The 112,849-nt window shown below is 71.9% G+C and carries 106 protein-coding genes (2 of these 106 running past the window's edge); 52 read left to right on the top strand and 54 right to left on the bottom strand.

The annotated features are described in order from the left end of the window. From sdhA to IO33_RS0113330, 4 genes are all read right to left on the bottom strand, one after another. Positions 1 to 999 carry the 5' portion of a succinate dehydrogenase flavoprotein subunit gene (gene sdhA / locus IO33_RS0113345; protein ID WP_031164115.1) on the bottom strand. The gene continues 756 nt to the left of window position 1, outside the view, so only the first 999 of its 1,755 coding nucleotides appear in the window; the start codon lies at positions 997 to 999; its stop codon lies off the left edge, out of view. 19 nt (positions 1,000 to 1,018) lie between these two features. Next, complete coding sequence (locus IO33_RS0113340; protein WP_031164113.1) at positions 1,019 to 1,498, bottom strand: succinate dehydrogenase hydrophobic membrane anchor subunit; 480 nt, start codon at positions 1,496 to 1,498, stop codon at positions 1,019 to 1,021. Between the two features lie 5 nt (positions 1,499 to 1,503). Further along, on the bottom strand, positions 1,504 to 1,884 hold the full coding sequence (sdhC, locus tag IO33_RS0113335; protein WP_037685290.1) for a succinate dehydrogenase, cytochrome b556 subunit: 381 nt from the start codon (positions 1,882 to 1,884) through the stop codon (positions 1,504 to 1,506). A gap of 192 nt (positions 1,885 to 2,076) precedes the next feature. Next, complete coding sequence (locus tag IO33_RS0113330) at positions 2,077 to 2,613, bottom strand: 2-oxo-4-hydroxy-4-carboxy-5-ureidoimidazoline decarboxylase (RefSeq protein ID WP_037685288.1); 537 nt, start codon at positions 2,611 to 2,613, stop codon at positions 2,077 to 2,079. A gap of 154 nt (positions 2,614 to 2,767) precedes the next feature. Between IO33_RS0113330 and IO33_RS0113325 the strand changes: the two genes are divergently transcribed. The 7 genes from IO33_RS0113325 to IO33_RS0113295 all read left to right on the top strand — a co-directional run bounded on the left by IO33_RS0113325 (position 2,768) and on the right by IO33_RS0113295 (position 9,480). Then, positions 2,768 to 4,429: a beta-N-acetylhexosaminidase gene (locus IO33_RS0113325; RefSeq protein ID WP_245235774.1), complete on the top strand. Its 1,662-nt coding sequence runs from the start codon at positions 2,768 to 2,770 to the stop codon at positions 4,427 to 4,429. Between the two features lie 91 nt (positions 4,430 to 4,520). After that, a complete protein-coding gene (locus IO33_RS0113320; RefSeq protein WP_031164104.1) occupies positions 4,521 to 5,075 on the top strand; it encodes a hypothetical protein in 555 nt (184 codons plus the stop codon). 228 nt (positions 5,076 to 5,303) lie between these two features. Next, positions 5,304 to 5,690 carry a hypothetical protein gene (locus IO33_RS0113315; RefSeq protein WP_031164102.1) on the top strand — a complete coding sequence of 129 codons (387 nt, stop codon included), beginning with the start codon at positions 5,304 to 5,306 and terminating at the stop codon, positions 5,688 to 5,690. A gap of 197 nt (positions 5,691 to 5,887) precedes the next feature. Continuing rightward, positions 5,888 to 6,550, top strand: coding sequence for an RNA polymerase sigma factor (locus IO33_RS0113310; RefSeq protein ID WP_031164100.1), 663 nt, complete (start codon positions 5,888 to 5,890; stop codon positions 6,548 to 6,550). Between the two features lie 83 nt (positions 6,551 to 6,633). Further along, a complete protein-coding gene (locus tag IO33_RS0113305; protein WP_051926649.1) occupies positions 6,634 to 7,431 on the top strand; it encodes a hypothetical protein in 798 nt (265 codons plus the stop codon). Between the two features lie 286 nt (positions 7,432 to 7,717). Then, the gene (locus tag IO33_RS0113300) at positions 7,718 to 8,380 is read left to right on the top strand and encodes an RNA polymerase sigma factor (RefSeq protein WP_031164096.1); all 663 of its coding nucleotides are present in this window, start codon (positions 7,718 to 7,720) and stop codon (positions 8,378 to 8,380) included. After that, positions 8,380 to 9,480 carry a hypothetical protein gene (locus IO33_RS0113295; protein WP_051926648.1) on the top strand — a complete coding sequence of 367 codons (1,101 nt, stop codon included), beginning with the start codon at positions 8,380 to 8,382 and terminating at the stop codon, positions 9,478 to 9,480. The genes IO33_RS0113300 and IO33_RS0113295 overlap by 1 nt, the downstream gene beginning before the upstream one ends. Before the next feature lie 207 nt (positions 9,481 to 9,687). On the opposite strand, the gene IO33_RS0113290 is transcribed toward IO33_RS0113295, so the two are convergent. After that, complete coding sequence (locus IO33_RS0113290; RefSeq protein ID WP_031164090.1) at positions 9,688 to 10,575, bottom strand: L,D-transpeptidase family protein; 888 nt, start codon at positions 10,573 to 10,575, stop codon at positions 9,688 to 9,690. Positions 10,576 to 10,655: 80 nt separating this feature from the next. Here IO33_RS0113290 and IO33_RS0113285 point away from each other — a divergent pair, with 80 nt between their 5' ends. Continuing rightward, positions 10,656 to 12,236 (top strand): acyl-CoA mutase large subunit family protein, encoded by a 1,581-nt coding sequence (locus IO33_RS0113285; RefSeq protein WP_031164088.1) that lies wholly within the window; start codon positions 10,656 to 10,658, stop codon positions 12,234 to 12,236. A gap of 14 nt (positions 12,237 to 12,250) precedes the next feature. Here the strand turns inward: IO33_RS0113285 and IO33_RS0113280 are convergent, their stop codons facing one another. Next, on the bottom strand, positions 12,251 to 15,241 hold the full coding sequence (locus tag IO33_RS0113280) for a COR domain-containing protein (protein ID WP_051926645.1): 2,991 nt from the start codon (positions 15,239 to 15,241) through the stop codon (positions 12,251 to 12,253). Positions 15,242 to 15,378: 137 nt separating this feature from the next. On the opposite strand from IO33_RS0113280, the gene leuE reads away from it, so the two are divergent. After that, positions 15,379 to 16,032: a leucine efflux protein LeuE gene (gene leuE / locus IO33_RS0113275; protein WP_031164083.1), complete on the top strand. Its 654-nt coding sequence runs from the start codon at positions 15,379 to 15,381 to the stop codon at positions 16,030 to 16,032. Positions 16,033 to 16,067: 35 nt separating this feature from the next. Here the strand turns inward: leuE and IO33_RS0113270 are convergent, their stop codons facing one another. Then, positions 16,068 to 17,438, bottom strand: coding sequence for an FAD-dependent monooxygenase (locus tag IO33_RS0113270; RefSeq protein WP_031164081.1), 1,371 nt, complete (start codon positions 17,436 to 17,438; stop codon positions 16,068 to 16,070). A 71-nt stretch (positions 17,439 to 17,509) separates the two neighbouring features. On the opposite strand from IO33_RS0113270, the gene IO33_RS0113265 reads away from it, so the two are divergent. After that, the gene (locus IO33_RS0113265; protein WP_031164079.1) at positions 17,510 to 18,160 is read left to right on the top strand and encodes a TetR/AcrR family transcriptional regulator C-terminal domain-containing protein; all 651 of its coding nucleotides are present in this window, start codon (positions 17,510 to 17,512) and stop codon (positions 18,158 to 18,160) included. Here IO33_RS0113265 and IO33_RS0113260 read toward each other — a convergent pair. From IO33_RS0113260 to IO33_RS0113250, 3 genes are all read right to left on the bottom strand, one after another. After that, positions 18,153 to 19,283 (bottom strand): acyltransferase family protein, encoded by a 1,131-nt coding sequence (locus IO33_RS0113260; protein ID WP_209438848.1) that lies wholly within the window; start codon positions 19,281 to 19,283, stop codon positions 18,153 to 18,155. The two genes, IO33_RS0113265 and IO33_RS0113260, sit on opposite strands and share 8 nt — an antisense overlap. A 146-nt stretch (positions 19,284 to 19,429) precedes the next feature. Beyond that, positions 19,430 to 20,764 (bottom strand): alpha-2,8-polysialyltransferase family protein, encoded by a 1,335-nt coding sequence (locus IO33_RS0113255; protein ID WP_031164074.1) that lies wholly within the window; start codon positions 20,762 to 20,764, stop codon positions 19,430 to 19,432. Further along, positions 20,761 to 21,738 (bottom strand): glycosyltransferase family 2 protein, encoded by a 978-nt coding sequence (locus tag IO33_RS0113250; protein WP_031164072.1) that lies wholly within the window; start codon positions 21,736 to 21,738, stop codon positions 20,761 to 20,763. The genes IO33_RS0113255 and IO33_RS0113250 overlap by 4 nt, the downstream gene beginning before the upstream one ends. 198 nt (positions 21,739 to 21,936) lie before the next feature. Here IO33_RS0113250 and IO33_RS0113245 point away from each other — a divergent pair, with 198 nt between their 5' ends. Genes IO33_RS0113245 through IO33_RS0113230 form a run of 4 tightly spaced genes read left to right on the top strand, consistent with a single transcriptional unit; the run spans position 21,937 to position 26,693 of the window. Next, complete coding sequence (locus tag IO33_RS0113245) at positions 21,937 to 23,274, top strand: DUF6716 putative glycosyltransferase (RefSeq protein ID WP_031164070.1); 1,338 nt, start codon at positions 21,937 to 21,939, stop codon at positions 23,272 to 23,274. A 29-nt stretch (positions 23,275 to 23,303) separates the two neighbouring features. Next, a complete protein-coding gene (locus IO33_RS0113240) occupies positions 23,304 to 24,533 on the top strand; it encodes an N-acylneuraminate cytidylyltransferase (RefSeq protein WP_031164068.1) in 1,230 nt (409 codons plus the stop codon). Positions 24,534 to 24,546: 13 nt separating this feature from the next. Further along, positions 24,547 to 25,485 carry an N-acetylneuraminate synthase family protein gene (locus tag IO33_RS0113235; protein ID WP_031164066.1) on the top strand — a complete coding sequence of 313 codons (939 nt, stop codon included), beginning with the start codon at positions 24,547 to 24,549 and terminating at the stop codon, positions 25,483 to 25,485. A 35-nt stretch (positions 25,486 to 25,520) separates the two neighbouring features. Next, positions 25,521 to 26,693: a hypothetical protein gene (locus IO33_RS0113230; protein ID WP_031164064.1), complete on the top strand. Its 1,173-nt coding sequence runs from the start codon at positions 25,521 to 25,523 to the stop codon at positions 26,691 to 26,693. Between the two features lie 255 nt (positions 26,694 to 26,948). Here IO33_RS0113230 and IO33_RS0113220 read toward each other — a convergent pair whose 3' ends face one another. Together IO33_RS0113220 and IO33_RS0113215 are read right to left on the bottom strand one after the other, a co-directional pair. Further along, complete coding sequence (locus IO33_RS0113220; RefSeq protein WP_031164061.1) at positions 26,949 to 27,401, bottom strand: iron chaperone; 453 nt, start codon at positions 27,399 to 27,401, stop codon at positions 26,949 to 26,951. A gap of 138 nt (positions 27,402 to 27,539) precedes the next feature. After that, positions 27,540 to 28,193, bottom strand: a complete 654-nt coding sequence (locus IO33_RS0113215; RefSeq protein ID WP_031164059.1) for a class I SAM-dependent DNA methyltransferase — start codon at positions 28,191 to 28,193, stop codon at positions 27,540 to 27,542. Between the two features lie 234 nt (positions 28,194 to 28,427). On the opposite strand from IO33_RS0113215, the gene IO33_RS0113210 reads away from it, so the two are divergent. The 7 genes from IO33_RS0113210 to IO33_RS0113180 all read left to right on the top strand — a co-directional run bounded on the left by IO33_RS0113210 (position 28,428) and on the right by IO33_RS0113180 (position 36,988). After that, a complete protein-coding gene (locus IO33_RS0113210; protein ID WP_031164057.1) occupies positions 28,428 to 29,663 on the top strand; it encodes a M20 family metallopeptidase in 1,236 nt (411 codons plus the stop codon). 289 nt (positions 29,664 to 29,952) lie between these two features. Next, entirely contained in the window at positions 29,953 to 31,011 is a 1,059-nt protein-coding gene (locus IO33_RS0113205; RefSeq protein WP_031164054.1) for a BMP family lipoprotein, read from the top strand. A gap of 280 nt (positions 31,012 to 31,291) precedes the next feature. Continuing rightward, a complete protein-coding gene (locus IO33_RS0113200; RefSeq protein WP_245235780.1) occupies positions 31,292 to 32,818 on the top strand; it encodes an ABC transporter ATP-binding protein in 1,527 nt (508 codons plus the stop codon). Beyond that, positions 32,815 to 33,942, top strand: coding sequence for an ABC transporter permease (locus IO33_RS0113195; RefSeq protein WP_031164051.1), 1,128 nt, complete (start codon positions 32,815 to 32,817; stop codon positions 33,940 to 33,942). Before IO33_RS0113200 ends, IO33_RS0113195 begins: the two co-directional genes overlap by 4 nt. Beyond that, the gene (locus IO33_RS0113190) at positions 33,942 to 35,228 is read left to right on the top strand and encodes an ABC transporter permease (RefSeq protein ID WP_031164050.1); all 1,287 of its coding nucleotides are present in this window, start codon (positions 33,942 to 33,944) and stop codon (positions 35,226 to 35,228) included. Before IO33_RS0113195 ends, IO33_RS0113190 begins: the two co-directional genes overlap by 1 nt. Further along, entirely contained in the window at positions 35,225 to 35,626 is a 402-nt protein-coding gene (locus IO33_RS0113185) for a cytidine deaminase (RefSeq protein ID WP_031164048.1), read from the top strand. The genes IO33_RS0113190 and IO33_RS0113185 overlap by 4 nt, the downstream gene beginning before the upstream one ends. A gap of 84 nt (positions 35,627 to 35,710) precedes the next feature. Further along, entirely contained in the window at positions 35,711 to 36,988 is a 1,278-nt protein-coding gene (locus IO33_RS0113180; RefSeq protein ID WP_031164045.1) for a thymidine phosphorylase, read from the top strand. Between the two features lie 132 nt (positions 36,989 to 37,120). Here IO33_RS0113180 and IO33_RS0113175 read toward each other — a convergent pair whose 3' ends face one another. Beyond that, positions 37,121 to 38,041 carry an AEC family transporter gene (locus tag IO33_RS0113175; protein WP_031164043.1) on the bottom strand — a complete coding sequence of 307 codons (921 nt, stop codon included), beginning with the start codon at positions 38,039 to 38,041 and terminating at the stop codon, positions 37,121 to 37,123. Between the two features lie 62 nt (positions 38,042 to 38,103). On the opposite strand from IO33_RS0113175, the gene IO33_RS47225 reads away from it, so the two are divergent. After that, complete coding sequence (locus IO33_RS47225) at positions 38,104 to 38,490, top strand: STAS domain-containing protein (RefSeq protein ID WP_157857847.1); 387 nt, start codon at positions 38,104 to 38,106, stop codon at positions 38,488 to 38,490. Here the strand turns inward: IO33_RS47225 and IO33_RS0113170 are convergent. Both IO33_RS0113170 and IO33_RS0113165 read right to left on the bottom strand, forming a co-directional pair. Next, positions 38,374 to 39,387 (bottom strand): sigma-70 family RNA polymerase sigma factor, encoded by a 1,014-nt coding sequence (locus IO33_RS0113170; RefSeq protein ID WP_031164040.1) that lies wholly within the window; start codon positions 39,385 to 39,387, stop codon positions 38,374 to 38,376. The two genes, IO33_RS47225 and IO33_RS0113170, sit on opposite strands and share 117 nt — an antisense overlap. Before the next feature lie 200 nt (positions 39,388 to 39,587). Continuing rightward, a complete protein-coding gene (locus IO33_RS0113165; RefSeq protein ID WP_031164038.1) occupies positions 39,588 to 40,883 on the bottom strand; it encodes an MFS transporter in 1,296 nt (431 codons plus the stop codon). 62 nt (positions 40,884 to 40,945) lie between these two features. Here IO33_RS0113165 and IO33_RS0113160 point away from each other — a divergent pair, with 62 nt between their 5' ends. Further along, on the top strand, positions 40,946 to 41,908 hold the full coding sequence (locus IO33_RS0113160) for a LysR family transcriptional regulator (RefSeq protein ID WP_037685283.1): 963 nt from the start codon (positions 40,946 to 40,948) through the stop codon (positions 41,906 to 41,908). A gap of 20 nt (positions 41,909 to 41,928) precedes the next feature. Here the strand turns inward: IO33_RS0113160 and IO33_RS0113155 are convergent, their stop codons facing one another. Beyond that, the gene (locus tag IO33_RS0113155; RefSeq protein WP_031164034.1) at positions 41,929 to 42,690 is read right to left on the bottom strand and encodes an alpha/beta hydrolase family protein; all 762 of its coding nucleotides are present in this window, start codon (positions 42,688 to 42,690) and stop codon (positions 41,929 to 41,931) included. Between the two features lie 145 nt (positions 42,691 to 42,835). On the opposite strand from IO33_RS0113155, the gene IO33_RS0113150 reads away from it, so the two are divergent. Beyond that, entirely contained in the window at positions 42,836 to 43,984 is a 1,149-nt protein-coding gene (locus IO33_RS0113150; RefSeq protein ID WP_031164032.1) for an adenosine deaminase, read from the top strand. Between the two features lie 185 nt (positions 43,985 to 44,169). Then, a complete protein-coding gene (locus IO33_RS0113145) occupies positions 44,170 to 44,523 on the top strand; it encodes a hypothetical protein (protein ID WP_031164030.1) in 354 nt (117 codons plus the stop codon). Between the two features lie 106 nt (positions 44,524 to 44,629). Here IO33_RS0113145 and IO33_RS0113140 read toward each other — a convergent pair whose 3' ends face one another. From IO33_RS0113140 to afsQ1, 5 genes are all read right to left on the bottom strand, one after another. Continuing rightward, complete coding sequence (locus IO33_RS0113140) at positions 44,630 to 44,830, bottom strand: PspC domain-containing protein (RefSeq protein ID WP_031164028.1); 201 nt, start codon at positions 44,828 to 44,830, stop codon at positions 44,630 to 44,632. Positions 44,831 to 44,919: 89 nt separating this feature from the next. Next, complete coding sequence (locus tag IO33_RS0113135) at positions 44,920 to 45,480, bottom strand: VanZ family protein (protein WP_031164026.1); 561 nt, start codon at positions 45,478 to 45,480, stop codon at positions 44,920 to 44,922. Positions 45,481 to 45,582: 102 nt separating this feature from the next. Beyond that, complete coding sequence (locus IO33_RS0113130) at positions 45,583 to 46,197, bottom strand: hypothetical protein (RefSeq protein WP_031164024.1); 615 nt, start codon at positions 46,195 to 46,197, stop codon at positions 45,583 to 45,585. Then, complete coding sequence (locus IO33_RS0113125; RefSeq protein ID WP_031164022.1) at positions 46,194 to 47,786, bottom strand: sensor histidine kinase; 1,593 nt, start codon at positions 47,784 to 47,786, stop codon at positions 46,194 to 46,196. The genes IO33_RS0113130 and IO33_RS0113125 overlap by 4 nt, the downstream gene beginning before the upstream one ends. Beyond that, the gene (gene afsQ1, locus IO33_RS0113120; RefSeq protein ID WP_107069296.1) at positions 47,783 to 48,460 is read right to left on the bottom strand and encodes a two-component system response regulator AfsQ1; all 678 of its coding nucleotides are present in this window, start codon (positions 48,458 to 48,460) and stop codon (positions 47,783 to 47,785) included. Before afsQ1 ends, IO33_RS0113125 begins: the two co-directional genes overlap by 4 nt. A gap of 240 nt (positions 48,461 to 48,700) precedes the next feature. Here afsQ1 and IO33_RS0113115 point away from each other — a divergent pair, with 240 nt between their 5' ends. Further along, positions 48,701 to 49,465: a SigE family RNA polymerase sigma factor gene (locus IO33_RS0113115; RefSeq protein WP_031164017.1), complete on the top strand. Its 765-nt coding sequence runs from the start codon at positions 48,701 to 48,703 to the stop codon at positions 49,463 to 49,465. 163 nt (positions 49,466 to 49,628) lie between these two features. Here the strand turns inward: IO33_RS0113115 and IO33_RS0113110 are convergent, their stop codons facing one another. Continuing rightward, a complete protein-coding gene (locus IO33_RS0113110; RefSeq protein ID WP_031164015.1) occupies positions 49,629 to 50,228 on the bottom strand; it encodes a uridine kinase family protein in 600 nt (199 codons plus the stop codon). A gap of 159 nt (positions 50,229 to 50,387) precedes the next feature. Between IO33_RS0113110 and IO33_RS0113105 the strand changes: the two genes are divergently transcribed. Next, positions 50,388 to 50,768, top strand: coding sequence for a hypothetical protein (locus IO33_RS0113105; RefSeq protein ID WP_031164012.1), 381 nt, complete (start codon positions 50,388 to 50,390; stop codon positions 50,766 to 50,768). 116 nt (positions 50,769 to 50,884) lie between these two features. On the opposite strand, the gene IO33_RS0113100 is transcribed toward IO33_RS0113105, so the two are convergent. Genes IO33_RS0113100 through deoC form a run of 3 tightly spaced genes read right to left on the bottom strand, consistent with a single transcriptional unit; the run spans position 50,885 to position 54,163 of the window. Then, on the bottom strand, positions 50,885 to 51,769 hold the full coding sequence (locus IO33_RS0113100; RefSeq protein WP_031164010.1) for an aldehyde dehydrogenase family protein: 885 nt from the start codon (positions 51,767 to 51,769) through the stop codon (positions 50,885 to 50,887). Beyond that, positions 51,762 to 53,198, bottom strand: coding sequence for an aldehyde dehydrogenase family protein (locus IO33_RS0113095; RefSeq protein ID WP_031164009.1), 1,437 nt, complete (start codon positions 53,196 to 53,198; stop codon positions 51,762 to 51,764). Before IO33_RS0113095 ends, IO33_RS0113100 begins: the two co-directional genes overlap by 8 nt. A gap of 5 nt (positions 53,199 to 53,203) precedes the next feature. After that, positions 53,204 to 54,163, bottom strand: a complete 960-nt coding sequence (gene deoC, locus IO33_RS0113090; RefSeq protein WP_031164008.1) for a deoxyribose-phosphate aldolase — start codon at positions 54,161 to 54,163, stop codon at positions 53,204 to 53,206. Positions 54,164 to 54,310: 147 nt separating this feature from the next. Between deoC and IO33_RS0113085 the strand changes: the two genes are divergently transcribed. Beyond that, entirely contained in the window at positions 54,311 to 55,003 is a 693-nt protein-coding gene (locus IO33_RS0113085; RefSeq protein WP_031164007.1) for a PH domain-containing protein, read from the top strand. A 147-nt stretch (positions 55,004 to 55,150) separates the two neighbouring features. Here IO33_RS0113085 and IO33_RS0113080 read toward each other — a convergent pair whose 3' ends face one another. The 4 genes from IO33_RS0113080 to IO33_RS0113065 form a co-directional block, all read right to left on the bottom strand. Further along, entirely contained in the window at positions 55,151 to 56,782 is a 1,632-nt protein-coding gene (locus IO33_RS0113080; protein ID WP_031164006.1) for a phospho-sugar mutase, read from the bottom strand. Between the two features lie 119 nt (positions 56,783 to 56,901). Then, positions 56,902 to 57,726 (bottom strand): purine-nucleoside phosphorylase, encoded by an 825-nt coding sequence (locus IO33_RS0113075; protein ID WP_031164004.1) that lies wholly within the window; start codon positions 57,724 to 57,726, stop codon positions 56,902 to 56,904. 109 nt (positions 57,727 to 57,835) lie between these two features. Next, positions 57,836 to 58,114 carry a type II toxin-antitoxin system RelE family toxin gene (locus tag IO33_RS0113070; RefSeq protein ID WP_031164001.1) on the bottom strand — a complete coding sequence of 93 codons (279 nt, stop codon included), beginning with the start codon at positions 58,112 to 58,114 and terminating at the stop codon, positions 57,836 to 57,838. 50 nt (positions 58,115 to 58,164) lie between these two features. Beyond that, positions 58,165 to 58,602, bottom strand: coding sequence for a gamma-glutamylcyclotransferase (locus tag IO33_RS0113065; RefSeq protein ID WP_031163999.1), 438 nt, complete (start codon positions 58,600 to 58,602; stop codon positions 58,165 to 58,167). 96 nt (positions 58,603 to 58,698) lie between these two features. Here IO33_RS0113065 and IO33_RS0113060 point away from each other — a divergent pair, with 96 nt between their 5' ends. Next, complete coding sequence (locus IO33_RS0113060) at positions 58,699 to 60,147, top strand: NAD(P)H-quinone dehydrogenase (protein WP_031163997.1); 1,449 nt, start codon at positions 58,699 to 58,701, stop codon at positions 60,145 to 60,147. Between the two features lie 166 nt (positions 60,148 to 60,313). Then, positions 60,314 to 61,243: a DeoR/GlpR family DNA-binding transcription regulator gene (locus tag IO33_RS0113055; RefSeq protein ID WP_078963558.1), complete on the top strand. Its 930-nt coding sequence runs from the start codon at positions 60,314 to 60,316 to the stop codon at positions 61,241 to 61,243. 123 nt (positions 61,244 to 61,366) lie between these two features. Here the strand turns inward: IO33_RS0113055 and IO33_RS0113050 are convergent, their stop codons facing one another. Continuing rightward, a complete protein-coding gene (locus tag IO33_RS0113050; protein WP_031163992.1) occupies positions 61,367 to 63,139 on the bottom strand; it encodes an acetyl/propionyl/methylcrotonyl-CoA carboxylase subunit alpha in 1,773 nt (590 codons plus the stop codon). Between the two features lie 378 nt (positions 63,140 to 63,517). Between IO33_RS0113050 and IO33_RS0113045 the strand changes: the two genes are divergently transcribed. Further along, positions 63,518 to 64,096, top strand: a complete 579-nt coding sequence (locus tag IO33_RS0113045; RefSeq protein WP_390985084.1) for a hypothetical protein — start codon at positions 63,518 to 63,520, stop codon at positions 64,094 to 64,096. On the opposite strand, the gene IO33_RS0113040 is transcribed toward IO33_RS0113045, so the two are convergent. The 4 genes from IO33_RS0113040 to IO33_RS0113025 form a co-directional block, all read right to left on the bottom strand. Continuing rightward, positions 64,068 to 64,685 carry a Maf family protein gene (locus IO33_RS0113040; RefSeq protein ID WP_031163987.1) on the bottom strand — a complete coding sequence of 206 codons (618 nt, stop codon included), beginning with the start codon at positions 64,683 to 64,685 and terminating at the stop codon, positions 64,068 to 64,070. The genes IO33_RS0113045 and IO33_RS0113040 overlap by 29 nt on opposite strands. 26 nt (positions 64,686 to 64,711) lie before the next feature. Then, the gene (gene mmpB, locus IO33_RS53525) at positions 64,712 to 64,840 is read right to left on the bottom strand and encodes a morphogenic membrane protein MmpB (RefSeq protein WP_280921788.1); all 129 of its coding nucleotides are present in this window, start codon (positions 64,838 to 64,840) and stop codon (positions 64,712 to 64,714) included. 109 nt (positions 64,841 to 64,949) lie between these two features. Beyond that, entirely contained in the window at positions 64,950 to 65,159 is a 210-nt protein-coding gene (locus IO33_RS0113030) for an acyl-CoA carboxylase epsilon subunit (protein ID WP_031163985.1), read from the bottom strand. A 9-nt stretch (positions 65,160 to 65,168) separates the two neighbouring features. After that, positions 65,169 to 66,770 (bottom strand): acyl-CoA carboxylase subunit beta, encoded by a 1,602-nt coding sequence (locus IO33_RS0113025; RefSeq protein ID WP_031163982.1) that lies wholly within the window; start codon positions 66,768 to 66,770, stop codon positions 65,169 to 65,171. Positions 66,771 to 66,880: 110 nt separating this feature from the next. On the opposite strand from IO33_RS0113025, the gene IO33_RS0113020 reads away from it, so the two are divergent. Further along, the gene (locus tag IO33_RS0113020; RefSeq protein ID WP_031163980.1) at positions 66,881 to 67,741 is read left to right on the top strand and encodes a biotin--[acetyl-CoA-carboxylase] ligase; all 861 of its coding nucleotides are present in this window, start codon (positions 66,881 to 66,883) and stop codon (positions 67,739 to 67,741) included. Positions 67,742 to 68,045: 304 nt separating this feature from the next. After that, complete coding sequence (locus tag IO33_RS0113015) at positions 68,046 to 69,158, top strand: adenylate/guanylate cyclase domain-containing protein (RefSeq protein ID WP_031163977.1); 1,113 nt, start codon at positions 68,046 to 68,048, stop codon at positions 69,156 to 69,158. Positions 69,159 to 69,210: 52 nt separating this feature from the next. Here the strand turns inward: IO33_RS0113015 and IO33_RS0113010 are convergent, their stop codons facing one another. After that, entirely contained in the window at positions 69,211 to 69,813 is a 603-nt protein-coding gene (locus IO33_RS0113010; RefSeq protein ID WP_245235772.1) for a hypothetical protein, read from the bottom strand. Positions 69,814 to 70,009: 196 nt separating this feature from the next. On the opposite strand from IO33_RS0113010, the gene IO33_RS0113005 reads away from it, so the two are divergent. The 3 genes from IO33_RS0113005 to hutH all read left to right on the top strand — a co-directional run bounded on the left by IO33_RS0113005 (position 70,010) and on the right by hutH (position 73,686). Further along, the gene (locus tag IO33_RS0113005) at positions 70,010 to 70,804 is read left to right on the top strand and encodes an enoyl-CoA hydratase/isomerase family protein (RefSeq protein ID WP_031163973.1); all 795 of its coding nucleotides are present in this window, start codon (positions 70,010 to 70,012) and stop codon (positions 70,802 to 70,804) included. Positions 70,805 to 70,916: 112 nt separating this feature from the next. After that, a complete protein-coding gene (locus IO33_RS0113000) occupies positions 70,917 to 72,059 on the top strand; it encodes a GGDEF domain-containing protein (RefSeq protein ID WP_031163972.1) in 1,143 nt (380 codons plus the stop codon). A gap of 88 nt (positions 72,060 to 72,147) precedes the next feature. After that, entirely contained in the window at positions 72,148 to 73,686 is a 1,539-nt protein-coding gene (hutH, locus tag IO33_RS0112995) for a histidine ammonia-lyase (RefSeq protein WP_031163971.1), read from the top strand. A 54-nt stretch (positions 73,687 to 73,740) separates the two neighbouring features. Here the strand turns inward: hutH and IO33_RS0112990 are convergent, their stop codons facing one another. Both IO33_RS0112990 and IO33_RS0112985 read right to left on the bottom strand, forming a co-directional pair. Further along, entirely contained in the window at positions 73,741 to 74,505 is a 765-nt protein-coding gene (locus IO33_RS0112990) for a hypothetical protein (protein WP_031163968.1), read from the bottom strand. 42 nt (positions 74,506 to 74,547) lie between these two features. After that, on the bottom strand, positions 74,548 to 74,868 hold the full coding sequence (locus tag IO33_RS0112985) for a hypothetical protein (RefSeq protein WP_031163966.1): 321 nt from the start codon (positions 74,866 to 74,868) through the stop codon (positions 74,548 to 74,550). Between the two features lie 109 nt (positions 74,869 to 74,977). Between IO33_RS0112985 and IO33_RS0112980 the strand changes: the two genes are divergently transcribed. The 3 genes from IO33_RS0112980 to IO33_RS0112970 all read left to right on the top strand — a co-directional run bounded on the left by IO33_RS0112980 (position 74,978) and on the right by IO33_RS0112970 (position 80,403). Beyond that, complete coding sequence (locus IO33_RS0112980; protein WP_037685281.1) at positions 74,978 to 75,322, top strand: hypothetical protein; 345 nt, start codon at positions 74,978 to 74,980, stop codon at positions 75,320 to 75,322. A gap of 228 nt (positions 75,323 to 75,550) precedes the next feature. Continuing rightward, positions 75,551 to 76,798: a L,D-transpeptidase gene (locus IO33_RS0112975; RefSeq protein ID WP_031163962.1), complete on the top strand. Its 1,248-nt coding sequence runs from the start codon at positions 75,551 to 75,553 to the stop codon at positions 76,796 to 76,798. A gap of 305 nt (positions 76,799 to 77,103) precedes the next feature. Next, positions 77,104 to 80,403, top strand: a complete 3,300-nt coding sequence (locus tag IO33_RS0112970; protein WP_031163960.1) for a S8 family peptidase — start codon at positions 77,104 to 77,106, stop codon at positions 80,401 to 80,403. A 78-nt stretch (positions 80,404 to 80,481) separates the two neighbouring features. Here IO33_RS0112970 and IO33_RS0112965 read toward each other — a convergent pair whose 3' ends face one another. Then, on the bottom strand, positions 80,482 to 81,375 hold the full coding sequence (locus IO33_RS0112965; protein WP_031163957.1) for a helix-turn-helix domain-containing protein: 894 nt from the start codon (positions 81,373 to 81,375) through the stop codon (positions 80,482 to 80,484). Positions 81,376 to 81,544: 169 nt separating this feature from the next. Between IO33_RS0112965 and IO33_RS0112960 the strand changes: the two genes are divergently transcribed. Further along, complete coding sequence (locus IO33_RS0112960) at positions 81,545 to 82,591, top strand: NAD(P)-dependent alcohol dehydrogenase (RefSeq protein ID WP_031163955.1); 1,047 nt, start codon at positions 81,545 to 81,547, stop codon at positions 82,589 to 82,591. 302 nt (positions 82,592 to 82,893) lie between these two features. Here the strand turns inward: IO33_RS0112960 and IO33_RS0112955 are convergent, their stop codons facing one another. From IO33_RS0112955 to IO33_RS0112925, 6 genes are all read right to left on the bottom strand, one after another. Next, the gene (locus tag IO33_RS0112955) at positions 82,894 to 83,622 is read right to left on the bottom strand and encodes a type 1 glutamine amidotransferase family protein (protein ID WP_031163953.1); all 729 of its coding nucleotides are present in this window, start codon (positions 83,620 to 83,622) and stop codon (positions 82,894 to 82,896) included. 374 nt (positions 83,623 to 83,996) lie between these two features. Continuing rightward, entirely contained in the window at positions 83,997 to 84,254 is a 258-nt protein-coding gene (locus tag IO33_RS0112945) for a hypothetical protein (protein WP_037685361.1), read from the bottom strand. After that, entirely contained in the window at positions 84,241 to 84,498 is a 258-nt protein-coding gene (locus IO33_RS0112940; RefSeq protein ID WP_031163948.1) for a DUF6400 family protein, read from the bottom strand. The genes IO33_RS0112945 and IO33_RS0112940 overlap by 14 nt, the downstream gene beginning before the upstream one ends. Before the next feature lie 51 nt (positions 84,499 to 84,549). Beyond that, positions 84,550 to 85,647: a hypothetical protein gene (locus IO33_RS0112935; RefSeq protein ID WP_031163946.1), complete on the bottom strand. Its 1,098-nt coding sequence runs from the start codon at positions 85,645 to 85,647 to the stop codon at positions 84,550 to 84,552. A 159-nt stretch (positions 85,648 to 85,806) separates the two neighbouring features. Then, positions 85,807 to 87,441: a M48 family metallopeptidase gene (locus IO33_RS0112930; RefSeq protein ID WP_031163944.1), complete on the bottom strand. Its 1,635-nt coding sequence runs from the start codon at positions 87,439 to 87,441 to the stop codon at positions 85,807 to 85,809. Between the two features lie 291 nt (positions 87,442 to 87,732). Beyond that, positions 87,733 to 88,851, bottom strand: a complete 1,119-nt coding sequence (locus IO33_RS0112925) for a hypothetical protein (RefSeq protein WP_031163942.1) — start codon at positions 88,849 to 88,851, stop codon at positions 87,733 to 87,735. A 182-nt stretch (positions 88,852 to 89,033) separates the two neighbouring features. On the opposite strand from IO33_RS0112925, the gene IO33_RS0112920 reads away from it, so the two are divergent. Continuing rightward, on the top strand, positions 89,034 to 90,188 hold the full coding sequence (locus IO33_RS0112920; protein WP_031163940.1) for a cystathionine gamma-synthase: 1,155 nt from the start codon (positions 89,034 to 89,036) through the stop codon (positions 90,186 to 90,188). A 16-nt stretch (positions 90,189 to 90,204) separates the two neighbouring features. On the opposite strand, the gene IO33_RS0112915 is transcribed toward IO33_RS0112920, so the two are convergent. The 3 genes from IO33_RS0112915 to IO33_RS0112905 all read right to left on the bottom strand — a co-directional run bounded on the left by IO33_RS0112915 (position 90,205) and on the right by IO33_RS0112905 (position 91,707). Continuing rightward, the gene (locus IO33_RS0112915; RefSeq protein WP_031163937.1) at positions 90,205 to 90,453 is read right to left on the bottom strand and encodes a hypothetical protein; all 249 of its coding nucleotides are present in this window, start codon (positions 90,451 to 90,453) and stop codon (positions 90,205 to 90,207) included. A 79-nt stretch (positions 90,454 to 90,532) separates the two neighbouring features. After that, the gene (locus IO33_RS0112910) at positions 90,533 to 91,036 is read right to left on the bottom strand and encodes a sigma factor-like helix-turn-helix DNA-binding protein (RefSeq protein ID WP_031163934.1); all 504 of its coding nucleotides are present in this window, start codon (positions 91,034 to 91,036) and stop codon (positions 90,533 to 90,535) included. Positions 91,037 to 91,200: 164 nt separating this feature from the next. Further along, positions 91,201 to 91,707, bottom strand: coding sequence for a MarR family winged helix-turn-helix transcriptional regulator (locus IO33_RS0112905; protein WP_031163931.1), 507 nt, complete (start codon positions 91,705 to 91,707; stop codon positions 91,201 to 91,203). 162 nt (positions 91,708 to 91,869) lie between these two features. Here IO33_RS0112905 and ilvA point away from each other — a divergent pair, with 162 nt between their 5' ends. From ilvA to IO33_RS0112890, 3 genes are all read left to right on the top strand, one after another. Further along, positions 91,870 to 93,099, top strand: a complete 1,230-nt coding sequence (ilvA, locus tag IO33_RS0112900; protein WP_031163929.1) for a threonine ammonia-lyase — start codon at positions 91,870 to 91,872, stop codon at positions 93,097 to 93,099. A gap of 207 nt (positions 93,100 to 93,306) precedes the next feature. Then, complete coding sequence (locus IO33_RS0112895) at positions 93,307 to 94,305, top strand: daunorubicin resistance protein DrrA family ABC transporter ATP-binding protein (protein ID WP_031163927.1); 999 nt, start codon at positions 93,307 to 93,309, stop codon at positions 94,303 to 94,305. Further along, positions 94,302 to 95,159 (top strand): ABC transporter permease, encoded by an 858-nt coding sequence (locus tag IO33_RS0112890; protein ID WP_031163924.1) that lies wholly within the window; start codon positions 94,302 to 94,304, stop codon positions 95,157 to 95,159. The genes IO33_RS0112895 and IO33_RS0112890 overlap by 4 nt, the downstream gene beginning before the upstream one ends. An 81-nt stretch (positions 95,160 to 95,240) precedes the next feature. Here IO33_RS0112890 and greA read toward each other — a convergent pair whose 3' ends face one another. Together greA and IO33_RS0112880 are read right to left on the bottom strand one after the other, a co-directional pair. After that, on the bottom strand, positions 95,241 to 95,741 hold the full coding sequence (gene greA / locus IO33_RS0112885) for a transcription elongation factor GreA (RefSeq protein ID WP_031163922.1): 501 nt from the start codon (positions 95,739 to 95,741) through the stop codon (positions 95,241 to 95,243). Positions 95,742 to 95,932: 191 nt separating this feature from the next. Beyond that, entirely contained in the window at positions 95,933 to 96,331 is a 399-nt protein-coding gene (locus tag IO33_RS0112880; RefSeq protein WP_031163920.1) for a DUF4307 domain-containing protein, read from the bottom strand. 134 nt (positions 96,332 to 96,465) lie between these two features. On the opposite strand from IO33_RS0112880, the gene mca reads away from it, so the two are divergent. Then, on the top strand, positions 96,466 to 97,326 hold the full coding sequence (mca, locus tag IO33_RS0112875; RefSeq protein ID WP_031163918.1) for a mycothiol conjugate amidase Mca: 861 nt from the start codon (positions 96,466 to 96,468) through the stop codon (positions 97,324 to 97,326). Continuing rightward, positions 97,319 to 97,564: a hypothetical protein gene (locus tag IO33_RS0112870; RefSeq protein ID WP_031163916.1), complete on the top strand. Its 246-nt coding sequence runs from the start codon at positions 97,319 to 97,321 to the stop codon at positions 97,562 to 97,564. The genes mca and IO33_RS0112870 overlap by 8 nt, the downstream gene beginning before the upstream one ends. A gap of 9 nt (positions 97,565 to 97,573) precedes the next feature. Here IO33_RS0112870 and IO33_RS0112865 read toward each other — a convergent pair whose 3' ends face one another. Together IO33_RS0112865 and IO33_RS0112860 are read right to left on the bottom strand one after the other, a co-directional pair. Further along, a complete protein-coding gene (locus IO33_RS0112865; RefSeq protein ID WP_031163914.1) occupies positions 97,574 to 100,777 on the bottom strand; it encodes a tetratricopeptide repeat protein in 3,204 nt (1,067 codons plus the stop codon). 199 nt (positions 100,778 to 100,976) lie between these two features. Beyond that, positions 100,977 to 101,357: a hypothetical protein gene (locus IO33_RS0112860; protein ID WP_107069294.1), complete on the bottom strand. Its 381-nt coding sequence runs from the start codon at positions 101,355 to 101,357 to the stop codon at positions 100,977 to 100,979. A gap of 132 nt (positions 101,358 to 101,489) precedes the next feature. Between IO33_RS0112860 and IO33_RS0112855 the strand changes: the two genes are divergently transcribed. The 6 genes from IO33_RS0112855 to IO33_RS0112830 all read left to right on the top strand — a co-directional run bounded on the left by IO33_RS0112855 (position 101,490) and on the right by IO33_RS0112830 (position 110,845). Further along, entirely contained in the window at positions 101,490 to 102,080 is a 591-nt protein-coding gene (locus IO33_RS0112855) for an ArsR/SmtB family transcription factor (RefSeq protein WP_051926641.1), read from the top strand. Next, on the top strand, positions 102,061 to 104,094 hold the full coding sequence (locus IO33_RS0112850) for a thioredoxin domain-containing protein (RefSeq protein WP_031163907.1): 2,034 nt from the start codon (positions 102,061 to 102,063) through the stop codon (positions 104,092 to 104,094). The genes IO33_RS0112855 and IO33_RS0112850 overlap by 20 nt, the downstream gene beginning before the upstream one ends. Positions 104,095 to 104,330: 236 nt before the next feature. Continuing rightward, positions 104,331 to 105,599, top strand: coding sequence for a glycosyltransferase (locus tag IO33_RS0112845; protein ID WP_031163905.1), 1,269 nt, complete (start codon positions 104,331 to 104,333; stop codon positions 105,597 to 105,599). Continuing rightward, positions 105,596 to 107,248, top strand: a complete 1,653-nt coding sequence (locus IO33_RS0112840) for an ArnT family glycosyltransferase (RefSeq protein WP_031163902.1) — start codon at positions 105,596 to 105,598, stop codon at positions 107,246 to 107,248. The genes IO33_RS0112845 and IO33_RS0112840 overlap by 4 nt, the downstream gene beginning before the upstream one ends. Continuing rightward, complete coding sequence (locus IO33_RS0112835; protein WP_031163900.1) at positions 107,245 to 108,411, top strand: glycosyltransferase; 1,167 nt, start codon at positions 107,245 to 107,247, stop codon at positions 108,409 to 108,411. Before IO33_RS0112840 ends, IO33_RS0112835 begins: the two co-directional genes overlap by 4 nt. Before the next feature lie 31 nt (positions 108,412 to 108,442). After that, positions 108,443 to 110,845, top strand: a complete 2,403-nt coding sequence (locus IO33_RS0112830) for a galactose oxidase early set domain-containing protein (protein WP_031163897.1) — start codon at positions 108,443 to 108,445, stop codon at positions 110,843 to 110,845. Positions 110,846 to 110,848: 3 nt separating this feature from the next. On the opposite strand, the gene IO33_RS0112825 is transcribed toward IO33_RS0112830, so the two are convergent. The 3 genes in view from IO33_RS0112825 to IO33_RS0112815 are tightly spaced (at most 33 nt apart) and all read right to left on the bottom strand, a layout consistent with a single transcriptional unit that may run on beyond the window. Further along, on the bottom strand, positions 110,849 to 111,571 hold the full coding sequence (locus IO33_RS0112825; protein WP_031163895.1) for a Mut7-C RNAse domain-containing protein: 723 nt from the start codon (positions 111,569 to 111,571) through the stop codon (positions 110,849 to 110,851). Positions 111,572 to 111,604: 33 nt separating this feature from the next. Next, positions 111,605 to 112,240, bottom strand: coding sequence for a TetR/AcrR family transcriptional regulator (locus IO33_RS0112820; RefSeq protein WP_452746328.1), 636 nt, complete (start codon positions 112,238 to 112,240; stop codon positions 111,605 to 111,607). A gap of 5 nt (positions 112,241 to 112,245) precedes the next feature. Next, positions 112,246 to 112,849, bottom strand: the final stretch of a protein-coding gene (locus tag IO33_RS0112815) for an MFS transporter (RefSeq protein WP_031163890.1). 947 nt of this gene lie beyond the right edge of the window; only the last 604 of its 1,551 coding nucleotides appear in the window; the start codon falls outside the window, past its right edge; its stop codon occupies positions 112,246 to 112,248.

Genomic DNA, 112,849 nt, shown 5'->3' with positions numbered 1-112,849 from the left:
CGCGAACTCGGTGATGTCCGGGAGCTTGGCGTCCAGCTGCTCCGGCGGCAGGTGCGTGAGGTCGAGGTAGACGTGGTCGCCCTCGGGACCACAGCCGCGGCCCTCGCGGATCTCCGTGTAGATGGAGCGGGACACGACGTCACGGGACGCCAGGTCCTTCATGACGGGAGCGTACTTCTCCATGAAGCGCTCGCCGTCCTTGTTGCGCAGGATGCCGCCCTCACCGCGGGCACCCTCGGTGAGCAGGATGCCCATGCGCCAGATGCCGGTCGGGTGGAACTGGAAGAACTCCATGTCCTCCAGCGGCAGGCCCCGGCGGTAGACGGCGGCCTGGCCGTCACCGGTGAGGGTGTGCGCGTTGGAGGTCACCTTGAAGAACTTGCCGCAGCCGCCGGAGGCGTAGATGACGGCCTTCGCCTGGAAGACGTGGATCTCGCCGGTCGCCAGCTCGTAGGCGACGACACCGGCCGAGCGCTTGACGCCGTCGACCTCGGTGATCAGCTGGTCCAGGACGTAGAACTCGTTGAAGAACTCCACGCCCTCCTTGACGCAGTTCTGGTACAGCGTCTGGAGGATCATGTGGCCGGTGCGGTCCGCGGCGTAGCAGGACCGGCGCACCGGCGCCTCGCCGTGGTTACGGCTGTGACCGCCGAAGCGGCGCTGGTCGATGGTGCCGTCCTTGGTGCGGTTGAACGGCAGGCCCATCTTCTCCAGGTCGAGGACGGCGTCGATGGCCTCCTTCGCCAGGATCTCGGCGGCGTCCTGGTCGACCAGGTAGTCACCGCCCTTGACCGTGTCGAAGGTGTGCCACTCCCAGTTGTCCTCCTCCACGTTGGCCAGCGCGGCGGCCATGCCGCCCTGCGCGGCGCCCGTGTGGGAGCGGGTGGGGTACAGCTTGGTCAGCACCGCGGTGCGGCTGCGCTTCGTCGCCTCGATGGCGGCGCGCATGCCCGCGCCACCGGCGCCGACGATGACGGTGTCGTACTTGTGGATCTTCATGATTCTCGCAGCCCCGTGCCTAGCGGATGTTCGGGTCGAAGGTGAAGATCACCAGCGTGCCCAGCAGGATGGTCCACACCGTGGCGGTGTACAGCAGGGCCTTCAGCCACATGCGGGAGCTCGCGCGCTCCGCGTAGTCGTTGATGACCGTGCGCAGGCCGTTGGCGCCGTGCAGCATCGCGAGCCACAGCATCAGCAGGTCCCAGACCTGCCACCAGGGAGAGGCCCAGCGGCCGGCCACGAAGGCGAAGCCGATCTTGGAGACACCGCCGTCCAGCACGAGCTGGATCAGCAGGTGGCCGAGGACCAGGACGACCAGCACGATGCCGGACAGGCGCATGAACAGCCAGGCGGCGAGCTCGAAGTTGCCCCGGGTCGACTTCGGGGTCTTCTTGGTGCGCTTGCGCGGGGCCTCGATCAGCGGGGCGGGGTGGTCGACGTCGTAGGCGGCGCCCTCGACGGGGCCGACGCCGGACGGGGTGGTTTCAGTCGTGGACATCGGCGTCAGCTCCCAAAGAGAACGCGGGCGGCGTGGCCGAGGACCGGGTAGACGGCCCCGAGCATCAGCACGATCCAGACACCCATCACGGTCCAGAACATCTGCTTCTGGTAGCGCGGGCCCTTCGACCAGAAGTCGACGGCGATGACGCGCAGGCCGTTGAGCGCGTGGAAGAGGATGGCGGCGACGAGGCCGTACTCCAGCAGCGCGACGATCGGCGTCTTGTACGTGGCTACGACCTTGTCGTAGTCCTCGGGGGAGACACGCACGAGAGCGGTGTCCAGCACGTGAACGAACAGGAAGAAGAAGATGAGGACGCCGGTGACTCGGTGAGCCACCCAGGACCACATTCCTTCCCGGCCGCGGTACAGCGTTCCAGCCGGCACGGAAGAACCCTCCGGGAGCGGGGACTAGGGCCGCGCCGGCTTCACTGTCGGTCGGGCCCGGCCGGGTACGGTCCACCGGCCCCCAGCATCGTAGCCATGCGCTGCGCTGTGCTTTACGGGGGGCCTACCTTGTGTGATCAAATTGGCACCGGATGGGTTAGGGAGCGTACGGATACGGGCCGGTGTGTCCCGTTATTTACCGACTGCGGATGCGTTGTGGCTGGTCGCGCCCCTCAGGCAGGTGCCCAGCCTGCCTCTTGCGAGGCGCCGGAGTTGCTCCGCCGCCACGACCCGTTCGTCCTCCGGGTCGTTCGCCCATCGTGTGCGGATCGCTTCGAGGATGCGGTCGATGGCCTCGTCCGGGTGGGCGTCGCCCAGATAGATGACGAACGCGTGCCCGAATCTCGCCTCGTAGGCGGCGTGGGCCGCGCCCAGGGCCGTGTGGGCCGCCGAGTAGGTGCCCTCGGGCAGGTCGGGGAGCGATTCCCCGGCGAGGGCCTCCGACAGGTCGGCCGGCGACAGGTCGTACGCCGCCTCGTCCGCCGCGGCCAGGAGGGAGTCCAGGTCGGGGTAGGGGCGGTGGTCCGCGATGCGGTGGGCCCAGCGCCGGCTGTTCAGGCAGTGCAGCAGCACGGCGCGGGCCTCGTCGGCGGGGGCGGTGTTGAAGGCGTCGAGAGGCTTGGGGAGATACGGGAGGTGATGGGCGGGCAGCGTGGGTCCTCGCGTCACATGTGGCGTGGCAGGGGATGCTGTGAAAGGTGTGTCGTCAGGTTATCGAGAGTGGTCACTGTGTGTCCGTGCGATGCCTGAAATTCACCCGGACGGGAGAGTTTCGGAACGCCTCGATGACGAAGGAAGCCCGGATCGGTCGTACGTTGGCACGGTGACCCAGCACAGGCGCCGTGCTTCGGCGCAGCAGGTGATACGCAAACGGGCGGTCGTGGCCGCCGCGTTCGTCGGGACCGTGGCGCTCGGCACGGGGGTCGGCGTGTGGGCCTCGTCGGGCGGCGGCGGGAAGCCGGAAGGGGGCGCGCGGCAGCAGCAGTCGTCGTCCGCCCGGGTGGCCGGTACCGACTCCGGCCCGGCGGCCACACCCCCGGCGAGTCCGCCGCCCGGCCGGACCTATCCGCTGTCCCCGGCGCCGCGCACGATACCCGCGGTGCGCTCCCACACCCCGGAGCGGGGACCGGGCTGGCAGCCGCGGAAGGCGGACCGCGTGGTGATCGGTGCCGCGGGTCTGGCCGACGAGGGGCGGCTGATAGCCGGCGAGCTCGGGCTCACCTACGCCGGCCGGAAGGACGACGTGCGGGCGGGGGACGTCCGGCTCACGCTCGGCGGGGGCGGGAACCAGGAGTCGTACACGATGACCGTCCGCGACGGGCGGGTGGACATCAGCGGTCCCGGTGAGGCCGGTGTCTTCTACGGCACCCGCACGCTGAAGCAGGAGGTCCACGGCGGCGGTACGGCGCCCGAGGGGGGCGTACGGGACGCGCCCGCCAAGCCGGTGCGCGGGTTCATGCTGGACATCGCGCGCAAACCGTACTCCGAGTCCTGGATCGAGGACCGAATACGGGAGCTCGGCGACCTGAAGTTCAACGAACTGGGGCTGCACTTCTCCGACGACCAGGCCTTCCGCATCGAGTCCGGCACCCACCCCGAGATCGTCTCGCCGGACCATCTGACCAAGGCACAGGTGGAGCGGATCGTCGCCCTGGCGCACAGCCGGCACATCACCGTCGTCCCCGAGATCGACTCGCCCGGGCACCTGGGCGCCGTCCTCGCCGCCCATCCCGGCCTTCAGCTGCGCAACGCGAGCGGAACCCCCACCAAGGGCGCGATCGACATCTCCAAGCCCGCCTCCGCCAAGCTCGTCGACGATCTGCTGAACGAGTACGCGGGGCTGTTCACCGGCGACCGGTGGCACCTCGGCGGCGACGAGTACCAGGCGCTGACCGTGAAGGACCCGCAGGCCTCGTATCCGCAGCTGGCCGCCGCAGCCCGGCAGAAGTACGGCTCCGGCGGCACCGTCGCCGACCTCGCCACCGGCTGGCTGAACGACCGCGCCGCCACCGTCCGCGCCCACGGCAGGACCATGCGGGCCTGGAACGACGGCTTCTACCGCGGGGCCTCCGTGCAAGCCGCCAAGGACCTCCAGGCCGCCTACTGGACCGGCAAGGAGATCGGCGCCCGGCCGCCCGTGGAGTACCTGGGCGCGGGACGCAGGGTGCTCAACCACAACGACGAGTTCCTCTACTACGTCCTCGGCCAGCCGCAGACCTTCGTGTATCCCACCGGGCAGCGGATCTACGAGCGGTGGAACCCGCGCGTGCTGCGCGGCACGGCCGCCGTACCGGCGCGCTACGACGGGCAGATCCTGGGCGGCTCGTTCGCGGTGTGGTCCGACTTCCCGAACGCGCAGACGGAGGCGCAGGTCGCGGCCGGGATCCGGATGCCGCTGCGGGCCACCGTGCAGAAGCTGTGGGACCCGGGCACGCCGGCACTGTCCTGGGCGGACTTCCGGAGCCTGGCGGACCGGCTTGGCTGAAAACGCCCGCTGTGACACTCCCGCGCCGTAGCACGCAGTAAGGGGAAGTGCGGGCTCCGTACCGGTCGGTGCCCTGGCGAGGGAGACATTCATGAGCCTGGTGGAACGCATCGCGCAGGCCGACGAACGCGGACTGGCCGCCAGCGGGCTGGCTTGTTTGGACCGGTGCCTGCCTCTGCTCGGCGCCGACGACGAACTGCTCCGGCCGCTGTGGGCGAGCCTCGCCGACGGCTCCGACTGGAGCGCGAGCCTGGACAGGGCCCGGGCCGCCCTCGGTGCCGGGCAGCCGGACGACGAGGTCGCGCTGCTCGCCCGGCGCATGCTGGAGGCGGCCCCGGCCGAGCGCACCGCCGACGCGGTACGGCCCTGGGCCGACGCCTGCTCGGTCGCCTCGCTGCGGATCCACCGGCTGCTCGATCCCGCCGCGGACGACACGGCGGCGGCGGACGGTCTGGCCGCCGGGCGCGCGGGTGACACGGCGGATCTGCCTCCGCTGGTCGCGGCCGAGCTGCGCCGCCAGACGGCGGTGCTGGAGCTGGTCGCCGAGCACGGTCCGCACGGCCTGCGCCGCGCGCTGGACCTGTCGATCGAGGGCCGGCGGGTGCTGCGGGCGGTGGTCTCGCGCCGGGCACGCACCGGGGCCTGAGGCGGCACCGGACGCCGACGCCGACCGCGAGCGCCCCGACGGGACACGGACGAGGGCGCCGGCAGGCACCGGAGACCCGCGCCCCGGCCGTTTCAAACCCCCTGCGTGGGCGAGTCCTGTGACCGTCGTGCGGTCGGCGTGGGGCGGTTCTGCGGGAGTCGGCACAGCGGCCCGGAAAGGCGTGACGGCCCGGCCGCGCCGCTCGCTCTTCCCTATGTGACAGCCCACGTGACAGCACAGCAGGAGACCAGGCCGCACGCCGCGGCGAAGCCCGTACGGTGGGCCGCGGACACCGTGGCGACCATGCGCGAGGGCGCCCGGGTGCGGCTCGACTACTCGGCACAGAGCCTGTGGCGGGTCGACCGGATGATCGAGGAGATCCGGCGCGAGGCGCCGCCGCCCGCCGCCGTGGAGAGCGTGCTGCGCGGCTTCGGCGCCTACGCCGGTGAGGTCATCGTCCGCCAGACCGGTGCCGAGTGGTGGGCGGCCGGCGGCGACCACTGGGTGCGCACCCCCGACGGCCGGCTCTGGGACCCCGTCGAGGAGGCCCGGCGCTGCTTCGCCGGTCAGGGCTCGCTGCGCCTGCTGTGCCGGGATGCGACGGGCTCCCGCTGACCGGGCGCGGCGACCTGTACGCCGAGGGGCGGGGCGCGACCGCCGACCGGGTGTCCGTGCCGCGCCCCACGGACCCTGTGACACTTCTGTGCGGCCCGGCGCTGATCACCGTGGAGGGCGGAGACACGGCCGCAGCGTGTCGGACCGTGAGGGACGAGCCACGCCGTGGCCATGAGCTCGGCACGAACGAGGACGTCTTGGGCCAGGGAGGGGTACCCCGGCGCCCGCAGCCGCGGGACGGGGAACTGGGCGCGGCCGTCGCGCGCGCCCAGGAGGGCGACGAGACCGCCTTCGCGGTGGCCTACCGGATCGTGCAGCCCGGCCTGCTCGGCTATCTGCGCGGCCTCGTCGGCGAGGACGCGGAGGACGTGGCCGCCGACGCCTGGCTGGAGATCGCCCGCGACCTCGGCCGGTTCAAGGGCGACGGCGCCGGCTTCCGCGGCTGGACCGCGACCATCGCCCGGCACCGCGCCCTGGACCAGCTGCGCCGCCGCCGGGTACGGCCCCGGGCCGCGCCGCTGGAGCAGGACGCCCTGGAACTGCCCGGCCGGCACAGCACCGACGACGAGGCCCTGGAGTCGCTGTCCACGCACCGGGCGCTGGAACTGGTGCGCAGCCTGCCGCGCGACCAGGCCGAGGCGGTGCTGCTGCGGGTGGTCGTCGGCCTGGACGGCCCGTCCGCCGCGCGCGTCCTCGACAAGCGCCCCGGCGCCGTCCGTACGGCCGCGCACCGGGGGCTGAAACGCCTCGCCCGGCACCTGGGCGCCCAGGACGCGGCGGACGAGGGCGGGGCGGACGGAGGCGCGGCGGACGAGGGTGTGACGGATGACGGCCCCCGGACGCTGGGTGAGTCGACATGAACGGCGCCGATCGCGAGCCGTACGGATAGTGGGAGAGGAATCGGCGCGGGACTCCGGCGCGCCGGACGAGGACGGGAACGGGCATGGGTGAACGGCACAGCGGCGACGCTCCCCCGGGGCGCCGGCGCGCGCACCCCGGCGGCATCCTCTCCGCACCCCGGCGCGACGAGGCGGACCTCGGCGGCTCCGGGTTCGAGGCGCGGCTCGCCGCCGCCCTGCGCGCCGACGACACGGACGCCGAGGGCGAGCGCCGGGCCGTGGCCGCCTTCCGTGCCGCCCGCGCGACGGAAGCGCCCCTGCCGCGCACCCGGCGCCGGGACGACTGGCGGCCCGCGGCACCGCGCCGCGGCCGGCTCTCGCTGAGGGCCACGCTCTCGGTGGCGCTCGCGAGCCTCGCGCTGGGCGGCGTCGCCGTCGCGGCGATCGGCTCCGCCCGGTCAGGCCCGTCCGCCCGCCCGCACACCCCGCGGCCGGCGCACTCGTCGACGAACACCTCGCACGGGCCGGCCGTACCCGGCCCGTCCGCCGGGCCGGCCGGTTCCCGGTCCCCGGGCCCGTCCGCCCGCCCGGACCACCCCGCCACCGCCCGGGACACCCTGGCCCACTGCCGTACCTACGAGCGGGCCGGAGAGCGGGGCGGTGCCCTGGACTCGACGGCCTGGCAGCGGCTCGTCACGGCGGCGGGCGGCGAGGACGGGGTCGCGGCCTACTGCGCCCGGGTGGAGCACTCCCAGGGGCCGAAGGGCGGCCACGGGGGCAAGCCGGGCAAGGACGCGGGGCGGCCGGCGGCGAGTCCGAAGCCGGCCGACGCGAAGCCGGCCGGCGTCGGTCCGACCGGCGTGAAGAAGAAGCCCGCGGGGGCCGGGAGCAAGAAGAAGTAGCGGCCCCTCCGGCCCCGCGCGAGCGAACGGCCGGGGCCGCCACCCCCCACAGGAGAGGCCCCGGCCGTCGCGCGGACGGGCCGCGCGCGACCCGTACTCCCTACAGCGCCGGGAGTGCGTTTTGTGTCACACCCCGACCCGGTCGGCCCTCACCCTGCGCACATCCGCACCCGGTCACGAGTTAGTTGCATCTTCTACGGACCCCCTGCGGACATGGACGGGCAACGGTTTCACGCCGTAACGTGCCTTTCGCGCCGACCGGGCAACAGGGCGTAAAGGGAGTGCGGTGCTGGGGGACGACGCGGAGCTGACCGCCGCGGTGCGCGCGGCACAGGACGGAGACGAGACCGCCTTCCGTACGGTGTACCGCTCCGTGCATCCACGGCTGCTCGGATACGTGCGGACACTGGTCGGCGATCCGGACGCCGAGGACGTCGCGTCCGAGGCCTGGCTGCAGATCGCCCGCGACCTGGACCGGTTCAGCGGAGACGCCGACCGCTTCCGCGGCTGGGCCGCCCGGATCGCCCGCAACCGCGCCCTGGACCACATACGCATGCGCGGCCGCCGTCCCGCCATAGGCGGCGACGAGACGGAGCTGACCGGCCGGGCCGCCGAGTCCGACACGGCCGGCGAGGCCATCGAGGCCCTGGCCACCGACAGCACCCTCTCCCTCATCGCGCGGCTCCCGCAGGACCAGGCCGAGGCGGTCGTCCTGCGAGTCGTCGTCGGCCTCGACGCCAAGAGCGCCGCCGAGACCCTCGGCAAACGCGCCGGCGCCGTACGCACCGCCGCGCACCGCGGTCTGAAGCGGCTCGCGGAGCTGCTCGGCGACGATCCGGAATCGGCGGACGCGCTCGACGCGCTCCCACCCCAGCGAGAACCGCGCCGTCGCGCGGTGTCGTCCGCAACTGTGACGGATACGCGTGCGCGGACGCAGAAGGACATGTGATGGCCGACGAGCAGGACAAGTGGCTGAACCGGGAGACGGCGGAACGCCTGCTGCGCGGTGAGTCACTGGAAGCCGTCGACGCCTCTGCCCGTGACCAGGCCGAACGCCTCTCCCGAGCACTCGGCGCGCTCTCCTCGGAGGCGGCCCCCGCCACCGGTGAGCTCCCCGGCGAACAGGCCGCCCTGGCCGCGTTCCGCAAGGCCCGCGAGGCCGCCGAAACCGAACGGACCGCCGCTGCCCCCTTCGCCGGCGGCACCGGCCGGTCCGTGCCCGGCGCCGACGCGGGCCTGGTCCGCATCGGCGCCCCGGGCCGTACCGGAACCCCGGCCCGCCGCCCCCGCTGGGGCCGCCCGGTGCGCCTGGCACTCGCCGCCGCGATGGCCGTGGGCACGGTCGGCGGCGTCGCCATGGCCGCCGGGAGCGGAATGCTGCACACGCCGTTCGCACCCGAGAAGCCCGGCCCCTCCGCCTCCGCCTCCGTCTCCCCCGACGAGACGTCCGCGGTCCCCTTCGCCCCGGTCCCGCCCGAGGGCACCTCGGGCACGACCGTGGATCCGGGCGCGCCGAGCGGCGGCCCGCGCGGGCGGAGCGGCGACGCCCCCGGCGAGGCCGCCGGACCGGATGACCGCGCGGGCGGCAGCGACGCCCCGGGCACCGGTGAGCCCTCCGGCAGCCCCCGCGGCCGCTGGAAGGACGCCGCCGCGGCCTGCCGGGACATCCGCGACGGCCGGGAACTGGAGGCCGGTCGCCGGCGCGCGCTGGAGAACCTGGCGGGCGGCAGCGCACGCGTGAGCCGGTACTGCAAGGTCGTGCTGTCCGCCGCCGACCTGGCCGGCGGGGCGACGAGCGGCGGCAGGAGCGGCGGCAGCGGAACGGCCAAGGGCACGGGCGGCGGCGGAAAGAGCCAGGGCAAGGACGAGGACAACGGCAAGGACAAGGGCAAGGGGGACGACGACGGCCCCGGGCGGGGGCGCCACGGTCGCCCCGGCAAGGGCGGCGGTCACCACGGCCAGAGCCGTGGACACGGCCGTGGCCCCGTCCGGCACGGCGCCGCCGCCGCGCCCATCCCCTCCGCCCTCACCCCGACGCACCCCATCTGACCTGCGCTTTCATGGTCCGCGAAAATTTCTCCCCGCGAGGTGTGACGTTTTCGGAGCCCGGCACGCAGTACTGAGTGAGCCGACTGGTCATCGGCCGTCGCACTGAGCCGGGGGTTCCCCCCGTACCCACGGCTCGTGCACCTGGCGCGGGCGGGACACGTTCCCCCGGTCCCGCCCGCGCCCCGCAGTCCCGCACCACCACCGTCGTCACCAGTAGATGACGACCTTGTCGCCCATCCGCACCTGCGCGAACAACTGGGCGATCGCGATCTCGTCCCGGACGTTCACGCACCCGTGCGAGCCCCCCGCGTATCCGCGCGCCGCGAAGTCGTACGAGTAGTGCACGGCCTGGCCGCCGCTGAAGAACATCGCGTACGGCATCGGCGAGTGGTAGAGCGTGGACACCCAGTGCCGCGCCTTCCAGTAGACGTGGAAGACACCCTCCCGGGTCGGCGTGTACTGCGCCCCGAACCGCACCGCGATCGTGGACAGCGTCCGCCCGTCGACCATCCAGCGCAGCGTCCGCGTCGTCTTGTCGATGCACAGGACACGTCCGGTCAGGCAGCGCGGGTCGGGCGCCCCGGCCGGCTGGCCGCCCATCAGATACAGCTCCCAGGTACCAGGCGGGTGCGTCATCGACACCAGCCGCTGCCAGGTGACGGAGTCCGTCCGCCCGGTCCGCGGCAGCCCCCGCTTGCCCTGGAAGCCCCTGACGGCCTGCTCGGTCAGATCGTCGTACGACCCCGTCGGCCCGTCGAACAGCCACTGGAGCTGGCGCAGCCGCGCCTGCAGCTCCCGCACGCCCGGCCCGCTGTCGCCGCGCGACCACAGCACCCGGGGAGGGGGCGCGGCCGGCACGAGCGACGGCCGCTGGGCCGTTGGGCTGGGAACCTCGGGGCGGCTCACCGGCGGGACGCCGGACACCTGCCCGGACACCTGCCCGGGTGTCTGTTCCGGAAGTTGGACGTGCACCGGTGCCCGGGCTTTGCCGTCCGCGCCAGTGGGGGGCTGCACGGTGCAGCCGCACAGCGCGGCGAGCGCGGTGAGGGAGGCGGCCGAGGCGATTACGGCGGCGGGTCTTCGCGAGATCCTCATGCCGGGGATGCTTCCCCGCGTGACCGCCGTCCAACGACGGGGCATGGTGAGGGGTGACAGGACGTACTGCGGAGGCATCCATGGCGCGTGAGTCGGAGTCGGGCCTGCCCATCGAGCCGGTCTACGGGCCGGGGGCCCTCAAGGGCTGGGACCCGGCCGGAAAACTGGGCGAACCGGGCGCGTACCCGTTCACCCGCGGGGTCTACCCGACCATGTACACCGGCCGCCCCTGGACCATGCGCCAGTACGCCGGTTTCGGCACGGCCGCCGAGTCCAACGCCCGCTACCGTCAGCTGATCGCCCACGGCACCACGGGACTCTCGGTCGCCTTCGACCTGCCCACCCAGATGGGCCACGACTCCGACGCACCCCTCGCGCACGGCGAGGTCGGCAAGGTGGGCGTCGCCATCGACTCGATCGAGGACATGCGGGCGCTCTTCGACGGCATCCCGCTCGACCAGGTCTCGACGTCGATGACGATCAACGCCCCGGCGGCCCTGCTGCTGCTCCTGTACCAGCTGGTGGCCGAGGAGCAGGGCGTACGGCCCGATCAGCTGACGGGCACGATCCAGAACGACGTGCTGAAGGAGTACATCGCGCGCGGGACGTACATCTTCCCGCCGAAGCCCTCCCTGCGCCTGACCGCCGACATCTTCAAGTACTGCACCGCCGAGATCCCGAGGTGGAACACGATCTCGATCTCCGGCTACCACATGGCCGAGGCGGGGGCGTCGCCCGTACAGGAGATCGCGTTCACCCTGGCGGACGGCATCGAGTACGTCCGTACGGCGGTGGCGGCGGGCATGGACGTCGACGGCTTCGCCCCGCGCCTGTCCTTCTTCTTCGTGGCCCGTACGACGCTGCTGGAGGAGGTCGCCAAGTTCCGTGCGGCGCGCAGGATCTGGGCGCGGGTGATGCGGGACGAGTTCGGCGCCCGGGATCCGAAGTCCCTGATGCTCCGCTTCCACACCCAGACGGCCGGCGTGCAGCTGACGGCCCAGCAGCCGGAGGTGAACCTGGTCCGGGTCGCCGTCCAGGCCCTGGCGGCGGTGCTCGGCGGTACGCAGTCCCTGCACACCAACTCCTTCGACGAGGCGATCGCGCTGCCGACGGACAAGAGCGCGCGGCTGGCGCTGCGGACCCAGCAGGTGCTGGCGCACGAGAGTGACGTGACGGCGACCGTCGACCCCTTCGCCGGCTCCTACGCGGTGGAGCGGATGACGGACGACGTGGAGGAGGCGGCCGTCGGCCTGATGCGCAGGGTCGAGGACCTGGGCGGGGCGGTGGCGGCGATCGAGCGGGGCTTCCAGAAGGCCGAGATCGAGCAGAACGCGTACCGGATCGCCCAGGAGACCGACTCCGGGGAGCGGGTGGTCGTGGGCGTGAACCGCTTCCGGCTGGACGAGGAGGAGCCGTACGCGCCGCTCCGCGTCGACCCGGCCATCGAGGCCCGGCAGGCGGAACGCCTGGAGAAACTGCGGGCGGAACGGGACCCGCGGGCGGTGGACTCGGCCCTCGCCGCACTGGCGAAGGCGGCGGAGGGCGAGAACAACGTGCTGTACCCGATGAAGGAGGCGCTGCGCGCCCGGGCGACGGTGGGGGAGGTGTGCAACGCGCTGCGCGAGGTGTGGGGCAGCCATGTGCCCTCGGACGCGTTCTGAGCCTCCCCCCGGCCTCAGGTCTGCCGCCGGGACAGGGCGCCGGGGCCGCCCGGCTGGGACGGCAGCGTGACGGCTTCGTGCCCGGTGCCCGCGCCCAGTACGCCCTGCTGGTAGAAGCGCGCGTGTTCCCGGCACAGCCAGTACGTCGGGCCCTCGGGGGTGACGACCTTGTTCAGGCCGGCCCAGCGCTCCTCCGGATCGAGCTGCTTGAGCAGGGCGTACATCTGCCGGAACTCGGCATGGTCCGTCGCCAGCACGGTGGAGCGTGACTCCCGGTCGCTCAGCTGCCGGCGGGTCTCCTCGGGAAGAGCGTCGAGCAGCGCCTTCATCAGCTCCAGGTCGTCCTTCATCACCTTGCTCAGATCCTCGGACACCGCTCCGACGGCCGCGCCGAAGACGGGGACGACGTACTTGAGCACCTTGAGCGACTGGTGCACGTACGGCAGCACGACCTTGGTGAACTTCGAGTTCGCGGGCAGCTCGTACGGATCGGCTCCCTCCAGCAGGTGCCACTCGCCGGGCGCCTCGCAGCACAGGTGCAGCTGGAAGACGTCCCCGGGGCGCAACCGGTGTCCCGCCGCACGGCGCGACACCCGGCGTACCCAGATCACGCTGGGGCAGATCGCCTCCTGCTGGCTCTGTTCGCGGCGCAGCAGCGCGAGGAAGCCCCGCTGCTGTTCGGCCACCATCGCCGACACCTCGGCCCGGGCCTGCTCGATCCCGTCCCGTACCTCGGCGTGCCGGCGCTGCCCGATGATCTCCATCCGGTCGAGCCGCTCCAGGACCTGGCGCGTCATCTGTTCGGACCGGTCGGCGGCCGGCCGCTCGATGCCCTGCAGCAGGAAGGCGACCTCGACGTTCTCCAGGTGCTCCGGACACTCGATCGTCTCCAGCGGAGGACGGCGGTCGAGCCGGGCCCGCAGCTGCTCGTGCCGGAACTCGTGCGCGCACGCGCGGCCGTCCGGGTACCGGTACGGACAGGGCACGAGACGGGTGATGTCCAGGCCGGGGTAGCGCTGGAGGGTCTGCTCGAACCCGTCCTTGAGCACGGCGAAGAAGTCGTGCGGATACGAGCCCCGCACCCGCAACTCCGCCGTCTTCGCATGGCGGTCCACCGTCACCAGCGCGGCGTGCACCCCGTCCGGATGCTTGAGCAGCGCCCCGGAACGCCAGCGCACGGGGGTGGAGAACCGGTGCTCGCGGGCGATGAACCAGGTGGGGATGCCCGGGGGCACCGTGTGCAGCCGGTACCGGAGCCGCAGCTCCCGCTGGCCGAGGCGCTCCGGGGAGTTCCACTCGTCCTGGTACGGAGGCGGGTTCCAGGGCAGCAGTTCCACCACGAGGCTCGCGGTCTGGTCCTCGGTCCGGTACGAGAGGTCGAAGTTCTCCATCATGCGGATGAGGTGGCGCCGCATGGACCGCTCGACGTCCTGCCAGAGCGTGGCCCCGAAGGAGTGGTGGAACAGGCCTCCCTCGTTGAGGACGTCCTCGGAGTCGAGCACCCGGCTGATGTACGCCGTCAGCCACTGGGGGCGCAGGACGACGAGGTCGCACAGTTCCTCGTCGTCCGGGTAGTAGAGGAGATCGCCGAGGCTGTGCAGCGCGGCGGTGAGCGAGGCCTGGTGCGAGGGCTCGCGCACCCCGGCCGTCGCGAGCAGCTCGTTCAGGCCTTCCGGCGTGATGTGCTTGTTCACGGCCGCCCGTACGGCGTCCGCCGCCCGCAGCCAGGTGCGCGGCCAGGTCACGCCCATCAGGGGGAGCCTGGCGACCTGCTGGCGGATCACCTCACGCACCTGCTCGACACCGACACCGCTCGCGCTGTCCGCGCTGAGGCTCTCCACGATCAGCCCCGGATACGTCTCCTGCAGCTCGTCCAGGGGCAGGTCCGGGGGCCGGGGGCCGAGATGCGTGGCGACCAGCACCACGGGGGCCTGCGGCGCCCTGGCCTTGATCATGTCCAGCCAGTAGTGCAGCTTGCTGCCCTCCCAGCCGATCTGCGCGTCCCACAGCAGCAGGAAGAGCGAGCGGTCGGTGAGGAAGAACTGGTGGGTGGCGTGGTAGATCTCCTGGCCGCCGAAGTCCCAGGTGCTCAGCCGCATGGTCACGTCCTCCCCGGCGGGGGGATGCGGATGCGGCATGTCCAGGGTGCCGACGGTGAGCCCGTGGGTACTGTCCTCGTTCGGGTTGTGGGCCTCATTGCGCAGGGCGCGCAGGAGCGAGGTCTTGCCCACGCGGCCCTCGCCGACGACGACGACCTTGGACGACCACTGACGGACGGGGTCGGCCTGGGTCTCGGCGAGGAAGGTGACGACTGCCTGAGTACCGGCGGCGACCACCTCGGGGGGTGGGCTCGTCAGGGGGTTGTCATGGAGTCCCAGAACGGTCAGTTCCCGGAGGGCGCCCAGGCTCCTGGGAAGTTCGCTGAGGCTGTTCGCGCTCAGTTCCAGGCGCCGGAGCCTGACAAGGCGGCCGATGTCGTCGGGGAGGGCGGTCAGATAGTTGACGCTCAGCCAGACCGTCTCGAGGCTGGTGAGGTCCGTGAACCAGGCGGGCAGGGATTCGAGCTGGTTCTCGCCGAGCGCGAGGACGGTGAGCTCGGTGAGGTTGCGGAGCGTCTCGGGCAGGTGGGAGAGGCGGTTGCCGTAGAGCCGCAAGTCCCTCAGCCGGGTCAGGTTGCCGAGGCTGTCCGGTATCGCGACCAGCTTGTTGAAGTCCAGGCCCAGCGCACGGAGCTCGGTGAGTCTGCCGATCGACTCGGGCACGGCGACGAGCGCGTTTTGGTCCGCCGAGAGGAACTCGAGCCGGGTGAGGTCACCGATCCACTCGGGCAGCGCGTGGAGCCTGTTCGACTGCACTTCGAGCTGGATCAGGCGGGTCAGCTCGCGCACCTCCTCGGGCACCGCTGTCAGTCCGAGCCCGGAGAGGTCGAGTGTCGTGCTCCCCTTCCTCCGGCACTCCGCGATCCGTGTGCGCGCCTCGTCGATGCCGTTGTCCGCAGACGTCAATTCCCGTGCCCCGCCCTGTACTTGACCTGGAGAACTCCGTCGGCCCCCTGGGGTCCAGCGTAGGGATCGCGTCACCCGGCGGTCAGGACATTCCGGGAATCCGTGCCCACTCGCCCGTCCGTGCGACACTCCTGTGCATGTTCGGTGTCATCGACCTCCCCACCTACCTCGCGGGCCTGATCCTGATCGTGCTGCTGCCCGGTCCCAATTCGCTGTACGTGCTCTCCGTCGCCGCCCGGCGCGGTGTGCGGGCCGGGTACACCGCCGCCGCCGGGGTGTGGTGCGGTGACACCGTGCTGATGACGCTGTCCGCCGCGGGGGTCGCCTCGCTGCTGAAGGCCGACGCCGTGCTGTTCGGGATCGTGAAGTACGCCGGTGCCGGATATCTGACCTGGCTCGCCGTCGGCATGCTGCGGGCCGCCTGGCAGATGTGGCGGACGCGGCGGGACAGGGTCGTGGAGGACTCCGCCGGGGCCGCCGCGGTCAGCGATGAGCGGCCCTTGCGGCGCGCGCTCGTCGTGAGCCTCTTCAACCCGAAGGCGATCCTGTTCTTCGTCGCCTTCTTCGTCCAGTTCGTCGACCCCCACTACGCCTGGCCGGCCCTGTCCTTCGTCGTCCTCGGCGCGTTCGCCCAGCTGGCCAGCTTCCTGTACCTGAGCGCCCTGATATTCGGCGGGACGCGGCTCGCCGCCGCTTTCCGGCGGCGCAGGAGGCTGGCGGCCACGGCGACCTCGGCGGCCGGTGCGCTGTTCCTGGGGTTCGCCGTGAAGCTGACGCTGGCCAGTGCGTAGCGCCCGCCGCACCGTGCCCGGTGCGTAGGCCGGGGTCAGCCGCCGACCCCGGCCAGGTAGGCCTCGACCCCGTCGGACGAGGTGCCCGCCCAGCCCACGTACCCGTCCGGGCGGATCAGGAAGACGCCCGGTCCGTATGACCGCGGGGCCGCCGGCAGCGCGCGCACGCCGGGGGCAGGGGCCTGTGCGCCCAGCAGGGTCCAGTGCGGGCCCCGGAACGCGTCGAAGAGGCGGACGCCGGACACCGTGCCGTCGGGGGCGCGGTCGCCCGCCCGGATGCCGGCCGGGTTCTCACGCGTCTCCACGCTGAGGGACGACTCCCGGTAGCCCAGCCCCAGCTGCACCGTCGACCTCCCGCGCCGGACCTCGCCGCGGTGCACGCCCGTCGACAGGTCCAGCATGGCCGCCGCGTTCGCCCGGCGCTCCTCCTCGTAGGTGTCCAGCAACGCCTCCGGCGCCCCGCCGCGCAGTACCGCGCCCAGCTTCCAGCCCAGGTTGTAGGCGTCCTGGACGCTGGTGTTCAGGCCCTGCCCGCCGGCCGGGGAGTGCACGTGCGCCGCGTCGCCCGCCAGGAAGACCCGGCCCGCCCGGAACCGGTCCGCGAGGCCGGTGCGCGGCCGGAAGTCGGAGGCCCAGCGCAGCTCCGTGACGTCCCCCGCGTCCAGGTGCGTGAACGCGGCCACCAGCGCCCGGATGCCGTCCAGGGACAGGTCGGGCGTGGTGCCCTCCGCGAGGCGCGCCTGCACCTGGAAGTCGTCCGTGCCGGCGAGCGGGCACAGCCCCACGCCGGTGCCGTCGGCGCCCGGGAAGGTGTGCCAGTGGTCGCGGTCCAGGCCCCTCAGCCGTACGTCCGCCACCAGGAACGGCGCGGGGTCGACCGCCTCCCCGGCCATGCCGACGCCCAGCGCGCGCCGTACGGCCGACCGGCCGCCGTCGGCCGCGACGACGTACCGGGCGCGGGTGGCCGTACCGTCGGCGCACCGCACGGTCACGCCGTCCGCGTCCTGTTCGAGGCCGGTCACCTCGTGGCCGAAGGCCACCTTCCCGCCGAGCTCGGTGAGCCGCGCGTACAGCACCTCCTGGGTGCGCCACTGCGCGACCATCAGCGGGTCGGTGTACGGGGTGCCCTCGTCCGCCTCGATCGCGTCGAACATCGGCTGTTCGCCGATCCGCTCGCCGTCCTTCCAGATCATCCGCGCCGGGTACGGGCCGCCTGCCGCCCGGATGGCCTCCCGCACGCCCAGGTCGTCGAAGACCTCCTGGGTGCGCGGCTGGATCCCCTTGCCGCGCGAGCCGGGGAACAGGCCCTCGGCCCGCTCCACCACCAGCGCGTCCACCCCGCGCCGGGCGAGGTCGATGCCGAGGGTCAGACCGGTCGGACCTGCGCCCACGATCAGGACATCCATCACGATTCCCCTTAACGTCGTTAAGTGCTGACAGCCCTGAGCGTGCCCTTAACGCTGTTAAGCTGTCAAGTGTGAGCCCCGAGAAACGCGCGCCCCTGGACCGCCGGCGCGTCGCCGACACCGCGTTGCGCCTGCTGAACGAGGTCGGCCTGGACGGCCTGACCCTGCGTGCCATCGCCAGGGAGCTGGACGTCAAGGCGCCCGCGCTGTACTGGCACTTCAAGGACAAGCAGGCGCTGCTGGACGAGATGGCGACCGAGATGTACCGGCGGATGGCCGCCGGTGCCGCGCTCGATCCCGCCGACACCTGGCAGCAGCGGCTGCTGAAGACGAACCGCGCACTGCGGGCCGCGCTGCTCGGCTACCGGGACGGGGCGAAGGTGTTCAGCGGCTCGCGCTTCACGGGCACGGACCACGCCGGGGCGCTGGAGGCGAACCTGCGCCTGCTCACGGACGCCGGCTTCACCCTCGCCCAGGCGGTCCACGCCGGCCGTACAGCGAGCGCGTACACGATCGGCTTCGTCACCGAGGAGCAGGGCGTCGAGCCCCTCCCGGGCGAGCGGCGGGAGGGGTACGACGTCGGGGAACGCGCCCGGCGGATGGCCGGGTACCCGCTCGCCGCGCAGGCCGGACCGCTGCTCTTCGACGGCTACGACGAGCAGTTCGAGGAGGGGCTGGCGCTGGTGGTAGCGGGCGTCGGGGCGCGGTACGGGATCAGCTGACGGCGGGGAGCCCGCGGGTCTTCTTCAGGGCCCGCTTCAGCCGCGGCCCGAGCGGCCTCTCCACGAACCGGTGGATCAGCCAGGCCAGTACGAGCATGCCGAGCACGGTGGTCACGAGCGTCGCCCAGGCAGGCAGGCCGAGCCCCCGGTGCAGCACCCGGATGACGAACCAGCCCAGGTGCTCGTGGACCAGGTAGAACGGGTACGTCAGCGCGCCGGCCGTGACCAGCCAGGGCCAGGACGCCCACCGGGTCCAGCCCAGGGCCACGGCGGCGACGGCCCCGTAGGCGGCGGTGACGATCAGGATGACGACGTAGGGGTCCCGGTGCGGGTGCGGGCCCCACAGCCCTCGGGTGGCCTCGCTCTGGGCCAGCAGCCAGGACATCGCGACGATGCCCCACGCGAGCAGGTCGCTGCCGAAGCGGTGGATCAGGTACAGCGCCAGACCGCCGACGAAGAAGGGCGCGTACTCGGGCATGACCACCTGGTTCAGCAGGTCGTTGCGCGACGAGGCGCACAGCACGGCCGCCGTCGTCCACACGCAGGCGAACAGCATCACCCGGCGGTAGGTCACCCCGCGCAGGACGACCAGCAGCGCGAACAGCACGTAGAAGCGGACCTCGACCCAGAGTGTCCAGCACACGCCCAGGACCCGGGTCGCGCCCATCGGCTGCTGCAGCATCGTCAGGTTGACGAGGAACTCGTCCAGCCGGACCGCGTGGACGACCACCGGCAGCGCCAGCGACGCCCCGGTGACGAGGACGAGCGCGACCCAGTACGCGGGGTACAGGCGGGCGACCCGGGAGCGGAAGAAGTCACCGAGGGTGCGGCCCCAGCTGCTCATGCAGATCACGAAACCGCTGATGACGAAGAAGAACTGCACACCGAAGTTGCCGTAGACGGCCGCCCGGGACAGCGTCGGGAAGAGGTGGTCCGGGCTGCCGTGCCAGGACGCGGAGACCGGGCCACCGCGACCGGTGTAGTGGTACAGACAGACCATCAGGGCGGCGACGAGCCGCAGGCCGTCCAGGGCGAGCAGACGGCTTCGGGGTCTGGAGGCGGGGGCCGTTCCGGCGGCGGACGGTGCGGGAACGGAGGCGAGGGCGGGGGAGGAAGCGGCCATGGTGTTCAGCGCCTACCCGAACGAAAATAGATCACCTCATCATTTTGTGTGAAAGTAGCCGTCATAAGCGGGTAGTTGAGCTGACATCCGGGTGAACGGGAGGGGGTGGGCCCGTGCCGGGCCCACCCCGCCTCACCGCCGTGTCCTCACCGGCGTACGGAGTTGCGCAGGCTGCGCGCCTTGCGGGCCACCCGGCGGACCGTCGCGTTGCGCGGGATGAACGCCAGCTGGGCGGGCACCCCGCCGGGCAGGGCCAGCGAGGACAGCCGCCGGCGCTTGAAGTAGCGCATGGTGTGCGGGTTCAGGTGCCGTGCGAGCCAGCTCTCGGCCTGCGGGCGCAGTCGCGGGTAGATCTTCGGCTGCATCGCGAAGCCCACCGCGCCGATCAGCGCGCCCAGTGCCTCGACGTCCATGCCGGAGCGCTGCGCGGTGACCGCGGCACGGTCGCCGAGGTCGGGCAGCAGCGCGTCCGCGATGGTCACCGGGACCCGGTTGCTGTTCTCGTACGGCGTCAGCCGCTCCAGCAGCGCCTCGGTGCCGATCCGGGCGACCGGCAGGCCGTACAGCGCCCGCGCCGTGAGCAGGGCGGTGGAGAAGCAGCCGACGACCAGCGCGGGACGCATCCGCTGGTACAGCACCTCGGCGAGGACCGGCGTGTCGAGCACCGTCAGCTCGACCTCCAGCCGGTCCGCCTCCCGCTCCAGCAGGCGGGTGAAGCGGGCCGGCGCGGACGGGTGCGGCTTGAACACCACCTGGGTGTGGCCGAGCGCCGCCGCGCCCTTCAGCATCCGCACATGCAGGTTCTCCTCCTGCTCGGCGGTGAGGATGTCCAGTGCCGACAGGTACTGGCCGAGCAGCAGCGCGGGCTCCTCGATCCGAGGCAACCCGTCTCCGCTGGGGGCGAGTTCGGCGAGCACCTTGGTGAAGGCGGCCGTCGGCACGGTCTCGCCGGGCACGCCGAACTCGGTGAGCAGCAGCGGCTTCAGGCCCGGCACCAGGTCCAGGTGCAGCACCCGGTCCACGCGGGTGCCGACCAGCGGGTCGATCTTGTTGCGGGTGGGGCCGTAGCTCATCAGGCCGTCGGCGTAGACCGTCACCGGGGCGCCGGTGAAGATCTGCGCGAGCGCCAGGGACGGGTTGACCTGGATCGACTCGACCGCCAACGCCACGTCGTCGTCGCCCAGCCGCCACTCGTGGCGCAGGAAACGCTCCCAGAGCGGCAGATCGTCCCCGCGGGGCGTCCAGCCGCCCGGATGGAACGGGAAGATCGTCTCGTTGTACGAGATCACGTCGTCGAAGCGGTCGCGCAGCTTCTCGAAGCCGGGCGCCTCGTCCAGCGGGGCCGTGGTCTCGGGCGTGGCCGCGTTGTTGCAGACCAGCAGGATCCGCCGGTCGGCCGGGCGGAAGCAGCCGGAGTCCAGGGCGGCGGCAAGCGTGGCCGTGCCGTACAGCGTCGACGCCTGGAAGATCTGGGTGGTCACGCGGCGGCCCCCGCGGGAGCGGGACGGCGGCGCAGCCGGCGCAGCTTGGTGGCGCGCTGGAGGTCCATGGAGTCCAGCGCCTCGTCCAGCACGTCCTGCGGCATGCGCCGCAGGGCCGCGGCACTCATGGATTTCAGTTTCTTCGCCACCGCGGGCTCGAACCTTTCGATGGATCCCAGATGATGGGAAATGATGGCGCAATAGGTACGGACGGCCTTCGGCAACAGCTGGTCGGCGTCCCGGTCCTGCGCGGTTTCCGCGACCACCTGATCGAACGCGCGGATGAAATCGAGCTGCCGGACATCACCGATCTGGGTGAGCGAGGAGGCGACCCCGCGCCGGTAGAACACGCCGAGCAGACTCACCGCGGCGAAGGAGTCCGCCTCCCGGTGCAGCTTCCAGATCCACGGCCGGTCCTCGGCGGTGCGCAGCCCGTCGGTGAAGTGCAGAAGCCCCTTGTCCACCAGCCGGCGGTGGTAGAGGCCCGCCCACGCGTACGCGTAGTCCACGGACGTCGACCGGTCGGCGGGCAGGATCGCCTCCCGCGGGTCCATCACCACGTCGCGCCGGCCGACCGGCACCCGGTTCACCGAGCGCGACCGCGCGGTGCACTGCACATGGTCGGTGCGGATGAAGTCGCAACCCAGCTCCTCCATGGCCGCGACCGCTTGCGCGAAGTAGCCGGGGGCGAGCCAGTCGTCGCCGTCCAGGAAGGTCAGGTACGTGCCGCGCGCCCGGTCGATACCGGTGTTGCGGGCGGTCGCCAGCCCTCCGTTCTGCTCGTGCCGGACGTAGACGGCCCCGGGCAGCTCGCGCTCCGCGCGCGCGAGAATCTCTGGTGTCTCGTCGCGGGAACAGTCGTCGACGAGAATGAATTCGAAGTCCTCACGCGCGTTCGCCTTCAGGCTCCTGAGCGTGTCGGGCGCGTATTGCTGCACGTTGTAGAACGGCACGATGACGGAGAGCTTGACCACGTCAGGGACGTTAGGGCGAAGCCCGTCATTCGTCTTGACCGTCTGCTTGATGCTGGGTGAACGGCACGTGGCGAAGCTGTGAACCAGGCTTTTTCCGCGCGCCTTCGCGCCCTGATTCGCCATTCGGCGATGTGCTGTTAACCGTTTGTTGCATTCCGGTTGGGCGGAACCTCGGAATGGCTTCCTAGCGTCTTCGGCGTGCCAGCAAGTGCTACGAAGTCCCTGCGGGTCGCCGTCCTCGCCGATTCCGACACCCGGTGGAAGTGGGGCGCGCTCACCGCGCAGCGCCTCGCCCCCGCCGACGCCGAGATCCGGCTCGACGGCTACCTCCTGCGGGGACGCGCCACCCCCACCGCCCGCCAGCTCACGGAGGTCGGCGTCCGGGCGGACTCCCTGCGTGAGGTCACCGGCGTCGAGTTCCTGCGCGCCATGGACGAGGCGTCGTACGACGTCCTCGTCCTGGCGCTGGTCGGCGGCGGGGTCCAGGCGATGCTGCACGGGCTGCGCGCCGTCTGGGCGGGCGCCGGCAAGCGTCCCGTCGTCGTCACCGGCTACGTCGGGGTCGTCTACGAGAAGCTCGCCGACGGGCTGCTGCTGCGGCACGGCGCGGACCTCGTACTCGCCAACTCCCGCCATGACGCGGACCGTTTCCGCGCCGTGTACGAGGGCGTGGGCGCCGACGCCTCCTCGGTCACCGAGGTCGCGCTGCCCTTCCTCGGCGGGGCGCCGTACGCCGGTGAACACGAGCCGTCTGCGAAGCAAGGGCGCAGGCCCTACACCGTGGTGTTCGCCGCCCAGCCGTCCGTCCCGGACAGCCGCAAGGACCGTACGTACCTGCTCAACCGGCTCATCGAGCACGCCCGCAGGCACCCCGAGCGCGAGGTGCTGCTGAAGCTGCGCTCCAAGCCGGGCGAGCACACCACCCACATCGAGGAGCTGCCGTACCAGAAGCTGGCGCAGGGCAGGCACCTGCCCGCCAACTTCCGCCTGGTCTACGGCCACATGGGTGAGGTCCTGGACCGTACCGACCTGCTCGTCACCGTCAGCTCCACGGCCGCCTTGGAGGCCCTGCACCGTCGTATCCCCACGGTGGTCCTGACCGACCTGGGCGTACGCGAGGTGCTCGGCAACCACCACTTCACCGGCTCCGGCTGCCTCGCCTCCTGGGACCAGCTGGATGCCGGGCACCGGCCGGTGGCCGACGAGGAGTGGGTGGCCCGGCAGGGCGTGGCCGCCGACGGCACCTACGAGACCGCGTTCGACACCGCCCGCGAGCGCATCGCCAAGCTGCTGGACCGCCCCGGCGGCCTGCCGCCCCTGAACCCCTACTACACCCCCGAGACCGCGCCCGGCTATCTGCCCGGCATCCTCGCCCGGCACCACCTCGGCCCCGACGGCGTGCCGCTGCCCGGCGCGCCCGCCGCCGACAAGGAGCCCGGACCGGTCCGCCAGATCGTGCGCCGCGCGGCGCGTGGCGCCTACCGCCACGGCGTGCAGCGGGTCGCCCCGGTGATCCGGCGGATGGGCGAGCTGTGACCTTCCAAGGGACCATCCAAGGAGACCCCATGTCCAACCCGGAAGCGGGCCCAGGCGCTGCGGTGCGCCGGGTGCTCGCGGTGATCCCCGCCCGCGGCGGCTCCAAGGGCGTGCCCGCGAAGAACCTCGCGCCCGTCGGCGGTGTCCCGCTGGTGGCGCGCGCGGTGCGCGAGTGCCGGGCGACCCGGCTGGTGACCGACGTCGTCGTCTCCACCGACGACCAGGCCATCGCCGCCGCCGCCCGGGAGGCCGGCGCCGAGGTCGTGCTGCGCCCCGCCGCCATCGCCGGGGACACCGCCACCTCCGAGGCCGCGGTCCTGCACGCCATGGACGCCCACGAGGCGCTGCACGGCGCGGCGGTCGACGCGGTCCTGCTCGTGCAGTGCACCAGCCCCTTCATCGTCCGCGAGGACATCGACGGGGTGGCCGGCGCGGTCGTGGAGAACGGCGCGGACACGGCGGTGACCGTGGCCCCCTTCCACGGCTTCGTCTGGCGCGAGGCCGACGCCGGGGCCGAGGACGGGGTGGGCGTCAACCACGACAAGTCCTTCCGCCCCCGCCGCCAGGACCGCCCCCAGGACTTCCTGGAGACCGGCGCCGCCTACGCGATGGACGCGACGGGCTTCCGCAAGCACCAGCACCGCTTCTTCGGCCGTACGGAACTCGTCCGCACCGACCCCGCCCGGGTCCTGGAGATCGACGACCCGCACGACCTGGCCCGCGCCCGCGCGCTGGCCCCCCTCTTCGACGCGGACCGCCCCGGTTCGCTGCCCACCTACGACGACATCGACGCCGTAGTCCTCGACTTCGACGGCACCCAGACCGACGACCGGGTGCTGATCGACTCCGACGGACGGGAGTTCGTCTCCGTGCACCGAGGCGACGGCCTCGGCATCGCGGCCCTCCGCAGGAGCGGCCTGAAGATGCTGATCCTGTCCACGGAACAGAACCCTGTGGTCGCCGCCCGCGCCCGGAAGCTGAAGCTTCCCGTGCTGCACGGCATCGACCGCAAGGACCTCGCGCTCAAGCAGTGGTGCGAGGAGCAGGGCATCGCGCCGGAGCGCGTGCTCTACGTCGGCAACGACGTCAACGACCTGCCCTGCTTCGCCCTCGTGGGCTGGCCGGTGGCGGTCGCGAGCGCCCACGACGTCGTACGCGGCGCCGCACGCGCGGTCACCACGGTCCCCGGCGGTGACGGCGCGATCCGAGAGATCGCCAGCTGGATCCTCGGCCCCTCTCTCGATTCCCTCCCCAAGTAAGGAAATCTCCCCCATGAGCAGCAACTCCCGCATCCGTACGTTCGGTTCGCGCGAGGTCGGCCCCGGCCGTCCCGTCTACATCTGCGGCGAGATCGGCATCAACCACAACGGTGAGCTGGAGAACGCGTTCAAGCTGATCGACGTGGCCGCCGAGGCCGGCTGCGACGCGGTCAAGTTCCAGAAGCGCACCCCGGAGATCTGCACCCCGCGTGACCAGTGGGACATCGAGCGCGACACCCCCTGGGGCCGGATGACCTACATCGACTACCGCCACCGCGTGGAGTTCGGTGAGGACGAGTACCGCCAGATCGACGAGTACTGCAAGGAGAAGGGGATCGCCTGGTTCGCCTCCCCGTGGGACACCGAGGCCGTCGCCTTCCTGGAGAAGTTCGACGTCCCCGCCCACAAGGTGGCCTCCGCGTCCCTGACCGACGACGAGCTGCTCCGCGCCCTGCGCGCCACGGGCCGCTCGGTCATCCTCTCCACCGGCATGTCCACCCCGAAGCAGATCCGCCACGCGGTCGAGGTCCTGGGCTCGGACAACATCCTCATGTGCCACGCCACCTCCACCTACCCGGCGAAGGCCGACGAGCTGAACCTCCGCGTGATCAACACGCTGGAGAAGGAGTACCCGAACGTCCCGATCGGCTACTCCGGCCACGAGACGGGCCTGCAGACCACCCTCGCCGCGGTCGCGCTCGGGGCGACCTTCGTCGAGCGCCACATCACCCTCGACCGCGCGATGTGGGGCTCCGACCAGGCCGCCTCCGTCGAGCCGCAGGGCCTCACGCGCCTGGTCCGCGACATCCGCACCATCGAGGCCTCCCTCGGTGACGGCGTCAAGAAGGTCTACGACTCCGAGCTCGGCCCGATGAAGAAGCTGCGCCGCGTCGCCGGCGTCGTCGCCGAGGCGGAGATCGCCGCGGCGGCCGGCGAGCCGGTCTCGGTGTGAATCCAGTTCACTTACGACGGGACGGTCGTACGCCGATGAGCCCCCGCGCCGGTCACGCCGGCCACCCTCCTCGCACGCTCGCCTTCGTGGAGAGCCCGGTCCAGCTGCTGAACGTGCTGGAGTGGGCGCATCTGCAGGGGCTGCGGGGCACGGACCCGGACCCGTTGCCCGGCACGGACCCGCTTCCGTCCGTGCCGGCGCAGGTACGGCGGACGGTGGCCGGCGACGACCCGTCGCCGGCCGGCGCGGAACTCACGGTCGTCGTCCTGGCCCCGACCGACCCCATGACCCGGGGCCAGCTGCGCCGCATGGCGGACCTGGCCCGGGACGAGGGGTACCGGGTGCGCTGGCAGGAGGCGCGGGGCGGCCCGGCGGCCCCCTTCCAGACGATCGGCGGCCTCGCCGGCGCCCTGCGGCGTGCGGACCGCATCGTCATGGGAGACCCGTTCTCCCGCTACGTCCAACTGCTGCTGACCATCACCCGGGCCCGTGACCTGGTCGTGGTGGACGACGGCACGGCGACGATGGAGTTCGTCGCCCAACTGGCCCGGGGTGAACGGCTGGTCCGCTGGCACCGCAAGGGCGGCCGTCCCGGGGCGCGCGACCTGCTCTTCGCCCCGGTGTCCTCCTCGGCCCGCCGCCGTCTGACGCCGAACGCCCGCCGCCGGGTCGAGGTCTTCTCCTCCATGCCGGTGACGGAGACACCGGAAGGAGTGCGGGTCACGGCCAACGACTTCTCCTGGACCCGCGCCCGCTTCGGGCCGCCGCGCATCACCAGGGGCGCGGACATGGTCGGCACGTCCCTCGTGGAGACGGGGGTCGTGGACGGTGACCGCTACCTGGACGCCGTCCGCAACCTGGCCAAGGCGCACGGCGCGACCCGCTACTTCGCCCACCGCCGCGAGAGCACGGACAAACTCCACCGCCTGGCCGTCGAGACGGGCCTGGAGATAGTGCGCCCGGACCTCCCCCTGGAGCTGATCGCGCGGCGGGGCCCGATCGGCCGTACGATCCTCAGCTTCCCGTCGACGGTCGTCCACACCCTGCCGCTGGCCCTGACCGGCACCGGCGTCCGCGTCGCCGTCTGCGACATCGACCCCACCTGGCTCACGGAGAAGGCCTCCCCCCGCGCCCAGGGCTTCCTGTCCGGCGTGACGGGCACGGCCCGCGACATCCACCGCCTGACGACCATGACAAGCCTGGCCTAAGAGGCTGTCTCTCAAAGGAGGGCCTGCCGAGGCCCGCTTGTTCATCAAACGTCTCAGCCGTACTGCGGGGCACGGGCGGAGTGCGGTCCTCTCGGCCATGCCACACGGACGTGGACCGAAGGCTCCCGCCGTACTGCACCCGCTGGCGGAACAGGTACGTGAAGAAGGCAGGGGCCCAGCGGGCCGTGCGCGCCGAGGCCGTGACGGAGCTGTTCGACACGGAGTGAGCACGTGGCCGCCGGGCCGGTGCGTGGCTCAGCTCACCGCGCGCTTCACCAGTGCCGCGATCTGCTCCTCCGCCTCGGGCGTCACCTCGGTCAGGGCGAAACCGGCCGCCCACATCGTGCCCTCGTCCAGCTTCGCCTGGTCGCTGAAGCCGAGCGTGGCGTAGCGCGACTTGAACTTCTCCGCGCTCTGGAAGAAGCAGACGACCTTGCCGCCCAGCGCGTACGCGGGCATCCCGTACCAGAGCTTCGGCGCGAGATCCGGGGCCGTCGAGGTGATCACGGCGTGGACGCGCTCGGCCATGATCCGGTCCGAGTCCTGCATCTCGGCGATCTTCGCGAGCACGTCCTGCTCCGCCTGCGCCGCCTTCTCGGCGGGTGAGCTGCGGCGGGCCGCCGTCTTCAGCCCCCGGGCGTGCTCCTTCATCGCGGCCCGCTCCTCGGCCGTGAATCCCTCGTACGCACCGCTGTCGGCACCGGCCATGGCAGATTCCCCCTCGGATCTCGCTCGGATCTCGCTCGATCGTCGCTGCACGGATCTTGGAATCGGACCCTAGCCGGGGTCACCGACCACGGCAGGAGGAATGAAGCAGTCCGCCACCGCCCTCTTCCGGCCCTCCGGCTACGGCTTCCGGACCAGCACGAACGCCCGTGGCCACTTCTCCTCCCCGGACGTCTCCCGGCGTACCGTCGCCACCAGCTCCAGGCCCGCCTCGGTGAGCAGGCCGGTGACCTGGTCCGGCGTGCGCCAGTAGTAGTCGAGGTCGATCGTGTGGCCGAACCGTTCCGGCAGGTGCAGGCGGCCGGGTTCCGGGGTGGTCTGGAAGGCGAGGAGGGCGTGGCCGCCGGGGAGCAGGGTGCGGTGGAATTCCGCGAAGACCGCCGGCAGGTGGTCGTCGGGGACATGGATCGTCGAGTACAGGGCGAGGATGCCGCCCAGGGTGGCGTCCGGCAGGTCCAGGGCCGTCATGGAGCCGATGTGGAAGCGCAGCCGTGGGTAGGTCTCGCGGGCCAGCCTCACCATGGCGGGGGAGAGGTCGACGCCGAAGGCCGGGACCCCCAGCTCGTCCAGGAGCGCGGTGACGTGGCCGGGCCCGCTGCCCAGGTCGGCGACCGGCGCCGTACCGGCTCGCCCGACCAGCTCGGCGAAGGTGCTGATCAGGGTGCGGTCCAGCGGATGCCAGTCACCGGCCGGGAACTGGGCCGCGTAGTCCTTGGCGATCGTGTCGTAGGAGGAGCGGGTCGTCTGGAGGAAGCGCTCGGTCGCGTCGGTCACGTGTGCGGACCCTAGCGGGACGCGGGCCGCGCTGGGGTCCGGTTCGTGGACATGGCGAGCGTGACTGCGCCAAGGCATGGTATCCGTGGAAGGAGGAAACAAAGGTTTTACCCCTCAGAGTCCGCCGCCATGCGTCCGCCGGTCAGATTTTCTTCCCCTAACGGGCTGAACTTTTGTTGATCGAGGGGTAGTTGACCGGTCGGGCGTCCTACCCTTCAGAGGGTGAAGCAATTGATGTCCCTAGAGTCCGAGGCCGGCCTCGCGGGGGATGTGCTCCCCGGCGTGCTGAGCGAAGCCCTGCACGCCGAACTCGTCGCCTTCCGTCGCGACTTGCACATGCACCCTGAGCTGGGCAATCAGGAGTTCCGTACGACCGCCGCGATCAAGGAGCGGCTGGAGCAGGCGGGGCTTCGCCCACGGGTGCTCGCCAAGGGGACCGGACTCGTGTGTGACATCGGGCTTGCGGAGGGTGAGCGGTCGTCCCTCCCGCTGCTCGCGTTGCGCGCGGACATCGACGCCCTGCCCATCCCGGACACCAAGGCCGACTGCCCGTACCGGTCGACCGTGCCCGACCGGGCGCACGCCTGTGGCCATGACGTCCATACGACCGTCGTACTCGGCACGGGCCTGGTCCTCGCCGACCTGCACGCCAAGGGGCTGCTGCCCCGGCCGGTGCGGCTGGTCTTCCAGCCCGCCGAGGAGGTGCTGCCCGGAGGAGCCCTGGACGCCATCGAGGAGGGGGTGCTGAAAGGGGTCGGGCGGATCCTCGCCGTGCACTGCGACCCCCGGGTGGACGCCGGGAAGATCGGTCTGCGGCACGGCGCGATCACCAGCGCCTGTGACCGGCTGGAGATCGCCCTCGACGGGGCCGGCGGGCACACCGCCCGGCCGCATCTGACCACCGATCTCGTCACGGCCGCCGCCCGCGTCGCCGTCGACGTGCCCGCGCTGATCGCCCGCCGCGTCGACACCCGGGCGGGCCTCGCCCTCACCTGGGGCCGTATCGAGTCCGGCCACGCTCCGAACGTGATCCCGCAGCACGCCGAGCTGTCCGGAACCGTGCGCTGCCTGGACCTGGAGGCCTGGCGGGACGCCCCCGACCTCGTGCACGCGGCCATCGACGAGGTCGCCACCCTGCACCGGGCCAAGTCCGAGATCACCTACGTGCGCGGCGTACCGCCGGTCGTCAACGACCGCGAGTCCACCGAGCTGCTGCGCCGGGCCATGGTCGCGCGGCGCGGCCGGGACGCCGTGGAGAGCACCGAGCAGAGCCTCGGCGGCGAGGACTTCTCCTGGTACCTGGAGCACGTGCCCGGCGCCATGGCCCGCCTCGGGGTGCGCCGGCCCGGCGAGCGCACGGTGCGCGATCTCCACCAGGGCGACTTCGACGCCGACGAGCACGCGATCACGGTCGGCGTGGAGATGTTCACGGCGGCGGCCTTCCTGGAGCCGAACGGGGTACAGGGCTGAGCGGGCGGCCCCCGGAGGCGGACCCCGGGGGCCGTTCCCCTGGGCGGCGCAACACGCTCGCAAGCCATTCGCACACGGTGCGCAACAACGGCATGAGAGGGCTGAGAGCGCGAGTTCAGATGCTGTTTGCCTCGAATCGATAACGGCTTCGAGAGGGGGTTTTTTGCGACATCTACGCGCGTTACGATGCCGCGAAGCCGACGCCGACGGGGCGTTCCGGCCCGAGCACTGGCATGGTGCTCACATCAAGCGCCTATGCGGCGCTCAGGTCAGGTGAAGGAGCCTTCCCGTGCGCCGGGTAGCCAAGCTTTCCGCTGCGTGTATCGCGACCGCAGCTCTCGCCGTGACTGCCACAGCCTGTGGCAGCACCTCCTCCGACAACAACACCGGTTCGTCCTCCTCCTCCGGCGGCGGCAAGGGTGTCAAGATCGGTCTCGCCTACGACGTCGGCGGCCGTGGTGACCGTTCCTTCAACGACTCCGCCGCGCGCGGTGCCGACAAGGCCGTGAAGGACTTCGACGGTTCCGTCAAGGAGCTGACCGCGAAGACCTCGGACACCGAGGCCGACCGCGAGCAGCGTCTGTCGGACCTGGCGGACGCGGGCTACAACCCGATCGTCGCCGTCGGCTTCTCCTACGCCCCCGCCGTGACCAAGATCGCCGCGAAGTACCCGAAGACCAGCTTCGGCATCGTCGACTCGGTCGTGGACGGCAAGAACGTCAACAGCATCACGTTCACCGAGGAGCAGGGCTCCTACCTGGCCGGTGTCGCCGCCGCGCTGAAGACCAAGAAGGACCACGTCGGCTTCATCGGCGGTGTCGACAACCCGCTGATCCAGAAGTTCGAGGCGGGCTACGTCCAGGGCGTGCACGACACCAACCCCAAGGTCAAGGTCGACGTCCAGTACCTGTCCCACGGCCAGGACTTCTCCGGCTTCTCCAGCCCGGACAAGGGCCAGCAGGCCGCGCAGGGCATGCTGGACAAGGGCGCTGACGTGATCTACACGGCGGCCGGCTCCTCCGGCAACGGCGCGATCGAGGCCGTGCACGGCGTCAAGGGCGCCTGGGGCATCGGCGTGGACTCGGACCAGTACAACATCCCGGGTCTGGCCCAGTACAAGAACTCGTTCCTGACCTCCATGGTCAAGAACGTCGACGTCGGTGTGTACGACTTCATCAAGTCCGTCAAGGACGGCAAGCCGCTGACCGGCAACAACGTCTACTCGCTCGCCAAGGGCGGTGTCTCGCTCGCCACGAGCGGCGGCTTCATCAAGGACATCCAGCCCAAGCTGGACGCCGCGAAGAAGAAGATCGTCGACGGCCAGATCAAGGTCAAGACCCACCCGTGACCTGACGGATCCGGTCGCCCCGGCCGGCCGGATCCGATCGGTCCCGGTTGACGGATCCGGTCGGCTCCGGCCAACGGAACCGACCGGCCCGTCGGACCTCGGCTCGGCGAGGGAACGCCGTCCCAACGGCCCTCGCCGAGCCATAACAATGTGTCAACTCTACGCGTGTAGCGCGGAGTTGCCGCGCTAGCGTCGCCGACGCCTGCCACCTCCCCTATGCAGCCCCTTTCCCCGAGGAGAGTGCGCCATCAACGCGTCCAGCCCTCCCGCTGCCGTCGAACTGCGCGGCATCACCAAGCGTTTCCCCGGCGTCGTCGCCAACCGCGACATCGACATCACGGTCCGCACGGGCACCGTCCACGCCCTGTGCGGTGAGAACGGCGCCGGCAAGTCCACCCTGATGAAGATCCTCTACGGCATGCAGCAGCCGGACGAGGGCACGATCACCGTCAACGGCGAGCAGGTCGTCTTCCACAACCCCGGCGACGCCATCGCCCGCGGCATCGGCATGGTGCACCAGCACTTCATGCTCGCCGACAACCTCACCGTGCTGGAGAACGTCGTCCTCGGCGCGGAGAAGCTGTACGGCATCGGCGGCAAGGCGCGCGCGAAGATCAAGGAGATCTCCGACGCGTACCACCTGAACGTCCGCCCCGACGTCCTCGTGGAGGAGCTGGGCGTCGCCGACCGCCAGCGTGTGGAGATCCTCAAGGTCCTCTACCGCGGCGCCAAGACCCTCATCCTGGACGAGCCGACGGCCGTGCTCGTGCCGCAGGAGGTCGACGCCCTCTTCGACAACCTGCGCGAGCTGAAGGCCGAGGGCCTCACCGTCATCTTCATCTCCCACAAGCTGGGCGAGGTGCTCTCCGTCGCCGACGAGATCACCGTCATCCGGCGGGGTACGACGGTCGGCACCGCCGAGCCGTCCCGCACCACCCCCAAGCAGCTCGCCGAGATGATGGTCGGCAGCGAACTGCCCACCCCGGAGACCGCGGAGTCCACCGTCACGGACGTCCCGATGCTCAAGGTCGAGGGCCTGCACCTGGCGCAGACCGACCTGGACGGCGTCGAGCGGATCATCCTGGACGAGATCTCCTTCACCATCCACAAGGGCGAGGTCCTCGGCATCGCCGGCGTGGAGGGCAACGGCCAGTCCGAACTGGTCGAGGCGATCATGGGCATGCGCCACCCCGACGCCGGCGTGATCACCCTCGACGCCGCCGACATCTCCCACGCCGCCACTCGCCGCCGCCGCGAGGCCGGCATCGGCTACATCCCCGAGGACCGCCACCGCCACGGCCTGCTCCTTGAGGCCCCGCTGTGGGAGAACCGCATCCTCGGCCACGTCACCGAGAAGCCCAACTCGCGCGGCGGACTGATCGACATCAAGGCGGCCCGCGCCGACACCGAGCGGATCGTCCAGGAGTACGACGTCCGCACCCCCGGCATCGACGTGACCGCGGCCTCGCTGTCCGGCGGCAACCAGCAGAAGCTGATCGTCGGCCGCGAGATGAGCCACAACCCCAAGCTGCTCATCGCCGCCCACCCCACCCGCGGTGTGGACGTCGGCGCCCAGGCGGCCATCTGGGACTACATCCGCGAGGCCCGCCGCGAGGGCCTGGCCGTGCTGCTGATCTCCGCCGACCTGGACGAGCTGATCGGCCTCTCCGACACCCTGCGGGTGATGTACCGCGGCCGTCTGGTCGCCGACGCCGACCCCGCCACCATCACCCCCGAAGAGCTGGGCTCCGCCATGACGGGTGCGGCCACCGGCCACCTGGAGCACACAGAGGACGACGAGCGATGAACAAGCTGACCTCACGGATCGACAAGGAGCGGCTGTTCCTCGGCATCGCCGCGCCGGTGCTGGCGATCGTCGCCGCGCTCGTCGTCACCGCCCTGGTGATCCTCGCGACCGGCAAGAACCCCGGTCCCGCCTTCAACGACATGCTGACCTACGGCTTCGCCAGCGACAGCCAGGTCTACATCCTGAACAAGGCGACCACGTACTACCTCGCGGGCGTCTCGGTGGCCATCGGCTTCCGGATGAACCTGTTCAACATCGGCGTCGACGGCCAGTACCGGCTCGCCGCGTTCTTCGCCGCCGTCCTCGGCGGTGCGCTGACCCTGCCCGGCTGGCTCTCCGTCCTGCTGATCCTCATCTGCGCGATGGCGACCGGCGCCCTGTGGGCGGCCATCGCCGGTGTGCTCAAGGTGACCCGCGGCGTCAGCGAGGTCATCTCGACGATCATGCTGAACTCGATCGCCACCGCGATCATCGCCTACCTGCTGCAGCCCGGAAAGCTGGCCCAGCTCCAGCAAGGCGGCACGGTCGTCGCCACCAAGCCGCTGCCGTCGGCCGCGCACTTCTTCACGATCAACACCGGCCCGGCCGGTGACCTGTGGGGCTTCATCTTCGTCGCCGTGATCGTCGGCATCGCGTACTGGTTCGTGCTCGGCCGCACGCGGTTCGGCTACGACCTGCGCACCGTCGGCCAGTCCGAGAGCGCGGCCACCGCGAGCGGTGTGTCGGTGAAGAAGATGATCGTCACCAGCATGATCATCTCGGGTGCGGTGGCCGGTCTGATCGGCATGCCGACCCTGCTCAACGACAGCTACCAGTTCAGCAGCGACTTCCCGGCCGGCATCGGCTTCACCGGCATCGCCATCGCGCTGCTCGGCCGCAACAACCCGGTCGGTATCGCGCTCGGCGCCCTGCTCTGGGGCTTCCTGGAGCGCACCACCAACCACCTGGAGTTCCAGGGCTACGACAAGGAGATCCTCGGCGTCATCCAGGGCGTCATCGTGCTCTGCGTCGTCATCGCCTACGAGGTCGTACGCCGCTACGGCCTCAAGCGCCAGCAGCAGAAGGTCGGCGCCGAACTCGCCGCCCAGGCCGCCGCCACGACCAAGAAGCAGGAGGTGGCGTGATGACTGCCACGATGACCGACGCGCCGCCGCCCGCGGCGCCCAAAGCGGCGGGCGCGCCGCAGCGCTCCGGCCGTTCCTGGGGCCAGGTTCTCCTGCTCATCGCGGGTGCGCTGCTGCTCCTGGGCGCGATCCGTATGATCACCGGCTCGCAGGACCTCGACTCCGCCGGACAGGTCAGTGCCGCCGTCGGCCTCGCCGTGCCGATCGGTCTCGCCGGTCTCGCCGGCCTGTGGTCCGAGCGCGCCGGCGTGGTCAACATCGGCCTTGAGGGCATGATGATCCTCGGCACCTTCGGCGCGGGCTGGATCGGCTGGCAGACCAGCCCCTGGCTCGGCCTCCTGGCCGGCATCGGCTTCGGTGTCCTCGGCGGCCTGCTGCACGCCGTCGCCACCGTCACCTTCGGCGTCGACCACATCGTCTCCGGTGTCGCGATCAACCTGCTCGCGCTCGGCGCCACCCAGTACCTCGCCAAGCTGTTCTTCGCCGGTGGCGCCGCGGCCGACGCGGGCGGCAACCCCAAGCAGTCCCCGCCGGTCGCGGCCCTGCCCGACGTCACCGTGCCCGGCCTCTCCGACGGCCTGCACTCGATCGAGAACCACCACTGGTTCCTGGTCTCCGACCTCGCCGGCATCATCGGCGGCCTGGTCACCCACCTGTCCGTGGTGACGGTCCTGGCCGCGGTGCTGTTCGTCGGCAGCTGGTGGATCCTGTGGCGCACCCCGTTCGGCCTGCGGCTGCGCTCCTGCGGTGAGAACCCGACCGCCGCCGAGTCGCTCGGCGTCAACGTCTACTCGTACAAGTACGCGGCCGTCGCCGTCTCCGGCGGCCTCGCCGGCCTCGGCGGTGCCTTCCTGGCCCTGGTCACCTCGCACACCTACCTGGAGGGCCAGACCGGCGGCCGCGGCTACATCGGTCTCGCGGCGATGATCTTCGGCAACTGGCGTCCGGGCGGCCTGGCGATGGGCGCGGGCCTGTTCGGCTACTCCGACGCGCTCCAGCTGCGCAACGGCGGCACCACCGTCCACGCGCTGCTGCTCGTGCTGGTCGTGCTGCTCGTCCTCATGGCAGGCTGGAAGCTGTACCGCACGTCGCTGTGGCAGGGCGGGATCAGCCTCGTCGTGGCCGCGCTGGTGCTGGTCTGGTACCTGTTCACCGACACGGTCCCGAGCGACTTCGTGGGCGCCACCCCGTACGTCGTCACCCTGCTCGTGCTGTCGCTGTCCGCGCAGCGCCTGCGGATGCCGAAGGCGGACGGCATGCGCTACCGGAAGGGCCAGGGCAAGTGACCCGGCACGCCGAGTTCGACTGGGAGGCGCTGCGGGAGGTGGCGCGGGAGGCGATGACCCACGCGTACGCCCCCTATTCCGGCTTCCCGGTCGGCGTGGCGGCCCGGGTCGACGACGGCCGCACGGTCACCGGCTGCAACGTGGAGAACGCCTCCTACGGCCTCGGCCTGTGCGCCGAGTGCGGCCTGGTCTCGGACCTGCAGCGCACCGGCGGCGGCCGTCTGACCCACTTCAGCTGTGTGGACGGCGAGGGCGCCCTGCTGGTCCCGTGCGGCCGCTGCCGCCAGCTGCTGTACGAGTTCGGCGGCCCGGACCTCCTCCTGGACACCCCCGCGGGCGTCCTGACGCTGTCCGAGATGCTGCCCCAGGCCTTCGGCCCGGAGAACCTCACCAAGTAACGCCGTACGGCCCCCCTGACCCGCATCCGCGCAGGGGGGCCGTACACCTTCGCACCTCCCGGAAGGAAGCCATCAGCCATGGCCATGGACGCCATCTCCGTCATCCGCGCCAAGCGGGACCGCGGCGAGCTGACCGACGCGCAGATCGACTGGGTCATCGACGCGTACACCCGCGGCGAGGTCGCCGACTACCAGATGGCCGCGCTCAACATGGCCATCCTGCTCAACGGCATGAACCGCCGCGAGATCGCCCGCTGGACGGCCGCCATGATCGCCTCCGGCGAGCGCATGGACTTCTCGGCGCTGTCCCGCCCGACGGCCGACAAGCACTCCACCGGCGGCGTCGGCGACAAGATCACCCTGCCTCTGGCCCCCCTCGTGGCGGCCTGCGGCGCCGCCGTCCCCCAGCTCTCCGGCCGGGGCCTCGGTCACACCGGCGGCACCCTGGACAAGCTGGAGTCGATCCCCGGCTGGCGCGCCCTGCTCTCCAACGAGGAGATGCTGCACGTCCTGGACACGACGGGCGCGGTGATCTGCGCGGCGGGCGACGGCCTGGCCCCGGCGGACAAGAAGCTGTACGCGCTGCGTGACGTCACCGGCACCGTCGAGGCCATTCCTCTGATCGCCTCCTCGATCATGTCGAAGAAGATCGCGGAGGGCACGGGTTCGCTCGTCCTGGACGTGAAGGTGGGCACGGGCGCCTTCATGAAGACGATCGAGGACGCCCGTGAGCTCGCTTCGACGATGGTCGGCCTGGGTACCGACCACGGCGTGAAGACGGTCGCGCTCCTGACGGACATGTCCACGCCGCTCGGTCTGACGGCGGGCAACGCGCTGGAGGTCCGCGAGTCGGTCGAGGTCCTGGCGGGCGGCGGCCCGGCGGACGTCGTGGAGCTGACCGTCGCGCTGGCCCGCGAGATGCTCGACGCGGCGGGCGTCAAGGACGCCGACCCGGCGAAGGCCCTGGCCGACGGCTCGGCGATGGACGTGTGGCGCCGGATGATCGCGGCGCAGGGCGGCGACCCGGACGCGCAGCTGCCCACGTCCAGGGAGCAGCACGTGATCAAGGCCCCGTCCTCCGGAGTCCTGACCCGCCTGGACGCCTACGACATCGGTGTCGCCGCCTGGCGCCTGGGCGCCGGCCGCGCCCGCAAGGAGGACCCGGTGCAGGCGGGCGCGGGCGTGGAGATGCACGCCAAGCCGGGCGACACGGTGACGGCGGGCCAGCCGCTGCTGACCCTGCACACCGACACCCCGGAGCGCTTCGAGTACGCGCTGCAGGCGGTGGCGGGCTCGTACGACATCGCGGCGGCGGGCACGGACTTCACGGCGACTCCGGTGGTGCTGGAACGCATCGCCTGACCAGGGGATTCGTCGTCCGGCTGAACGGGATCGGTGGACCACCACCGGTCCCGTCCGGCGTTCCCGGAGAGCTCGCGCGGCCGTTCGGCACGGCGATCGGATCCGGCGGGCTTCCCGTCGACGGGCCCGCCGTCAGCCCAGCACCGCCGCCACCCCCGCCAGCACCGGTACCGACACGGCCGTCGACAGCAGGATCGACTCGCGGGCCAGGGCCTCGGCCACCCGGTAGCGGCCGGCGTAGGTGAACAGGTTCTGGGCGGCCGGGAGGGCCGAGGTCACCACCACGTCCAGCAGGGGCGCGCCGTGCAGGCCGAAGACGCACCTCGCCAGGGCCCACGCCACGGCGGGCTGCCCCAGCGACTTCAACGCCACCGACAGCAGGACCGGGCGGCGGTCCCTGCCCCGGCCCGGTACCGAACTGCCGTGCAGGGACATGCCGAAGACCAGCAGCGCCGCCGGGACGGACATGTCGCCGATCAGTATCAGGGGGTTCAGCAGGGGACCGGGGACGTGCCCGCCGGCCGCCGACACCACCACCCCCGACAGCGAGCCCACCGCTATCGGATTCCGCAACGGCGTCAGCACACGACGCCACACCGTGCCCTTCTCACCCGTGCCGGACAGGTCCAGCACGGTCAGTGCGACCGGGGTCACCAGGACCACCTGGAACAGCAGCACCGGCGCCACCAGGGACGCGTCACCCAGGACGTACGCCGCGATCGGGATGCCGAGGTTGCCGGAGTTGACGTAGCCGGAGCACAGGGCACCGATGGTCGTACGGCCCACGCCCCAGCGTCGCAGCACGCCGACCGCCACGAAGACCCCGGACACGGCGGCCGTGCTGAGCGCCGTCACCAGCAGCCGCGCGGAGAAGAGGACCGAGAGGTCGGCCCGGGCGAGGGTCGTGAACAGCAGGGCGGGTCCGGCCACCGTGAAGGCCAGCCGGGTCAGCACCTCGGCGCCCTGAGTGCCGAGCGTCCCGCGCCGCCCGAGCACATAACCCACCCCGATGACGACCGCGATCACCGCGAACCCGCTCAGCACCCCCGTCACGGGGCCAACCCTCCGGCGCCGGGCAGCGGGCGGTCAATGTGATCTCCGTCCGGGCGGCCCCGATGAGTTACACCCGGCCCACCGGTCTACCGCACGTGGAAGCCAAGGAACCCGCCGTGCTCGTGCTGCCCGGCCCCGTCACCCGTGACGAGGTGGCGGGGTTGTGCGCCCAGGTGCGGGAGTTGCTGGCGGGCAGCGGCGCCCGCGTCGTCGTATGCGATCTGGGCGGGCTGGGGCCCCCGGGACTGGCCGTCGTGGACCTGCTGGCCCGGCTGGCCCTGGCCGCCCGCCGGGCCGGCGGGCGGATCCGGCTGCGGGACCCCGATCCCGCGCTACCCGCCCTGCTCGACCTCGCCGGCCTCCGCTTCCAGGTGGAGGGGCAGGCCGAAGAGCGGGAACCAGCGCTTGGTGTCGAGGAAGCAGTGGAAACCGGTGATCCGGCCGTCTGACAGCTCCAGCGCCTGCACCGCCCAGGGCACGAACCCGCCGTTCTCCGGGTCCGGCTTGTAGTGCGCGAAGCCCGGCAGGCCGTTGACCTGCACCGGCAGCAGACGGGAGCCGGCGCAGGAGGCGCCGAGGGTGGCCATGAAACCCGTGATGTCGGCCTGGCCGCGCAGCCACAGGTCGAACGGCGGCATCGTCATGACGGCGTCCTCGTGGAGCAGCGCCGTCAGCGCCGTCATGTCGTAGCCCTCGAAGGCCTTCACATAGCGCTCCAGGAGCTTTCGCTGCTCCTCGTCGAGCGGGTCCGAGACCGCGCCCTCGGGGCTCGCGTCCGCGCGCTCGGCGAGCGTGGCCCGCGCCCGCTGCAGCGCGCTGTTGACCGAGGCGACGGTGGTGTCCAGCAGCTCGGCGACCTCGCTCGCCTTCCAGGCCAGCACCTCGCGCAGGATCAGCACCGCCCGCTGCTTGGCCGGCAGTTGCTGCAGGGCCGCCATGAAGGCCAGCCGGATCGACTCCTTCGCGACGGCGGCCTCCGCCGGGTCGCCGACCGTCGGCAGCACCCGCGCGTCCGGCACCGGCTCCAGCCAGGTGTGGTCCGGGCGGGGGGCCAGCGCCGCCTGGGCGAGCGGCGTCGACTCGGTGAGGTCCATCGGCCGCGCCCGCTTGTTGCCCGCCGTCAGCATGTCCAGGCACACGTTCGTCGCGATCCGGTACAGCCACGAGCGCAGGCTGGAGCGGCCCTCGAACTTGTCGTAGCTCCGCCAGGCCCGCACCAGGGTGTCCTGCACCGCGTCCTCGGCCTCGAAGGAGGAACCGAGCATCCGGTAGCAGTACCCGGTCAGCTCGGTCCGGTGCTTCTCCAGTGCGACGTCGAGGTCCGCCGTCGCTGTACTGTCGCCCATCGTCCACCCACCCCTGCGGCTGTGCCTCAGGCGCTGCTTCGCGCCCATTCGGAAGCTACCGCAGGGGACTGACAACGGCCCCCCGGATGGGAAGACGTGCAGGTCGGACGGGTGGCCAAGAACGCGGGGGTGCGGCCCGACGGCGGGTGCGGCGGCGTCGTGGTGGTTCGCGCGGTCCCGCGCGCCCCTGACGGGGCGCCTCAGTGCGCGTCGGCCACGAGTGAGCGCCGGGCCGCCACCCGGGCCGCACGTGTGCCCAGCACCGTGATGGTGACCACGCCGACCACCGCGAGCAGGCCCACCGCCACCGTGCCGCCCCAGCCGTCCGCGCGGAACGCCGTCGCGCCGACCGTGCTGCCGACGCTGGAGCCGATGTAGTACGCCGACTGGTACAGCGCCGAGGCCTGGGCGCGGCCGTGGGCGGCCGTCCTGCTGACCGCCGAGGAGGCCACCGCGTGGCCCGCGAAGAAACCCGCCGTGATCAGGACCAGGCCCAGCAGGACCAGCGGCAGCGAGGGCGCCACCGAGAGCAGCAGGCCCGCCGCCGTCGTACCGCCCGCCAGGTACAGCGCGCCCCGGCGGCCGAGCCGGCCCACCAGACGGCCGGCCGTGGACGCCGACACCGTACCCACCAGGTAGACCAGGAAGATCGAGCCGATGATGCCCTGCGGCAGCCCGAACGGCGCGCCCGTCAGCCGGTAGCCGATCACCGTGTACACACCGCCGAACACCGTCATGAACAGCGCGCCGATCGCGTACAGGCGCCGCAGCAGCGGGTTGGCCAGGTGGTCACGGACCGTGCCGAGCAGGACGCGGGGCCGCAGCGAGCCCGCCCTGAAGTGCTTCGGGGCCGGCAGCAGCAGCCGGAACGCCACCGCGCACACCACCGCGATCACACCGATCACGCCGACCGAGACCCGCCAGCCCCACTCCTGGGCCACCCAGCCGGTGATCACCCGGCCGCTCATGCCGCCGACGCTGTTGCCCGCGACGAACAGGCCGATCGCCGTGACCAGCGCCTTCGGCCGGACCTCCTCGGCCAGATAGGCCTGCGCCGAGGCCGGCAGACCGGCCAGGGCCGCGCCCTGCAGCGCCCGCAGCGCCACCAGCGCGCCGATCGACGGGGCGAACGGCACCAGCATGCCGACCGTGACCGCGACGGCCAGCGAGGCCGTCATCACCGCACGGCGCCCGAAACGCTCCGACAGGGCGCTCATGGGCAGCACGAACAGCGCCAGTCCGCCGGTCGCGGCCGCCACGGTCCAGCTCGCCTCGCTCGCCTCGACCCCGAACTCGCCGGAGATCAGCGGCAGCAGGGCCTGCGTGGAGTAGAGGAGGGCGAACGTCGCGACTCCGGCGAGGAAGAGGGCGAGGCTCATCCGGCGGTAGCCGGGGCCGCCCGGGCTCATACGGGTGTCGGAACCGGTGGAGTCGACGGAAGGGACGTGCGTGGCGGCGTCCACGGTGGTGGACGCCCCGGTACTGGCGGGAGACATGCCTCGACCGTAGGAGGACCTCTTTCATCCGTCCAATGCATGAACTCGCCATAATCGTTCCCATGGCGCATCAGCAGAGCTCACAGGCCCGCCTGTCACCATCCGGTGACACAGAAGACACGTCCGAGATGTCGCGGGTGCTCGCCCCGCGCCTCGCGTACTTCGCCGGCGTGGCCCGCACCGAACACGTCACCCGGGCCGCCCACGAGATGAACGTCCCCCAGTCCACCCTCTCCCGTGCGATGGTCCGCCTGGAGCAGGACCTCGGCGTCGACCTGTTCGCCCGTCACGGCCGCACGGTCTCCCTGACCCCCGCCGGCCGCACCTTCCTCTCCTCCGTCGAACGCGCCCTCGCCGAGATCGAGCGGGCCGCCGAGGAGGTGCGCGCCGACGCCGACCCGGCCACCGGCAAGGTCGCCTTCGGCTTCCTGCACACCATGGGCGCGGAGACCGTGCCCGGGCTGCTGCACGCCTTCCGCGCCGACCACCCGCGCGTCCGCTTCAGTCTGGTCCAGAACTACGGCGAGGCCATGCTGGAAGGCCTGCGCGCCGGAGAGCTGGACCTCTGCCTCACCTCACCCGTCCCCGACGCCCCGGACCTGGTCGCCCGCCGCCTGGACGAGCAGAAGCTCCGCCTGGTCGTCCCCGCCGACCACCGCCTGGCCACCCGCCGCCGCATCCGCCTCGCCGAGGCGGCCGAGGAAACCTTCGTCACCCTGGAACCCGGCTACGGCCTGCGCCGCATCTTCGACGCGCTGTGCGGGGAGGCCGGCTTCCGGCCGAGGGTCGCCTTCGAGGGCGAGGAGGCGGAGACCCTGCGGGGCCTGGTGGCGGCCGGGCTGGGGGTGGCTCTGCTGCCGCCGCCGACGGTTCCGAGGCCGGGCGTGGCCGAGTTGGCGGTGACGGCCCCGAGGGCGGTCCGCGAGATCGGTGTCGCCTGGCTGGCCGACCGCCCGGACACCCCGCCGGTGGCCGCCTTCAAGAGGTTCCTGCTGTCGCGAAGGGGCAACCTGCTGCCCACGTGAGGGCCGGCTGAGGGAGGGCTCTACCGTCTCAACGACCGGCCGAACCCCGCGGCCAGCGGCATCCGCAGACCGATCGGCGGCGGAGCGGCGAGCGCGTCCTCGACGGGGCGGGACACGGAGTGCCCGAACAGCGCCCCCATCGTGAAGTCGACCGTCAGCGAGGCGACCTCGTCCCGGTGCCCGTGCAACCCGTGGCCGTCGGAGTGCACTTCGAAGCGGCACACCTCCCGGTTCGCCTTCTTCGCCCGCGCCGCGAAACGGAACGACAGCTCGGGGTCGGTGCGTTCGTCGTTCGTGCCGTGCACGATCAGCACTCGCCGGCCCACGAGCTGCTTCACCGGCTCGGCAGGCGCGGCCACGTCCTCCTCCGGTAGCCAAGGGGCCAGCGCGATCACGGAGTTGACGGCCTCATGCCCGCCGGCCCGCAGCGCCGCCCGTCCGCCCATGTCCACCCCGGCCAGGCACACGGGAACGTCCCCGTACCGCCGTACGACCTCGTCGGCGGCCCACTCGGCGTCCATCGCCAGGTGCGCCTCGCTTCCGTTCCAGCCCCGGTAGCGGTACCGCACGGTGTGCACGGCCAGCCCCTCGGCCCGGCCCGCGCGCGCGATGCGCCGGCCCAGCGAGCGCAGCGCGATCGTCGCACGCACGGGGGACGGCCTGCGGGCGGAGACCTCCTCCCCGCCGGGGAGCAGCAGGACCGCTCCGCTCACCGCCGTCGGCACCGGGCCGACCGCCTTTCCCAGCCCGGCCGTTCGGACCGGTGTCGCTTGCTGTCCCATGACAGAACAGTGTCAGAAGGGTCGGTGGACGAAACCCGTACGCGCGGTCACCGTTGCGTATCGACGGGAAAGCGCCGGAAAAGTGCTGTGAAAGAGCCGTCGCGTTCACCGGTCCCTCTACGCGCGTAGGAGTTACAGTGCGGAAATGACGAGCCAGACTGCACCGACCGGAACCGTTCCGGCGAGTGTCCCGGCGCACGTTCCGACGCCGGACCAGATCCGCCGGGCGCCCAAGGTTCTGCTGCACGATCACCTCGACGGCGGGCTCCGCCCGGGCACCGTCGTCGAACTCGCCCATGAGACGGGCTACTCGCACCTTCCCGAGACCGACCCGGACAAGCTGGGCATCTGGTTCCACGAGGCCGCCGACTCCGGCTCGCTGGAACGGTACCTGGAGACCTTCCAGCACACCGTCGGCGTCATGCAGACCCGGGAGGCGCTCGTCCGGGTGGCCCGCGAGTGCGCCGAGGACCTCGCCGAGGACGGGGTCGTCTACGCCGAGGTCCGGTACGCCCCCGAGCAGCACCTGGACGGCGGGCTGGCCCTGGAGGAGGTGGTCGAGGCCGTCAACGAGGGGTTCCGGCAGGGCGAGCGGCTCGCCCGCCAGGACGGCCGGCGCATCCGGGTCGGCGCGCTGCTGACCGCCATGCGGCACGCGGCCCGCTCCCTGGAGATCGCCGAACTCGCCAACCGCTACCGGGACTCGGGCGTGGTCGGCTTCGACATCGCCGGTGCCGAGGCGGGCTATCCGCCCACCCGGCACCTCGACGCGTTCGAGTACCTCAAGCGCGAGAACAACCATTTCACCATCCACGCCGGGGAGGCCTTCGGACTGCCCTCCATCTGGCAGGCGCTGCAGTGGTGCGGGGCCGACCGGCTCGGGCACGGCGTGCGGATCATCGACGACATCGAGGTCCGCGAGGACGGCTCGGTGCGGCTCGGCCGGCTGGCGTCGTACGTCCGCGACAAGCGCATCCCGCTGGAGCTGTGCCCCAGCTCGAATCTGCAGACCGGGGCCGCGCCCTCCTACGCCGAGCATCCGATCGGGCTGCTGCGCCGGCTGCACTTCCGGGCCACCGTGAACACCGACAACCGGCTGATGTCGCACACGAGTATGAGCCAGGAATTCGAGCGGCTCGTCGAGGCGTTCGGTTACACGCTCGACGATCTGCAGTGGTTCTCGGTCAATGCAATGAAATCGGCGTTCATTCCTTTCGATGAACGGCTTGCGATGATCAATGACGTCGTCAAGCCCGGATATGCGGAGCTGAAATCCGAATGGCTGTTTCAGTAAACGGCCTCCACCAGCGGTTCTTCCGGTTCGGCGGGATAAATGCGGCTCGCACGGGGCGCGGCTTGTGAACAGGGGTTCACAAGCCGTCCGCATTTCGGTGTTTGCGGCGGGCGAGCGGGCGTGTTTACGGTCAAGGACCGTTCATCGTTTTTGTTCCGTCCCCTCATGGCAAGGACGCATTTCCCATGAAGCACTCTGCTGCCAGGACTCTCGGTGTCGCCGCTCTCGGTGCCGCCTTCGCCGCCATCGGCGCGGGCGCGGCCAACGCGGCCCCGGCCCTGCCGGACACCGCCCCGGCGCTGGACAACGTCACCAGGACGCTGCCGGCCGAGAACGTCGGCGCGGCCCAGCCGGGTGCCGCCGACGCCCTCACCCGGGGGCAGGACGCCCTCGGCGCCGGCGTGGCCGCCGCGCAGCCGGCCGTCGAGAGCGCGCTGAAGCAGGGAGCGACCGGGCCGGTGCACAGCCGTCTCGGCGGACTGCCGGTGCAGGACCTGCCCACGCGCGGCCTGCCCGTGAACGGGGTGTCGCTCGGCTGACGCCGACCGCCGTACGACGCCGACGGGCGCCCCGGTCAGATCCGGGAGCGCCCCGACGGCGTTCCGGGCACGGCGGTGACCGCCACGGGGTCCACCGCCTCGACGGTCACCAGGCGGTGCGCGTCTTGTCCTCCGCCGGGAGCAGGATCCACAGCGCTATGTAGAGCAGGAACTGCGGGCCGGGCAGCAGGCAGGACAGCAGGAAGATCACCCGCATCGTCGTGGCGGAGGTGCCGAAGCGCCGTGCCAGCGCTGCGCACACTCCGCCGATCACGCGGCCGTGGGTGGGACGGGCAAGGGCGCTCATGTCGACTCCTCCGTGGTCGTCGGTTCGCTGTCGTCAGGTGTCTTCAGCTGTCTTCAACGGTACGGAGACGAAGCGGACGAAGCGTCACTCTACGGAGCTATGCCGACCCTGGGAATCGTCGGGGTACGCCCCTGAGAGAGCTCCTCCTGGACGGTGAGGGTCCCGGCGCCGGCGTGCTCGCGCGTCTCCCGTCGGCGCAGCCGGGCGCGGCCGGCGGGCACGACGAGCAGATGGGCCAGGATCACGCCGGCGGTGTTGAGGAGCATCGAGTCGACGTCCACCACCCGGCCGGGCACGCCGGTCTGCAGCAGGGCGATGCCGAGGGAGAGCAGGGTGGCCGCGGCGGCCGTGCGGAGCAGGGAGGCGAGCGGCGAGACGGCGAGCCTGCCGTGCGCCATCGGCAGCAGCACCCCCAGCGGGGCGAGCAGTGCCAGGCCCTCGCCGATGGGTCTCGCAGCCTGCGGCCAGCCCAGGGCCAGGTCGGCCCGGATGCCGGCGAGCGGGTGCAGGTTGGGGGGTGTCACCCAGGGCACGTCCAGGGGTCGCAGCATCAGCCAGGCCACGAGGGTGAGGTGGGCGACGAGGAGGACACCCCCTGTCACCCGGATACGGATCGCGGCGCTGCCGCCGATGGAGCCTTGACGCTGCACGCCCCCCTAGACGCAGCGCCGGGTACGAACGGTTCCACCCCGCAACTTTCCGCTCACGGAACCGGGGGAGGCGCGACCGCCCGCGGTTGCGCGCGAGATCCCTCAGTGGCCGGCGATGCCACTGGACGGGGGCTGGGTGCTGCCCGGCCGGTCGCGGACGTCGTCCGTGCATTCGTAGCGGCGCAGCGTTCCGGCGCGCGGGCCGCCCAGGACGACCGAGCCGTCGCCCTCCGTCGCCGCCGAGTCGGACAGCGTGCACACCAGCTGGGCCAGGGCGTAGGACGTCAGGCGCGCGGGTGACGTGCTCAGGTGGAGCGTGTCCTCGGGCTCCTTCGGGCCGGGCCCGCGCACGCTGAGGCCGCCCGGCACGTACGTCGCATAGCCCGCGGAGCGCTCCGCGGCCGACGGCGACGCGGCGAGCTGGTCCAGCAGGCCCTGTGCCACGATCACCCGGCGCTGCGCGTCCGGGGTGCCCTCGGGGACGCGTACCGTCCGGTCGACGGCCACCAGGGACGCCCCGCAGAGCAGGAAGACCTGCACGGGCACGCCCTGCGCGGACTGCTTGGACAGGTCCGGTCCGGCCAGCGTGCACGGCACCCGGGAGGGCGCCGCGCCGAAGTCGGTCGGCACCTGGGTGGCCCGGATGCCGCAGCCGGTGAGCAACAGGCCCAGGAGGGGCACCGCCAGCAGGCGGCGTCTGACGGTCCGCGCGGTCATGCCCCCTCCTTTCCTGAACTGTCGTTCGTGTTCTGCTCGTCGTCCGGTGTGCTCTCGCCCGTCTCCTCCGTCAGCCGGGAGGCGTCGCGTGGCAGCGTGAGCGTGAACACCGCGCCACCCTCGGGTGAGTTGGCGGCGGTGATCTCGCCGCCGTGGATGTGGGCGTTCTCCATGGCGATGGAGAGTCCCAGGCCGCTGCCCTCGGAGCGGGGCCGGGAGGCGCTCGCCTTGTAGAAGCGGTCGAAGACGTGCGGCAGGACGTCCTCGGGGATGCCGGGACCGTGGTCGCGGACCTGGATCAGCACCGAGTCGTCCGACTCCCGTACCGACACCCGCACCGGCGATCCGCCGTGTTTGAGCGCGTTGCCGATCAGGTTGGCGAGGATGACGTCCAGCCGGCGCGGATCGAGCCGGGCGTGCAGACCGCGCTCGGCGTCCAGCTCGACCGCGTCCAGCCAGGCCCGGGCGTCGATGCAGGCGGTGATCTGGTCGGCGAGCTCGACGTCGTCCAGGACCAGCCGGGCGGTGCCCGCGTCGAAGCGGGTGACCTCCATCAGGTTCTCGACCAGGTCGTTCAGCCGCCGGGTCTCGCTGACCACCAGCCGGACCGCCGGCTCGATCATCGGGTCGATGCTCCCGGACTCGAACTCCAGCTCCTCCTCCAGCACCTCCGTCACGGCGGTGATGGCGGTCAGCGGCGTCCGCAGCTCGTGCGACATGTCGGCGACGAAGCGCCGGGAGGCCTCGTCCCGCGCGGCCATCTCCGCGACCCGCTGTTCCAGCGCCTCGGCCGCGTTGTTGAACGTCCGGGACAGGTCCGCCAGTTCATCGGTGCCGGACACCCGGAGCCGGGTGTCCAGCCTGCCCTCGCCGAGCCGCCGGGCGGCCACGCCGAGCCGGTGCACCGGCTTCAGCACGGTCGTGGCGGCGGCCTGCGCGAGCAGCGCGGCACCGATCAGCGCGAGCCCGGTGGCGATGCCCAGCGACCAGGCCAGCGAGTTGAGGTCCTTGGCCTCCGGCTCCAGGGTCTTCGCCATGTAGCCGGTGGGACCGCCGCCGATCACCCGGGTGCCGGCCACCAGATACGGCGTGCCGTGGTCCACCACGCGCTGCCAGTACAGGTGGTACGGCTCGTTGTTGGTGTCGGTCACCTTCTGCTGCTTGTTCACGGCCGCGCGCAGCGAGACCGGCACGTCCTCCAGCGAGAAGCCGTTGATGCCGCCGGAGTTGCCGTACACCGTCTTGCCGTCGGCGTCCTGGGCGACCAGGAGCACGCTGAAGTGCTGGCTGCTCGCCGCCATCTGGCCGGCCGCGCGCTGCAGCTGGTCCTGTGTGGGGTGCTCCGGCAGCGCGCCCGCGCGGTTCTGCATCTCCTGCCGGAAGTCGCGCAGCACCGCGTCCTGGGCACGGGTGAGCACCGCTTCCCGGTTCAGCCAGTAGGCGATGCCGGACGCCGACACCGCGGCGGTGAGCGCGACCAGCGCGAAGACCACCACCAGGCGCAGCCTGAGGCTGGTGAACCTGAGCCGCGACAGACTTCCCCCGCGCCCCGCGGCCCAGCCGCGCAGCCCTCCTTGCGTATCGGTCACTGAGGCGCGTCCAGGCGGTAGCCGACACCACGGACGGTACGGATCAGCGTCGGGGACGAGGGCACGTCCTCCACCTTGGCGCGCAGCCGCTGCACACACGCGTCCACCAGGCGGGAGTCGCCCAGATAGTCGTGCTCCCACACCAGCCGCAGCAGCTGCTGCCGGGACAGCGCCTGACCGGGCCGCCGGCTCAGTTCGAGCAGCAGCCGCAGTTCGGTCGGGGTCAGCTGAAGGTCCTCGCCGTTCTTCGTCACGGTCATCGCCGAGCGGTCGATGACGAGGCCGCCGAAGGTCGCCGAATCGCTGGACTCGCGTTCCCCGCGCCGCAGCACGGCCCGGATCCGGGCGTCCAGCACCCGGCCCTGGACCGGCTTGACGACATAGTCGTCGGCGCCGGACTCCAGCCCGACCACGACGTCGATGTCGTCGCTGCGCGCGGTCAGCAGGATGATCGGCAGCTGGTCGGTGCGCCGGATGCGGCGGCACACCTCGAAGCCGTCGATGCCGGGCAGCATCACGTCCAGCACGATCAGGTCGGGCCGCTGCTCGCGCAGCAGCTTCAGTCCGTCCTCACCGCTGGCAGCGGTCGCCACCCGGTGTCCCTGGCGCGTCAGAGAGAGCTCCAGGGCCGTACGGATGGCGTCGTCGTCCTCGATCAGCAACAGGGAAGGCACGGGCTCATTCTGGCCCATGGACGGGGTGTCGTACGACCTGTGCGCACCGGCCTCTCCCTACGGCCATCGGCTGTGCACATGCTGTGACGACCCTGGGCCGAAGCCCTGTGACAGGTCTGTGACAGTCGGCGGACACGTCCATGAAGTGCCCCCGGCAGTCTTTTGGTCACGGGCAGGACGGCAGGCCGCACCGGCCCGGGCACGACCGAACCACCGCAAGTCCACGACGGGGAGCGCGAGATGAACACGCTGCACAGCATCAGCACCAGCGCCGTAGTCACGCGCCTGCACGACGTGCACCGGGGTTCCGAGAAGTCCGGTGCCGTGAGCGGGCGGGGGTGCGCTCGCGGCACCGGGCGTCAGCACACCGCGTATGCGCAGCAGGGGCTTCAGCCCTACATGACGGTGGTTGACGCGCACACGGGGGAAACGCACGGGGGAAGCGCGTACAGGGAGGACTCGGGGGAGCAGCGCCGCTCGCTGAGCGAGGCGGAGTTCACCGCCTACGTCCAGGAGCGCCGCGCCTCCCTGTACGCCACCGCCTACCACCTGACCGGCGACCGCTTCGAGGCCGAGGACCTGCTGCAGAGCGCGCTGTTCTCGACGTACAAGGCGTGGGACCGGATCAGTGACAAGGCGGCGGTCGGCGGCTACCTCCGCCGCACCATGACCAACCTGCACATCAGCGCCTGGCGGCGCCGCAAGCTCAACGAGTACCCGACCGAGGAACTGCCGGAGACGCCCTCCGACACGGACGCGATGCGCGGCACCGAGCTGCGCGCGGTCCTGTGGCAGGCGCTGGCCCGGCTGCCCGAACTCCAGCGCACCATGCTGGTCCTGCGCTACTACGAGGGCCGTACGGACCCGGAGATCGCGGAGATCCTCGACATCAGTGTCGGCACGGTGAAGTCCAGCATCTGGCGGTCGCTCCGCCGGCTGCGCGAGGACGAGGTCCTCAGCTTCGGCCGTGACGAGGAGGACGCCTTCGGCGAGCTCGTCGCCTGAAGGTCAGGGGTCACTGGGGGGTGACCCGAGGGGGGACACGGGGGAATCACGGGGGATCACCGGGGGTGGGTTCGCGGGGGACGCGGAAAAAACGGGGGAGCAAGAGGAACGGGACTGGTGGGCCGGGGGGTCCAACCAGTCCCGTTCTGCTGCCGTACGCCGCTCACGCCACCGTCTGGCGCACCTGCCGGCCCGCGGCCGCCGCGGTGAGCCGGCCGAGGGCCTCGTCCCGGTCGCAGGGGTGCGCGCCCAGGGACACCTGGCGGGCGATGATCGTCCGCTCCGCGCGCATTAGCCGCCAGCCGCGGCGCAGCAGGAACGGCACCGACTTGCGCCCTTCCTGCAGGTCGCGCAGGAAGCGGCGGCGGAAGGTGGTGACGGGACCCCGGGACAGGCACAGCGCGTCCGCCAGCAGACCGCGTTCCCGGCAGCGCTCGACGATCTCCGCGGCGAAGATGCCCTCGGCGATGAACAGCGGGGTGCGGCCGATGTGCAGCGTCTCCTCGCCCGTACGGGCGCTGCGCGCGATGTCGTACACCGGCACCGGCGTGGACCCGGTGGCGCACAGCCGGGCTATGGCCTCGACGGCGACGTCCGCGTCCCATGATCCGGGGTGGTCCCAGTCGATGTCCGAGCTCCCCGCCACCAGCGGCAGAGTCGGATCGTCGCCTTCCTTGTAGAAGTCGTCGAGGCGCAGCACAGGGAGCCCGGAGCGGGCGGCGACGAGGGACTTGCCCGAGCCGGAGGGGCCGCACAGCAGCACGACACGGGCGGGGGACGGGAGATGAAGGCTCACGGAACACCAGTTTGACGCATGGGGAGCCGCCTGCCGACCCCGCGGGTCGGCTTTTGAGCGTGACTCCCACCTCAACTACTCTTCGTGTCGACTCCGCTACTCACCGCAGCAGAAGGCGGCCCCTGGATGGCACGACACGTGTTCCCCCCGAACCACACCGCGAAGCGCGCCCTGATCGTCCTCGCGACCGCCTCGGCCGCACTGGGCGTGGGCGCGGCGACGGCGTCCGCGGACACCGCCCGCCTCGCGGATGTCCCCTGGCGGCCCCCCACCTCCTTCGGGGCGACGGCCCCGCAGGCCGCCCTGCAGGGCGCGACCAGTGGGCTGCAGTACGCCACCGTCCCCGTCCAGGCCCTCCGGTACACCCCGGTGGGTGTCACCAGCCGCAGGGACGACGGCGGCGACGTCTCGGACTTCACCGGCCCGCTCGTCGAGACCGGGACGGTCGGCGCCGTTCCGACGCTGGAGCGGACCGTGGGGGGCCTGCTGGGCGGCGGCGCGGCCTGAACCGGACGGGCGGGCGCGCGAGAGAGCCGCGTCTTCCCCGGACGGGGGGAAGACGCGGCTCTCGGCCGTGGGGGCCCGTCGGCGCGACGGGCGGTCCGCCCGGTACGCGCCCTTGCTCAGTACGACGAGCCGGAGGCGCCCAGCGAACCCGTCGGGTGCCAGACCGTCTTGGTCTCCAGGAACGCCGTCATCCGGTCGGTGCCCGGCGTCTCGAAGTAATCCACAGGCTGTGGACGCAGCACGCGCTTGAGGTTGTCGGCCGCCGCGATCTCCAGCTCCTTCGCCAGCTCCTCGTCGGCGCCCGCCAGGTCGATCGCGTTGACGTCCTGGTGCGCGGCGAGCGGGGCCGCGATCTCCGCCGTACGGCCCGACAGGATGTTCACCACACCGCCCGGCACGTCGGAGGTGGCCAGCACCTCGCCGAGCGAGAGGGCCGGCAGCGGGGACTTCTCGCTCGCGACCACGACCGCCGTGTTGCCGGTGGCGATCACGGGAGCCACGACCGACACCAGGCCGAGGAAGGACGACTGCTGCGGGGCCAGGACGGCGACCACACCGGTCGGCTCCGGAGAGGAGAGGTTGAAGAAGGGGCCGGCGACCGGGTTGGCGCCGCCGATCACCTGGGCGATCTTGTCGGTCCAGCCGGCGTACCAGACCCAGCGGTCGATCGTCGCGTCCACGACCGCGGCGGCCTTCGACTTGGACAGGCCCTCCGCGTCGGCCACCTCGCGCACGAACTGTTCGCGGCGGCCCTCCAGCATCTCCGCGACCCGGTACAGGATCTGACCGCGGTTGTAGGCGGTCGCGCCGGACCAGCCGCCGAACGCCTTGCGCGCGGCCACGACCGCGTCACGGGCGTCCTTGCGGGAGGACTGCGGTGCGTTGGCCAGCCAGTTGCCCTTCGAGTCCGACACCTCGTACACCCGGCCGCTCTCGGAACGCGGGAACTTCCCGCCGACGTACAGCTTGTAGGTCTTGAAGACAGACAGTCGGTCAGACATCGAGGTACGCCTCCAGGCCGTGGCGGCCGCCCTCGCGGCCGAAGCCCGACTCCTTGTAGCCACCGAACGGCGAGGTCGGGTCGAACTTGTTGAACGTGTTGGACCAGATCACGCCCGCGCGGAGCTTGCTCGCCACCGCCAGGATCCGCGAGCCCTTCTCGGTCCAGATGCCCGCCGACAGCCCGTACTGCGTGTTGTTCGCCTTGGCGACCGCCTCGTCCGGCGTACGGAAGGTCAGGACCGACAGCACCGGGCCGAAGATCTCGTCACGGGCGATGGTGTGCGCCTGGGTCACGTTCGTGAAGAGCGTCGGGGCGAACCAGTAGCCCGAGGTCGGCAGTTCGCAGGCCGGGGACCAGCGCTCGGCGCCCTCCGCCTCGCCCCGCTCGGTCAGCGCGGTGATCCGGGCCAGCTGCTCGGCGGAGTTGATCGCGCCGATGTCGGTGTTCTTGTCCAGCGGGTCGCCGAGGCGCAGCGTGGACAGGCGGCGCTTGAGGGAGTCCAGCAGCTCGTCCTGGACCGACTCCTGCACCAGCAGGCGGCTGCCCGCGCAGCAGACCTGGCCCTGGTTGAAGAAGATGCCGGTCACGATGCCCTCGACGGCCTGGTCGATGGGGGCGTCGTCGAAGACGATGTTGGCGCCCTTGCCGCCCAGTTCCAGGGTGAGCTTCTTGCGGGTGCCCGCGACGGTCCGCGCGATCTCCTTGCCGACGGCCGTGGAGCCGGTGAAGGCGACCTTGTTCACGTCGGGGTGCGCGACGAGCGCGGCACCCGCGTCGCCGTAGCCCGGAAGGATGTTGACGACACCCCTGGGCAGGCCGGCCTGGCGGCAGATGTCCGCGAAGAAGAGGGCGGACAGGGGAGTGGTCTCGGCCGGCTTCAGGACGACCGTGTTGCCGGTCGCGAGGGCCGGGGCGATCTTCCACGCCAGCATCAGCAGGGGGAAGTTCCACGGGATGACCTGGCCGGCCACGCCCAGCGGCCTGGGGTTCGCGCCGAAACCGGCGTGGTCGAGCTTGTCGGCCCAGCCCGCGTAGTAGAAGAAGTGCGCGGCCACGAGGGGCAGGTCGGCGTCCCTCGTCTCCTTGATCGGCTTGCCGTTGTCCAGCGTCTCCAGGACGGCCAGCTCACGGCTGCGCTCCTGGATGATCCGGGCGATGCGGAACAGGTACTTCGCGCGCTCGGAGCCCGGCAGCGCGGACCACTTCTCGAACGCCTTGCGGGCGGCCTTCACCGCGCGCTCGACGTCCGCCTCACCGGCCTGGGCGACCTCGGAGAGGACCTCCTCGGTCGACGGGGAGACGGTCTTGAAGACCTTGCCGTCGGCCGCCTCGGCGAACTCGCCGTCGATGAACAGGCCGTAGGAGGGGGCGATGTCGACGACCGAGCGGGACTCGGGCGCCGGTGCGTATTCGAATACGGAAGCCATGGTGATCAGTCCACCGTCACGTAGTCGGGGCCGGAGTAGCGGCCGGTGGCCAGCTTCTGACGCTGCATCAGCAGATCGTTCAGCAGCGAGGAGGCGCCGAAGCGGAACCAGTGGTTGTCCAGCCAGTCCTCGCCCGCGGTCTCGTTGACCAGGACCAGGAACTTGATCGCGTCCTTGGTGGTGCGGATGCCGCCCGCGGGCTTCACGCCGACCTGGATGCCGGTCTGGGCGCGGAAGTCGCGCACCGCCTCCAGCATGAGGAGGGTGTTCGCGGGGGTCGCGTTCACCGCCACCTTGCCGGTCGAGGTCTTGATGAAGTCCGCCCCGGCGAGCATGCCGAGCCAGGACGCGCGGCGGATGTTGTCGTACGTCGACAGCTCACCGGTCTCGAAGATGACCTTCAGACGGGCGCTGTCACCGCAGGCCTCCCGCACGGCGACGATCTCGTCGTACACCTTGAGGTACCTGCCGGCGAGGAACGCGCCCCGGTCGATGACCATGTCGATCTCGTCGGCGCCCGCGGCGACGGCGTCACGGACGTCCGCCAGCTTCACTTCGAGGGCGGCGCGGCCGGCCGGGAAGGCGGTGGCGACCGAGGCGACCTTCACGCCGGAGCCGGCGACGGCCTCCTTGGCGACGGCCACCATGTCGGGGTAGACGCAGACGGCCGCCGTGGTCGGGGTCGTCCGGTCCGTCGGGTCGGGGTGGACCGCCTTGGCGCCGAGCGCCCGGACCTTGCCCGGGGTGTCCGCGCCTTCCAGCGTCGTCAGGTCGACCATCGAGATGGCGAGGTCGATGGCGTACGCCTTCGCGGTGGTCTTGATGGAACGGGTGCCGAGAGAGGCGGCGCGCGCCTCCAGGCCGACCGCGTCGACGCCGGGCAGCCCGTGCAGGAAGCGGCGCAGCGTGCTGTCGGACGCGGTGACATCCGAGAGAGCGTGAGCTGTGGGTGCGGTAGTGGGCATGGTCACCCGACGAGCATATCTACGCGCGTAGCGAATGTATAGCCCCGGGGCCTTTCCGGTGCTCATATCTCACTCCAAGATCACGGATGAGCGCCGGTGCCGGGCCGCGTGGAGGCACCGGCGGCGCCGTCATGCAGAATCGGGACCATGACGACCCCGGACCACCAGTCACCCGCGCCACAGCCTCCGGTGCCCACCGCCCAGGACCGGATCTACCGTTCGCCCATGGCGCTCGGGGGCGGCGTGCTGCTGCTCCTCGTCGTCGGCTGGCTCGGCTTCGACGCGCTGTTCCAGGGCCACGGCCGCGCCCCGTGGCTGGCGCTGGCCGGGATGATCCTGGCGGTGCCGCTGGTGATCGCCTTCACGCTGCGCCCGGCGGTCTTCGCGGGCGAGGACCGGCTGCGGATCCGTAACCCGTTCCGGGTGGTCAGCCTGCCCTGGGGCGAGATCGCCTCGCTCCGCTCCGGCTACTCCAACGAGGTCGTCGCCAAGTCCGGCGCCAAGTACCAGCTGTGGTCCGTTCCCGTCTCGCTGCGGGCCCGCAAGAAGGCGGAGGCGCGCAAGGCGCGGGCGGCCTCGGACGCCGCGCACGGCGGGGGTCCGGCGCGGCGCGGGTTCGGCGGCCTGGGCGCCTTCGGTGTCGGCGCGGGGGCCGGCGACCAGAGCGGACCGACCCGCGCGGAGACCGACCAGGTCATGGACGAACTGCGGGAGCTGCTGGACCGGCGCGGCGAGGAGGAGTCCGCGCAGGGAGAGGTCACCGTGCGGTGGGCGTACGAGGTGATCGCACCGGCGCTCGCGGGCGCGGTCCTGTTCGCGATCCTGCTGGCCACGGGCTGAACGACGTCGCCGCGGCGGGTGGGGATGCCTCGGGGGACGACCCGGGGGACGCCCTGAAGGACGCACCAAGGACGCACCGGGGGGCGCCCCGAAGGACGCCCCGAGGGAGAAGGGGCCCCGGGTGGGGCGCCCCTTCCATGGGCGGGACTAGATGCCGGCCGCGGCCGAGAGGTCCTGCTTGATGGCCGTCAGGAGGTCCGTCGCGCGGGCGTGGGCCGTCGGCAGGGCCGCGTGGTCCGGGACCGGTACGACGACCTCCAGGTAGCACTTCAGCTTCGGCTCGGTGCCGCTCGGGCGGACGATCACGCGGGCGCCCTCCAGGGTGTAGCGCAGGCCGTCCGTGGGCGGCAGGCTCTCCGTGCCCCGGGTGAGGTCCTCGGCCCGCGTGATGGCCAGGCCCGCCAGCTCGGTCGGCGGCTGCTCGCGCAGGCGGCGCATGGCGTCCGCGATGAGGGAGAGGTCCTGGACGCGCACCGAGAGCTGGTCGGTGGCGTGCAGGCCGTGTTCGACCGCGAGGTCGTCGAGCAGGTCGAGCAGCGTACGGCCCTCCTCCTTCAGCTCCGAGGCCAGCTCGGTGATCAGGAGGGCGGCGGTGATGCCGTCCTTGTCGCGCACGCCCTCGGGGTCCACGCAGTAGCCGAGGGCCTCCTCGTAGCCGTAGCGCAGGCCGTCCACGCGGGCGATCCACTTGAAGCCGGTCAGGGTCTCCTCGTACGGCAGCCCCGCCTTCTCGGCGATCCGGCCGAGGAGGGAGGAGGAGACGATCGACTCGGCGAAGGTGCCCCGCGCCCCGCGCCGGACCAGGTGGGCGGCGAGCAGCGCGCCGACCTCGTCACCGCGCAGCATCCGCCAGCCGTCGCCGCCCTTGACGGCCACCGCGCAGCGGTCGGCGTCGGGGTCGTTGGCGATGACCAGGTCGGGGTCCGTGGCACGGGCCTGGGCGAACGCCAGGTCCATCGCGCCCGGCTCCTCCGGGTTGGGGAACGCCACCGTCGGGAAGTCGGGGTCCGGTTCGGCCTGCTCGGCGACCAGCACCGGCTCGGGGAAGCCGGCGCGGGCGAAGGCGGCGAGCAGGACGTCCTTGCCGACGCCGTGCATCGCCGTGTAGACGGTGCGGGCGGTGCGGGGGGAGCCGGCCGCCAGGACCGCGTCCGTACGGGCCAGGTAGGCCTCCAGGACCGACTCGTCCAGGGTCTGCCAGCCGGAGTCCGGGCGGGGTACGTCGTCCAGGGAGACGATCGCGTCGATCTCGGCGGCGATCTCCGCGTCGGCGGGCGGCACGATCTGGGAGCCGTCGCCGAGGTAGACCTTGTACCCGTTGTCGCGGGGCGGGTTGTGGCTGGCGGTGACCTCCACGCCGGCCACCGCGCCGAGGTGCCTTATGGCGAAGGCCAGGACCGGGGTGGGCAGCGGGCGCGGGAGGACGGCCGCGCGCAGGCCGGCGCCGGTCATCACGGCGGCGGTGTCCCGGGCGAAGTCGGCGGACTTGTGGCGGGCGTCGTAGCCGATGACGACGACGCCGTCGGTCTGGCCCTTGTTCTTCAGGTACGCGGCGAGGCCCGCTGCGGCGCGGATGACGACCGAGCGGTTCATGCGCATGGGGCCGGCGCCCAGCTCGCCCCGCAGGCCGGCGGTGCCGAACTGCAGCGTGCCGCTGAAACGGGCGGACAGCTCCGCTGTGTCACCGGCCTCGATCAGCTTGGCCAGTTCGTCGCGAGTCTCCTGGTCGGGATCCTCGGCGAGCCAAGCCTCGGCCCGGGCGATGAGATCGTCGTGCACCTTGGGATCAACCTCTCCGTGTTTGCCTGGTCCACCGGGGGCCGTGCCCCCTGCCCCCGTTTCCCACCCGCCCACCGGAAACGGTCGGCCCAGAGGCGAGCGGATGGGCTCGGCGGCGCTTACAGCTTGCCCAGCACCTGGCCCAGCAGCTCGCCCATCCGCGCGGCCGAGTCGCGGCCCGCCTGGAGGACCTCCTCGTGGTTGAGGGGCTCGCCGGTCATGCCGGCCGCCAGGTTGGTGACCAGGGAGATGCCCAGCACCTCGGCGCCCGCCTCGCGCGCGGCGATGGCCTCCAGGACCGTGGACATGCCGACCAGGTCCGCGCCGATGACACGGGCCATGCGGATCTCAGCCGGGGTCTCGTAGTGCGGGCCGGGGAACTGTGCGTAGACGCCCTCCTCCAGGGAGGGGTCGATCTCCTTGCACAGGGCGCGCAGGCGCGGGGAGTACAGGTCGGTCAGGTCGACGAAGTTGGCGCCGACGATCGGCGAGGTCGCCGTCAGGTTGATGTGGTCGCTGATCAGCACCGGCTGGCCGGGGCGCATGCCCTCGCGCAGACCGCCGCAGCCGTTGGTCAGGACGATCGTCTTGCAGCCGGCGGCCACGGCCGTACGGACGCCGTGGGCGACGGCGGCGACGCCACGGCCCTCGTAGTAGTGCGTGCGGCCCAGGAAGACCAGAGCGCGCTTGTCACCGAAGGAGTACGAGCGGATCTTGCCGCCGTGCCCCTCGACGGCCGGCGGCGGGAAGCCGGGCAGCTCGGTGACCTGGAACTCGGCGTCGGGTGCGCCCAGGGCGTCGACGGCCGGAGCCCAGCCGGAGCCCATCACGAGGGCGACGTCGTGGGTCTCGGCGCCGGTCAGTTCGCGCAGGCGGGCGGCGGCGGCGTCGGCGGCGGCGTACGGGTCGCCCTGGATGTCGTCCGGAAGGAGAGATGCGTTCACGTGGACGAGGGTAGCCGCTCTTCGCCTACGCGCGTAGATGACAGACGTCACGGGATCGGGATCGTTGTCTTGTCGTTTTCCACAAGGGATGCCGCGAGCGGTCCGGCCGTCACTCGTCGGTGATGAGGACGTCCTTGTCGTTGAAGACCTCGACGATGAAGATCAGCAGCCGGCCCCGGCTGACCGTGTACTCCACCAGGATGTTCTGGGTGAGACGGATGGTGCGGTCGTCGCCCGTGGAGCCTATGGGCCGCGACACCGGCAGGAAGGGGTCGCGGGCCAGCAGGGCGATGCCCTTGTCGAAGGCGCTGCGCTGCCGGTCGTCGAGCCGGTCGCGGGCCTCTGCGGCCTGCACCGTGTAGTAGACGTCGTACGTGGTGGGGCCCATGCGATCTCCCGTGGGTGCGCCGGTGTTCCGAGTCTAGGATCCGCTGCCCGTCAGCACGGCCTCTTCCGCAGCTCCATCACGTAATCGTGGGGCGCCCCCGCCGACTCCGCCGCGTCCGCGATCTCGCCCAGGTAGCGCGCCGAGGGCAGGCCGCCCTCGTAGCCGTTCAGGACGTACGTCCAGGCCGCCTCCTCGCCGTCCAGCGTGTGCACCCGCACCCGTACCCGGCGGTAGACGTCGAGGCCCACGCCCTCCCACCGGTCGAGGGACTCCTCGTCCATCGGTGCGATGTCGTACAGGCCGACGAAGACCTGCGCCAGCGGGTCCTCGACGATCGTCGCCAGCGCGCCCTCCCAGCCCAGCTGCTCGCCGCCGAACGTCAGCCGCCAGCCGTTCAGCCAGCCCGTGGCGCGCAGCGGGGAGTGCGGGGCACGGAAGGACATCAGGCCCGCGTCGAGGTTGCCGGCGTAGGCGGCATAGAGCGACATGGGGAGAGGGTACGGCAGGGGAAACGCGGGTCACTCCTGTCCCAGCCGAAGCTTCCGCGTGCCCCGGGGCAGTAGCACCTTGAAGGGTGCGGGACAATGGAGTACGTGACTCGGATCGTGATCATCGGTGGCGGACCCGGCGGATACGAGGCGGCCCTGGTGGCCGCCCAGCTCGGTGCGGAGGTGACCGTCGTGGACTGCGACGGTCTGGGCGGAGCGTCGGTGCTGACCGACTGCGTGCCGTCGAAGACGCTCATCGCCACGGCCGAGGTGATGACCACCTTCGACTCGTCGTACGAAGAGCTGGGCATCATCGTCGCCGACGACACGCCGCCGCTGGAGCAGGCCGCCCGGGTGGTCGGGGTGGACCTGGGGAAGGTCAACCGCCGTGTGAAGCGGCTGGCCCTCGCCCAGTCCCACGACATCACCGCCTCCGTCACCCGGGCCGGCGCCCGGGTCATGCGCGGCCGGGGCCGGCTGGAGGGCATGCAGGCCCTCGACGGGTCCCGCAAGGTCGTCGTCACCGCCGCCGACGGCACCGAGGAGACGCTCACCGCCGACGCCGTCCTCGTCGCCACCGGCGGTCACCCCCGCGAGCTGCCCGACGCCCAGCCCGACGGCGAGCGCATCCTGAACTGGACCCAGGTCTACGACCTCACCGAGCTCCCGGACGAGCTGATCGTGGTCGGGTCGGGTGTCACCGGTGCCGAGTTCGCCGGTGCCTACCAGGCTCTCGGTTCCAAGGTCACCCTCGTGTCGTCCCGGGACCGCGTGCTGCCCGGCGAGGACCCGGACGCCGCCGCCGTCCTGGAGGACGTCTTCCGCCGCCGTGGCATGAACGTCATGGCCCGCTCCCGCGCCCAGTCCGCCAAGCGCGTCGGCGACCGGGTCGAGGTGACGCTGGCCGACGGCCGGGTCATCAGCGGCTCGCACTGCCTCATGGCCGTCGGCGCCATCCCGAACAGCGCGGGGCTCGGCCTGGAGGAGGCCGGCGTCAAGCTGCGCGACTCGGGGCACATCTGGACCGACAAGGTGTCGCGTACGACCGCTCCGGGCGTCTACGCGGCCGGTGACGTGACCGGGATCTTCGCCCTCGCGTCCGTCGCCGCCATGCAGGGACGTATCGCCATGTACCACTTCCTCGGCGACGCGGTGACCCCGCTCAACCTGAAGACCGTCTCCTCCAACGTCTTCACCGACCCCGAGATCGCGACGGTCGGCTACACGCAGGCGGACGTGGACGCGGGCAAGATCGACGCCCGCGTCGTCAAGCTGCCCCTGCTGCGCAACCCGCGCGCCAAGATGCAGGGCATCCGGGACGGCTTCGTGAAGATCTTCTGCCGCCCGGGTACGGGCATCGTCGTCGGCGGTGTGGTCGTCGCGCCCCGCGCCTCGGAACTCATCCACCCCATCTCGATCGCCGTCGACAACAATCTGACAGTCGAACAGATCGCGAACGCGTTCACGGTGTACCCCTCCCTTTCGGGGTCGATCGCCGAGGTGGCCCGGCAGCTGCACACCCGCAAGGCCGGCGCGGAGGCCTGACGGCCGAAATCAACTTCCCGCTGGTCACGGGGAGTTGCCGCGAGTGCGTACGGCATAGTCGGGGCGGTCGGGTCCTATACCACTTCCGCCCCTGCCGTACGAACAACTTCTGTTATTCGGCGCAAACTGCTGAAACCAGACGGTCGCTGGGGTTACTGTCAGTTTCGTGTTCGCTGCTGAACGTCGCCAACTGATCCTCGAAATGGTGCGAGCGAACGGTGCCGTGTCGCTCCGTGAGCTCGCCCGCGTCGTCCAGACCTCCGAAGTGACCGTACGGCGGGACGTGCGGGCACTGGAGGCAGAAGGACTCCTCGACCGTCGCCACGGCGGTGCGGTACTGCCGGGCGGGTTCACGCGCGAGTCGGGCTTCCCGCAGAAGTCCCACCTCGCGACCGCCGAGAAGACGGCCATCGCCGACCTAGCCGCCGGCCTCGTCGAAGAAGGCGAGGCCATCGTGGTCGGGGCGGGTACCACCACGCAGGAGCTGGCCCGCCGGCTCGCGCGGGTGCCCGGCCTGACGGTCGTCACCAACTCCCTCCTGGTCGCCCAGGCGTTGGCCCATGCCAACCGGGTGGAGGTCGTGATGACCGGCGGCACCCTGCGCGGCTCCAACTACGCCCTCGTCGGCTCCGGCGCGGAGCAGTCCCTGCAGGGGCTGCGCGTGTCCAAGGCCTTCCTCTCCGGAAGCGGGCTCACCGCCGAGCGGGGCCTGTCCACGTCCAACATGCTCTCGGCGTCCGTCGACCGGGCGCTGGTGCAGGCCGCCGCGGAGGTCGTGGTCCTCGCCGACCACACCAAGCTCGGTACGGACACGATGTTCCAGACCGTGCCGACCGACGTCATCACCCGTCTGGTCACCGACGAGCCCCCCGCGCACGACGACCGCGCCGCCACCGAGTTGCAGGCCCTCGCCGACCAGGGGGTGCAGATCGCCGTGTCCGGCGCGAACGGAGCCCCTCCGGGGGGTGAGCAGGCCCCGGCGCGGCGTGCCCCGCTGCCGGGGCCGCGCAGGGGCATGGCGCTCCGCTCGGGGGCGGGGTACGGGGAGCCGGCGGGAGCCGAGCGGGGGCGCGTCGCTGACCTGCGGCGGCGGTGAGGACGCGCTGAGAGTGCACTGAGGGCGCGGTGACGGTATGTCGCACCCTGGAAGAGCTGGAAAAGAGTGACGCCCGGTGGGCCGAACGGGTCGGTCCACCGGGCGTCACTGTGTGGTCTGACGTCAGTCCTTGATCTCGCAGATCGCGGCGCCGGACGTGATGGACGCGCCGACCTCGGCGCTCAGGCCCTTGATCGTGCCCGCCTTGTGGGCGTTCAGGGGCTGTTCCATCTTCATGGCCTCCAGGACGACGACCAGGTCGCCCTCCTTGACCTCCTGGCCCTCCTCGACCGCGACCTTCACGATCGTGCCCTGCATGGGGGAGGCGAGCGTGTCACCGGAGGCGACGGGGCCGGACTTCTTGGCCGCGCGGCGCTTCGGCTTGGCCCCGGCCGCGAGGCCCGTGCGGGCCAGGGACATGCCGAGGGACGAGGGCAGTGAGACCTCAAGGCGCTTGCCGCCGACCTCGACGACGACCGTCTCGCGGCCCGTCTCCTCCTCCGCCTCGACATCGGCGGGGGCGGTGAAGGGCTTGATCTCGTTGACGAACTCGGTCTCGATCCAGCGGGTGTGGACCGTGAACGGGTCCTCGGAGCCGGTCAGCTCGGGGGCGAACGCCGGGTCCGTGACGACCGCGCGGTGGAAGGGGATCGCCGTCGCCATGCCCTCGACCTGGAACTCCTCCAGGGCGCGGGAGGCCCGCTCCAGGGCCTCCCGGCGGGTGCGGCCGGTCACGATCAGCTTGGCGAGCAGCGAGTCCCAGGCCGGGCCGATGACCGAGCCGGACTCCACGCCCGCGTCCAGCCGGACACCGGGGCCCGACGGCGCGTCGAAACGGGTGACCGTGCCGGGCGCCGGGAGGAAGTTGCGGCCCGGGTCCTCGCCGTTGATCCGGAACTCGAACGAGTGTCCGCGCAGCGCCGGGTCGTCGTAACCCAGCTCCTCGCCGTCGGCGATGCGGAACATCTCGCGGACCAGGTCGATGCCGGCGACCTCCTCGGTCACCGGGTGCTCCACCTGGAGGCGGGTGTTCACCTCCAGGAAGGAGATCGTGCCGTCCTGGCCGACCAGGAACTCACAGGTGCCCGCGCCCTCGTAGCCGGCCTCCCGCAGGATCGCCTTCGAGGCGCGGTACAGCTCGGCGACCTGCTCGTCGGACAGGAACGGCGCGGGGGCCTCCTCGACCAGCTTCTGGTGGCGGCGCTGCAGGGAGCAGTCACGGGTGGAGACGACGACCACGTTGCCGTGCTTGTCGGCCAGGCACTGGGTCTCGACGTGCCGCGGACGGTCCAGGTAGCGCTCGACGAAGCACTCGCCGCGGCCGAAGGCGGCGACCGCCTCGCGGACCGCTGAGTCGTACAGCTCCGGGACCTCTTCGAGGGTCCGGGCGACCTTCAGGCCGCGGCCACCGCCACCGAAGGCGGCCTTGATGGCGATCGGCAGGCCGTGCTCCTCGGCGAAGGCCACGACCTCCTCGGCGCCGCTCACCGGATCGGGGGTACCGGCCACCAGCGGGGCGCCGGCCCGCTGGGCGATGTGCCGGGCGGCGACCTTGTCACCCAGATCGCGGATGGCGTGCGGCGGCGGGCCGATCCAGATCAGGCCCGCGTCCAGGACCGCCTGCGCGAAGTCGGCGTTCTCCGAGAGAAAGCCGTAGCCCGGGTGGACGGCGTCCGCGCCGGACTCGCGCGCCGCGTTCAAGATCTTGTCGATGACCAGATAACTGGTGGCCGGGGTGTCACCGCCCAGGGCGAACGCCTCATCCGCGGCGCGGACATGCAGAGCGTCCCGGTCCGGGTCGGCGTAGACGGCCACGCTCGCGATCCCGGCGTCCCGACAGGCCCGGGCCACGCGGACAGCGATTTCGCCACGGTTGGCGATGAGCACCTTGCGCACGATTGAGGCTCCCTCCTTGAAACAAGCCGAGTTTAGGGACTGCCGACACGGCACTTCGACCCGTCCCCAATGGTGAGCTTGCCCACACGGAGCGTGATTCGAGGCTCGCTCGACCCGCGAAAGCCCTTGTCGCGCCTCGGTGTGCAGGACTCCTGCGGGAAACCCTAGCCCCGTCGTGTGGTCAAGGTCTCTGTAAGAGCGTGCTGCGGCCCACTCAGTTTCTTTGTCGAGTCCCTACGAATGGCCCAATGATTCTTTGCTGGCGCGCGAACCCTTGTCCCAGGGTTTACCCGTTAGTAGCGTTCGCATGGCTCGAACGTACCTGGGGTAACAAGCAGCTGGCTCGAGAGTGGGTGGGGACCGGTGGTGCGCAGGCCGGTGGCATGGGTCGTGGCGGTCGTCCTTCTGGCGGAGGGCGTCATCATCGCCGCGCTGAACTGGTTCCTCGGGGTGGTGGTCGACCGTCAGGACATGTCCCTGGCCGGCCTCGACCCGTCCGTGATGGCCACGTCCTCGAAGATCGGCGGTGTCGTCTTCGGGCTCTATTTCGCGCTGTGCGCGCTGGTGGCCGTCCTGGTCGCGATACGCGACCGCGCCCCCGCGGGCTTCGGCCGCGTCCTGCTGATCAGCGTGGCGGTCGTCCACGGCCTGCTGGGCGCGTTCGCCTGGGGTCTGGTCGGCTGGACGGCGTTCCTGTCCATGGTGGTCGTGGGCGGCCTGGTCGTCCTGCTCCTGATGACGCACGACCGTGACGGCGGCCCGCAGCGCGGCCCCGCCGGCGGTGGGGCGGGGCAGGACGGTGATCCGAAGGGCGAGAGCGAGCCGGCCGCGGTGCCCGGCCCGGCGCCCGTCCCGGGCCCGCGTACGGACGAGCCGGGTGGCCGGGACGACGGGCACGACGAGCCGCGCGACTCGGTGCCCGCCCAGATCACCGGTCCGGCGACCACAACTCCGTGATGCCGACGCCCAGTTCGGCCAGCAGCCTGCGCACCAGGGGCAGGCTGATGCCGATCACGTTGCCGTGGTCGCCCTCGATGCCCTCGATGAACGGCGCCGAACGGCCGTCCAGGGTGAAGGCCCCGGCGACGTAGAGGGGCTCGCCGGAGGCCACGTACGCGGCGATCTCCTCGTCGCTGGGCTCACCGAAGCGGACGACGGTCGAGGCGGTCCCGGACACGTACCGCTTGGCCGCCGTGTCCCAGATGCAGTGACCCGTCTGGAGGGTCCCGGCCCGCCCGCGCATGGCCTTCCAGCGGGCGGTGGCCTCCTCGGCGTCGGCGGGCTTGCCGAGGGCCTGCCCGTCCAGCTCCAGTACCGAGTCGCAGCCGATCACCAGGGCGCCCTGCACCTCAGGCTTCGCCGCCACGACCGAGGCCTTCGCCTCCGCCAGGGCGAGCGCCAGCTCCGCCGGGGTGGGCGCGGTGACGGCGTCCTCGTCGACCCCGCTGACGATCACCTCCGGGGCGAGGCCGGCCTGCCTCAGCAGACCCAGGCGGGCGGGGGACTGGGAGGCGAGGATCAAGCGGCGGTGTGGCTTGGCAGTCATGCCGTCAGGTTAGCCGCGTGGCCGCGCTACCTCAGGCCGAGGACGAGCATGGCCAGGACCATGGCCAGCGCCATGACGAAGCCGAGCCGCCGGAGCATGTCCTGCGCGTCGCGCAGGTCCTTCGGCGGCTCGTCTTCGGGGTCTGACCAGAGCATTCCACCAGCGTGGGGCCTCGGCCGGGCGGGGTGCCTGAGTACCGGTACTCAATTGGCGCCCTGAGCTGTGCCCCTGTACGCGGTGCCCTGCGCCCCCCAGGGGGTGTCCCTAGCTCGGCCAGTAGGTCCGCGTCCACGACGCCGGGCCCGGCTTGGGAAAGCGGACCGAAGCGATCCTGCCCGGGTCCGCCCACGCGTCCCTCGGGCCCTCCGCGCCGGACGGCGTGGCCGCAGCCGCCGCGGCGCGGGCGCGGACCACCGCCAGTGCGGCGGCCAGCTCCTCCGGGGTCGGGTTGCCCCGTACGACTCTGATGGTCACAGCGGCTCCTTAGAGGGGGATGTTGCCGTGCTTCTTCGGAGGCAGGGATTCCCGCTTCGTACGCAGCTGACGCAGGCCCCGGACGATGTGGGAGCGGGTGTCGGACGGCATGATCACCGCGTCGATGTAGCCGCGCTCGGCCGCCACGTACGGGTTGAGGAGGGCGTCCTCGTACTCCTGGATCAGCCGCGCGCGGGTGCCCTCGACGTCCTCGGCCTCGGCGATGGTGCGGCGGTGCAGGATGTTGACCGCGCCCTGGGCGCCCATCACGGCGATCTGCGCGGTCGGCCAGGCCAGGTTGAGGTCGGCGCCGAGGTGCTTGGAGCCCATGACGTCGTAGGCGCCGCCGAAGGCCTTACGGGTGATGACGGTGATCAGCGGGACCGTCGCCTCCGCGTAGGCGTAGATCAGCTTGGCGCCGCGCCGGATGATGCCGGTGTGCTCCTGGTCGACGCCCGGCAGGAAGCCGGGGACGTCCACGAAGGTCAGCACCGGGACGTTGAACGCGTCGCAGGTGCGCACGAACCGGGCGGCCTTCTCGGACGCGTCGATGTCCAGGCAGCCGGCGAACTGCATCGGCTGGTTGGCGACCACGCCCACGGGGTGGCCCTCGACCCGCCCGAACCCGGTGACGATGTTCGGCGCGAACAGGGCCTGCGTCTCGAAGAACTCGGCGTCGTCCAGGACGTGTTCGACCACCGTGCGGATGTCGTACGGCTGGTTCGCGCTGTCCGGGACGAGGGTGTCCAGCTCGCGGTCCTCGTCGCTGACGGCGAGGTCCGCCTCCTCGGGGAAGACCGGGGCCTCGGAGAGGTTGTTGGACGGCAGGTATGACAGCAGCTGCTTGACGTACTCGACGGCGTCCTTCTCGTCCCCGGCCATGTGGTGGGCCACACCGGAGGTCGCGTTGTGCGTACGGGCGCCGCCCAGCTCCTCGAAGCCGACGTCCTCGCCGGTGACGGTCTTGATGACGTCCGGGCCGGTGATGAACATGTGCGAGGTCTGGTCGACCATGACCGTGAAGTCGGTGATCGCCGGGGAGTACACGGCTCCGCCGGCGCAGGGGCCGACGACGAGGCTGATCTGCGGGATGACACCGGAGGCGTGGGTGTTGCGGCGGAAGATCTCGCCGTACGCGCCGAGGGAGGCGACCCCCTCCTGGATCCGGGCGCCGCCGGAGTCGTTGATGCCGATGACCGGGCAGCCGGTCTTCAGCGCGAAGTCCATCACCTTGACGATCTTCTGGCCGTAGACCTCGCCCAACGCCCCGCCGAAGACGGTGAAGTCCTGCGAGAACACGGCGACCGGCCGTCCGTCGACCGTGCCGTACCCGGTGACGACACCGTCGCCGTACGGCCGGTTCTTCTCCAGCCCGAAGTTCGTGGACCGGTGCCGGGCGAACTCGTCGAGTTCGACGAACGACCCCTCGTCCAGCAGCAGCTCGATCCGCTCACGGGCCGTCAGCTTGCCCTTGGCGTGCTGCTTTTCGACGGCGCGCTCCGAGCCGGCGTGCGTCGCCTCATGGATGCGACGCTGGAGATCCGCGAGCTTGCCCGCGGTCGTGTGAATGTCGATCCCTTGGATCTCGTGGCGCTCTTCCGGCTCGGACATCGGGATGCGGCTCCCTGCCTGCTCAAAAGGGGGGACGGTTACTCATCCGTAGAGTAGTGCTGGGCCAGGGCGTCGGCAGTGCGGCGTTTCCCACACCTAGGGTGACTTGCATGACGCCGCACAATGCATCAGACGACAGCCGCTGGTCCGACCTGGACCGCCCTCCGTTGAACGCCGTGGCACTGCGGCGCGCACTGGTCCGGGAAGGAAGTCTGTACCGCGAGGTGGACGTGGTGCAGCGCACCGGCTCCACCAACTCCGACCTGGTGGCGCGGGCTGCCGCCGGCCGGGCCGGTGAGGGCGCGGTGCTGGTGGCGGAGGAACAGACGGCGGGCAAGGGCCGGCTGGACCGCCGCTGGACGGCGCCGCCGCGCTCGGGCCTCTTCTTCTCGGTGCTGTTGCGGCCCGTCGAGGTGCCGGTGGCGCGGTGGGGCTGGTTGCCGCTGCTCACCGGTGTCGCCGTGGCGACCGGGCTGGCCCGGGCGGCGGGCGTGGACACGGCCCTGAAGTGGCCGAACGACCTGCTGGTGACGGTGGAGGGCGAGGAGCGCAAGGCCGGGGGCATCCTCGCGGAGCGGGCCGGCACCGACGGGGTGGTCGTCGGGGTCGGCATCAACGTCACGCTGCGGGCGGACGAACTGCCGGTGCCGCAGGCGGGGTCACTGGTGCTGGCCGGGGCGACGGGCACGGACCGGGATCCGCTGCTGCGGGCGGTGCTGCGGTCGTTGGAGGACTGGTACGGGCGCTGGCGGGCGGCGGGTGGGGACCCTGCCGCCAGTGGCCTTCAGGAAGCGTACGCGGCGGGGTGCGCGACGCTGGGGCGCACGGTGCGGGCCGAGCTGCCGGGGGAGCGTTCGATCGTGGGCGAGGCGGTGGCGGTCGACGGGGACGGCCGGCTCGTCCTCGCGACCCAGGAGGGGACGCGGGAGCCGGTGGGAGCGGGAGACATCGTCCATCTGCGCCCCGCCTGACGCTGCCCGCAGCCGCGGCGCGGCTCAGGCATGCGGCGACTGCAGCGCCCCCGCAGGGGCGCGGGGAACTGCGCGATCAGCCCCCGGGACCCGCGGTCGGCAAGGGCGGGAGCATCCCGGACCTGCGCCGATGCGGGGGGCTGGGGGCCGCAGCCCCCATGGTGGCTGGCGCCGACGCCGGTCAGCGCACCCGGTACCGGGAAGTGAACCGTCGGCCGAACCCTACGGAGTGAGCTGGCGCACACCTGCCGTAGAGTTGAGGCCGGTCGAAACGTGACCGCGGCAGATCGGAAGGGCAGCAGGCGTGACCGTCGACGACACGGGCTCCGGCGCGGGCGCGGACGCGGACGCCGCCGATCCGGGCGAGAACCCGCTGGCCCTGCGCCTCGAACAGCTCATCCTGGGCGCCGAGCGCCGCTACACCCCGTTCCAGGCGGCCCGCAGCGCCGGCGTCTCCATGGAGCTGGCCTCACGGTTCTGGCGGGCCATGGGCTTCGCCGACATCGGCCAGGCGAAGGCGCTCACCGAGGCCGACGTACTGGCCCTGCGCCGCCTCGCCGGTCTGGTGGAGGCGGGGCTGCTGAGCGAGGCCATGGCGGTGCAGGTGGCCCGGTCCACCGGGCAGACCACCGCCCGGTTGGCCGAGTGGCAGATGGATTCCTTCCTGGAGGGCCTGACCGAGCCGCCCGAGCCGGGAATGACCCGCACCGAGGTGACGTACCCGATCGTCGAGCTGCTCCTGCCCGAGTTGGAGGAGTTCCTGGTCTACGTCTGGCGCCGCCAGCTCGCCGCCTCGGCCGGACGGGTCGTGCAGTCGGCGGACGACGAGGAGATGGTCGACCGGCGGCTCGCCGTCGGCTTCGCCGACCTCGTCGGGTTCACTCGGCTGACCCGCCGGATGGAGGAGGAGGAGCTCGGCGAGCTGGTCGAGGCGTTCGAGACGACCGCCGCCGACCTGGTGGCCGCGCGCGGGGGCCGGCTGATCAAGACCCTCGGCGACGAGGTGCTGTACGCGGCGGACGACTCCGGTGTCGCCGCGGACATCGCGCTGCGGCTGGTCGAGACGCTGGCGAACGACGAGACGATGCCGGAGCTGCGGGTCGGCATGGCGTTCGGCACGGTCACCACGCGTATGGGTGATGTGTTCGGTACGACGGTGAACCTGGCCTCCCGGCTGACCTCGATAGCCCCCCGGGACGCCGTGCTGGTGGACAGTGCCTTCGCCGAGGAGCTGATCCGGTCCGGTGAGGCGCCCGCCTCCGAGGCCGAGGCGGCCGAGGCCGCGGCGGCCGCCGAGAAGGAGGGCGAGGAGCCGCCGGTGTACCGCTTCGCGCTGCAGCCGATGTGGCAGCGGCCGGTCCGCGGGCTCGGTGTGGTCGAGCCCTGGCTGCTGACCCGCCGCGACGGCCAGCCGTGATGCCGTAGGCCTCCCGCGGCCTCCGGCCGTCCTTTCGTAGCGTCGTAGCGCTTCAGTGGCCGGAGTGGCCGGAGTGGCCGTGTGCGTCCACGCACAGGCCCAGCACCGGTACGCACAGCCCGCCCGGGCCGGGGTCCGCGGAGCCGTGGGTGGGCGCCGGGGTGGCCGGTGCGGGCCGGGAGGGCGTCGGGGCCGGGGGCGGGGCGGACGTCGTCGGCGAGGGGCGCGCCGGGGTGCCCGGGGCGGAGGCCGGCCCGGTGCGGGCGGCGTTCGGCGCGGCGGTGCTGCCGGGTGGTGCCGTGGGCGTGGCCGGGCCGGTGCGGGCCCCGCCCGGAGCGGGGGCCGCCGGCACGAGCGCGCGGCCGCCCATGACGGAGGTCGCCGAGGGCAGCGCGGTGGGGCTCGCGGCGACCGCGGCGGCGGTGTTTCCCGCGTGGTCCGTGGCGCCCCCGTCGGGGCGGGGTTCGGCCTCCGCCGTGCCCGGGACTCCGACCCCCGAGTCCGGCGTGACCCGGAGCAGGCTGAGCGCGCCCGCGGCCAGGGCGAGCCCACCGGCGGCGAGCAGCACCTTGCGGGGGCGTGGCTTGCGGTGCCGTCCGCGTCGTACGGCGGACGCCCCGGCCGGCTCGCCGTGCCCCTCCGGCCCCTCTGACATGGTTCCCCTCCCCGCCGTGCCCCGGGCGTGCCGTGGCGGACGCACGCTATGCGGTCCTGTGGGCGATGTGGGGCGGGACGGGTGGGATGTCACTCGAACGGGCGTAGCCCCATGGGCTTTCCCGAGGTCGGGTACGGCTGCGATGATCGGCCCGACAGTGCGTTAACACGCGTTAACACGTCAGCCGGAGGGTGTCATGAGCGAGGAGCGGTTCGGGGAGTTCGTGCTGGTGCGGCGGCACGGGTACGTCGCGGAGCTGGTGCTGGACCGGCCCAAGGCCATGAACGCCGTCTCGACGGAGATGGCCCGCTCCCTCGCCGGCGCGTGCACGGCTCTGGCCGCCGACCGGGACGCCCGTGTGGTGGTCCTGACCTCGTCCCATGAGCGGGCGTTCTGTGTCGGGGCGGACCTGAAGGAGCGGAACTCCTTCAGCGACGCGGACCTGCTGCGGCAGCGGCCGGTGGCGCGCGGGGCGTACACCGGGGTGCTGGAGCTGCCGATGCCGACGATCGCGGCGGTGCACGGGTTCGCGCTGGGCGGGGGTTTCGAGCTGGCCCTGTCCTGCGATCTGATCGTGGCCGACCGTACGGCGGTGGTGGGGCTGCCGGAGGTGTCCGTGGGCGTGATTCCGGGCGGCGGCGGTACGCAGCTGCTGCCGCGGCGGGTCGGGGCGGCGCGGGCGGCGGAGCTGATCTTCTCGGCGCGGCGGGTGGAGGCGGCGGAGGCGGCCGGGCTGGGGCTGGTCGACCAGGTCGTGGACGCGGGGCGCGACCGCGAGGAGGCCCTCGCGCTGGCCGCCCGTATCGCCGGGAACTCGCCGGTCGGGCTGCGGGCCGCCAAGCGGGCACTGCGCCTGGGGCACGGGCTGGATCTGCGGGCGGGCCTTGAGGTCGAGGACGCGGCGTGGCGTTCCGTGGCGTTCTCGGGCGACCGGGCGGAGGGCGTGGCGGCGTTCAACGAGAAGCGCGAGCCGCAGTGGCCGGGCGAGTAGGGCGCCCCGCGCCGCGGCCACGGGGGACCCGCAGGCGGCGTTCCGCGAGGGCCTGCCACCTGATCGCCGCACCCACGTCCCGAATCCCGCAAATCATCCCTAACCTGGAGTAATGGGCGAGGACAGGCGGCTGGCCGCGGTCGTGGCGCTGGCGCAGGGGATGGCGGCGGCCCACACCCCGCGTGACACGTGGCAGGCCGCCGCGTTCGGCGCCTGCCGGGCGCTGGACGGCGGGTTCGCCGCACTGTCGGTGTGGGAGCGGCAGCTGGGCCGTCTGCGCGTCCTCGTGAACGTGGGGGACCGGCGCCCGGACGAGGAGGAGTTCCCGGAGTCCGAGGCCTACCCGGTGCACCAGTTCCCGGAGATCACCGAGTTCCTGCACGAGCGGTGGGCCGGCGGCGGCGGGGCCAACGCCTGGGTGGAGACCGCCGAGGGGACTGCCGCCGGCACCCCCGGCTACTTCCACCAGCGCGTCGCCGCCCTGCGCCGCAGGGGGCGCGGCTGCTGTGTCGTCGCACCCGTCGTGCTGCACGGACGGGCCTGGGGCGAGCTGTACGTCGCCCGTCCCGTCGACGCCCCCGTCTTCGACCGGGCCGACGCCGACTTCGCCACCGTGCTGGCCTCCGTCGTCGCCGCCGGGCTCGCCCAGACCGAGCGGCTGGAGGAGGCCCGCCGGCTGGCGTTCACCGATGCCCTCACCGGACTCGCCAACCGCCGGGCCGTGGACGTGCGCCTGGAGGAGGCCGTCGAGCGGCACCGCACACAGGGCGCGGCCGTCAGCCTCGTCGTCTGCGATCTCAACGGGCTGAAGCGGGTCAACGACACCCTCGGGCACGCCGTGGGCGACCGGCTCCTGGAGCGTTTCGGCTCGGTGCTGTCGCTGTGCGGGGCGATGGTGCCGGGCGCGCTGGCCGCGCGGCTCGGCGGGGACGAGTTCTGTCTGCTGGCGGTCGGGCCGCCCGCCGACGACGTCGTCAAGGCGGCGGACGAACTGTGCCGCAGGGCGGGGGAGTTGGAGCTGGGGGAAGGTGTGGCGTGCGGGATCGCCTCGACCGAGGACCCGATCGGGGAGGTGCGCGACGCCCGGCGGCTGTTCCGGCTCGCCGACGCGGCCCAGTACCGGGCCAAGGCCCTGCGCGTGGACCGGCCGGTGGTCGCGGGCCGGGAGGGGCCGCAGGATCCGGTCGTCCGGCTGGCCGACGAGCCGCCGCCGTCGCAGGCCGAGCGGCGCCGGTTCCGCGGACGCCGGCCGTGAGGCGAAGCCCACACGCTTCGGTAAGGGGCACTCCCGTCCGCCACTAGTGACATCCCCGCATTCAATGCGTACGCTCCTGAATATGGATATGCACACTGTGGTGGTGGGGACGTCCGGTGTCACGGCGTCCGACGTTCTCGCCGTGGCGCGCGGCGGTGCCCGCGTCGAGCTGTCGGCGCAGGCGGTGGCGGCCCTCGCCGCGGCCCGCGAGATCGTGGACGCCCTGGCGGCCAAGCCGGAACCGGTCTACGGCGTCTCCACCGGCTTCGGCGCCCTGGCGACCCGGCACATCAGCCAGGAACTGCGCGCCCAGCTGCAGCGCAACATCGTCCGCTCGCACGCCGCCGGCATGGGACCGAGGGTCGAGCGGGAGGTCGTACGGGCCCTGATGTTCCTGCGCCTGAAGACGGTCTGCTCCGGGCACACCGGCGTCCGGCCCGAGGTCGCGCAGACCATGGCCGACGTGCTGAACGCCGGGATCACCCCGGTCGTGCACGAGTACGGCTCCCTCGGCTGCTCCGGCGACCTGGCCCCGCTGTCCCACTGCGCCCTGACCCTCATGGGCGAGGGGGAGGCGGAAGGCCCCGACGGCGCCGTCCGGCCCGCCGGTGAGCTGCTCGCCGAGCACGGGATCCAGCCCGTCGAGCTGCGCGAGAAGGAGGGCCTCGCCCTCCTCAACGGCACCGACGGCATGCTCGGCATGCTGGTCATGGCCCTCGCCGACCTCGACACCCTCTACAAGTCCGCCGACATCACCGCCGCGCTCAGCCTGGAGGCGCTGCTCGGCACGGACAAGGTGCTCGCCCCCGAGCTGCACGCCATCCGTCCGCACCCGGGCCAGGGCGCCTCCGCCGCCAACATGCTCGCCGTGCTGCGGGGTTCCCAGCTCACCGGGCACCACCAGGACGACGCGCCGCGCGTCCAGGACGCCTACTCGGTGCGCTGCGCCCCGCAGGTCGCCGGTGCCGGACGCGACACCATGGCGCACGCCCGCCTCGTGGCCGAGCGGGAACTCGCCTCCGCCGTCGACAACCCGGTCGTGCTGCCCGACGGCCGTGTGGAGTCCAACGGCAACTTCCACGGCGCGCCCGTGGCCTACGTCCTGGACTTCCTCGCCATCGCCGCGGCCGACCTCGGCTCCATCGCCGAGCGCCGCACCGACCGGCTGCTGGACAAGAACCGCAGCCACGGCCTGCCGCCGTTCCTCGCCGACGACGCCGGCGTCGACTCCGGGCTGATGATCGCCCAGTACACGCAGGCCGCGCTGGTCAGCGAGATGAAGCGGCTGGCCGTACCCGCCTCCGCGGACTCCATCCCGTCCTCCGCCATGCAGGAGGACCACGTCTCCATGGGCTGGTCGGCCGCGCGCAAGCTGCGCACCGCCGTGGGCAACCTGGCCCGGATCATCGCCGTCGAGCTGTACGCGGCCACCCGCGCCATCGAGCTGCGCGAGGGCCTCACCCCGGCGCCGGCGTCCCGGGCCGTCATCGAGGCCGTGCGCGCCGCCGGTGTGCAGGGCCCGGGCCCGGACCGGTTCCTGGCGCCCGACCTGGCCGCCGCCGACGCGTTCGTGCGCGGCGGCCACCTCGTCACCGCGGCGGAGTCGGTCACCGGCCCGCTGCAGTAACGTCCCGGCGCAGCAGACAGGGGCCCCGCCGCGTGCGGGGCCCCTGTCCTCGTGTCACTTCAGCTTGGCCTGCTGGGCCTTGACGACCTCCGGCGAGACCGCGTACGCCTTCTTGCCCATCATCGCGCCCAGGTTCGACGTGAAGTAGACCGACAGGGTGTTCCCGAGCCGGACGACCTCGGCGTGGACGGGCGCCGCGTCCCCGTCGTCCGAGCCCATCGTCGCGGTGAACGCCGCCGCCCCGTCCCCGGTGTCCACCGCCTTCTCCGCGGCGACCTTGGTGAACCGCACCTTCGTGCCCGCCTGCTGGGCGGGGAAGCCGCTTCCGCAGGCCTTGACCGCGGCGGAGACCGACGCGAGGGCCTGCTCCGCGCCGTTCCCGTCGTACGAGGCGAGGGTGACCGTGGTGACGTCCCGGTCCAGGGACCTGTGCATCGTCTCCTCGAACTTCTTCCCGTCGAGGTCGTCCAGCGAGGTCGGCTTGGCCGAGGGGGACTTCTTCGGGTTCTCCATCGCCAGCCGGTCGGTCTTCGCCGCCGCCTCGGCCGGCGGGAGCGCGCTCATCACGCGGACCAGGGGCCGGCACGGCGCGCTGTCGGTCGTGATCGCCTTGGCGCGGGCGGCCGGCACGGGCCCCACCTGGTACCCGGGCACCTCGCCCGCGGCGATGATCCGCTTCTTCAACTCCGCGGCGCTCAGCGCCTTCGCGGCCGTACCGGACTTCTCCGCGTCCCCCTGGGAGCAGCCGGTGACAAGGGCGAACGACAGCGCACTCACAGCCACGGCGGCGCACAGCCGTACGCCCGATGATCTCTTCATGGGCGAACTATGTGCGGGCCGTCAAAGGATCGTCAAGGAGAATTAAAAGCCCATGCGTTCGCGGCGCACCGAATAGAGCACGAAGCCGGCGCCCACCCCGAGGAAGAGGGTGCCGCCCACGACGTACGGCGTGGTGTCCGGGCTTCCGGTGTCGGCGAGTTCGGTGTCGTCCGCCGCGTCCCGTGCGCTGTCCGCGGCCGCCTGCGACACCGCCCTGGCCTGCTGTGTCATACGGGTCGTGGAGGTTTCCGCATGCGCTCTGGCCGAGTCCTGCGACGCGTTCGCGGACGGGACGAACCACAGCGCGCACAGCAGGGTGCCCGCAGCGGTGGCGGTCAGCAGCGGACGGCGAGCGGGTGACACGGAATATCGATCCCCTTGTGACGCTGGCGAATTGGCCGTGGGGGGCGATGTTAGTGAAAGTAGCGGGTCACAGGAAAGTCACGGGAGGTTTCGGTCGTACTCTCCCGCCATGAACGCTGAAGAGACATCACGTTTTGTACGGCTTCGCGTGGATGTGGTCCTCGAAGTGCAGGACGAGGACGAGGTGACCAAGGCCGCGCTGCGCCGGCTCGCCCGGGATCCGGAGCTTCCGGAGGCGGAGCGGTCGCAGGCCGAGGCGGCTGTGACGGAAGACACCGCCGAGGCCCTTGCGTATCTCGTGGACCCGTTCGACCTGGTCAGCGAGGTGCCCGGGGTGGAGCTCCAGCAGGCCTCCTGGTCGAGCGAGCGGATCGACTACGACCCGGACTCGCCCGACTGGGATCTAGACGAGGATGATGGGGAGGACGACGAGGAAGAGGACGGCATCGGCTGAGCGTCCCGGGGCACCCATGACCCCGGACGGCAACCGCCGTCCGGGGTTTCGTCGTCCCAGGGGGGCGCACGGACGACTCCGCACCACCCGCCTCGGGCCACCGTGGCCGGCGTGGTGCGCCTAACACATGTGAACCATGTGAAAAGGGATGGATCGCCCGTAGCGTGGAGGGTTCGCAACGGGGGCCTCGGGGGTTTCACGATTTCGGCAACGATGGAGAAGCGTGTGATGACGGACAGTAAGCGGACCAGGGGCCTGATGGTCGCGTCCGCGCTGCTCGGTGGTGTGCTGGCACTCACGGGCTGTTCCGGCGGCGGCAACGCCAAGGCGTCCGACAAGGGAAGCAGCTCGCAGGCGAAGGCCGACGAGGCGGCGGCCAAGAAGTCGTCCGTGGCCCAGATCACCATCACGCCCAGGGACGGCTCGGACAACGCCTCCATCAACAACTCGGCCGGCGTCACGGTCGCCAAGGGCACGCTCACCGGCGTCACGATGACCACCCAGGACGGCAGGGCCGTCGCCGGGCAGCTCTCCGCCGACCGGAAGAGCTGGAAGCCGACCGTCCAGCTGCAGCGCTCCACCACCTACAAGATCGCCGCGCAGGCCAAGGACTCCGAGGGCCGCATAGCCAACGAGAACGCGTCCTTCACCACGGTCTCCCCGGCCAACAGCTTCATCGGCACCTTCACCCCGGACGACGGCGCGACCGTCGGCGTCGGCATGCCGGTCTCGCTCAACTTCGACAAGGCGATCACCAACAAGGCGGCCGTGCAGAAGGGCGTCACGGTCACCTCCAGCAGCGGCCAGGAGGTCGCCTGCCACTGGTTCAGCGCCAACCGCATGGACTGCCGCCCGGACCAGTACTGGAAGGCGGGTTCCACCGTCACGCTGAAGCTCGCGCTCGACGGCGTCGAGGGCGCGCCCGGCGTCACCGGCATCCAGCAGAAGACGGTCACCTTCCACATCGGCCGCAACCAGGTCTCCTACGTCGACGCGAAGACCAAGCAGATGAAGGTCACGCAGGACGGCAAGGTCGTCAAGACCATCCCGATCTCCGCCGGCGCCCCCGAGCACACCACCTACCAGGGCCAGATGGTGATCTCGGAGAAGTTCAAGCAGACCCGCATGAACGGCGCGACGGTCGGCTTCAAGGACGGCGACGGCAAGGGCGAGTACGACATCAAGGACGTGCCGCACGCCATGCGCCTGACCAACTCCGGCACCTTCATCCACGGCAACTACTGGGGTGCCCCGTCCGTCTTCGGCGGCGTCAACACCAGCCACGGCTGCGTCGGTCTGCAGGACAAGAAGGGCGCGGACGACCCGAACACGCCGGCGGCCTGGTTCTACAGCCACTCGCTGATCGGTGACGTGGTCGTCGTCCAGAACACCGGCGACAAGACGGTCTCCCCCGACAACGGCCTCAACGGCTGGAACATGAGCTGGGCCCAGTGGAAGGCCGGCTCGGCCGTCTGACGCCCTCTCGATCCCTCCGGTGCCGCCCCCCTCGGGGGGCGGCACCGGCGTTTCCGGGCCCCTTGTGCGTGGGGCCACAGCCTTCTCATCCAGGGGACGGATCACGGCGAAGGAGAACGCCGGCGCCTGCCGCTCTCAACGCCCCGCGCCGGCACGGAACTTCGCGGGGTTGAGCCGTCTGATCACCCCCCGGCATACTGCGTGGCCCGGGGGGTGGCGTGCGGATGTACGACACCACCCCCCCGCCGGGTGAACGGGAAATTCGCCCGGTACTCCGTCTCCAGGGGGAGAACTTGCCCAGACAAGTGAAAAGAGCTGCTGCGGCCGGTGTCGCCACGGCCGCAGCCGTCGCCCTCGCCGCGGGTATGACCAGCCCGGCGTCGGCGAGGCCCGCGGAGCGCACCCCGACCGCCGTCTCCGCGCTCACCGCCGGGACCCATGTCACCCTCATCACCGGTGACCGTGTCGCCCTGGACGCCAAGGGCCGGATCGTCGGCCTGCAGCGGGCCAAGGGCCGCGAGCACATACCCTTCCAGGTCCGCAGGACCAAGGGCCACACCCTGGTCGTCCCGGCCGACGCGGCCCGCCTGCTGTCCTCCGGCACGCTGGACCAGCGCCTGTTCGACGTCACCGAGCTGGACAAGGCCGCCACCCGCAGGGCCCAGAAGGACGGCCTGAAGGTCATCATCGGCTACCGCGGTCCCGCCGCGGCGGCCAAGGCGGCCGTCCGGGACGCGGGCCACCTGCGCCGCAGCCTGTCCGCCCTGGACGCCGACGCCGTGCAGACGCCGGTCGCGGACACCGCCGGGCTGTGGCACGCCGTCACCCACGGCGACCGGGCCGCCTCCGGCATCGCGCACGTCTGGCTCGACGGCGTCCGCAGGGCCTCGCTCGACAAGTCCGTGCCGCAGATCGGTGCTCCCGTCGCGTGGAAGGCCGGCTACACCGGCAAGGGCGTGAAGGTCGCCGTCCTGGACACCGGTGTGGACACCCGCCACCCGGACCTCAGGAACCAGGTGACCGCGTCCCGGAACTTCACCTCCGCGGCCGACGCCACCGACCACTTCGGGCACGGCACGCACGTCGCCTCCATCGTGGCGGGCACCGGCGCCGCATCGGGCGGCACGTACAAGGGTGTCGCCCCGGACGCCAAGATCCTGAATGGCAAGGTCCTGGACGACACCGGCTCCGGTGACGACTCCGGCATCCTCGCCGGCATGGAGTGGGCCGCCGCGCAGGGCGCCTCCGTCGTCAATCTCAGCCTCGGCGGCTCCGACAGCCCCGGCACCGACCCCCTGGAGGCCGAGGTCGACAAGCTCTCCGCCACCAAGGGCGTCCTGTTCGCGATCGCCGCGGGCAACGACGGACCGCGGTCGATCGGTTCACCGGGCAGCGCGGACGCCGCGCTCACCGTCGGCGCCGTCGACAAGAAGGACAGGCTCGCCGACTTCTCCTCCACCGGCCCGCGCATCGGCGACGGTGCCATCAAGCCGGACGTCACCGCGCCCGGCGTGGACATCACCGCCGCGGCGGCCAAGGGCAGCGTCATCGACAAGGAGGCCGGTGAGAAGCCCGAGGGCTATCTGACCCTCTCCGGCACGTCGATGGCCACCCCGCACGTCGCGGGCGCCGCCGCGATCCTCAAGCAGGAGCACCCCGGCTGGGGCTACGCCGAGCTGAAGGGCGCGCTGACCGGCTCCGCCAAGGGCGGCGCCTACACGCCGTTCCAGCAGGGTGCGGGCCGTATCGCGGTCGACAGGGCCTACCGGCAGACCGTCATCGCCGACCCGGTCTCGGTGAACTTCGGTGTGCAGCAGTGGCCGCACACCGACGACAAGCCGGTCACCCGCCGGGTGACGTACCGCAACCTCGGCGACAAGGCCGTCACGCTCACCCTGAGCAGCACCGCCGCCGACCCCGAGGGGCACGCCGCCCCGGCGGGCTTCTTCACGCTCGGCGCGACGAAGGTGACGGTCCCGGCGCACGGCAGGGCCGCCGTCGGCCTCACCGTCGACACCAGGCTGGGCGGCACCCTCGACGGCGCCTACTCCGCGTACGTGACCGCGACCGGCGCCGGCCAGACGGTCCGCACGGCCGCCGCGGTGCAGCGCGAGGTGGAGTCGTACGACGTCACGCTGAAGTTCATCGGCCGTGACGGCAAGCCGGCCCCGTACTACAACGCCGACCTCAGCGGCGTGGGCGGCCTCGCGTACGGCACGGAGCTGAACCCGTACGACCCGTCCGGCACGGTGAAGGTGCGCGTGCCCAAGGGCACGTACCTGCTCAACTCCTCCGTCTTCGGGAACCGGGACGGCACCGGCGGCACCGACTGGATCGTCCGGCCGAAGCTGACCGTCGCCGGGAAGCAGACCCTCACGATCGACGCGCGGGAGGCCGAGCCGGTGGACGTCACCGTCCCGGCCCCGGGCGCGACCTCGCAGTTCGCCTCGCCGGGGTACACCCTCACGATCGGCGACAACGAGTACGGCTACAGCTGGTTCCTGGACACGTACAAGAACTTCCGCACCGCCCACCTGGGCCCGAAGCTCCCCGCCGGACAGCTGTTCCAGCAGTGGGACGGCCACTGGACCAAGGGGACGAGCGAGCAGTACGACGTCACCAGCGGCGGCCCGGTCACACGGCTCGCCACCGGCTACACCCGGCACTACAGGGCGAGCGAGCTGGCCACCGTCAAGGCCGGGCTCGGCGCCTCCGCGCGCGGGAAGACCGGCTCGCTCAGCGCCACCGGCTGGCTGCCCGGCAGCCTGAGCGCCTCGTCCATCGACCTGCCGCAGCGGCTGCCCGGCACCCGCACCCTGCACCTGTCGGCCGGCGGCGGGGTCCTGTGGGACCTGCAGTTCACCCAGTACGGCGGGGTCGACCAGGACGGCTTCCCGCTGCCGGACGCGGCGTACACGCTCGGCCAGTCCTCCTTCAAGGCCGGCCGCAGCTACACGAAGAAGGTCGCCACCGCGGTGTTCGGCCCGCACGTCAACAAGGACTTCGGCCTCTACCGCAGCGGCAACGAGATCTACGGCGCGCTGCCGCTGTTCGCCGACTCCGCCAGGCACGCCGGGTCCTCGGCCTTCACCTCGGTGCACACGACCCTGTACCGCGACGGCACCAAGGTGGGCTCCACCGGCGACCCGCTGTCGGGCGACACGCCCTTCAAGGTTCCGGCCGGTGACGCCGTGTACAAGCTGACCACCTCGGTCCGGCGCTCGGCGAAGGTCGCCCGGGCCTCCTCGCGGATCGACGCGACCTGGACCTTCCGCTCCAGGAGGACCTCCGGCACCGCCGTCCAGCTCCCCGCCTCCGTCCCGCACTACGGCATCGCGACCGGCCTGGACAGCCGGGTCACGGCCGGCAGGGCCGTCACCTTCCCGGTCGGCGTGGAGGGCGCGGCGGCGGGCGGCAACCTGAAGTCCCTCGCCGTGTACGTCTCCTACGACGGCAGGACGTTCACGAAGGTCGACGTCCGTCACGGCAGGATCACCGTCGAGAACCCGGCGAAGGGCAAGTCCCTCTCCCTCCGCTCCGAGATCACCGACAGGAAGGGCGACACGTCGCAGATCACGATCTACGACGCGTACTTCGGCAAGTGAGCCGCAGCGCTCCCTGACGAGGTGAGGGGCACCCGGAGTCATGGACTTCGGGTGCCCCTTCCGTACGGAGGCGGGACGCTAGGCCGACGGCACCGCGTGGGCCGCGTCCGTGCCCCAGCTGGCCAGCAGCCGCAGGGAGTCGGCGGACGGGGAGCCCGGTTCGGCGTGGTAGGTCAGCAGGGACTGGTCCGTGTCGTCCGTCAGGCGGAACGACTCGAAGTTCAGGGACAGGTCGCCCACCAGCGGATGGTGCAGGCGCTTGACGCCGTGGCTCTTCTCCTTGACGTCGTGGGTCGCCCACAGCCGGCGGAACTCCTCGCTCTTGACGGAGAGTTCACCGACGAGCGCCGACAGCCGCGGGTCGTCGGGATAGCACCCCGCGTCCATGCGCAGGGCGCACACGATGTCGATCGCCTTCTGCTCCCAGTCGACGAACAGGTCGCGGTAGTCCGGGCGCAGGAACACCAGCCGGGCCCAGTTGCGCTCCGCCGCCGGCAGCTCCGCCCAGTCCCCGAAGAGCGCCGCCGCCATCCGGTTCCAGGCGAGGATCTCCGAGCGGCGCCCCACGACGTACGCCGGCACGCCGTCCATCGTGTCCAGCAGCTGCCGCAGCGAGGAGCGGACCTGCTGCTGGCGCGCCGACGGCTTCTTCTTGTGCGACTTCGGCTTGGCCAGATGCGTCAGGTGCGCGTGCTCGGCGTCCGACAGCCTCAGCGCCCGGGCGATCGAGTCGAGGACCTCCGCCGAGACGTTCCGCCCGTTGCCCTGTTCGAGGCGGGTGTAGTACGCCACCGAGACCCCCGCCAGCTGCGCGAGCTCCTCGCGGCGCAGCCCCGGCACGCGCCGGTGCCGGCCGAAGTCGGGCAGTCCGACGTCCTCCGGCTTCAGGCGGGCCCGCCGGCTGCGCAGGAACTCGCTCAGCTCGGCCCGCCGGTCCAGCGGCGGGGAGGCGGGCAGGGGGTGGTTCTCCATACGTCCAGTATTCATGGTCGTACGCACGGGAGCCTGACCCCGCCAGTGGTAGGCACGGCAGTCGTACGCAGAGGCGTGGTCTGGGTGGGCGCCGTAGCGTGAGAGAGAGTGATTGCGTGTCCGGCGGAAAGGCAGCCGGCCACGATGACATCGCTAGGAGAACCCCGGCATGACCACCACTGTTGCTGCTTACGCCGCGCCTGCCGCGAAGGCCCCGCTGGAGCGGACCACGATCGAGCGGCGCGCGGTCGGCGAGTTCGACGTCCTCATCGACATCGAGTTCGCCGGTATCTGCCACTCCGACATCCACCAGGCCCGGGAGGGCTGGGGCACCGCGATCTTCCCGATGGTGCCCGGTCACGAGATCGCGGGCGTCGTCTCCGAGGTCGGCCCGGGTGTCACGAAGTACGCCGTCGGCGACCGTGTGGGCGTCGGCTGCATGGTCGACTCCTGCCGGGAGTGCGACAACTGCAGGGCCGGTCTGCAGCAGTACTGCACCGGAGGCGGCCCGACCTGGACGTACAACTCCGTCGGCAAGGACGGGCAGCCCACCTACGGCGGCTACTCGCACAAGATCGTCGTCGACGAGAACTACGTCGTCCGCATCCCCGACGGCCTCGCCCTCGACGTGGCCGCCCCGCTGCTGTGCGCCGGCATCACCACCTACTCGCCCCTCAGGCACTGGAACGCCGGTCCGGGCAAGAGGGTCGCGGTCGTCGGCCTGGGCGGCCTCGGGCACATGGGAGTGAAGATCGCCGCCGCCCTCGGCGCGGAGGTCACGGTCCTTTCCCAGTCCCTGCGCAAGAAGGACGACGGACTGAAGCTGGGCGCCACGCACTACCACGCCACCAGCGACCCGAAGACCTTCGAGGACCTCAAGGGCACCTTCGACATCATCCTGAACACGGTCTCGGCGCCGCTGGACTTCGACGCCTACCTGTCCCTGCTGCGCACCGACGGTGCGCTGGTGAACGTCGGCATCCCCGAGGAGCCGGTGAACATCCTGCTCTCCTCGGTGTTCGGCCACCGCCGCAGCATCAGCAGCTCCGGCATCGGAGGCATCCCGGAGACCCAGGAGATGCTCGACTTCTGCGCCGAGCACCACCTGGGCGCCGAGATCGAACTGATCCGCGCCGACCAGATCAACGAGGCGTACGAGCGGGTCGTGAACAGCGACGTCCGCTACCGCTTCGTGATCGACACGGCCACGATCTGACGCCTCGGGCGGGCGTGCGCCGGCGGCCCGGCAGTCACAGCAGATACGGCCCGCCGACCAGGGGGTGAGCGCGCCGACCGGCATCTCCAGCGGCGGCAGGGTGCGGGTGCGGGTGAGACGGCGGGCAGGGCGCGGTCGGCGCCACGCCGTCCACCGGCGTGGCGGACTCCCCCCGCGCCCTGCCCGCCGTGTCCGTCGCCGGCGGACTCGCGCACGCACGACGCGCACTCCGATCACTTGCCAAGGCCCACCTTGGCTGCTCTTGACCGGATTCACCCCGGGCTCCCGTCCGACCCGGCCCCCTACTCCACGGCGAACCCCTCCCCGGCCCGGCAGGCCCGCACGAGCACACCCCCGCCGCCGTCCGGCCGTACGACATGGACGCGCCCCCGGCCGGCGACCCGGGCCTCCCCGCCCTCCACGGTGACCAGCGTGTTCTCGTCCACGGCGACCCCGTACGGCACCTCCCCGCGCGCGACGGCCCCGACCAGCCGCGCCAGCGTCCCCCACTGTGCCGCGTGGACGTCCACCGCGAACGGCACCAGCCCGAGCCCCGCCCGCACCTCGACCTCCGCCAGATCCTCCCCGGTCTCCTCCGGGCACACCGGCACCCCGTCCACCAGCCACCCGCCGACCACCGCCCGTCGGGCGGCCACGGCGGCACCGGCGGAGAAGCCCGCGTACGGCATCCCGCGACCGGCGAGCAGCCCCGCCAGCCGCTCTCGGCAGTCCGCGAGCGCCTCCTGATAGGCGGGCGTCAGACCACCGCACACCAGCAGTCCGCCGATCGCGTCCGGCGCGTCCTCCAGCGCCTCCTCCGGCTCGAACCGGCCGCCGAGCGGCACGAACAACGGCACGGGCGTGCACGGCCCCGCCTTCCGCAGCGCGCCGGCGTACCGCTCGAACTGCGCCGCCCCGTCCCCCTCGTCGACGATCAGACACCCGACGCGCCGATCCTCGCCGACCGCACGGACGAACGGCTCGTACACCTCGGCCGTGTTCCATCCGCCGCCGATCAGAAACGTGCTCATCCCCGTTGCCTCCCCTTGTCGTTCCGCGAGCGGCGAATGTACGGGGGAGAGGCCGCCGCCGTCGCCGGATTTACCGGCCGGTCCGCGCCGCCGCCCCCCAGCAGCGCGGCCGCGTTGCCGCCGGGGGGCGTCCGTGGTCCTGCGCTCGGGGGGTCGTCGGTCGTCGCCCGGTCAGGGGGCGTTCACCGGCTCCCGGTCAGGGGGAGTCCGCTGGCTCGCGGTCAGGGGTCGTCCGTCGGCCCCCGTCGCCAGATCCAGCCCGGAACGAGGATCATCCCGTCCACGGTGATCACCACCCCTGCCGGAGGCAACGACCGCACCGGCACGTCGGCCCGGCACACGCGCACGGCACACGGCGCGCGACGGCGGGCTCCTCACTGGGGGCGCAGACCGCTGCTCCTGCGCGCCCAGCGGGTGCGGGTGGCCCCGAAGCCCGTCTCGTGGTCCCAGACATGCCTGCACGAGGGGCACTGCAGGTGCAGGAGGCTGCCGGTGTTGGTGAGCAGATAGCGCCAGTGCCGCGAGCACCTGCGGCGCTGCTCGCACGTGGCGCAGCCCCGGTGGTCCGCGCAGTTCGGGCAGGTCACCCAGGCGCGGCGCCCGATGTCCGCCTGGGGATCAAGCGGAAGCACGGCCGTCCCCGCGCCGCGGGAGGACACCGGCCGCGACGAGGTCGTCGTACAGCCGCTGCTGCTCCGGGTCGAGCCCGGAGTACAGCATGTCGTACGCCTCCTCCTCGCCGCGCAGTGCCTCGACGGGGTCCCAGCCGGCCCCGAGCGCCTCCATGACGTGGGCCCGCCGGGTCATCTCATGGCCGGTGAGATCGACGGCGAAGTCGACCGGTTCGGCGGGAAGGGGGGTGTCTTGGGCGGACATATGGCGAACATAGGTACGCCTTCCCGTCGTGACAAGAGCGGGTGGGACACATCACAGCAGGTCGACGGCCCGCGCCGTCTCGTTGCGCACCCGGCAGTAGTACGCCGCCGCCCCGTCGCCCCGGTAGCTCCACGGCACCGCGTCCACATACCCGTCGACCAGCTTGAACTGTTCCAGCGCCGCCTCGTGCCGGTCCTGCAGGTGCAGGTAGAACGCCAGCAGGTGGCGCAGCTGGGCGAGGCCCGGCCGGCCGGGATCCACGGCTGCCGCTGCCGCCGCGTCCGCGAGGCCCGCGTCGACCCGGGCCACCATCTCGGGCGTGCCGTCGGCCGCGACATCGGTCGATCTGTCGTGCTCGTAGTGCGCGACCAGCGGCAGCACCGTCAGCAGACTGCCCACCGGCGCCTCGGCCGCCGCCCGCTCGGCGAACTCGAACGCCAGCTCCTCGGACCCCCGCCACTTCGCGCACCAGTACTGCAGCGCCGCGTAGTGGGCGCCGTAGTGGTGCGGGGCACGCGTGGTGATCTGCGCCCACAGCTTGTCCATCTCCGCGTGCGGGTAGCCGAGTCCCAGCGCCACCCAGATCTCCACGATGTACGGCGTCGGGTCGTCGGGGTTCAGCGCGGCCGCCCGCGCGATCTCCTCACGCGCGGCGGCCAGCATGCGGTGGAAGCCGTCGAACTGCTCTCGCGTCGTGTTCTCGGCCAGCAGCGAACCGCGTAGCTCCCAGGCCAGGTACACGGTGCTCTGTGCCCTGACCACGGCCGCGTCCGGGTCCTCGGGGCGTGCCGCCTCCCAGGCCAGGAGCCAGGCGTCCTCCTCGGCCGCGATCGTGCCCAGCAGCGCGGTGACCGTCGAACGGCGCTCCCAGTCCCGGCCGATGTCGCCGAGCAGCTCGGCGGCGGGCCGCCAGTCGCCGCCGCGCACCGCGGTGACAGCGGCCGACCACTCCTCGGGCAGCGGCGCGGCGTGCTCGGTGTCCTGCTCCTCGGCGGGCAGCAGGCCGAGCCGCTGCGCGGCCTGTTCCGCCTCGTCGGGGCCGGGAGGGCTGGGCGAGAAGAGTTCCTTCACGAACACGCCGGTGAACCACACGGCGGCGATCACGACGGGAAGGGCCAGGATCCCCAGGATCCACAGGAGGACGGTCATCGCAGGGTTCGATCCGTTCGTCGGTGGTCGGTGGTGGGTGGTGGGTGGTGGGTCGGCGGTCGTTGCCGGTCGTCGGCCGTCGTTCGCGGCTGGTTGCTGGTTGCTGGTTGCTGGTTGGGGGTTGGCGGTTGCCGTGCGTCGCGGGGCGTGGGCCGGCCGTCAGGCGTGCTGCGCCGCCGGGGGCAGCAGCGCCCGCAGCGGGGCGGTGTCGGGGTGATCGGCGAGCGCCGCGTCCACCGCCGCGTCCAGCGCCGCCTCGGGACCGTCGTCCTGCGCGGTCTGCGCGCTCCAGCCGGGCAGTCGTACGGCGGCCGGGCGGGACCAGGAGAACTCCCAGTGCAGCAGCGAACGGGCGCTGAACTCCGCCAGCACCATCGTCCGCAGCGACCTGGCCAGCACGGGCCGTGCGAACTCGCGGAACACCCGCCCCTTCGCCGCGGCCGCCTCCTGGGACAGCGGCACCCGCTCGGCCAGGCGCCACAGCCCGCCCTCGTCGATGACCTGCAGCAGCGCGACCAACGTCGGCGGCTGCCCGGTGTGGTCGGCCAGCGCCCGGTGCAGCGGGGTGTGGGCGGCGGACAGGCCCGTGGCCATCGAGGCGTCCAGCAGTTCCGCCCAGCCGGCCGTGCGTCCGAACGCGAGCACCTCGTCGGTCAGGACGGCGTCCTCCAGCGTCGCCAGGGTGCGCTCCGGGTCGGTGAGCAGGGCGAGCGCCGCACCTTTGGCCTCCTCGGTGCGGCCGTCCACGGGCAGCGCCTCGATCCGGCGTACGCGCTCGGCGATCGGCGGGTGCGAGTCGTACGGCGAGGCCGGTTCCTCCGGCAGCTCCGAGCGCAGCTTCACCAGCTCCGGTTCACGGGCCGTCAGCAGCCTGCCGAAGCCCCCGAAGAACTCACCGCGCGGCGGCAGCAGCCGGGCGTTCAGCCCGAGGGTGGCGTAGGAGTCGAGATAGAAGCCGTGGGACGCGGACAGCACCGGGATCTCGCGCAACGCCGACGCCGTCGCCTCGCGTCCGGCGATCCGTGCCGCGGCCAGGTCGGCGGCGAACTCCTGGCCGCGCGCCGTGGAGAGCGAGGCGCGCATGTAGAGCTTCGCGTACGCGGTGTAGATCCTCGCCATCGTCCGGTACGTCGCGCCCGAACCGGCGGTGTCGACCTGCTTGGCCTTCTTGCCCCTGGCGATCCGCTTGGCGGCGGCCTCCTCCTGCCGCGCCCGCTCGGCGGCCACCTTGCCGTCCGCCTTCGCGTGGAACTGCCCGATGACCCGGGCCAGCTGCACCCGGCCGCGCACGACCAGCGCGGACAGCCGGGTGTCGCCGCCGGTGAAGTGGCCGTACTCGTGGGCGAGTACGGCCCGCAGCTGGGCCTCGGTCAGACCGGTCAGCAGCGGTACGCCGAGGTACAGCCGGCGCGGGCCGGGGCGCAGGCCGAGCAGCCGCGGCTCCTCGCTGACGGACGCGTTGACGTCGCCGGTGAGCAGGATCCGGTCGGGGACGCGGGTGCCGGACGCTGCCGCGACATCCCGGACCAGCGCCCACAGCCGGGGCTCCTCGGCCTCCGTGACCGGGATGCCGGGACCCTCCTCGCCCCTGGGCGTGCGCAGCATGAACATGCCGCGGACGACGGGGACGGCGAGCAGCACCGAGATGATGGCGAGCTTCACGGCGACGGGGCCGTGCCCCCAGGTGAACAGGACGACGTCGAGACCGAACAGCGCCGCCAGCAGCACGAGACTCAGCAGATAGAAACCGAGCAGCAGAACGAGAGCGCGCAGCGCGCGCAGAGTTGCGCCCATCGGGCAGATCCCCCCACAGGACCTCAGAAACAGGACATGACGGCCAGGGCAGCACGCGGCCCGGGCCGGGCCGACGGCCGGTCGGCGCGGGTGGTGCCGTGGTGCGGGTGGTGCGGTGTGGGGGGATGCCGGAGTATGCCCTACCGCAGGTCAGGAGGGCAATGCGGATACCGGGCGACGCCGGCTCGGACGGGGGTGGGGGCGTGGGTGCGCTGCCGGGTCAGCCAGGTGGACCGGGTCGGCAGGGTCGACCAGGGCGGCCGGGTCGGCCGGGCGAGCAGGGTGGGCCGGTCAGCCGGGGAGGGCGGCCGGGCTGCCGCCGTTGGCCTCGTAACCGGCCACCGCCAGGGCGCGGTAGACGGCGAACTCGGCGGCCGGGTCGGCGGACAGCGTCCAGGGCAGCGCGCCGATGTGCCCGTCGACGTGTATCAGCTGGTGCATGGCCTCCTGCCAGCGCTCGGCGCGGACCAGGAAGAAGATCAGCAGGTGGCGGACGTGCGCGAGCATCGGGTCGTCGGGGTGGGCCGAGTGCACCGCGTGCAGGGCGCCGTGCATCGCCTTGGTGACGACCTCGCTCTGGTAGAAGCTCGCCACCAGATTCACCTCGGGGAGGTGTTCGAAGACCGCGAACAGGGGCAGCGCGGCGAGCAGCGAGCCCTGCGGGGCGCGGGCCGCGGCGGCCTCCGCGAAGGAGTAGGCCTCCTCGCGCGAGCCGTGCCACTTCTCGCACCAGTGGTGCAGCGCGGCGAGATGCGCGCCCATGTGGTGCGGCGCGCGGTCGAGGATCTTCAGCCACAGCTGGTCGAACTCGGCCTGCGGATAGGCGAGTCCGCGGGCGACGGACAGCTCGATGACGTACGGCACCGGGTCGCCGGGGGCGAGCAGGGCCGCCTGCGCGCACGCGTCCCGGGCCTCCTCCATGATGATCCGGAAGTCGTCCGTGCCGGGCGTCGACGTCCGCCAGGCCTGCTGCACCAGGAACTCCGCGTAGACGGCGGCGCCGCCCGCGTCCTTGGGCTGCTCGGCCCGCCACACCCGCAGCCACTGGCCGCCCGGCGTCTCGTGCACCCCGCCGGGCCGCTGCTGCAGCTCCAGCGCGGCGGCGCCCGCGAAGGCCTGCACCCGCTGCCAGCGCTGCTCCTCCTCGGCGCCGGTGCCGGCCAGCAGCTGGGAGGCCGCACGATAGTCCTGCGTGCGCTGCACCAACTCCAGCACGTCCAGCAGATCCTGGTCCGGCCCCGGCATGCGCACATCCAGCTCCTCCTGGCGCACGAAGCCGTAGGCCGCCGGGTCGGCGGCGTCCGGGTGCCCCGGGGGAACCTGCTCGATCACCCCGCGCCTGCGCCGCATGAGCGGGAGCAGCACGAAGCTCAGCATGAGCAGCGCCATCAGCAGCCAGAGAATCGCCATGCCCCAAGCGAACCAGACGCCGCCGACAATTGGCGAACCCCACCACCGGGCTGTGGAAAACTCCGGGCCCGTCCATGACAGGACGGCTGAGCGCCGGGGCGATGCGGGGAAATCCCTCGGTTCGGCGGCGTGTGAGCCGCGCGGGCGCCAGCATCCGGCCGAGCGCATTACGCTCGGTGGACATGAGCGACAGGCACATCAGTCAGCACTTCGAGACCCTCGCGATCCACGCGGGCAACACCGCGGATCCCCTCACCGGCGCGGTCGTCCCGCCCATCTACCAGGTTTCGACCTACAAGCAGGACGGCGTCGGCGGGCTGCGCGGCGGTTACGAGTACAGCCGCAGCGCCAACCCCACCCGTACCGCCCTCGAGGAGAACCTCGCCGCACTCGAGGGCGGCCGTCGCGGCCTCGCCTTCGCGTCCGGTCTGGCGGCCGAGGACACCCTGCTGCGCACGCTGCTCACCCCCGGTGACCACGTGGTGATCCCGAACGACGCCTACGGCGGTACCTTCCGGCTCTTCGCCAAGGTCGCCACCCGCTGGGGCGTGGAGTGGTCCGTCGCCGACACCAGCGACCCGGCCGCCGTACGGGCCGCGATCACCCCGAAGACCAAGGCCGTCTGGGTGGAGACCCCCTCCAACCCCCTGCTCGGCATCACCGACATCGCCGCCCTCGCTCAGGTCGCGCACGACGCGGGCGCGAAGCTCGTCGTCGACAACACCTTCGCCACGCCCTACCTCCAGCAGCCGCTGTCGCTCGGCGCGGACGTCGTCGTCCACTCCCTCACCAAGTACATGGGCGGTCACTCGGACGTGGTCGGCGGTGCGCTGATCGTCTCCGACCAGGGCCTCGGCGAGGAGCTGGCCTACCACCAGAACGCGATGGGCGCCGTCGCCGGCCCCTTCGACTCCTGGCTTGTGCTGCGCGGCACCAAGACCCTCGCGGTGCGGATGGACCGGCACAGCGAGAACGCCACGAAGATCGCCGACATGCTGACCCGGCACGCGCGCGTGACCAGCGTGCTCTACCCGGGCCTGCCCGAGCACCCCGGCCACGAGGTCGCCGCCAAGCAGATGAAGGCGTTCGGCGGCATGGTGTCCTTCCGCGTCGAGGGCGGCGAGGAGGCCGCGGTCGAGGTGTGCAACCGGGCCAAGGTGTTCACCCTCGGCGAGTCCCTCGGCGGCGTCGAGTCCCTGATCGAGCACCCGGGCCGGATGACGCACGCCTCCGCGGCCGGTTCCGCGCTGGAGGTCCCCGCCGACCTGGTGCGCCTGTCCGTGGGCATCGAGAACGTCGACGACCTGCTGGCGGACCTGCAGCAGGCCCTGGGTTAACCGAAACGGCGCCGGCTCACCAGCCGGTGATCGGCGGAGTCGTCTGGGAGGGCGGCTCCGCCCACGGGTGCACACGCGCCGCCCAGACGCTGAACGCGACGGCCGCGGCACACGCCAGCAGCCACAGCACCCGGCGGACGAGCAGCCTGCGCCGCAGCAGGCGCTCGCCACGGCGCACCGCCTCCCCGCACAGGTCCGGCGGCACCGGCGGCGGAACCCGCTCCATGATCTGCCGCGCGGCGCCCTCCCGTTCGGCCCGGTTCACCCCGGCCTCCCCTCGCGTGGCGGTGCCGATGTCACCGGGCCGCGAGAACCACCCCGAGTGCTCTTGCCGCCCCGCCCCCTCATGACGGCACCACCTTCCGGCCCGCCGTCCGTGGGTCCGCGGGACGGGCCGGGTGCAGCAGGGTGGCGGTCGCGCGGTCGCAGATGGTGTGGACGCGTTCCCTCGGCAGGCCGAGCAGGGCCGCCGCCTGCTCTTCGGCGACGCCTTCGTACAGGCGAAGTACGAGGATCAGCCGCTCCTGCGCGGTGAGCGCGGCGAGCGGAGCGCGTGGATCCGGGCGGGCGTGGCCGAAGACGGCGTACCGCTGCCAGGTCGCGCGTGCGAACCGGGTGGCGAGGTACTGGCGGGCGCAGTCGTACGGATCCTCGCCGTGCAGCCGGTCCCAGCGCGCGTAGGTGTGGGCGAGCGCGAGCGTCAGAAGGCGCCGCGCGCGGGGGTTGGCCTGCGGGGCCTCCGCCGTGAGCAGGGTGGCGGCATGCAGCAGACGTCCGGCCGCGCCCGCGACGAACGCCTCGAACTCCCGGGCCCGGCGGGCACTTCGGGACACCTGCCGATCACGCACCGCGCCTCCTCCTGGAGGAGCCCTGTCCGGTACGGGACAGGTGAACCGCGTACCACACAGGACCCGGTCTCATATGAGGCCAGCGGCGGCCCGGGGTCAAGACTCCGGAACCGACCAGTACCGCCGGGCGCCCGGCGAGCCGGTGCCGAGGCGGCCGTCCGCCTTCAGGACGCCGGCGACTGCTCCACCGGACCGGTCCCCTGCACCGTCATCCGCGCGGAGAGCGCGGTGTTGAAGCGGGTCAGGAGCGTGCAGAACTGCTCGCGCTCCTCCGGTGCCCAGTCGTGTGTCAGCTCGGCCATCAGCTGACGTCTGGAACAGCGCACCTCCTCCAGCCGGGCGACCCCGCGCGGCGACAGCTGGAGCACCACCGCACGCCCGTCCTCCGGGTGCGAGGTGCGCTTGACGAGCCCGGTGTCGACCAGCGGAGCCACCTGCCGGGTGACCGTGGAGGAGTCGATGCCCATGCTCGCGGCGAGCGCCTTGACGCCCATCGGGCCTTCCTTGTCGAGGCGGTTGAGCAGCAGATAGGCCGCGCGGTCCATGGAGTTGCGCACCTGCCCGACACCGCCGAGCCGCGTCTGTTCGGCACGGCGGGCGAACACCGCCACCTCGTGCTGGAGCGTGTCGAGAAGACCGGTGTCACCGACGGTCGTCATGTCCATCGACATTTCAGGTGTTGTGGGCATGGCCGGAGGCTCGCTTCATGAAGGGCTGCTGGGTTGGGGGACAGGGTACGCGGCCCGGCGCCAAGCCGTACCGGCGCTGCGCAAACCGGTCTCGCAGCTTGGTCACACGAGTCGTGTACGAGCGTGAACTGCGATCCTGGATTCATGAGCTACGGCACGATTGACTCCTTGCGTTCCGTCACCCTCGACGATGTGCGCGGTGCCCAGAGGATGCTCTCGGGTGTCGCGCGGGTGACCGCGATGGAAGGCAGCCGGTACCTGTCCCGGCTGGTCGGCTCGCCGGTGCATCTCAAGTGCGAGAACCTCCAGCGCACCGGCTCCTTCAAGCTGCGCGGCGCGTATGTGCGCATCGCCGGGCTGCTGCCGGAGGAGCGGGCGGCCGGTGTGGTGGCCGCGAGCGCCGGGAACCACGCGCAGGGCGTGGCGCTGGCCTCGTCGCTGCTCGGAGTGCACTCCACGGTGTTCATGCCGAAGGGCGCGCCGCTGCCGAAGGTCAGCGCGACCCGGGACTACGGCGCCGAGGTGCGGCTGCACGGCCAGGTCGTCGACGAGACGCTGGCCGCCGCCGAGGAGTACGCGGCCGAGACGGGCGCGGTGTTCATCCACCCCTTCGACCACCCCGACATCATCGCGGGCCAGGGCACGGTCGGCCTGGAGATCCTGGAGCAGTGCCCGGAGCTTCGCACGATCGTCGTCGGTGTCGGCGGCGGCGGGCTCGCGGCCGGGATCGCGGTCGCGGTGAAGGCGATCCGGCCCGAGGTCCGGATCGTCGGCGTGCAGGCGGAGGGCGCGGCCGCCTATCCGCCCTCGCTGGCCGTCGGCCACCCGGTGTCGGTGCAGAACCCGGCGACGATGGCCGACGGCATCAAGGTGGGGCGGCCGGGCCTGGTGCCGTTCGGGATCATCGCGGACTTGGTCGACGAGGTGCGCACGGTCAGCGAGGACCAATTGTCGGCCGCGCTGCTGCTGTGCCTGGAGCGGGCCAAGCTGGTCGTGGAGCCGGCCGGGGCGAGCCCGGTCGCGGCGCTGCTGGGCGCGCCGGACGCCTTCGAGGGCCCCGTCGTCGCGGTGCTCTCCGGCGGGAACGTGGACCCGGTGCTGATGCAGCGGGTGCTGCGGCACGGCATGGCCGCGCAGGGCCGCTACCTGGCCGTCCGGCTCCGGCTGACGGACCGCCCGGGCGCCCTCGCCACACTGCTCGGGGTGCTGTCGGCGGTCGACGCCAACGTCCTCGACGTCAGTCACGTACGAACCGACCCGCGGCTCGGGCTCACGGAGGTGGAGGTCGAGCTGCACCTGGAGACGAAGGGCCCGGCGCACTGCGCCGAGGTCGGCCAGGCGCTGCGGCACGCGGGATACACGGTCATCGGCTGACGCCGGGCAGGACTCGCCACCCGTCCGGGTGAACCGCATTGTAGAACGCGATACATCGCGTTATGGTGGGAGGTGGGGTCGCCGGCCCGCGCCGCCGTACCCGCGGAAAGGGCGGGCGCGGCAGGGCGATCAAACCTAGCCTTTGCGAAGAAACCCGCTCAGAAGAAAAAAGTGCCGCCCGACATCCCCGATGACGTGGAGACAGACATGCCAGGCGCCATCCATGCCGAAGGCCTGGTGAAGACCTTCGGCGACGTAAGGGCTCTCGACGGTGTCGACCTGGACGTGCCCGAGGGCACGGTCCTCGGCCTCCTGGGGCCGAACGGTGCCGGCAAGACGACGACCGTCCGCTGCCTGACCACCCTGCTGCGCCCCGACAGTGGCAAGGCGGTCGTCGCCGGCGTGGACGTGCTCAGGCATCCCGACGCCGTACGCCGCTCCATCGGCCTGTCCGGCCAGTTCGCGGCGGTCGACGAGTACCTGACCGGCCGCGAGAACCTGCAGATGGTCGGCCAGCTGTACCAGATGCGGGCCAAGGCGGCCAAGCAGCGCGCGGCCGAGCTGCTGGAGCAGTTCAACCTCGCGGACGCCGCCGACCGCCCCGCCAAGACCTACTCCGGAGGCATGCGCCGCAGGCTCGACCTCGCCGCGGCCCTCGTGGTCTCGCCGCCGGTGATGTTCATGGACGAGCCGACCACGGGACTCGACCCGCGCAACCGCCAGCAGCTGTGGGAGGTCATCAAACAGCTCGTCTCCGGTGGCACGACCCTGCTGCTCACCACCCAGTACCTGGAAGAGGCCGACCACCTCGCCCACGACATCGCGGTGGTCGACCACGGCCGCGTCATCGCCCAGGGCACCTCCGACCAGCTCAAGGCCCAGACGGGCGGGGAGCGCGTCGAGGTCGTGGTGCACGAGCGCGAGCACATCGCGGACGCCGCCGCCCTGCTGGACCGGTACAGCCTGCGTGGCCTCGACAACGGCGCCGTCACCGTCGAGGAGCACACCCGCAGGCTCACGGTCCCCGTCACCGGCGGCGCCAAACTGCTCGCCGAGATCATCCGCGAGCTGGACACCCGCGGGATCGAGATAGACGACATCGGACTGCGCCGCCCCACCCTCGACGACGTCTTCCTGTCGCTGACGGGACACGTCGCTGAGACAGCCGACCCGAGCGAGGCGAACGGCAAGGAGGCCGTCAAGTGAGTGCCGTCAGCGAAGCCGTGCGCGTGGCACCGCCCGGCAATCCCATCGGCCGGTCCTTCCGCGACTCGATGGTCGTTGCGAAACGCAATTTGATTCGCATGTCCAGAATTCCCGAGATGATCATCTACGGGCTCATCCAGCCCATCATGTTCGTGGTGCTGTTCACCTACGTCTTCGGCGGTTCCATGCAGATCGGCGGCAGCGCCAGTCCCGTCGCCTACACGAACTTCCTCATGGCGGGCATCTTCGCGCAGACCGTCACCTTCGCCACCGCCAGCTCCGGCGCCGGTATCGCCGACGACATGCACAAGGGGCTCATCGACCGCTTCCGCTCCCTGCCGATGGCGCGCGGCGCGGTGCTGACCGGGCGTACGCTCGCCGACCTGGTGCAGACGGCCGTGACGCTCGTCGTCCTCGCCGTGGTCGCCCTGCTGGTCGGCTGGCGCGTCGGCTCCAACGGCGACACCAACGCCGGCAAGGTGCTCGCCGCCTTCGGGCTGCTGCTCCTGCTCGGCTACGCCTTCACCTGGATCGGCGCCCTGATCGGCATGTCCGTCCGCACTCCCGAGGCGGCCACGTCCAGCGGGCTGATCTGGCTGTTCCCGGTCACGTTCATCTCCAACGCCTTCGTGGACCCCGGCCACATGACGCCCTGGCTGCGGCACATCGCCGAGTGGAACCCCTTCAGCGCCACCGCGCAGGCCTGCCGTGTGCTCTTCGCCAATCCCGGCCGGTCCACCTCACACGCCTGGCCCATGGAGCACCCGGTCTGGGCCTCGCTGATCTACTCCATACTGATCGTCGCCGTCTTCCGCACGCTCGCGGTCCGCAAGTACCGCTCCGCCGGCGCCTGACGGTCCCGGACACGGCGAAGCCCCCGGTGTCCGGTGGAATCCGGTGGACACCGGGGGCTCAAGGTCCTGTCGGTGGGTGGATCAGCCCGAGTACGGTTCGGCCTTCAGGATCGTCACCGAGGCCTTCTTGCCGTTCGGCAGCTCGTACTCCGCGTCCTCGCCGACCTTGTGGCCGATGACGCCGGCGCCGAGCGGCGACTGCGGCGAGTAGGTCTCGATGTCGGCGCTCGCGTACTCGCGGGAGGCGAGCAGGAACGTCATCGTGTCGTCCTCGTCACCGTCGAAGGCGATCGTGACGACCATGCCGGGCGCGACGGCACCATCGGCCGAGACCGGGGCCTCGCCCACCTTGGCGTTCTCGAGAAGCTGGGTCAGCTGCCGCACGCGCAGCTCCTGCTTGCCCTGCTCCTCCTTGGCCGCGTGGTACCCGCCGTTCTCGCGCAGGTCGCCCTCCTCGCGCGCGGCCGCGATCTTGGCGGCGATCTCCGTGCGCGCAGGACCAGTAAGGTACTCAAGCTCGACCTTGAGCTTGTTGTACGCCTCCTGGGTCAGCCAGGTGACGTTCTCGCTGGTCTGGGTCACAGGGTGCTCCTCGTCGGTACTGGGAATACAAAAGCATCGCCCTGCCAGAAGCATGTTCCCTCTTGGATGGGCGAAACCACGAGCCTAACAATTCAAGGCCGAAAGGGGGAGGACATAAGCCATCAGAATCACATCAACGCAGGTCAGCGCCTACGCATTCCTGGTGAAACCAGGGAGTGTCCGGCCCCTCGTCAGCCGGTGTGACAGCCGAGCAGCTCGGCCGTGGTGCCCTTCGCCGTCGTACGCAGTGTGACGACCTTGTCGATACGCGTGGCCGGCCCGGTGAAGCGGAAGTCGGCCCGGCCCACCTCGGAGCCGTCCGCCGCCTGGGAGCGCAGGGTGCAGTAGCCCGCGGTGCCGGAGTCCTTGTGGACCTCCAGATGCGCCTTGACCGCGTGGTCCGTGGCGTCGAACGTGATCACCTGGGCGCTGATCCTGGTCTGCACGACGTAGTGGTAGGCGAAGTAGCCGACCAGGGCGAGGAGCACCGCGCCGAGCACCGCGCCGGCGACCTTGAGCTTGCGGTCGGCACGCTCGTCCGAGGAGCGGCCGTAGCGGCCCTCGGGCAGCCGCGTGCTCGCCGTGCTCATGATCGTCCTCTCGGCAGAACCGGACCCGGAATTATTCGCCCCCCGATTCCGTCACTATAGAAGCCGCCGATCGCACCGAAGACACGGGGCGCCGACTTAACGAGGATTGAGTCTTGACTGACCAGCTGCGACTGATGGCCGTTCACGCGCACCCCGACGACGAGTCGAGCAAGGGCGCGGCCACCATGGCGAAGTACGTGTCCGAGGGGGTGGACGTGCTGGTGGTGACGTGCACCGGCGGAGAGCGCGGGTCCATCCTCAATCCCAAGCTGCAGGGCGACAGGTACATCGAGGAGCACATCCACGAGGTACGCAAGAAGGAGATGGACGAGGCCCGGGAGATCCTCGGCGTGGGACAGGAGTGGCTCGGCTTCGTCGACTCCGGCCTCCCCGAGGGCGACCCGCTGCCGCCGCTGCCCGACGGCTGCTTCGCCCTGGAGGACGTCGACAAGGCGGCGGGCGAGCTGGTGCGCAGGATCCGTTCCTTCCGCCCGCAGGTGATCACCACCTACGACGAGAACGGCGGTTACCCGCACCCCGACCACATCATGACGCACAAGATCTCCATGGTGGCGTTCGAGGGCGCGGCGGACACCGAGAAGTACCCGGAGAGCGAGTACGGCCTTGCCTACCAGCCGCTGAAGCTGTACTACAACCAGGGCTTCAACCGCCCGCGCACCGAGGCGCTGCACCAGGCGATGCTCGACCGCGGCCTGGAGTCGCCGTACGGGGAGTGGCTCAAGCGCTGGAGCGAGACGGAGCGCACCGAGCGCACGCTGACCACGCACATTCCGTGCGCGGACTTCTTCGAGATCCGCGACAAGGCACTGATCGCGCACGCCACGCAGATCGACCCCGACGGCGGCTGGTTCAAGGTGCCGATGGAGCTGCAGAAGGACGTCTGGCCGACGGAGGAGTACGAGCTGGCGAAGTCCCTCGTCGACACCTCCCTCCCCGAGGACGACCTCTTCGCGGGCATCCGGGACAATGCCTGACATGAGTGCAAGCGTGAGCCTGGCAGTGACGCACCTCGTCCCCCTCGCCAAGGAGGTCGACCAGAACAAGGTCACCCCCGGTGTCCTCGGCTTCATCGTCTTCGCGGTGATGGCTCTGGCGGTGTGGGGCCTGATGAAGTCGATGAGCAAGCACATGCGCAGGGTCGACTTCAAGGAGGCCCCGGAGCCCGGTGAGCAGCAGGCCGGGAAGGCCGAGTCCACGGCACGGCAGGTCTGACGCCGGGCCTCAGCGCCATGCCGGTACCGCCACCCCCATCACCTCACGGGCGTGGCGGTCCGGAGTCATGCGCAGGCGCCAGGCCTGCCAGCCGTCCTCCAGGCTGACGCCGCGTTCCAGCAGCAGGGCGTACGCCGAGACGTAGTCGGCGAGCTTGTCGTCCCGCAGGGCGTGGTCGGCACGGGCGAGCCGGGCCAGCTCCTCCTGGGAGACCGCCGTGCCCACCTCAAGACCGCCCGGCGCCGCGTACGGCAGCAGCGTGCAGCGCAGGAAGCGGGCCCAGTCCTCGCCGCGCCGGTCGCCGTAGGAGAGGAACAGGTCGAGCGCCTCGTCGCACAGGGCCAGTGCCGCCTGCGTACGGGCGTTGCCCGCGTCGACCACCGCCAGCTCCAGGCAGGTCCACGCCTCGCCGTGGGCGACGCCGATGCGCTGGAAGTCGGTGCGGGCGTCCACGAGGAGCTGCCGGGCGAAGCCGGAGTTGCGCAGCGAGCCGGTCTGCGCGGCCCGCTGGTCGCGGGTGACCCGGGCCGAGTGGTGCCGGGCGCAGGCGAGGCCGTAGACGTCCCGCATCCGGGAGAACATCGTCCGGGACCGCTCCAGGTCGCGGACCGCCAGGTCCAGGTCGCCCCTCTCCTCCAGCGCCTGGCCCAGGTAGTACAGCGTCCACGCCTCGCCGCGCGCGTCCTCGTTCTCGCGGTGCCGGGCGGCGGCCTGCCGCAGGCCTTCGGCGGCCGGTGAGGCGTCACCGGCCACCATGCGGGCCCGGGCCAGCTGGGTCAGCGCCCATGCCTCGCCGCGCGCGTCGTGCGTGCGGCCGTACCGCTCCAGGGCGGCGCGCAGCTCGGTCTCCGCGCGCGGTGCGTCGCCCATCCGCAGTGCCAGCTGGCCGAGCTGGAAGTGCGCCCAGGCCTCCCCGTGCAGCGAGCCTCCCTCGCGGTGCAGGACCAGGGAACGGGTGAGCAGCTCCAGCGCCTCGGCGAGCCGGGCCCGGTCGCGCTGGACGGCGGCCAGGGCGTGCATCGTCCAGGCCCGGTCCGTCGCCAGTTCCGGCGCCGCCTGCAGGTCCAGTGCCTCCTGCAGCCTGGCGGCGGCCTCGGTGAGGTTGCCCTGGTGGTGCAGGGTGATCCCGAGGGAGCACAGGGCGCGGGCCGCACCGGCGTCGTGGTGCGCCTCCCGGTACAGGTCCACCACCGAGGCCAGTGTGGTGCGCGCCTTGTCGAGCTCGCCCAGCTGCCGGGCCGCGATACCGGTGCGCCACTGCACCGAGCGCACCAGCAGCCCCTGGTCCACGGCCTGCGTCAGCTCGCTGATCTCGCCGAGCCGGTACAGGTCGCCGCGCAGCAGGCAGTAGTCGCACAGCGCGCCCAGGAGGTTCAGCACCGCCGACTGGTCGACACCCTCCGCGTGCCGCAGGGCCGCGGTGATGAAGCTGGACTCGTCGTCCAGCCAGCGCAGCGCCTCGTCCAGCGAGGTGAAGCCGTGCGAGCCGAACTGGTGGGAGCGCGTCGACATGTTCCCGTCGACCAGGCGCAGCACCGAGTCGGCCAGCTCGGCGTAGTTCACGATGAGCCGTTCCTGCGCCGCGGTGCGCTCGGCAGGGTCCTCCTCGTCCAGCAGCCGGGCCTGGGCGAAGGCGCGCACCAGGTCGTGCAGCCGGTAGCGGCTGCCGCGCACATGGTCGAGGAGGCCGGCCGCGGCGAGGGCGGCGAGGTGGCGCGTGGCCTCCGCCTCGTCGGTGGCGAGCAGGGCGGCGGCGGCCGCGGCGCCCAGCGAGGCCCGGCCCGCGAGCGCGAGCCTGCGCAGCAGCCGGCGCGCCGGCTCCGGCTGGTCGGTGTAGCGCAGCCACAGGGCCCGTTCCACCGGCTCCACCGGGCCGTACGCGTCCAGGTCCGCCGCCAGCTGCCGGGGCGAGCGGGGGCCGAGCGCGGAGCCCGCGACCCTGAGCGCCAGCGGCAGCCCGGCGCACAACGCGCGGATCCGGTCGGCGGACTCGGCGTCGTACGGGCCCGACGCGTCCTCGGCGGCCGCGCCGAGCAGTTCCTCGGCACCGGCCGCGTCCAGTGCCTCGACCGGCAGGTGGTGGATCCAGGCCGGCAGGTCGGCGGGGAGGTCGAGGGCGGTGCGGGCGGTGACCAGCACGAGGCTGTCGGAGCGCTCGGGCACCAGCGCCCGCACCTGCTCCGGGTCCGAGGCGTCGTCCAGGACGATCGTCACGGGCAGGCCGGTCAGATGCTGGTGGTACAGCTCGCCGAGCCGCTTGACCTGCTGGTCGGGGGAGGAGCGCTCGCGGAAGAGCAGCTGCTCGCGGGGGGCGCCGAGCCGGTTGAGCAGATGCAGCAGGGCGTCCCGCGTCGGCAGCGGCGCCTCCTCGCGCGTGCCGCCGCGCAGGTCCACGACCACCGCGCCGCGGAAGTGGTCGCGCAGGTCGTGCGCCGCGCGCACGGCGAGCGTGGTCCGGCCGGAGCCGGGCTCGCCGTGCAGGACGACCACGGTCGGCCGTGTCTCCGTGGCCGCTCTGGCCGCCTGTGCCCACTGCCGGATCCGCGCCAGCTCCGCCCGGCGCCCCGCGAACGGGTCGTCCGCGTCCGGCAGTTGCACGAAGGACTGCTCCAGTACCGTGCGCCGGCGGGCGGCCGCGCTCTTGTCCGCGCCGCGCAGCGTGGGTCCGCCGGTCTTCTTCGGGCCGGTGGAGGCGCTCAGCACCCGCTGCTGGTCGAGGAACGGCCGGATGCCGCGCACCTCCAGCGCGGTCAGCCACTGCAGCCGCAGCTGCTCGGGTCCGCCGGGCTGTCCGGCGGCGCCCGCGTGGTGATGAGCGGCGGGCACATGGGCTCCGGCCGCCTTCGCCACGGACGCGGCGGCACCGGCCACGCCGGCGGTGAGGCCCGCGCCGACGGCCGTACCGGCGCCGGTGCCGAGCGACAGGTCGGCCACGGTGGCGGCCACCGCGGCAACGGCCGCCACCAGCAAGGCGGTTCGGGCGCCCTGGCGGGCGTACCGCTGCCCGAAGGTGAGTGTGCCCGCCTCGGTCTCGTCGAGGGCGCGGGTGTAGGTCTCGTACTCCTCGCCGGCCGCCCTCGCCAGCTCGTCCAGCGCGCCGCGCGCCCGGGACAGCAGCACCTGCCCGTCGATCCGCCCGCCCGAGCGCCGGACCTCCTCCTCGACAGCCCGCACGAGCAGCCGCTCGGCCTCCGCCCGATGCCCGTCCCGCATGTCCCGTCCCCCTCCGGCGGCAACTCCGTCGTCCATGAGTGTCCTTCCCAGGACGCGGAAGCGGGAGGGGTGGTTCTCGGTGGGGAGTCGGGGAGTTGCCGCGACCGCCCTGTGTGCGTGGAGGGGGCGCTCTCCCGGGCCGGGCGCCGACGCATGTGCCGACCTCGCCGCATCGCCGAAGCGATCGGGGCCGGTGAGGTCATCTCGTCCGGCGCCGGTCCGGGCAGCCGCCCACCGCCAGGTACACGCACGCCCCGGCCAGGCCCGCCTCGGCCAGCGCGCACAGCAGGGCCTCGGTCAGGGGGGTGCCGGTGCCCGCTGTGGTGATGTCGAACCAGGCGTCCAGCACCGCCATCGACGCCGTCGCCGAGGCCGTGAGGCGGGCTCTGGCGTCGCCGCGCAGGCCGAGCAGGGCCGTCGCCGCGCAGCCCGTGGCCATGAGGACGTCGAGGCCGACCCAGGCCAGTGGCCAGTGGTCCACCTGGGTGCTGCCCGGCAGTGTCACGGCTAGCACCACCATCCACGGCACCAGCAGGACCGCCGTCGCTCCCAGGAGAACCCAGGGCCACTTCTTCCTCACGTCCGCCCCCTCTCGTCGCGCGCCGACAGCCTCCGATCGACTGCCTCCACCGTAGACCGCAGAGAAAAGTCTGCAAAGAAAAATCGGCACACCTCCGGGGCTTCTCAGGGTTCTCAGGGTTACCGTGGCCGCATGACCGACGGCATGCCCGAGATGTCCAGCCTGGAGCGCACCGCTCTCTACAAGTCCCTCGGCAACCCCCTGCGCCGCCGGATCCTCGACTACCTCGGCCGGCACGGCGAGGCGAACTCCACCGTGCTCGCCCGCGAACTCGGCGAGAGCTCCGGCACCACCAGCTACCACCTGCGCAAACTCGCCGAGCAGCGGCTCATTGAGGAGATCCCCGAGAAGTCCGGCGGGCGCGAGAGGTGGTGGCGGGGCCTCCCCTTCCGGCACACCACGCCCGACCCGGCCACGATGAGCCCCGAGGAGTACGCGGCCGCCGAGCAGCTCGCCCTGCTGAAGATCGAGGCCGACACCCGGCTCTTCCACCGCGCCCACGAGGAGTACCGCGGACCCGAGGGCTGGGCCCAGGTGCAGCGCAGCGGCACCTGGATGACCAAGGAGAACCTGCACGCCTTCGTCCGCGCCTACCACGAACTTCTCGACCGCTACGGCCACACCCGCGAGGACGCCCCCGAGGGGGCACGCCACGTGAACCTGCGCTTCTACGCCGCGCCCGAGCCCGTGGGAGAGTGGAACGGTGAACCGACTGGCCGATGAGACGTCCCCGTACCTGCTCCAGCACGCAGGCAACCCCGTCCACTGGTGGCCCTGGTCCGCCGAGGCCTTCGACGAGGCCCGGACGGCCGGCAAACCGGTGCTGCTGAGTGTCGGGTACTCCAGCTGCCACTGGTGTCATGTCATGGCGCACGAGTCCTTCGAGGACCAGGAGACCGCCGCCTACCTGAACGAACACTTCGTCAGCGTCAAGGTCGACCGTGAGGAACGGCCCGACGTCGACGCCGTGTACATGGAGGCCGTGCAGGCCGCCACCGGGCAGGGCGGCTGGCCCATGACCGTGTTCCTCACCCCGGACGCCGAGCCGTTCTACTTCGGGACCTACTTCCCGCCCGCGCCGCGCCACGGGATGCCCTCCTTCCGGCAGGTGCTGGAAGGCGTGCGGCAGGCCTGGGACACCCGGCGTGACGAGGTCTCCGAGGTCGCCGGGAAGATCGTCCGCGACCTCGCCCAGCGGGAGATCGTCCAGCAGGCCCCGCAGCCGCCCGGCGATCCGGAACTGGCCCAGGCCCTCCTCGGGCTGACCCGCGAGTACGACCCGCAGCGCGGCGGATTCGGCGGGGCGCCCAAGTTCCCGCCGTCCATGGCGCTGGAGTTCCTGCTGCGCCACCACGCCCGGACCGGCGCCGAGGGCGCGCTGCAGATGGCCCAGGACACCTGCGAGCGCATGGCCCGCGGCGGCATCTACGACCAGCTCGGCGGCGGCTTCGCCCGCTACTCCGTCGACCGCGACTGGATCGTGCCGCACTTCGAGAAGATGCTGTACGACAACGCCCTGCTCTGCCGGGTGTACGCCCACCTCTGGCGGGCCACCGGCTCGGAGCTCGCCCGCCGCGTCGCCCTGGAGACCGCCGACTTCCTGGTGCGGGAACTGCGCACCGAGGAGGGCGGGTTCGCCTCCGCGCTCGACGCCGACAGCGACGACGGGAGCGGACGGCACGTCGAGGGCGCGTACTACGTGTGGACGCCCGAGCGGCTGCGCGCCGTCCTCGGGGACTCCGACGGTGACCTGGCCGTCCGGTACTTCGGCGTGACCGACGAGGGCACCTTCGAGCACGGGTGGTCCGTCCTCCAGCTGCCGCCGACGGACCGCGTGTTCGACGCCGGGAAGATCGCCTCCATCCGGGAGCGGCTGCTCGCCGAGCGCGCCGAACGCCCCGCGCCCGGCCGGGACGACAAGGTCGTCGCCGCCTGGAACGGCCTCGCCGTCGCCGCGCTCGCCGAGACCGGCGCCTACTTCGACCGGCCCGACCTGATCGAGGCGGCCCTCGGCGCCGCCGACCTCGTCGTCCGCGTCCACCTCGACGAGCACGCCCGCCTCGCCCGCACCAGCAAGGACGGCCGCGTCGGCCCCAACGCGGGCGTGCTGGAGGACTACGCCGACGTCGCCGAGGGCTTCCTCGCACTCGCGTCCGTGACCGGCGAGGGCGTCTGGCTCGACTTCGCCGGGCTGCTCCTCGGCCATGTGCTGGACCGCTTCACCGACCCGGAGACCGGGGCGCTCTTCGACACCGCCTCCGACGCCGAGCAGCTCATCCGCCGGCCGCAGGACCCCACCGACAACGCCACCCCGTCGGGCTGGACCGCGGCGGCCGGCGCCCTGCTCGGCTATGCCGCCCACACCGGCTCCGAGGCCCATCGCACCGCCGCCGAACGGGCGCTGGGGGTGGTGAAGACCCTCGGACCGCGCGTGCCCCGGTTCATCGGCTGGGGACTCGCCGTCGCCGAGGCCCTCCTCGACGGGCCCAGGGAGGTCGCCGTCGTGGGACCCGACCCCGCGGACGCCGGGACGACCGCCCTGCACCGTGCGGCACTTCTGGGCACCGCCCCGGGCGCCGTGGTCGCCGTCGGCGCTGCGGAGGGTGACGAGTTCCCGCTGCTCGCCGGCCGTCCGCTGGTGGCCGGTCAACCGGCGGCTTACGTCTGCCGTCACTTCACCTGTGACGCGCCGACGACCGATCCGGAGCGGCTGCGGGACGTGCTCAACCGTCACTGACCCGCCCCGGGCCAGGCGCTGAGCTGGGCGAACACCTCGGATCGACAAAGCCCGAACTGTCCGAATGTGAGCAGGTGTTCGGATAGATCCCACTACCCGCACCACCGTTCCGAAACAGGCTATTTATCGGAACGGTTCACGGGCTTCACAGATCTTCCCTAGTCTCTTCACGGCGACGCGACGGAGTTACACACCGTGGCGCGCACAGGGGGTTTCGGGGATCTGGGGGGATCTTTTTGCTCACTTCTGTCTTCATCGCTGCCGTCTCACTGGCCCTGTTCTGGATGGCAGCCTTCACCCTGTGGTGGCAGATGCACGCGTGGCGTACGCCCGAGGTGCTGGCCTCCACCCGGTTCGGCAGACCGGACGGTGGCGAACACCTGTCGTTCTCGCTGCTGTTGCCGGCCCGGCACGAGCAGGCGGTGCTGGACCACACCATCCAGCGGCTGCTGGAGTCCACACACACCGACTTCGAGATCATCGTGATCGTCGGCCACGACGATCCGGAGACCACGGCGGTGGCCGAGCAGGCCGCCGCCCGTGACCCGCGCGTCCGGGTCGTCGTCGACACCCACGAGAAGAAGAACAAACCGAAGGCCATGAACACGGCGCTGCCGCACTGCCGCGGTGACGTCGTCGGGGTCTTCGACGCCGAGGACCAGGTCCATCCGGAGCTGCTCGCCCACGTCGACCACGCCTTCCGCACCACCCGGGCGGACGTCGTCCAGGGCGGGGTCCAGCTCATCAACTTCCACTCCAGCTGGTACAGCCTGCGCAACTGCCTGGAGTACTTCTTCTGGTTCCGCTCGCGGCTGCACCTGCACGCGCAGAAGGGGTTCATCCCGCTCGGCGGGAACACCGTGTTCGTACGGACCGACGTCCTCAGGGAAGCGGACGGCTGGGACCCCGACTGCCTCGCCGAGGACTGCGACCTGGGCGTACGGCTGTCCAGCGTCGGCAAGAAGGTCGTCGTCGCCTACGACTCCGACATGGTCACCCGCGAGGAGACACCCGGCTCCCTGATGTCGCTGCTCAAGCAGCGCACCCGGTGGAACCAGGGCTTCCTGCAGGTGTACCGGAAGAAGGACTGGAGGCAACTGCCCGCGTTCGGACAGCGGTTGCTCGCCCGCTACACGCTGATGACGCCGTTCCTGCAGGCCTTCTCCGGCGTGGTCATCCCGCTCAACGCGGCCGTCGCGCTTTTCCTCGACGTCCCCGTCGGCGTCGCCTTCCTCACCTTCCTGCCGCTGGTCACCGCCGCCGTCACCTTCGTCTTCGAGGTGGTCGGGCTGCACGACTTCGGCAAGCAGTACGACCTGCGGGTCCGCCTCGTCCACTACGTGAAGCTCATCGTCGGCGGCCCCTTCTACCAGGTCCTCCTCGCCGGTGCCGCGATCCGCGCCGTGTGGCGTGAGCAACGCGGCCGCAACGACTGGGAGCTGACCACGCACGTCGGCGCGCACCTCACCGCGGCCGAGCCCCTCCGAGAGGACCTTCCTGCGTGACCTCCACACTTCCCGCGGTGACCGCAGCGAAGGTCCCCGCGCAGCACCCACCTGCGCCCACGACACGTTCGACCGGTCGAACACAGCCGCCGGTGCGGCTCCGCTCCTCCCGTCCTGACCTGCTGCTGTGCGGTGTCCTGCTCACGGCGATCCTCGTCGTCCAGGGCTGGAACATCGCCGACTACCCGACCCTCAGCGACGACGAGGGCACCTACCTCGCCCAGGCCTGGGCCGTCCAGCAGGGCCGGGGCCTGGCCCACTACACCTACTGGTACGACCACCCGCCGCTCGGCTGGATCCAGATAGCCCTGCTCAGCCGGCTCCCCTCGGCCCTCAGCCCCGGCTCGATGACCGTCGCCACCATGCGGCTCGTCATGCTCGGGATCAGCGGGGCCAGCGCGGTCCTCGTCTACGTCCTCGGCCGCCGGCTCTCCCTGCCCCGCTGGGCCGCCGGACTCGGCATGGCCCTGTTCGGGCTCTCCCCGCTCGCGGTGGTCCTCAGCCGGGAGATCTTCCTCGACAACATCGCGGTGATGTGGCTGCTGCTGGCGTTCTGCCTCGCCGCCTCGCCCAGCCGCCACCTCTGGCACCACTTCGGCGCGGGCCTCGCCGCCGCCGCGGGCGTCCTCACCAAGGAGACGATGCTCGTCGTCCTGCCCGCCCTGTTCGTCGCCATGTGGCGCAACAGCCACCGCGACACACGCAAGTTCGCCCTCACCGGAGCCGTCACCGCCTGCGCCCTGACCGGCTTCTCGTACCCGCTGTTCGCCCTGCTCAAGGGCGAGTTGCTGCCCGGCGCCGGACACGTCTCGCTCTGGGACGGGATCACGTACCAGATGTCCAGGCCGGGTTCGGGATTCATCCTCGACAAGGGCTCGGGCTCGTACGGCGTCCTGCACGCGTGGCTGTACTACGACCGCGTCCTGCCCCTCGGCGGCCTCGCCGGAGCCCTGCTCCTGCTGCTCACCTGGCGCTGGTCGGTCACCGCCCGCGCCCTGGCCGGACCGGCCCTCACGGTCGCCGTCCTCGCCGCCGTGGCCCTGCGCCCGGGCGGCTATCTGCCCGCCATGTACGTCATCGGCGCGCTGCCCTTCCTCGCCCTGGTCCTCGCCGGCGGCGCCGCCTCCGTCGCCCGGGCGGTCACCAGCAGGTGGCGCAAGGAGAGCGAGCGCCGGTACCTCACCGGCGGCCGGTACGCGCTCGCCGCCGCCCTCGCCCTCGCCGCCGGCGCCTACGTCGTACCGCACTGGTACGACGGCGACCGCACCGCCGTCACCGCCGACGCCAACCGGCCCTACCGGCAGGCCTCCCACTGGCTCGGCACCAAGGTGGCAGACCCCGAGCACACCCGCGTCCTCGTCGACGACGCCCTCTGGCTGGACCTCGTGCACGCCGGCTACCGGCCCGGGCTCGGCGCCATCTGGTTCTACAAGGCCGACCTGGACCCGGCCGTCACCAGGACCATGCCGCACGGCTGGCGGGACATCGACTACGTCGTCGCCTCGCCGACCGTCCGCCGCGACGCCAAGAACCTGCCGAACGTCAGGGCCGCCATCCAGCACTCCACGCCGGTCGCCACCTTCGGCGCCGGAGAGGACCGCATCGAGATCCGACGGATCCGGGCCGCGACCGCGGGGGGCGCCCGATGAGCGAGTACACCGCCCCGGTACCCGGCCTCGACGCCGCGGAAGTACCCGAACCCGGTGCCGTCACCATCGTCGTACCGACCTTCAACGAGTCCGCGAACATCCGGCAGCTGCTGCACCGGATCACCGAGTCCGTCCCCGCACGGCTGCCCTGCGAGGTCGTCTTCGTGGACGACTCCACCGACGACACCCCCGAGGTGATCCGCGAGGCCGCCCAGGACTGCCCGTTCCCGGTGGCCGTGCTGCACCGCGCAGAGCCCGTCGGCGGGCTCGGCGGGGCGGTCGTCGAGGGACTGAGGGCGGCGACCTCGGAGTGGATCGTCGTCATGGACGGCGACTGCCAGCATCCGCCGTCGCTCGTACCGGAGCTGGTGGCCGCCGGCGAGCGGGCGAACGCCGGGCTCGTCGTCGCCTCCCGGTACCTCGCGGGCGGCAGCCGGGCCGGCCTCGCCGGCGGCTACCGGGTGGCCGTCTCGCGTGGCGCCACCTGGCTCACCAAGGCCCTCTTCCCGCGCCGGCTGCGCGGCGTCAGCGACCCGATGAGCGGCTTCTTCGCCATCCGGCGCAGCGCGGTCACCGCCGAGGTGCTGAAGCCCCTCGGTTACAAGATCCTGCTGGAGCTGGCCGTCCGCAGCCGCCCCCGCCGCATCGCCGAGGTGCCGTTCGTCTTCCAGGACCGGTTCGCCGGCGAGTCCAAGTCCACCGCCCGGGAGGGCTTCCGCTTCCTGCGCCACCTGGCGGGCCTGCGCACCGCCTCGCCGGGCGCCCGCATGGTCGGCTTCGGGCTGATCGGAGCGAGCGGCTTCGTACCGAACCTGGTGGGCCTGTACGCCCTCACCGCCCTTGGCATGCATTACGTGCCCGCCGAGATCCTCGCCAACCAGTTCGGTGTCGCCTGGAACTTCCTGCTCATCGAGCACCTGCTGTTCCGCGACCGGCGCGCGCACCGCCGCTGGTGGGACCGGATGGGCCGGTTCGCGTTCCTCGCCAACGCCGACCTGGTGCTGCGCATCCCGCTGATCGCGCTCCTCGTCGGCCGGTTCGGCATGGGCCCGCTGCCGGCCACCGCGCTGGCGCTGGTGCTGACCTTCGTCCTGCGCTTCGTCGGTACCGAAGCGCTGGTCTATCTCCCGCGACGGCGCCGTTCTCCGGCGTCCGCCCGTTGAAGCACAGCCGTACGACCGCAAGGAGAGCCGCTTGAGCACGTACCGCAGACGGACCGCGCTGGTCGGGGTGGGCGCCCTGACCGCCGGTCTGCTCCTCACCTCGCCGCAGAGCGCCGAGGCCGCCAACCTGGTCAAGAACCCCGGGTTCGAGACCGCCGGCACCGGCGACATGCCGTACTGCTGGGAGAAGGCGGGCTGGGGAGACAACGACTTCACCTATGAGACCACCTCCGACGCGCACTCCGGCACGAAGGCCATGAAGGTCACCCTGACCCGCCGGGTCGACGGCGACCGCAAGGCGATGCTCACCGAGTCCACCGACTGCGCGCCCGGGGTGAGCGTCGGCAAGCAGTACGACCTGGGGCTCTGGTACAAGACCACGACCCCGGACGCCAACGTCACCCTGTTCCGGCACGACAGCACGACCGGCTGGCAGTACTGGACCGACGTCAAGACCCTCGACATGGCGTCGGCCTGGACCCGGGCCACGGTCCGGACCCCCGCGGTCCCGGCCGGCACCGACCGCATCACCTGGGGCGTCTCCGTCTACGGCACCGGCTCGGCCACCACCGACGACTACACCATGGAGCAGGTCGCCGACCCGCTCCCGCCCGCCGCCTGCACGGGCACGAACGACCAGTGCGCCGACGGCAGCTGGTCGGTCCTGCCGACCCGGAACCCGGTCCGCTCCATGCACTCCGTCGTCCTCAGCAACGGCAAGGTGCTGCTGATCGCAGGCTCGGGCAACAGCGAGGACGCCTTCGCCGCGGGCACGTTCACCTCCGCGGTGTACGACCCGGCGAACGGGACGTACAAGGTGATCCCCACGCCGAAGGACCTGTTCTGCGCCGGGCACGTGCAGCTCCAGGACGGCCGGGTGCTCGTGCTGAGCGGCAACAAGGCGTACCCGGTCGCGGGCGGCCACGGCTACGAGGGGTTCAAGGACTCGTATCTGTTCGACCCCAGCACCGAGACCTACACCAGGACCAACGACCTCAACGACGCCCACTGGTACCCGTCGGCCACGGAACTGGGCAACGGTGACGTCATCACCTTCGGCGGGCTGCGCGAGGACTCCACGGGCTCGGTGACCGCCGACCGCTGGTCGGACCGGGACCAGCAGTGGCTGCCCACCTGGAAGGTCAACCAGACCTGGTCGTTCTGGGGGCTGTACCCGTCGATGATCCTGATGCAGGACGGCCGCCTCTTCTACTCCGGCAGCCATGTCTTCGGCAACAACATCCCCGGCACGGGCTCGGCGGTCTACGACTACGACGCCAACACGATCACCCAGATCCCGGGGCTGCGGAACAAGGACGAGCGCGACCAGTCGGCGAGCGTGCTGCTGCCCCCGGCGCAGGACCAGAGGGTGCTGACCATCGGCGGCGGCAACATCGACTCCAACCCGGACGCGGGTCGGCTGACCGACGTGATCGACCTCAAGCAGCCGAACCCGTCGTACGTCGCCGGTCCGCCGCTCCCGCAGGGTACGGTCGACCTCGGGGCCGGCAAGGTCGCCGAGACCGGCGCCCAGGGCAAGATGTACGTCTCCGCCGTCCTGCTGCCCGACGGCAAGGTGCTGGAGACCGGCGGCGCCCTGCACAACCGCGCCAACCCGGTCTACGAGTCCTCGATCTACGACCCCGGCACCGGCACCTTCGACCCGGTCACCGCCGACCCCGAGTCCCGCGGCTACCATTCCTCGGCGTTCCTGCTGCCCGACGGCCGGGTGATGGCCACCGGCGACAACCCCGGCAACGGCAGCTGGAACCGCAACGTGTCGATCTACACCCCGCCCTACCTCTACAAGGGCACCCGCCCCACGATCACCTCACTGATCAACCAGGAGTGGAAGTACGGCGACACCCAGCGGATCACCGTGGACCACCCCGTCGCCAAGGCCGAGTTGATCCGACCCGCCGCGGTCACCCACTCCTCCGACCCGAACCAGCGTTTCGTCGACCTGCCGCTGTCGGTGGACGGCAACAACGTCGACCTGAACGTGACGAACAACCCGAACGTCGCCCCGCCCGGCTGGTACATGCTCTTCGCCGTGGACGCCAACGGGGTGCCGTCGGTGGCCAGGTGGGTGCACCTGACGGGCCCGGCGGCCCTCAGCCCCACCACCGCCGCCCCGCACGTCCACGCCTTCGCCGACTCCCTGTCCGGCAAGGAGTCCGGACCGGGCCCGAAGCGCACCTCGCAGGCGGTCAGCCCGACGATCTCCGGCTGCGACCGGCACTACGGCTCCCTCAACGTCTGTGTGCCGACGGTGTTCCCGGCGCAGGTGAGGAAGACGCCGGCGGCGCGCTGCGCCTGGCTCGGACAGAACCACTACGGCCGTCTGAAGGTCAACGGCGGCGACGACCCCCTGGGGCTGGACCGCAACCGCAACGGCGTCGCCTGTGAGAAGGCGGACACCGGCAGGCGCTAGGTGCTAACCGTGCTCCGCCAGGGCGCGCTCCACGATGGCCTCCAGCTGGTCGTGGTGCGCGCCCTTCCAGTAGGCGCGGCCGCATTCCGTGCACTGGGCGAAGACGTCGTAGGAGCGCTGGGTGCCGTGTTCGAGCTGGTCGGCGACCTCCGCCTTGGTGGCCTGCCGCAGCAGGCCGTTGCAGGCGGTGCAGCGGGTCCAGGGGGTCAGGTCGGGGGCGAAGCGGTCGAGGACGTCGTGCAGCTGGTCGTCGGGGCGGGTGCTGTAGACGAAGGCACCGGCCCACAGTTCGCGGCGGCGCAGCAGGCCCCGGTCGCGGCTGAGCATCACCCGCTTCTCGGCCGCCGAGCGCGCGGCCAGCGCCGGGTCGCCGATGTCGGTCGACTCGTACGCCGTGTCCACGCCGAGCAGACGCAGCCGGCGGGCCAGGGTGCCGAGGTGGACGTCGAGGAGGAAGCGGAGCGGGGCGCCGGGGACCCGCTGGGGGCGGTCGACCGGGCGTACCCGCACCGTCTCGCCGGACCGCGGGATGTGCGACACCGGCACCTCGCGGCCGTCCACGACCAGTGCGCCCACCTCGGTCAGCGGGACGCCGAGGGACTCGATGACATGGCCGAGCGTCGAGACGCCGTCCGTGGCCAGCGGCGTGGCGCCGGCGCGTCGGGCGGCCGGTACGAACAGGTGGAGCGCGGGGGCGACTTCGACGTGGATCTCGGGTCGGTTCACGACGTCAGGATCGCATGGGGGGCCGCCCGGACCTCAGCGGATTTCGTGCGGGAGGCCGTGCTCCATGACGTCCAGGGTGCGGTCGACCAGGGCCGCGAAGTCGTCCCGGTGGTCGTTCTCCGCCCAGTACATGGACGTCTCCATCAGGGCGCCGATCAGGGACATGGCGTAGACGCGGACCTCCAGGCCGTCCGGGTCGCGGCCGGTGCGCTCGCCGATGGCCTCGCAGAGCATGCGGCCGGTGGCCGACATGCTCTCCATCATCCGCGAGCGCACCGCCGGGACCTGGACCATGAGGTGGGTCCGCAGCCGGGAGACCGCGAGGTCGTCGTCCATGCCGAACTCGATGGCCCGGTGCAGGACGTACCGCATGGTCTCGGACCAGGGTTCGTCGGCGGGCCGCGCCCGGATCTCCTCCAGGATGAGCGGGTCGTACTCGTCCGTGAGGACGATGTCCTCCTTGGTCGGGAAGTACCGGAACACGGTCGACGGTGACACCTCGGCCCGCTCGGCGATCTGGTCGATCGTCGTGGCGTCGTAGCCCTGCTCCTCGACCAGCGCGTAGGTCGCCGCGCGGATCGCCTCCCGGGTCTTGATCTTCTTGCGTTCCCGCAGGCCGACATGGGGCCGGTCGGCGGGGGAGGTGCTGGGGGTGCGTGCGGCCGTCATGCCGGTCATTGTCCGGCATCCCCGGCGGGGGCGGCCACGGCCGGGGACTGCCGCGGCTCGGTGCGCCGTACGACGGGGGTGCCGGGCAGGAACAGGGCCGCGAGCAGGGCCGCCGCGAGGGAGGCGATGCCGCACACGAGCAGGACCAGGGTCATGCCGTGGACGAAGGCGGTGTCCGCGGAGGCCGCGAGGTGCGCGGAGTGGGTCCGTGCGGCGACGGCGTGCGCGGCGACCACCGACTCCCCGGCCGTGTGCGCCACCGGACCGGGCAGCCCGGTCACGTCGAGCCGGTCCCGGAAGGCGCTGGCGAGGAGGCTGCCGAGCAGCGCGATGCCGACGGCGCCGCCGACCTGGCGCAGCGTCATGAGAAGTCCGGAGCCGCTGCCGGCCCGGTCGGCGGGCAGGGTGCCGAGCGCGCCGTCCATCGCCGGGACGACCGCGAAGCCGAAGCCGAGGCCGGCCAGCGACAGCCACAGGGCCGTGAAGCCGTAGCCGGAGCCGGCCGTCGTACGGGTGCCGAGCAGGGCGGCGAAGGCGAGGACGACCAGGCCGGCGCTGACGGCCGCGCGCGCCCCGAACCGGACGACGGCCGCCTGGGCGCTCCTGGCC

Origin of the sequence: Streptomyces durhamensis, from assembly GCF_000725475.1 — a bacterium.
Taxonomy (GTDB): Bacteria; Actinomycetota; Actinomycetes; order Streptomycetales; family Streptomycetaceae; genus Streptomyces; species Streptomyces filipinensis.
This window is presented reverse-complemented; position numbering and strand designations above follow the sequence as displayed.

What these genes read in the sequence shown, in the direction of transcription:
- IO33_RS0113040 (WP_031163987.1), bottom strand. Translation starts at nt 64,685, where the DNA reads ATGACTGCCAAGCCACACCGCCGCTTGATCCTCGCCTCCCAGTCCCCC.
- IO33_RS0113150 (WP_031164032.1), top strand. Translation starts at nt 42,836, where the DNA reads ATGACGAGCCAGACTGCACCGACCGGAACCGTTCCGGCGAGTGTCCCG.
- IO33_RS0113020 (WP_031163980.1), top strand. Translation starts at nt 66,881, where the DNA reads ATGACGCCGCACAATGCATCAGACGACAGCCGCTGGTCCGACCTGGAC.
- IO33_RS0113320 (WP_031164104.1), top strand. Translation starts at nt 4,521, where the DNA reads ATGAGCCTGGTGGAACGCATCGCGCAGGCCGACGAACGCGGACTGGCC.
- IO33_RS0113230 (WP_031164064.1), top strand. Translation starts at nt 25,521, where the DNA reads ATGAGCCCCCGCGCCGGTCACGCCGGCCACCCTCCTCGCACGCTCGCC.
- IO33_RS0112855 (WP_051926641.1), top strand. Translation starts at nt 101,490, where the DNA reads ATGACCGACGGCATGCCCGAGATGTCCAGCCTGGAGCGCACCGCTCTC.
- IO33_RS0112835 (WP_031163900.1), top strand. Translation starts at nt 107,245, where the DNA reads ATGAGCGAGTACACCGCCCCGGTACCCGGCCTCGACGCCGCGGAAGTA.
- IO33_RS0112965 (WP_031163957.1), bottom strand. Translation starts at nt 81,375, where the DNA reads ATGGAGAACCACCCCCTGCCCGCCTCCCCGCCGCTGGACCGGCGGGCC.
- IO33_RS0112955 (WP_031163953.1), bottom strand. Translation starts at nt 83,622, where the DNA reads ATGAGCACGTTTCTGATCGGCGGCGGATGGAACACGGCCGAGGTGTAC.
- IO33_RS0113060 (WP_031163997.1), top strand. Translation starts at nt 58,699, where the DNA reads ATGGAGTACGTGACTCGGATCGTGATCATCGGTGGCGGACCCGGCGGA.
- IO33_RS0113005 (WP_031163973.1), top strand. Translation starts at nt 70,010, where the DNA reads ATGAGCGAGGAGCGGTTCGGGGAGTTCGTGCTGGTGCGGCGGCACGGG.
- IO33_RS0113070 (WP_031164001.1), bottom strand. Translation starts at nt 58,114, where the DNA reads ATGGGCCCCACCACGTACGACGTCTACTACACGGTGCAGGCCGCAGAG.
- IO33_RS0113025 (WP_031163982.1), bottom strand. Translation starts at nt 66,770, where the DNA reads ATGTCCGAGCCGGAAGAGCGCCACGAGATCCAAGGGATCGACATTCAC.
- IO33_RS0113170 (WP_031164040.1), bottom strand. Translation starts at nt 39,387, where the DNA reads ATGGGCGACAGTACAGCGACGGCGGACCTCGACGTCGCACTGGAGAAG.
- IO33_RS0113285 (WP_031164088.1), top strand. Translation starts at nt 10,656, where the DNA reads ATGGCGCGTGAGTCGGAGTCGGGCCTGCCCATCGAGCCGGTCTACGGG.
- IO33_RS0112960 (WP_031163955.1), top strand. Translation starts at nt 81,545, where the DNA reads ATGACCACCACTGTTGCTGCTTACGCCGCGCCTGCCGCGAAGGCCCCG.
- leuE (WP_031164083.1), top strand. Translation starts at nt 15,379, where the DNA reads ATGTTCGGTGTCATCGACCTCCCCACCTACCTCGCGGGCCTGATCCTG.
- IO33_RS0113010 (WP_245235772.1), bottom strand. Translation starts at nt 69,813, where the DNA reads ATGTCAGAGGGGCCGGAGGGGCACGGCGAGCCGGCCGGGGCGTCCGCC.
- IO33_RS0113115 (WP_031164017.1), top strand. Translation starts at nt 48,701, where the DNA reads ATGAACACGCTGCACAGCATCAGCACCAGCGCCGTAGTCACGCGCCTG.
- IO33_RS0113260 (WP_209438848.1), bottom strand. Translation starts at nt 19,283, where the DNA reads ATGGCCGCTTCCTCCCCCGCCCTCGCCTCCGTTCCCGCACCGTCCGCC.
- IO33_RS0113165 (WP_031164038.1), bottom strand. Translation starts at nt 40,883, where the DNA reads ATGTCTCCCGCCAGTACCGGGGCGTCCACCACCGTGGACGCCGCCACG.
- IO33_RS0112870 (WP_031163916.1), top strand. Translation starts at nt 97,319, where the DNA reads ATGCCTGACATGAGTGCAAGCGTGAGCCTGGCAGTGACGCACCTCGTC.
- mca (WP_031163918.1), top strand. Translation starts at nt 96,466, where the DNA reads ATGGCCGTTCACGCGCACCCCGACGACGAGTCGAGCAAGGGCGCGGCC.
- IO33_RS0113195 (WP_031164051.1), top strand. Translation starts at nt 32,815, where the DNA reads ATGAACAAGCTGACCTCACGGATCGACAAGGAGCGGCTGTTCCTCGGC.
- IO33_RS0113305 (WP_051926649.1), top strand. Translation starts at nt 6,634, where the DNA reads ATGGGTGAACGGCACAGCGGCGACGCTCCCCCGGGGCGCCGGCGCGCG.
- IO33_RS0113105 (WP_031164012.1), top strand. Translation starts at nt 50,388, where the DNA reads ATGGCACGACACGTGTTCCCCCCGAACCACACCGCGAAGCGCGCCCTG.
- IO33_RS0113235 (WP_031164066.1), top strand. Translation starts at nt 24,547, where the DNA reads ATGAGCAGCAACTCCCGCATCCGTACGTTCGGTTCGCGCGAGGTCGGC.
- IO33_RS0112925 (WP_031163942.1), bottom strand. Translation starts at nt 88,851, where the DNA reads ATGGCGATTCTCTGGCTGCTGATGGCGCTGCTCATGCTGAGCTTCGTG.
- IO33_RS0112975 (WP_031163962.1), top strand. Translation starts at nt 75,551, where the DNA reads ATGACGGACAGTAAGCGGACCAGGGGCCTGATGGTCGCGTCCGCGCTG.
- IO33_RS0112935 (WP_031163946.1), bottom strand. Translation starts at nt 85,647, where the DNA reads ATGACCGTCCTCCTGTGGATCCTGGGGATCCTGGCCCTTCCCGTCGTG.
- IO33_RS0113340 (WP_031164113.1), bottom strand. Translation starts at nt 1,498, where the DNA reads ATGTCCACGACTGAAACCACCCCGTCCGGCGTCGGCCCCGTCGAGGGC.
- IO33_RS0112980 (WP_037685281.1), top strand. Translation starts at nt 74,978, where the DNA reads ATGAACGCTGAAGAGACATCACGTTTTGTACGGCTTCGCGTGGATGTG.
- IO33_RS0113100 (WP_031164010.1), bottom strand. Translation starts at nt 51,769, where the DNA reads ATGTCTGACCGACTGTCTGTCTTCAAGACCTACAAGCTGTACGTCGGC.
- IO33_RS0113160 (WP_037685283.1), top strand. Translation starts at nt 40,946, where the DNA reads ATGGCGCATCAGCAGAGCTCACAGGCCCGCCTGTCACCATCCGGTGAC.
- IO33_RS0112940 (WP_031163948.1), bottom strand. Translation starts at nt 84,498, where the DNA reads ATGTCCGCCCAAGACACCCCCCTTCCCGCCGAACCGGTCGACTTCGCC.
- hutH (WP_031163971.1), top strand. Translation starts at nt 72,148, where the DNA reads ATGCACACTGTGGTGGTGGGGACGTCCGGTGTCACGGCGTCCGACGTT.
- IO33_RS0113270 (WP_031164081.1), bottom strand. Translation starts at nt 17,438, where the DNA reads ATGGATGTCCTGATCGTGGGCGCAGGTCCGACCGGTCTGACCCTCGGC.
- IO33_RS0113140 (WP_031164028.1), bottom strand. Translation starts at nt 44,830, where the DNA reads ATGAGCGCCCTTGCCCGTCCCACCCACGGCCGCGTGATCGGCGGAGTG.
- IO33_RS0113290 (WP_031164090.1), bottom strand. Translation starts at nt 10,575, where the DNA reads ATGAGGATCTCGCGAAGACCCGCCGCCGTAATCGCCTCGGCCGCCTCC.
- IO33_RS47225 (WP_157857847.1), top strand. Translation starts at nt 38,104, where the DNA reads ATGAGTTACACCCGGCCCACCGGTCTACCGCACGTGGAAGCCAAGGAA.
- IO33_RS0112905 (WP_031163931.1), bottom strand. Translation starts at nt 91,707, where the DNA reads ATGTCGATGGACATGACGACCGTCGGTGACACCGGTCTTCTCGACACG.
- IO33_RS0113145 (WP_031164030.1), top strand. Translation starts at nt 44,170, where the DNA reads ATGAAGCACTCTGCTGCCAGGACTCTCGGTGTCGCCGCTCTCGGTGCC.
- IO33_RS0112920 (WP_031163940.1), top strand. Translation starts at nt 89,034, where the DNA reads ATGAGCGACAGGCACATCAGTCAGCACTTCGAGACCCTCGCGATCCAC.
- IO33_RS0113155 (WP_031164034.1), bottom strand. Translation starts at nt 42,690, where the DNA reads ATGGGACAGCAAGCGACACCGGTCCGAACGGCCGGGCTGGGAAAGGCG.
- IO33_RS0112865 (WP_031163914.1), bottom strand. Translation starts at nt 100,777, where the DNA reads ATGCGGGACGGGCATCGGGCGGAGGCCGAGCGGCTGCTCGTGCGGGCT.
- ilvA (WP_031163929.1), top strand. Translation starts at nt 91,870, where the DNA reads ATGAGCTACGGCACGATTGACTCCTTGCGTTCCGTCACCCTCGACGAT.
- IO33_RS0113295 (WP_051926648.1), top strand. Translation starts at nt 8,380, where the DNA reads ATGGCCGACGAGCAGGACAAGTGGCTGAACCGGGAGACGGCGGAACGC.
- IO33_RS0113210 (WP_031164057.1), top strand. Translation starts at nt 28,428, where the DNA reads ATGTCCCTAGAGTCCGAGGCCGGCCTCGCGGGGGATGTGCTCCCCGGC.
- IO33_RS0112930 (WP_031163944.1), bottom strand. Translation starts at nt 87,441, where the DNA reads ATGGGCGCAACTCTGCGCGCGCTGCGCGCTCTCGTTCTGCTGCTCGGT.
- IO33_RS0112820 (WP_452746328.1), bottom strand. Translation starts at nt 112,240, where the DNA reads ATGACGGCCGCACGCACCCCCAGCACCTCCCCCGCCGACCGGCCCCAT.
- IO33_RS0112895 (WP_031163927.1), top strand. Translation starts at nt 93,307, where the DNA reads ATGCCAGGCGCCATCCATGCCGAAGGCCTGGTGAAGACCTTCGGCGAC.
- IO33_RS0113095 (WP_031164009.1), bottom strand. Translation starts at nt 53,198, where the DNA reads ATGGCTTCCGTATTCGAATACGCACCGGCGCCCGAGTCCCGCTCGGTC.
- deoC (WP_031164008.1), bottom strand. Translation starts at nt 54,163, where the DNA reads ATGCCCACTACCGCACCCACAGCTCACGCTCTCTCGGATGTCACCGCG.
- IO33_RS0113000 (WP_031163972.1), top strand. Translation starts at nt 70,917, where the DNA reads ATGGGCGAGGACAGGCGGCTGGCCGCGGTCGTGGCGCTGGCGCAGGGG.
- IO33_RS0112990 (WP_031163968.1), bottom strand. Translation starts at nt 74,505, where the DNA reads ATGAAGAGATCATCGGGCGTACGGCTGTGCGCCGCCGTGGCTGTGAGT.
- IO33_RS0113220 (WP_031164061.1), bottom strand. Translation starts at nt 27,401, where the DNA reads ATGGCCGGTGCCGACAGCGGTGCGTACGAGGGATTCACGGCCGAGGAG.
- IO33_RS0113180 (WP_031164045.1), top strand. Translation starts at nt 35,711, where the DNA reads ATGGACGCCATCTCCGTCATCCGCGCCAAGCGGGACCGCGGCGAGCTG.
- IO33_RS0113240 (WP_031164068.1), top strand. Translation starts at nt 23,304, where the DNA reads ATGTCCAACCCGGAAGCGGGCCCAGGCGCTGCGGTGCGCCGGGTGCTC.
- IO33_RS0113085 (WP_031164007.1), top strand. Translation starts at nt 54,311, where the DNA reads ATGACGACCCCGGACCACCAGTCACCCGCGCCACAGCCTCCGGTGCCC.
- IO33_RS0113065 (WP_031163999.1), bottom strand. Translation starts at nt 58,602, where the DNA reads ATGTCGCTCTATGCCGCCTACGCCGGCAACCTCGACGCGGGCCTGATG.
- IO33_RS0112880 (WP_031163920.1), bottom strand. Translation starts at nt 96,331, where the DNA reads ATGAGCACGGCGAGCACGCGGCTGCCCGAGGGCCGCTACGGCCGCTCC.
- IO33_RS0113130 (WP_031164024.1), bottom strand. Translation starts at nt 46,197, where the DNA reads ATGACCGCGCGGACCGTCAGACGCCGCCTGCTGGCGGTGCCCCTCCTG.
- mmpB (WP_280921788.1), bottom strand. Translation starts at nt 64,840, where the DNA reads ATGCTCTGGTCAGACCCCGAAGACGAGCCGCCGAAGGACCTGCGCGAC.
- IO33_RS0113190 (WP_031164050.1), top strand. Translation starts at nt 33,942, where the DNA reads ATGACTGCCACGATGACCGACGCGCCGCCGCCCGCGGCGCCCAAAGCG.